The sequence below is a fragment of the Shewanella sp. AC91-MNA-CIBAN-0169 genome (assembly GCF_040310165.1).
Taxonomy (GTDB): domain Bacteria; phylum Pseudomonadota; class Gammaproteobacteria; order Enterobacterales; family Shewanellaceae; genus Shewanella.
In genome coordinates this window covers 1-115,343 of record NZ_JBEOPM010000011.1, presented here as the reverse complement: position 1 = coordinate 115,343, position 115,343 = coordinate 1, and the positions used below count along the sequence as shown (strand labels likewise).

The window sequence follows — 115,343 nt, the reverse complement described above, 5'->3', positions numbered from 1 at the left end:
GAAAATGACCTGGGCGGCTTGCACCGCATAATTCATCACCAATTTCTGGTACTTCAATAAATGTTTGCTGTGCCAATCCTTTGGGATAAATAATCTCAGGTGTTGGAGTGAAGAGTAGTTCTGTTCCGGCAAACATTAGCTTTTCGCTATCTTGTGCGAGTGTGCGTGGGTAACCCTCTAAGTCTTCATTGGCACTAAATTGCATCGGATTAACAAAAATAGATACCACCACATGGTCTGCGCGCTTTTTAGCTTCATTCACTAAGGTAATGTGACCTTGGTGTAAGTTACCCATAGTAGGCACAAAAGCAACCGTTTCGCCTTTGCTGCGCCAAGTCTTAACATGTTCGCGAATGGTTGAGATAGCGGAAGTGGTTATCATTTTCTGTTCGAACCTTAATAAAAACAATGTAGTCATTGATGTAGATTTAATGATTAGCCTCAAGCCGAATAAGAGCTAGGGTAATCGATAACAACGGGTTTATTTCGCATCTGCAAATCAAACTTGCCGTTTGTGTTGCTAACGAAGGTGCATTGACTCATCAACTGTCGATCTATTGTAAGTCAATGCAACGTAGATAGCAGAGCAAAAATGATAATAAATTTATATTATCAAGATGTTATATTAATTAAAGGTATGTTCTTCCGCTGGGAATGTGCCGTTAGCAACTTCATCAATATAAGCTCTGATAGCCGAACGGATTTCGCCGGTTTGTTTGAGATAGTTTTTTGAAAAACGGGGAATGTAGCCACTCGAAATGCCTAAAACATCGTGCATAACAAGAATTTGGCCATCGGTGTCAGCTCCAGCGCCGATACCGATAACTGGAATGGTTAGTGCTTCAGTAATGGCTTTAGCCAGGGAGGCTGGAATACACTCAACCACTAATAATTGCGCACCAGCAGCTTGCAATGCTTTAGCTTCATCTAGAATGCGTTGCGCGTTATCAGCGTCGCGACCTTGCACTTTAAATCCGCCAAAAACGTTCACCGACTGTGGCGTTAATCCTAGGTGAGCACAAACTGGAATACCACGTTCGGTTAACATTTTTACGCTTTCAAGTAACCAATGTCCGCCTTCTAATTTAACCATGCTGGCACCTGCCTGCATTAATATTGCAGCGTTAGTCATGGTCTGTTCTGGGGTGCTATAGCTCATAAACGGCATGTCTGCGATGAGTAATGCGTGCGAAACACCACGTTTGACACAAGCGGTATGGTAAGCAATATCGGCAATGGTTACTGGTAAGGTATCGTTATGGCCTTGAAGCACCATACCGAGTGAATCACCCACTAGAAGTACATCAACACCTTCACTGTCAAATGCGCCGGCAAAGCTAGCGTCATAAGCCGTTAATGCGGTGAACTTTTTACCTTCTTGTTTGAACTTGATTAGGGTCGAACTGGTGACTTTTGACATAGTAGACTCTTAAAACAATATTGAAATACTAAAAGCTGAGCTTAATCTTCTGTCTGTTAAGATCAACTTTAATCGATAAGCTTTTGTAATTCATCACGCATTGCCACACTAATAAGGCTTTCAAGGCTTGTATTACAAGGCAATGTTAGCGCTGGTGCAATGTCTGCTAATGGAACTAACACAAAACTGCGTTGCTTCATGCCGTAATGAGGCACACAAAGTCGAGGTTCGTTGATGTGTTGTTGACCATAGAGTAACAAATCTAAATCTAAGGTACGAGGTCCCCAGTGTTCAAGTCGTACACGCCCTTGTTGTTGCTCGATTTCTTGTAAGGTATCGAGTAACTCAATGGGCAATAGCGAGGTTTCAAACCCCGCGACAGCATTGACATAATCTGGCTGAATAACATCACCCATGGGCTTGGAACCATAATATGCTGACACCGTAAAAGTGTTGTTTATTGCCAATGCCTTTAGCGCCAATACTGCAACATCGAGTTGTTGTATTGGCTCAGCTAAATTAGCGCCTATGGCAACATAAACTTGAACCGCCATTGTTATTCTTCTGCTGGCTTGGCTGCTGGTTTACGGCGACGCTTACGCTGTGGTGCATTTCTGTTACGATTATTGCTGCCTTTGATGCTTTTAGCTATGTCGCTACGGTCAGTTTCATCAGCTTCTACAAACGCTTTCCACCACTCAGCTATCTTGGCAATATTACCCATTTCAACTTCACCGCGCAGTAGCAGTAAATCATAAGCTGCTCTGAATTTAGGGTGCTCTAGTAGTTTAAATGCTCGAGTGCCTTGACCGCGTTCTAATCGTAACTGCAATTGCCAAATGTCGCGTGCTGGAGTGCTAAATCGGCGTGGTAAGCTAATTGTTAGACACTGTTTTTCAAGCACATCACCCATTGCAGCAACATATGCATCGTAATGAGTTAAGCCGCTTTCAATGGCAATATCATCAGCTCGTTGCTTAACGGGATACCACAAGATTGCCGCAAAGAAAAATGCCGGAGTCACGGTTTTATCTTCGCTAACACGGATATCGGTATTACGCATAACGACTTGGAGCATTTTAGCGGCATACCCTTTAGGCGACTCTTCAATTAATGCACCGACTTGTGGGAACAAGGGCGCGAATAAACCAAAACGTTGCATCATGTGGTAATTAGCTTCTGCTTTACCGGCAAAAAACAGTTTCAATACTTCTTCATACATGCGCGCAGCAGGAATATCTGCTAGCAATGGAGCAAGGGCTTTGATGGGATCCGCTGTCACGGCATCGATTTGCATATCAAGTTTCGTCGCAAAACGAACAGCACGAAGCATACGCACCGGGTCTTCGCGGTATCGCGTGTCTGGGTCGCCAATAAGCTTAATCGTTCTAGCATTGAGATCGTTTATTCCACCACCATAGCTGCGAATAGAATAATCACTAATATCATAGTAGAGCGCGTTAATGGTGAAGTCACGGCGCTCAGCATCTTCATCGATCTCACCGTAGACGTTATCGCGTAACAAACGGCCTTCAGCGTTGGATTTTGATACTTTATCATTGCTTTCACTGTGGTGACCGCGGAAAGTGGCAACCTCAATGACATCACGACCAAAAACGATATGCGCCAGTCTAAAGCGACGGCCGACTAAGCGACAATTGCGGAATAACTTTTTAATGTCATCTGGGGTGGCATTAGTGACGACGTCAAAATCTTTCGGTTCAAGACCTAATAGAATGTCACGTACTCCACCGCCCACTAAATAAGCTTTGTAGCCAGATTTATTAAGACGATAAAGTACTTTTAGTGCATTTTCACTAATTTGACGACGTGAAATTGAGTGACCATCTCTGGAGATAATATCCAGACGTAAGCCATCTTCTTGAATGGGTTCTTCAAGGACTGGAGCTACTTTGTTGTTTTCAAATAGCTGTTTACAGAATTGGCTAATACGGCGAAAAATAATACACCTCGAAATGCTATAATAATTTGATTAAAAATCTGGCGGGTATAATACATTAAATGTGACCGAATGAGTATACGTACAGTTGCGCTAAAAAGGGCTTAATGCAATAACTTATGTCAGTTAATGACGATACCTAGTTGTTTATTGTCGATAAGACAATTTCTTTTTGTGCAGGAATCGTGCTTAGGTCAAATTGTTCAACAGCCTGTTTAAGCATCACTTCTACCGAATCTACATCGACAGCTTTTTGGCCTAAAAAGGTCAGTGCCGCATTAATACTGGCTTGAGGGTGAATGACATCTATGGCTGGAGCATAATTCTGCTTGGATAATTTAAAGCCTTTCTCGGCACAAACTAACGGCAAATGTAGCCAATCAGGTGGCGTAAATTCCAATTGGGTAAACAAACTTATTTGTCGGCAACTGGCTTCAAGTAAATCACAACCTCTGACCACTTCAGTTATGCCTTGATACGCATCGTCGAGTACAACGGCGAGTTGGTAAGCATACAAACCATCACTGCGTTTAATAATAAAGTCTTCTTCGGCGAAAGCTTTATCAACCATCACCGAGCCTTGAAGTTTATCAACAAAATGATCAATTTTAACGTGATTACGAATTCGAATTGCGCCGTGTGTCAGTCTAGGCTGAAGTCGGCCACAACGGCCGTCATACACTCCGCCGCTGGTTTGAATTATTTTACGTGTGCATTGGCAATAATAAGCAAGATCACTGGCGATAAACGCTTCAATTTGATCTTGATAAGCCTGATATCGTTGCTGTTGAAATAGTACGGTTCCATGCCAATGTAAGCCGTAGGCATCGAGTGTTCTAAGGATGTTATCGCTTGCACCGGGGACTTCGCGTGGCGGGTCGATATCTTCTATGCGGACAAGCCATTGGCCTTGTTGACTGTGCGCGCGAAGATAACTGCCTAATGCAGCAATGAGTGAGCCAAAATGCAGTGAACCTGATGGTGAGGGCGCAAAACGTCCGATATAGGATGGGGGAATCATGTTATAGCGTTGTTTTTCGTTAACATCGTATTGTTATTATCGTCAGTTAATGCGACAACACAATAGCCTTGTTAATTTGTTAATTTGTTAGTGGGTAAATAAAGTCAATAAAAAGGGCGAGATAATCTCGCCCTAATCAATAACGGGTTAACCCGCCATTTGTTTTTCTTTTATTTCAGCTAGCGTTTTACAATCGATACATTGATCGGCTGTAGGGCGAGCTTCAAGTCGACGGATACCAATTTCTACGCCACATGAGAAGCAGAAACCAAAATCGTCTTCTTTGATCAACTGTAAAGTCTTTTCAATCTTTTTGATCAATTTACGTTCTCTGTCACGAGCGCGTAATTCTAAGCTGAATTCTTCTTCTTGTGCTGCACGGTCGACAGGATCAGGAAAGTTTGCAGCTTCATCTTGCATGTGAGTTAACGTACGGTCGACTTCTTCACGCAATTGGTTACGCCATGCTTCGAGGATCAATGTAAAGTGACCACGTTGCTTGGTATTCATATACTCTTCACCAGCCGATTCCTGGTAAGGATCTACTCCAGCGATAGCGAGTACGCCAAGTTTTTTCGTGCCTTGAGGCATAACGCATCTCCTGTAATCATTTGCGTTTTAAGGACGTCTTAAATTTATGGCCGCTATCTATACCAGAAACTCTATAGCGTGGCAAATTTTTTACTTGTTATTTAATTTTTATTTTGATCTACAGCATGACTTTACAAGCTGAAGTGATCAGGCTTCCCTGTGGCGAAAGCGCTGTTTTATAAGCTAGCACTTCAACGCCATTTGCTACGGCTTGTTCAAGTAAGTCTGCATATTGTGGATCTATATGTCGCGCGGGTTTAACACTCGTGATGCCACTGTGCTGCACCACAAATAATAAAACAGCACGATGGCCTAATTCCACCATGTGGATGAGTTCTCGCAGATGCTTTTGTCCACGAGTGGTTACGGCATCGGGGAAGTAACCCATTTTATCTTCTAGTAAAGTACAACTCTTCACTTCAATATAGCACTCTGGCCGGTTTTGGCTAGTGAGCAAGATATCGATGCGGCTATTTTCACTGCCATACTTTACTTCGCGTTTTAAATGCTCGTAACCTAATAGTTCGGTAATCACTTGCCGATTAATCGCTTCTTCTGCAAGAGCATTGGCTCGCCCGGTATTAATCCCGATATAATGCTGCTGATCTGTCTGCATTAATTCCCATGTGTGGGCATATTTTCGTTTTGGATTGTCGGAGCTGGAAAACCACACCTTTTCACCAGGGAATAAGCAATTTTTCATTGAACCAGTATTTGGGCAATGAATCGTGATTTCTTGCCCGTTAGGTAGCATGATATCGGCAAGAAAGCGTTTGTATCGTTTAATTAATACACCGGATTCTAATTCGGGAGTAAATTTCATCGATGACTCATCTAATGAGTTGATTTACAACAATGCTAACAAACTTTAGCTTGGTTTATCGATTATGTTTTGTCTACACTACTGCCATTAGCTCGTGATTAAGCTCGAGCATTGGTGTTATTTGGCTTACTACAAGGGATTATTATGAATATTATGACCGTTACGCTCACCACCGAAGCCCCTGCAGAACATTGGGGTAAAGCTGATGTGACTTACCAAGGTACTAAGGCAACAATCCATCTATCGGGTAGCGATGAACTGCGTCAAGTGCAGATGGCCGCAAGAAAAATCCGCAATCAAGGCATTAATTATGTGCAGCTAGACGGTGGCTTATGGACCCTGAATTCACAGTGGGCATTTGCACAAGGTTTTGCCACGGCTAAAGCAGGATACCAAGTGGACTGGTGTGGTAGTGACGCCGATAAAGAAACGTTGAATCAACGTGCCGTAGCGGCCCAGTTTGCGCGCAAATTGATCAATGATACTCCAGAAGATTTATCGCCTTTATCGTTAGCTAATCAAGCGGCGTCTTGGCTAAAAAATATTGGTGGTGACCATGTCAGTTTTAACATTATTGAAGGCCATGAATTATTAGAAAAAAAATGGGTCGGTATTCATGCTGTGGGTCGTGGTAGTGAACGTCCTCCTGCATTGTTAGAGCTTGATTTTAATCCGTTAGGCGCAGATGCTCCAGTCTCTGTTGCCTTAGTGGGTAAAGGTATTACGTTTGACTCAGGCGGCTATAGCTTGAAGTCGTCAGAAGGTATGTTAGCGATGAAGTGTGACATGGGCGGTGCTGCCACTGTTACTGCTGCATTGGGATTAGCCATGAAGGCTGGTTTGAACAAACGCGTTAAGCTATTTTTGTGTTGTGCAGAAAACTTAGTTAGCGGTAATGCTTTCAAGCTGGGTGATGTTCTAACCTACAAAAACGGCACCACGGTTGAAATTGTTAATACTGATGCTGAAGGACGTTTAGTGCTAGCCGATGGTTTACAAGCTGCATCAGAAACGGGCGCAGGCTTAATTATTGATGCTGCAACGTTAACCGGCGCTGCTGTGATGGCTGTGGGCTCAAATTATAACGCCATTTTTTCACCACAAAAGGCGACATTACAGCTTGCACAGCAATGTGCTGAAGCCGTTTCTGAAAACGTATGGCCATTGCCGTTAGATGCTTGGCATAAAGATATGTGTCCATCAGCTTATGCTGATACTGCAAACAGTCGCCCAGTTAAAGGTGGCGGTGCAGGTGGCGCATCAAACGCGGCCGGTTTCTTATGGCGTTTTGTATCACCAAATGCGAATTGGTTACACGTTGATCTCGCAGGTGCTTTTGAATCATCAGCGTCGGCGCTATGGGCCGCTGGTGCGACAACACATGGCGTATTGACCATTGCTGAGTTATTAAAAGACTAGTCATCAATTGTAATTAACATTAAACCGTCGCTCACATTCTGTGGTGACGGTTTTTATTTTTGCCGTAACGGCCAACTTTCTAATATCGTGTAGTTAACGTTATGGTGGTGGCCAGTCGATTGATATAAGTGCAAATGGCTTGGCGCGATGATGAGCTGAGTGTCCTTTACCACGGCTGGTAAAGAAGCTGTTGTCACCCCACGAAATAGACTAATGTGCGGAACATAATCGTATTGACTGATGGCTAGATGGTGAGTTTTTGCAATGTTCTTAATGTCATTCGCCATAGTGTTTAATGATGTACTCGCTTGTCCTTTTAAACAGATTAATTGTGCTGTTTGCCACCAAGCGAAGGTGTCGATAACTTGACTGAAAGTTGTTTTAGGCATCTGATTTATTGCTTCATAGATTTTTGAACAAGTGGTCGGATCTATTTGACCGAAAAAGCCTAATGTTATGTGTAAGTTGTGTGCTAAAGTGGCTACTGAATTTGTATTTATTTTAGTTATAAGTGTTTGTTGTAGATGTAATATTTTATCTATTTGTGGTTTGTCTACGCTAAAGCCGACAAATAATCTTGCTGACGAAGGTGTTCGCATCCGGTTGGCCCTATTATTTATTGAGCTGAAACATAAACGTTGATAGATTAACAATACTACTGATTTTAAAAACATATCGTGGTTTCAGTTAACTACCTAATCAATATAGTGCTTATAGTTAGCGCTTATAGTTAGCGATATGGCATCCACAAGATAACTGATTTTATTCCCAAGCAAATTGAATTGCTAACCTTGAATGAGTTGATGAATGGCCGATAGCACCCAGCAACTATTGAAAAGTGTTTTTACAAATGGACCTATTGAGGGTAGTAATACTTCGGTGTTATCACTGCTTAATCAAGCATTACAATTAGTCTGTCAAAGGCTAGAATGCAGCGCTGCATTTGTGTTGACGAGTCAATATGATAAATTATTTGCCGTCGATACTGATATTATCGACACTTCAGAGCAACAATGTGTCAGTCATTTTGGTGCTTCACCAGCATCAGAAGCGCTGTTTAACCAGCATTTACAAGATAATTTGTCACTGTGCGAATCATTATTTAACAGTTATCAAGCAATCATTTATCCTCATTCCCCAGAGCAATCATTTACCGCTGACGAAAATCGACTCCTTACACCGCTTTTAGGCATCTTTAATCAACTCGATATTGATTGTAAGCATCTTGCTCTGAGTCCTGTTTTGCATGTTGGCAATGTTAAAGTTGTTTTAGGCACTATGTGTGCATCCGATGCAAACACAGTAGTGAGTCAGCAAGATGATCCTTGTGCGTTTGTGCAAAAGTTACTCGATGATATTGCATATCAATTAGCCTCTTCACTTGAACTTCGTCGTTTATCCGTGCTTTTAGACAGTAAAGATAAACAGTATCAAGAGCTATTTCAGTTACTGCCGATGCCATGTGCGTTGATTGATTTACACAATAATGTTGTATTGCAAAATGATGCGAGTAAACAAAATTTACCCATTACAGTCGGGCAGAGTTTATTTATGTTGCTACGAGAAGATGATCACCCACTATTACTCGATACCTTGCATATCGTTCGAGAAGGTATTTTACGCCAAGCCTGGTGTGAAGTGCCGTTACGAAATGGGGTTCAAATATACTGGTATAAGTTTAGCTTTTGCCATGCACTTAATAAACAGCAACAGTTATTATTAATGATTGAAGATGTCACCGAACGTTATCGACTTGCCGATGAGTTATCGTTTCATTCCAATTATGATGTGCTAACCGGATTACCAAATCGATTACAGTTCGAAAACATGCTTGAAGAGTTATTAAAAGACGACGAACACGCTCCGGCTTGTATTGCCTTTCTCGATCTCGATCAATTTCAAGTGGTAAATGACCTTAGTGGTCATCAAGCGGGTGATGTGTTGCTGCAACAAGTGGCGACTCGCTTAAAACAATTATTACGTAAAGACGATGTGGTTGCGCGTTTAGGCGGCGATGAGTTTGGCTTATTGATGCATTATTCTGATACCGCATCGGCGCAACAAGTGGCAAAACGAATTTGCCAACAGTTGTTTGATCATGAATTTACTTGGAAAGGTATCAAACACAACATTAGTGCCAGCATTGGCATTGCCAAAGTCGATTATGTTGACTCCGATATTTACGGTGTGATGAGCAAAGCTGATGCCGCTTGCCGCTTGGCCAAAGAAGAAGGCCGTAACCGTTGGCATTTTTATAATCCTGACGACCCACAAATGCACATGATGTATAACCAAATGCTGGCATCTGTGGATATTACAGGCGCACTGGCATTAAATCAGTTTGAGCTATTCTATCAATTAATTGAGCCGCTCGATAAACCCGACACTGGCATCCACATGGAAATTCTACTTCGCATGGTGCAGAGTGATGGCCAATATGTATCGCCGGGGGTGTTTTTACCTGCTGCTGAGCGTTATAACTTAGCGCCTCGAGTAGACCGTTGGGTTATCGATAATTTATTGACGTGGGGCGGCAATAATTTAGCTACATGGGAACAGCTTTCCATGGTGTCGGTGAATTTGTCTGCGATGTCACTTGCTGACCAAAAGTTCATGACTTGGCTTGAAATGCGCTTAATGGTTGAACCTGAGCTGGTGAGTAAATTATGTTTTGAAATAACCGAAACTGCAGCGGTAAGCCAATTAGACCAAGCTACCGGATTAATTGAGTTGTTACGACCATTTGGTTGTAAGATTGCATTAGATGATTTTGGTTCTGGTTTTTCTAGCTTTGCATATTTGAAATGTCTTGATGTCGATTACGTTAAAATTGACGGCCAATTTGTAGTGAATTTATGCGAAAACCGCAGTGATAAAGCCATTGTTTCGGCTATTTGTCAGCTCGGAAAAGACATGGGGTTTGAAGTTATCGCAGAGTTTGTTGAAAACACTGATATTGGCGTATATCTGAAAAATATTGGTGTCGATTATGCGCAAGGCTATGCTATTAATAAACCGACACGATTAGCTGAACTACAACACGGTTTACGGACTCCCTGGTTAATCTAAATGAGTAAAATGACTCAATAACTGAGAGCGGTTAATTGCTTTGTTAAAAAGGTAGCCAAATAGGCTTTGAAATAGGCAATTAATGACACCTTGATACAATGTGGGTAAAATGAACCGCAGAAAATAGCCGTAAAAGTTAATCGCGTTGACCTCAAAACAAGTATTGCAGCAGCACCCATCATTGATGCCCACGACATTGCCGATTCACGCGGTACTCGACTCGTTGCGTGTGCAGTTTTCGGCCCATTCACACATTATTATCGAAGCGCCAACCGGTGCAGGTAAATCCACAGCATTACCATTAGCGATGTTAGCCTGGCCTGAAATTCATGGCAAAATTCTGATGTTAGAACCCCGTCGAGTCGCGGCCCGCAATGTCGCTAAGTTTATTGCCCAACAATTGGGCCAAAATGTTGGCCAGCAAGTGGGTTATCGTGTCCGTGGCGAATCAAAAGTCAGCGCAGATACTCGATTAGAAATTGTCACCGAAGGTATTCTGACCCGCATGATCCAACAAGACCCAGAGCTTAGTGGGATTGATGTGATTATTTTCGATGAAATACATGAGCGTCATCTTACGACTGATTTAGGCTTGGCTTTAGCACTGGAAGTGCAGCAATCATTACGTGACGATTTACACATTATTGCTATGTCTGCCACCTTGTCTGGCTTACCGCTAGACACGTTAATGCCCGATGCTGCGCAAATACACAGTGATGGTCGCAGTTTTGAGGTTGAGATTGCTTATCAGCCTTGCCCTGGGCAACAGTTGTGGCTAACACACATGTCCCGCGTGGTTATCGATACCATTTCCGATCCCAATCTAGCGCAATATCAACAGGGCAGCGTTTTGGCGTTTTTACCCGGTAAAGGTGAAATTCGTAAATTAGCTGGATTATTGCGTGAGCGTTTAGATGCATCATGGCTTATTTGTCCTATGTATGGCGACTTGTCGTCAGCGGAGCAAGATCAAGCCATTCGTGCAGCAGAACCGGGTAAACGTAAAATCGTCCTCGCGACTAACGTGGCTGAATCGAGTTTAACGATTGAAGGCATCACCCTTGTTATAGACAGCGGTTATCGACGTGAAGCGAGTTTTAACCCTAAAACCGGCGTGACACGCTTAGGGCTTAAGCGCATTAGCCAGGCATCGGCTATTCAACGTAGTGGCCGAGCAGGGCGCTTAGCTGCGGGTTATTGCGTGCGGTTATGGAGCCAAGAAGAACAAGGGCGCATGCGCAAAGTCGATGAGCCAGAAATCACGCAAGCGGAACTGACTTCTATGGCACTTGATTGTGCCAGTTGGGGCGCTAAATCATTTGCTGAATTATCATTGCTCACACCACCGCCGCCGATCCATGAACAAGTCGCATGGCGATTACTTATTCAACTTGAATTAATTGATCCACAACGTAAATTAACGTCACTTGGCCGAGAGGCTTATGCATTAGGTTGTCATCCGCGCTTAGCGCATATGCTGCTCAAAGCTAAGCAACTTGCCTTGCACGACAATCAGCCGCAACTTTGCCTGCTGGCTTGCGTATTAGCAGGCATTATTGAAGCCCGTGGACTACCGAAAAAAGGCGCTGATATTCATCATTATTTGACCGAGGCTTTGCAGGGGCAAATTAAACAGCAAGTTAGGCAATGGCAACAATCTTTGGCGATATCGGGTCAGGTCAATGAGGCAATACGTAATGCATCGACTCGTGATATAAGCTATTTGTTAGCACTTGCTTACCCTGATCGTATTGCCAAAGCTCGAGGCCATGAAGGCTTTTTATTAAGTAATGGTACGGGTGTGGTGATCAATGCCGAAGACAGTTTGGCTCATGAACCTTGGTTAGTGGTTGCTGACTTTCAAGAGACTCAAGGTCGTAATGCTGGCCAAATTTACCTTGCTGCAAGGTTAGATGAACGCTTGTTTACTGCCGAACTTGCCTCGTTAGTAACTATTCATGTTCACGGTGGTTGGGATGAAGCAAAAGGGCGTTTTTTTGCTGAAAAACATACCAAAATCGGTGAGGTTATCATTAAAATCGACACCGGTATTACACCTGAACGAGCACAAATTACCGCAGCATTATTAGAACAGATCCGTATAAAAGGGTTAACAATCCTTAATCGTGACGAGCTGTTAATCCAGTTACAATATCGGGTTGAATTAGCTCGATACTTTGCGCCAGAGCATGATTGGCCTTGTTTAAGCGATGAGTACTTACTGGCGACGTTAGAAGATTGGCTTGGGCCACATTTGGATAACATTCGTTCATTGGCCGCATTGGCTAAAGTAGCCGCGTATGGATTGGTGAAAAATTTACTCAATTGGCAACAGCAGCAGCTATTAGAGCAACTGGTGCCAACACATTGGCCGATGGCAACTGGCACTCGTGCCCCCATCCGTTACCAGATGCCACTTGATACTGACGGACATTTTTATCATAACAATGACCAACAAGGCCGTGCGTTGCTTAGTGTACGTTTACAAGAAGCATTAGGGATGGCGCAAAGCCCGACAATATTGCACGGCAAAATGACGGTTACTATGGAGTTGTTGTCGCCAGCACAACGACCATTAGCCGCCACGGCAGATTTAGCCAGCTTCTGGCAAGGCCCATATATTGATGTAAAAAAAGAAATGCGTGGTCGTTATCCTAGGCATTTATGGCCTGATGACCCAGTGAATACAGTGGCAACAAAATTTACTAAAAAGAAAACTCCAGGCGTGTAAATAAGTCATCTAGCTTATTAATAACATGCAATTATTTCAGCGTTATATGGAAAACGAAACCATTATTTATGAGTAAAAAACCCAAAAAGTCTTCAGCCAACACAAAAAAAAGTGGCTCATCTTGGTGGCAAAAACTGTGGTCGCTCACATGGAAATTATCAATCGTTGGTATTGCTGTTGTGAGCTTTTACGCTATTTATTTAGACCAAATTATTGCGCAGAAATTTGAAGGCCAAAAGTGGCATTTACCGGCCCAAGTTTTTAGTCGTTCAATGGCATTGTACCCAGGTGCTGCGATAAACCATCCGCAGTTAATGGCTGAGCTTAATTTGTTGGGTTACCGTAAAGTGTCCAATCCGCGGCAAGTTGGCGAGTTTTCTGCTTCAAGTACTCGTATCGAATTATGGCGTCGGCCGTTTTTGCATCCCGAAGGCAACCAAGCCGAGCAGCGAGTGATGATAAGCTTTGACTCTGAAGGCGTTAGCTCAGTTAAGCGGATGTCTGACAAACGTGAATTAGCGGTATTTCATTTAGAACCGGTATTACTTGACCGTATTATTGCCGGCGATGGCGAAGACCGTTTATTTGTGCGAACGCCAGAGATGCCTTCAATGATTATCGATGCGCTTATTTTGGTTGAGGACCGCAGTTTTTATGATCACTTTGGGGTAAACCCATTGGCGATTGCACGCGCTGCGGTGGTCAATATTACTGCCGGTCGTACGGTGCAAGGTGGTTCAACCTTAACTCAGCAGTTAGCCAAAAACTTCTTTTTAAGCAGCGAACGCTCAATTGTGCGTAAAGTGCGTGAAGCCATAATGGCATTGATTATCGATTTTCGTTATAGCAAAGATGAAATTTTAGAAGCTTATCTCAATGAAGTGTACATGGGCCAAGACAAGGCCCGTGGTGTGCATGGTATGGGATTAGCCTCACAATTCTATTTTGGTCGCCCCATTGGTGAATTAACCGTGTCGCAGCAAGCCTTTTTAGTTGCGGTCATTAAAGGACCTTCTTATTACAACCCGTGGCGTTATCCCGAACGAGCCCAAGAGCGCCGTGATTTAGTGTTACGTTTGCTTATGGAAAACGATAAATTAACCGTTGCCCAATATAAAGCTGCAGCAGAGTCGCCAATCGGTCTACGCAGTGCTAAAAAATCGGTACATCAGAAGTTACCAGCGTTTTTTGCTGTGGTTAAACAAGAGTTACGCGACCGTTATGGTGATTCGTTACTGAAGCAGTCGGGCGTAAAAGTGTATACCACGCTCGATCCTATGGCCCAAGAAGCCGCAGAAAAAGCCGTGTTGTCTACCATGGCATCACTGGATAAACGGGCTAAAAACGTTCAAGTCGGCATGGTTGTCACCGACAAATATACTGGCGGCATAGCAGCGATGGTGGGTGATAAACAACCGAGTTATGAAGGATTTAACCGCGCGGTTGAAATTAGACGTCCAATTGGGTCGTTAATAAAACCATTCGTGTATGCAAGTGCATTACGCCAAGCAGATAAATTTACTTTAGCCACTCCCGTAGAAGACAAACCCATCACCCTTAAAAATGAGCAAGGTAAAACGTGGTCACCTAAAAACGTCGATAAAAAGTTCAGTGGTCAAGTGCCTTTATTAAACGCATTTAAAGATTCAATGAACGTTCCAACGGTTAACGTTGGTTTGGCTGTTGGTGTTGAAAAGGTTGCTGCTACATTGAAAAAATCGGGTTGGGAGGATGATATATCCCCTTATCCATCGATGTTGTTGGGTGCGGTGAATGGCTCACCATTAATGGTGGCTCAAGTTTATCAAACCATTGCTGATGAAGGTCGCTATCGTAAGTTATCATCGATTACAGCGGTATTAGACAGTCAAAACCAAGCGTTGGAAGTCACTCGTGTTCCATCGTCGATGGCGATTGATCCGGCAACCGATTACTTAGTTCAATATGCAATGAACCAGGTAGTGCGAAATGGTACGGCTAAGCGTTTAGGCGCTGCATTTCCTGGGGTTCGTTTAGCGGGTAAAACCGGTACCAGTAATGATAGTCGTGACTCGTGGTTTGCTGGATTTGATGAACGTAACGTAGCGGCTATTTGGGTTGGCCAAGACGATAACAGTAAAACGGGCTTGTATGGTAGTAGTGGCGCAATGGCCGTGTATCAGGCCTTTTTACATCAACGTCCACCGCTTAGTTTACGAATGATGCCCGTTAATGGGGTTATTAATGGTTATTTTGATCGTACAACGGGTGTGGCTAAGAAAGGTAATTGTGACAATATTATCGGTCTACCGGCATTAGACGCAAGCTATCATCCGGTTGCCAATTGTGGCGAGTCATTATCTTGGTGGCAGAAGTTGGTGGGAGAGTAACGCGTTAGCTTAGCCATTATGTCGTTGCCAACAATAAGCCCAAAGTAAGTGATTACTTTGGGCTTATTTTTTGGTCTCGCGCAGGATAATCAACATTTTTAAGCAATCTTTTTTCCTGCTGACGATATTGCAGAGCAGAAGCTATTTACCTTGTCCGAGTTGATTACGTAAGGTGGCAATTTCTTCGATCATTTGCTGCTGATTGTGCTCCATGCGCTCTAGCGCTTGTTCTAGCTTGGTATTGATTTCTGCTTTATGCGCTGCTTGAGCCTCTTGCGCTTCGTTACGTTCTTGCTCATCTGGTGCGACGAAAACAGATGCCATATAACCAGATATCACTCCGAAAAAGCTGACACCACTAATGATCACTAATCCACCGATGATATGGCCTACCGTACTGACGGGATAGAAGTCACCGTAACCGACGGTTGATATGGTCACTAATGCCCACCAAATAGCTTGCTCTGCTGTTTGGATATTGGCGTTAGGCTCAGTGCTTTCTACTAATAAAATAAGTACAGATGCAGTGGCCAAAATTAATACCATCGCCACCAGTAAACTGGCCAATGTAGATTGTTTTCGCTGACGCAATAATGGGATTAATAATGACCGGCTCATGCGGATTAAACGAATAACCCTTAATATTTGGAATATACGTGCGATACGCAGTGCTTCAATGGCTGGAATGCTGGCAACAAAGTCTATCCAATGGTGCCTAAAGTAAAAGGCTTTATTACGTGCTTTGAACAAACCATGGAAAAACTTGGTCATAAAAATCATGCAGATTGTAGTGTCTATATACAGCAGTACTTTGTTGGTTTCAGCGTTTAACTTACCAAAGGTAATCGTGAGTACTATCACCACAGAGATCAGTGATAACACCATCATTGCGAGTTCGAATGGACTTGGGCCATCGACATTTTTGACCGACCAACGTTTAGATTCGAGCATATAATAAGTCCGTTTGCATTCGTTCGCCGTGAGGCTTTGTTAAGATGTTGAGTTTATCATAACAAAAAACGCACAAGACAAGTGTCTGGTGCGTTGTTTTTAGTTAATGTACTGTGCTGATAACGGTGTTTATTTTGACGATTTAGTATCAACGAAGTGGACCAAATCATCTAATACGCGCTTTTTGATTTCCAGCTGCGACTCAGATTCTAAGCCGTATTTCTGCGCTAAAATCACATAATCTTCAGCATTTAATGACACAGTTAAACGAGGACGCTTTGGACGTTTGGATACAGAGAGTCCAAGTATGGTCCTGATTTGGTCTGAAGGACTGACGCCTTTATCTAAGGCTTCTTTTCGGATTGAGTATTGAAACTTCTCATCCAGATCAAAAGCCACTTGGGTTGCTTTTGCAGCTTGTTGGTTTTTAAGCCATTTCTCTGGTAACGGTTTGCCTGAACTCATTAGAAAATCGTCTCCTACCTGTATCAGCTTGCTGGCCAATACTCTCTAATATCGGTCAGTGGGCGATATAAAGTCAACATCACTTCAGTGTCTCCACTTTCGTAAACTTCAATATCAACCGCGTGAGAGTCATCAGCATTAGCCAAACTGTAACCTTCAAAACCTTCACCGCGAGCATCATCGTCATTTTGAGGAGGCTTTAGGTCGCGATAATCTTGACGATGGAAGTAACCAAAACCGGCAAATTCAACTTGATGATATTCATCACTGAGCCATTTATCGAACTCAGCGGCTAACTCGGCAGGAAGCGCCTGCAATGTCAGCGTTGCTTTGCCTGGTTCTTCAAATATTTCAGCAAATGCGTCAAGTTCAAACAATTGTTCAACCACAGCGCGGTTGATTTTGATTGAAATACTTAAGTAAGATTCGTCTTCTTGCACGTAGGATAAATAGATTGCGGTGCCGCTATGGCCACGTAATAAGAATTCACAAAGCTGCGAGCGTTGGTATTCATAAGTATGAATAGCTTCAACCTTAAGCTGTTGCCCGCGCAATTGCGTAGGCAAAGCAAAACTGTCATCAAAGGTGATCATATCACCCTTGAGCAGTTTATTTGGATGGTCAAGCTTACGCTTCGGGGCTTCTTTTTTGCCGAATAGGCCACTAAGAAATCCCATAATAGCTTAACCTTTACGTGCTTTAATGCGATCTAGCACAGCATTAGCATTCGACTTTTGCTCACCAATACCTGCTTCAGCTAGCTTGGCATGTAATGACTTATCGCTATTCTCTTCAGCTAATGTTTCTGACGCTTTTAAGCGGTCATCAAACTGTTGTTGACGTGCTTTGATGCGCTCTAGTGAATCTTTAGCGTTAAGCAGTTTTGAATTACTTGACGCAAATGAGTCAGTGATAGTTGCAGTGGCTTTTTGCACGCTTTCAGTGGTTTTAACCATAGTAAGTTGACGTTGGTAATCATTTAACTGACGCTCAGTCTTCTTCACTAAATCTTTTAAACGCACTGCATGTGAGCTAAAGCTATCATTGGCTGTTTGTTGTTCAGCTAATTCTTCGTCTAGCTGAGCAATCTTTTCAGCTATTTCAATTGCTAAAGCTTCATTGCCTTTGTCTAGCGCTTGGGTGACATAACCTTCGTGCTCAACAACACTACGCTTTAGGCGATCAATTTCACGACTGGCTTGCATTTCTTTAGCCATAACATCAGTTAATTCACGTTTAGCTCGGGTTAAATGCTTTTCTGCATCACGAATCTCTTGTTCAAAAATTCGGGTTGAGTTTGAGTCAACGATATTTTGGCCAACTTCAGTTGCACCACCACGAAACGCTGTAAGAATCTTGTTTAGAATGCCCATAATTGGCTCCTTAGATTAAAAATTCGACGAGTTCGTCGATGACTTCCAGACAGTTGTCTGACAGTACTGCTAATTCTTGTTCAATTTCTTCCATGCTTGATTGCACAGATAATGCCCCGTAAACCACATATTTATCATCAATTTTAGCAAACGATGATAATGGCATTGGAATGTTGAGCTCTAACATGGTCTCGAACATTTCAGCGCGGCGAGCTTGGTTTACTTCGTTTTCGCCCCACAAGTAACTGATACACAATATTTGGTTGTCAGTTACTGATACAAACACCGGAATTTCTTCTCGGCCGACAATATTGACTTGTAACACTTCAACATCACCGTCAATCGGATAACAATCAAACTGAAAACCGGTTTTGCTGTGATCGCATAGTCCGTTTAGGTGACCTGCAATGGTATGGATGTTCATATTCGTCCTTAATTGACATATTATGTCTGTGAGTAAAGATAGCATCTAGACATAATATGTCAAGCGCTATCTGATCCAATTAAAAAAGATTAATTACTTCATTTTCTGACCAAGCCGCTAAGTGGTAGTAATACAGCTGTAATGAACCAATTTCGTTTACTTTGATGTTGTCTATATCGGCATAGAAATTCTTTGGGAATTCAAATGAAGCGTGAATAAGTCCTGGGGTTAGCCATTCTTCTGGTACCGGTATATCTGTTAGTGCAGCAAGACGTTGTTGTGGGTTTTTACCCATTTTACTGCCAATGCTCCAACCCCATTCACCAAAGCTAGGGACATTATGGTGATACTGTTTTACATTAAACCCTGCAGTAGTCAGTGTTTTACCAACCGATATAAACGCTTTTGGCGCATGATAAGGTGAGGTTGATTGCACCGTTATTACGCCATCGGCGCTAAGTAATTCATTAAGCTTACGATAAAATAAGTCTGAATACAGTTTGTTTAAATCAGGATGACTTGGGTCGGGTAAGTCAACAATAATGGCATCAAACATTTTGCCATTTTGAATTAGCTTATCAACCCCGTTAAATGCATCGTCGACCATTAATGTTAAGCGTGGATCGTTTAACGCATCGCCGTTTAACGCCAGTAATGCATCCTGTAAGCGTTGTGGCATATCTGCTGGTGGCGATTTAAACAGTGCCAGTAAGTCTTTATCTAAATCCATTAAGGTAACCGCTTTAGGTTGCCATTTGAGTACTTGCTTTAGTCCTAAGCCATCACCACCACCAATAATGAGCACGTTATCGTGCCGTGCGCTGGCAGCCAATGTTGGATGAACCAAAAAGCTATGATAGATGTGCTCGTCGCTGCTTGAAAATTGTAACCGACCATTGATGTATAAATTATAAACGGGAGGTAAACCACCACCGCGCAAACGCTCAGTAAAATTGAGCTGCTGAAAGCGGGTCGCTTTGGCATAAACCACATGATCTTTATACAAAAGATTATTAAAATGCTGTTCCCAGCTCGGGCCTTTAACGGCTAATATGCCAATCACCACACTGGCAATAATATGGCCGATAAGCAGCAATTTTACATGATTTATTTTTGACCAAAAACGCCAAATAAACACCAGTCCAGCGAGTAGGTTAACGCTCGCTGTAAGCGCAGCAGCTAATTGAATATCAATGGCCAGCATAAAACCGACCCAGATTGCGGCGCCTATTCCAGCGCCAATGTAATCGGCACCATATATGGTGCCGGCATTATGCAGTAAGTGCGCTTCAGACAATGATTGTCGAACGCGGGCAATAAGTGGAATTTCCATGCCAATCATTAACCCGAGTAATACACCCCAAACATACGGTAAATATGCACTGAGAGTTTGCAAACTGGCAATAAAGCCACCATTGGGTAAATGATCTGGCGGTAGGCCGAGTGTATTGGCGATGGTTAACGGCAGTTGTTGACCGAATCCGATGACCGCTGCGGTAATGATAATGGCAAAAGAGCCACACAGTGCTACGGTTAATTCAAGCATGGCAAAGCCAGTAAAAGCGCATTTTATTTTACGTGCGGCAAAAGCGCCCACACCCATAGACACAATCATTAGACCAATCATGGTGTAAATGGCGGCTTCTAATGCGCCGAGAATGCGACCAGCATAGTGTGATAATAAGTATTCATAAATAAGACCGCATCCCGCCAACGAGGCCATAATGCCGAGTAACAAGGCATCATCAAACCATGATACTTGACGGGATGGAGGGGAACTTTGCTGCGAGTCCCCCTGTGTAGTGTTAGCGGGAAGATCATCGAGCAAAGGTGTTGTCATAGATTAAGCCATTAACGCCGTGAGAATAAGGGCAACGGCAATACTAATCGCCATTTCAACGGCTGCAATACCGATGTTTTGTTGTTTCTCAACTTCTTCAGCAAGATTGATACCGGCTAACACCATTTTTTTCACTATGGTTATTAATAACGATAATACCACCAGCATGATCAATGAGAATGCGCACCAACCAATAATGTTGCTTACATGGGCTGTTGGGTCATAAGCAATAAAATGACTCGCCGCATTAAAGCTTAGTGCCATGGCAATCATGTAACCACTGTGACGTAATGCTAATGCCGTTTGACCTTGGGTTAATGCTTGTTGCATTGAGGCACCTTGATTACGTTGAGCATAACGTTTTTCTCGTAATCGAGTGAGTATCACTAGCATGAGTTGTGAGATTAGAAAGGCACTAAAAATGGCAATGAAGGTATCTAGGGTAATATCTTCGGCCCACATTAATACAGCGCGGATAATAATGGCTGTGGCTATAGCTGCTGCGGCATCTACTACGGCAACAGACACATTACCTTTAAGGATTTCAGCGTTTTTAGCAAATTCATTTAAAGCGATTTTATCATGCAAAAATCGGCCTAATTTGATTAACACTAAACCAAATAAGCCGTAAGCCGACATGCCAATCGCTTCAGTTAAATAAGACGGAGCCGCTTCGCCTGTGATAGCGCCAGTTAGCACAATACCTAAAGCCGCCACAGCACCAGCGGTACTGATCCCAAAGGCAAAGTTGTCGCGCTCGGCTAACTCTGCACTGCTGTTGACTTTAACGCTCCACCCCTGCAAATAACGCATTAGCGTCAGCAAAATGATAGCGATGGTTAAATCAATGGCTAAAATAATCGCCAAATGTTGAGTTAAGCCATATTCTTGAAAAAATGTCATGGTGAGTCCTTACCTATTTTCCACGGCTAACACCGCGACTAGTGCGGCTGCTTGAGTTACGGAAACTGCTGTCTTTTGAGTAGCTCGAACGAAATTTTCTACTCGCGCTCTGAGTGGTGCTATTAGCTTTGGGTGCACTGGTACTTTGACGTGACAAGCTAGTAGAGCCTGTTCGAGCTTTTGCATAAGGGCTGTCGAATCGTTTCCCTTGGCTGTTAAAACGTTTCTTGGTTTGTTCAAAGGTTTTGGTTTGCGAAGTTGCTTGTTTTGGTGAAGTGTAACGATAACGTCCCACATCATTATAATAGCTGTAACCACGGTTACCCGACCAACTACCGTAGCCTATTGGGCGGGAGAAGTTAGAAAACATCGCATACATGCCATACCAAGCCCAAATGGAGGTGCCGCTTGAATTATTTTGCCAGCTACCATATGCAGGATTACCCACAAGTTGGCTGCCTGCACCACTGCCTTCGGTGCCATTTGCTAGGGCTTCAGCCTCACGGCTAATAGCATTAACTCGAGCGAGTTGCCCTTTAGACATATCGGCAACAACATTGACTGGATCAGACAGCATATCGTTATACAAACTGGTGTCAGCGGCTTGATAAATATTCTGTGCTTCAGCTAACTGTTGGTCTAAATCAATAAAATTAGCGCTGTCGTTTAAGTCTTTGTAACGACGCGTTAATGACTTAAACATTGGCCCTTCAGTGCTGGCATCTTTAGCCAATTCTTCTAGTAATGGGGTTAAGTCGGATTGACGCTGAGCGAGAACTCGAGTGTATTGTTTGAGTAACGTCGCATTGCGTAACTGATTGTTATCGAGCGAACTGGCCAACAGATCAAGTCGTTGTTGGGTCAGTTGCTGGTACTTAGCAATTTGTTCCGGTCTATCGTCACCGCAACCGCCAAGGGTTAAGGCAACAAACAATACCGTTATCAATGTGAGTACACGTGGGAGGTGACCTACCATGTTTTCTCCAAAATGTAGATTTTTCATGTGCTAATTCAATATGACACAGGTTATAGTAATCTTAGTGTCAATGATATTAATCTGATCATTTGACTGGCTGATAGATATACCATTCACGACATAATATGTCCAACGTTCATTTTCTTTAGGGATCATTATTGCCATGCAAAACCAAAGTAACAAGGTATTATCTGCAGCGATGCTAGACAGCGCAGATCGTTACTGGTTAAGACTCTGCGACGTTTGGCCAGAAGCTAAAACAGCACTGACAGCCATGCAACAGCAAGAGTTAAAGGCCGTATTTGGCTTAAGTGACTATATGGGTGAGCAACTTTGTCGTCATCCAGAATGGATTGTGCAGTTATTTGATGGCTTATTAAGTGATGTTGTGCGCAGTGAGTTTGATGCGCAGTTACATTCGCTATTAGCTGAGTTAACTCAAGAAGAGCAAGTTAAGTCTGCCTTACGTCGTTATCGTAATCTGCAAATGGTGCGCTTAGCGTGGCGTGATTTTTTAAATTACACCCCAGTTGAAGAGTCATTACTCGATTTATCTGCATTAGCAGAGGCATTGGTAATTGCTGGACGTGATTGGTTATATCAAGAGATGTGTCAACAATACGGCACACCAACAAGTGCTGAAGGTAAGCCACAACCCTTATTGATTTTAGGCATGGGTAAACTGGGTGGTCGTGAACTTAACTTTTCATCAGACATCGACTTAATTTTTACCTTTCCAGAACATGGTGAAACCGTTGGCGGTCGACGGACTCAGGCAAATCAGCAATTTTTTATCCGCATGGGACAACGCTTGGTGAATTTACTCGACCAAGTCACCGTGGATGGATTCGTTTTCCGTGTCGACATGCGTCTACGACCTTATGGTGAAAGTGGTCCTTTGGTGGTCAGTTTTAGCGGTTTAGAAGACTATTACCAAGAGCAAGGTCGTGATTGGGAGCGTTATGCCATGGTCAAAGCGCGCGTACTTGGACCTTGGTCTGGCTATTGCGATGAGTTGCATGACCTACTACGACCATTTGTTTATCGCCGCTATATTGATTTTTCTGCGATTGAATCACTGCGTAAAATGAAGCAATTAATCGCCCAAGAAGTTAGGCGTCGTCAGTTAACCGATAATATTAAGCTTGGCGCCGGCGGGATCCGCGAAGTTGAATTCGTGGTGCAAAGTTTTCAGTTGATCCGTGGTGGCCGCGAGCCTGCATTGCGTCAGCAAAGTTTATTTGGCGCCATTGATACCTTGTACAGCTTAGGGCAATTGGAATACTTAGCGGTTGATGAGCTTAAACACAGTTATATTATATTGCGTCGAGTGGAAAACTTGTTGCAAGCCATTGACGATAAGCAAACGCAAACCCTGCCTAATAATGAGCTCGATTGGCAACGTTTATGTTATCCGCTAGACATGGCCGATGAAGCCGAACTTCGTCAAAAAATTAATCAAGCAATGGTCACCATTCATGGCCATTTTAATGCCACTGTGGGTGGTACTGACAGCCATGAACACAATGATCATTGGACTGCTTTATTTTGGAATGTGCAGCAAGATGAACACGCTAACGCCTTGTTGCAAGAGCAACAAATCGATGATGCCGAATTATGGCCACTATTAAATGAGTGGCATCAAACGGTGTCGAAACGTTCTATCGGACCTCGAGGACGTGAAACGCTAGACAAATTAATGCCTAAGTTGCTTGAAGAGTTAGTGACTCAAACTAAACCGAGCCAAGCGTTTAAACCAGTAGCTAAAGTGCTGGATAAAATTTTAACCCGTACTACCTATCTAGAACTTTTATGTGAAAACCCAGGCGCTAGACAGCAATTAGTGAGTTTGTGTTGTGCAAGCCCTTGGATTGCCCGCGAGCTGGCGAATTTCCCAATGCTGCTCGATGAGTTAATTGATCCGTCGCAGCTGTATGACATTACTTCGATTGATGATTATCCTAGTGAATTACGCCAGTATTTATTACGTGTACCTGAAGATGACATGGAACAGCAAATGGAAGCGTTGCGGCAGTTTAAATTGTCTCAGCAGCTTAAGATTGCGGCCGCAGATGTTACTGGGGTATTACCTGTCATGCAGGTTAGCGATCATTTAACCTTTTTAGCTGAAGCCATTATCGAACAAGTTGTACTACAAGCTTGGCATCAGGTGGCATCTCGCCATGGCATACCTGCAGGAACGAGCCCAAGTAACATGGGTTTTGCCGTCATTGGTTACGGTAAGTTAGGTGGAATTGAGCTGGGTTATGGTTCTGATTTAGATTTGGTGTTTCTACACGGCCACACAGGTGCTGGCACAACTGATGGTAAGCGTCCTATTGATATCGGCCATTTCTACCTCAAGCTTGCCCAACGTATTGTGCATTTATTTGCTACCCGGACAACGTCTGGTGAGTTATATGAAGTGGATATGCGCTTACGTCCGTCAGGTGCTTCTGGTTTGTTGGTGAGTGAGATTGAGCATTTTGGTACCTATTTACAACAAGAAGCGTGGACTTGGGAGCATCAAGCATTAGTGCGATCTCGTTTTGTATTTGGTGATTATTCGCTTGCCGGTCGTTTTAGTGATTTACGTGCGAAAATATTGAAAATAGAGCGTGATAAAGAGGTATTAGCCAAAGCGGTCAAAGACATGCGCATAAAAATGCGTGAGCATTTGTTGCAAGTTGAACCAGGGCAATTTGATCTAAAACAGAGTGCTGGTGGTATTGCAGACATAGAGTTTATCGCTCAGTACTTAGTGTTAGCGAATGCTCATCAATATCAGGAATTAACCATTTGGTCTGATAATGTGCGTATCTTTGAAGTGTTGGCGGAGTTGGAGTTATTACCCATCATGCAAGCCCAACATTTAACCCAAACCTATTGCTGGCTGCGTGACGAGAATCATGAACTGACATTACAACAGTTGCCCGGTAAATTACCCATACAAAGTGTGCAACAAAAAATCGACAGTGTAATTGAAATTTATAATGAAATTCTATCGGTTTAAACATTAATCAAAGTAGATTAGGTTGATATTTAGTCACTTAACTGCTTTGATTATAGAACTATTATTTTGATTGAATAGGTTGTTTAATGCTGCTGGCACCGATACCTGACAATGAATACACTCGACTCGAAACGCTTCGAGGGCTGAACGTGCTCGATACGATCGCTGAAGAACGTTTTGATCGTATCACTCGGTTGGCTAAGCGATTGTTTTCAGTGTCAATTAGTGTGGTGAGTTTAATCGACTCCGATCGCCAATGGTTCAAGTCTGTGCAGGGGTTGGATGTATGCGAAACCCGGCGTGATATTTCATTTTGTGGTCATACTATTAATCAACAACATGTTTTAGTTGTGCCAGACACACTAAAAGATGAACGTTTTGCCGACAATCCGCTTGTATTGGCGGCACCTAAGATTCGATTTTATGCCGGCTATCCGTTGACTATGCCTAATGGTGTGAGGGTAGGTACCTTGTGTATTATCGATGACAAGCCGAGATCTTTCTCTAAAGATGATGAAGATGCCTTGGAAGACCTTGGCAAAATTGTCGCAGAAGAACTGCTGTCGATTCAGCAAAATACCTTAGATGCGCTAACCGGTATTTCTAATCGTCGTGGTTTTGAATTACTCGCTAATAAGACGCTTGCTTATGGTGATAGGCTTGATTTTGCAACGTGCTTAATTTTCTTTGATTTAGATTACTTTAAAGCAATTAACGACAATTTTGGCCATGAAGAAGGTGATACTGCCTTGAGGACTTTTGCTGGCTTATTGATCGACAGCTTCCGCGAATCGGATATTATTGCCCGCTTTGCTGGTGATGAATTTGTGGTAATGCTGAGCCAAAGCGATGAAATTAGTGTTAATAATGTATTACAACGTTTTCAACAGTGCGTTAATCAACATAATCTGCACAGTGGTAAACCATACCAATTAAAGTACAGTAAGGGCGTGGCGCATCGACAAGCTAGGCAGTCATTATCGTTAAATGATTATTTGGTTAAGGTCGATAAAGCCATGTTTGTCGATAAAGCAATACATCACCAGAGAACACCAACGGATATTAAATAGCGCTTATTAAGTTGATGATATTGGTGTTTTTATCTGCGCATGTAACTGATTTGATAAGCTACAAACGTTAAACTCGTTGAGCCGCTGCAAATAATACACTTGGCGCAACTATTATTCATTTGCATATTCGCAGCGAAATAAATCAACGTTATTAACAATCGTTAATAACGTTCGTTAACAGCAACTGCTAACATCGATTTATCGGCACGGTTATGAGTGTATCAATGCTCAGCTTAGTATCTGTTCTATCCACATTTTATAGATAGGTAAACCAATTAATACGTTTATTGGGAACGTTATTCCGAGTGATGCCAACATCGCTAAACCAATATTAGCGTCTGGTATTGCTGCCTTAATTGCGGCCGGCGCAGCAATATAAGACGCACTTGCACTTAAGCCTGCAAGTACTAATATGCTGCCAGAAGGTAAATCAAGTAACACGCCTAAGCCGATACCCGCCCAAGCTAAAATAAATGGAATTACCGCAGCAAATACCAATAAACGCCATTGTTTGTAAGGAATAGGGAAGCATACTTTGGCGGTACTAATCCCCATTTCTAATAAGAACAGTGCTAATAACGTTTTAAAACCACCCAATAACATTGGTGTAAGTGGTGCCATGCCACTAGTGCCATATATCCAGCCTATGATCACCCCTCCACAGAGTAATACGACTCCGCGGCTTGTCAGCGCTTCATGTAATACGCTGCCTGCCGAAGAGTGTTGGCTATCGCCTGCTACTTTTGCTTGTAAGTAGCGGTGTAGCCAAAGCATGATAATAATTGCAGGCAATTCGAGTAGCACTAGATACAACGTTGTTTCAGGTCGTAAAGGCCACTGAGATTGATCGACCATGGTCATCACCACGGCAAATGTTCCCGCACTCACAGAGCCGTAATGAGCAGCGATACTTATGGCTTCTTTTTGCGGTAATTGAATTAATTTTCGCAGTAGAGGATAAAGGCTAAGTGGGATAATGAATCCAAGTGCAATAACAGACAGTAATTCGGTGATCGCTAAATTGGCAGTTTCTCCATGCAGTGCCATGCCACCTTTTAGTCCTAGTGTAAGCATAAGTAAGATAGATAGGGTTTCGTAGGTTGCTTTAGGGACTTTTAAATCAGACTTTATCAACCCGGCAAGCAAACCGAGGGCAAAAAAGGCAATCACAATATCAGGCATGGTATAGGTTCTGTCTGTTATAAAGTATCGCGATTCTGCCTTGTTGTGTTAAGAAAGGGAAATCTTTTCAGCGAAAAAATACTGCTATAGTAAACTTATCCATTTAAGGCTGATCAGTCGTGTTGTACTTTGCGGGTTTATCATGTTGTTCTTTGTTGATCTATCATGTTTTTCTTCGCTGATCTATTAAGTGCAAATGGCGTATAGTATGCTTGAATGATAATGCAAAACATTAATAGCAGAGCATGATATGAAAAATGAAATTGATATTCACCGCGCGTTGAAAGTGTTTAACAAAGTCACGCAATATGGTGAGAAGCGGGCGCTTGAAGACGGTCATAATGGTCATGATTATTGGTTGTGTGGAATCAGTGCGCAAACGGATCATGATGGTTATACCATTACTTTAGCCGATGCTCAGGTTAGCTTGACAGTATTTTTTCACAATAAATATCAGTTCGATTACCCGACCAATGATGCTCTTGACAACTTTTTACTTCGTTTTAATGATGTTGAAAACTATCAAGCTTCATAATCTACTGCATAGACTCGCCTGTTAAGCGGTTCATTTCAGTGCTGCAGGCTTATTTACACCCATTGTTGCATTTCAATCAGGCGGCTATAAGTGCGTCTAAATTCAAATTGTAATGCCCCGTCGATATATAAATCTTCTAAGTTGCAGTCGCTATTGAGGATTAACATCACTTTTTGATCATACAATTCGTCCACTAAACTAATAAAGCGTCGAGTCGGATCGTCTTCACTGGCATACGCCAGTTGTCGTTCGCCTGTGGTGGTAGCTAATGCGCCATCTTCGGTGCCGCGAGCTTTAATCCAACTACGTACTTCACCGCCTAATGTAGGCACATTACTGAGCAATATATGGCTAAATCGGCTAGCTAATTCAATGTAATCCAATGCCGAACGTGGGCCTTGGCACAAAGCTGAAAATTCAAACCAAGCAAGTTGTCCATATTGAGCCTCAATGGCAATAGTGCGCTGACAAATATCGATTGAGTCAGGTGTATTTATTATGCTGACATTAGCTTGTGGGTATTGTTGACACAAAAGTGTAAACACCGCTTGAGGCGTTATTGCCGACGGCAATGTTAACCAGCGGGCTGATGTTTTAGGCGTTACGGCGCTAGAATGTAAGCGATGATCGATTTGACCGTCTAAGTGGATCGATTGGGTATATTGTAGGAGCAGATCGATTGTGGGTAAAAAACGATCGCGTTGTAAACCATTTTTATACAAGTCGATTATTGGTACATTTGAGGTTGCAACTAAGATGACGCCTGACTGAAATAATGTTTCAAATAATCGACCGAGTAAAATGGCATCACCGATATCAGCGACAAAAAACTCATCAAAACAAATAACAGAATATTTCTCCGCAATCTGCTTGCCTATGTGAGTTAATGGATCACGTATCCCCGAAGTTTGATTTAATTGCTGGTGGACCATGGCCATAAAACGGTGAAAGTGCAGGCGTAATACGGTTTTATCCGTTTTATGTTGTGAGCTATACATGCTCTGATCGCACTGAATCTGGTCGCACTGAATTTGATCACACAAGCTTTGATAGAACATGTCCATCAAAAAGGTTTTTCCTCGGCCCACATCGCCCCATAAATATAAGCCTCGGCTGTTTGTATTAACAGAGAGGCATTGTTGATAAAGCAAATCAAGCGCGAGTATTGCTTGCTGCTGTGCAGGATCATCAACAATATTTTGCTGAAGACGTTGTTGGTAAGCTTGTAATGGCGACATAGCACTTAGGGTAAATTGTTGATCTTGGTATTATATCATTAACGACTTACTTTATTATGAAGTGTATTTCCTTTAAGCTCTTGTGATAAAAATAACAATCTATCAACAAAGACGATTAACCCAGAGTAATAACCAAGAATAATAACCAAGAGTAATAATCCTAACAAGGACCCAAAATGAATAATAAAAATAAGGGCATGACCTATATTGGTGTCGATATGGCGTTGGAAGGTGATATGCATATTCAAGGTCCAGCAATAATCGCGGGCCAAACTAAGGGTAAAATCAGTTCAACCGATCAAATAAAAATAGAACCTAGTGGTGTGGTTGAAGGTGAGGTTTTTTGTCAAGAGCTGCGAGTGTCTGGCTTATTCAAAGGCACGTTACATTGTAATAAACTCATAATTGTCAGTTCGGGTATTGTCGAGGGTGAAGTATCCAGCCATCAAATGGAAATTTATGATGGCGGTCAATTTATCGGCATGCGCACTAAAGGGCCTGAATCGTCTGGGTTACCCCAGGTTGATAACGAACGTTTTTCCGAACTCAATCAAACTCCTTCAATGCCGGATAAGAAAACGCCAATTTCTATGGGTAAGCTTAGTTTGGTTGCTGTCGCCGCAATCGTGATTATTACCGCTATGGTTATGCAACCGACAATTAGCTCCATGCTAAATCGCGGTCAAGCACCGTCAGCTGATAGTAATCAAGCAAATGCTCAGCAATACCCACAATCAGCATTAAATATAACAGAAGAAAATGCTGCCGCGCTTCTACAAGAAATGGATCAACAGACTTCATTTGCCGAGCAAACCGAAGAGTTAATTAATGCCGGTCAAAGTGACATTAATGTGGCGATGGAAGATTTACATGCATTAGCACAAACCAGTGAAGCGCTGGGTGATAGTCAGAATGTGAGTGACAGTGATAATGTTGATCAGAATGGGTCGACGATAAGCACACCTGATAAGTAACTTCATTTCTTATCCTGAGTTGGGAGTAACTATCAAGCTGATATAAAAAATGGCTTTGTTAATCACAGTGTTTACTGAATTAACAAAGCCATTTTGTTATGTTTGCAGAAATCCAAACATTTTATGCTTATCGGTTAATGCTTAAGGATTAATCCGAGTTGGCATTCCAGTACGTTGCTCAAGTAATCGTTTTAATGTAAATGAGTCAGTGTCTGGGTGAGCAACAAAGCGAGTCATGGCTTTATCGAATGATAGTGCTACTGGTTCTAACGAATCAAATTCAGCTTGAGTTCGTGACAGTGGCTCATGAACTTCTAAATAGCGGTTACCATCAGGTTCTTCAGTGGCTTTAATCGGTTGGTTAATAAACTCAACACGTGTGCCAACTGGTACGCTATTATATAAATGTTCAATGTCTTCATCGCGTAAACGAACACAGCCAGAACTTACCCGTAAACCAATACCAAACGTGGCGTTAGTACCGTGAACCGCATACAAGTTACCGACATAAAGGGCGAATAAACCCATTGGGTTGTCAGCGCCTGCTGGCCATACAGCCGGTAATGTTATCCCTTTAGCCGCGTATGATTTACGAATATTAACCGTAGGTGTCCAAGTTGGATTAGCGCGTTTACGTTGTACTGTTGTTACCCAATTTTCAGGGGTATCTTTACCAATTTGACCAATACCAATAGGCAATACTTCGACGGTATTTTTACCCTTCGGATAATAATACAAACGCATCTCGGCAGAGTTAATGACCACACCTTCTCTTTTAGCGTTAGGTAGAATTAGCTGATGCGGGATCAGTAATGTGCTACCCGGTTTAGGTAAAAATGGGTCAACACCTGGATTAGCTTCTAATAAATTAGTCAACCCTAGCTGAAATTGTGAAGCAATTTGCTCTAAGGTTAGTTTCCCCTCAGGAACAACATAATATTGATTTTCACCTACTAAATTACTGCCTTCAGCCGGTAGACGATATTCAACAGCAGCACTCGAAAAACTTAATACAATGGCAGTCGCTGCAATTAAAGTAGAACGTAACGAATTTATCATAAGGGTTATATCATTCCAAAACAGACGTTATATTAGTCAGACTACAATATTTTGCCAAGTTTGACTATTTAGTACAAATAATTAGTACAGGTCATTTGTACAGATGGTTAGGGCGCATCGTTACTTATTACGGCTAATATTTCAACTGAAATTTTTTACTTTTTTTATTTTAATCCTAAGCGTTTAGCCAGCCTGTGTAAGTTACCTGAATCTATTTGCAATTGGCGTGCGGTTGCAGCCCAATTACTCCCTTGCTGAGTATATATTTGGTGGATAAATTGATTTTGAAACTGATCTGTTGCATCTCGTAAGCTTGTTTGTGGTAAAGATGTTGCCGACTGTTTAAGCGTCAGGTTTTTGTTTGAATGGATAGCAACAGGCGATGACTGTGCAAATTCAAAATGGCTGTTGTTAATGATGCATAAACCATCTTTTTGGCTTTGTGATTTAGCTAAAACAGCGGCTCGATGAATGGAATGCTCAAGTTCACGTATGTTGCCAGGCCAGTCATATTGCTCCAGTAATTGCAATGATGAAGGCTCTAATCTTAAATGGGCCAAGTGTAATTGCTGTCTATAGCGCTCGATAAAGTAGCCCGCTAATAAATGGATATCTTGTTGACGTTCTCTTAGTGGTGGAACCATAACCGGGAACACGCTTAAACGATGGTATAAATCTGCTCTAAATCGTCCGGCCAATACTTCGCTTTTTAGGTCTTTATTGGTTGCGGCAATAATACGAACATCGACTTTTAAGCTACGATCATCACCGACCTTTTGTACGTCGCCAAATTGCAGTACTCGCAGAAGTTTTGCTTGTAAGTTAAGAGGTAGTTCACCAATTTCATCTAAAAATAATGTGCCTTTATCGGCTACTTGAAATTTGCCGCTACGATGGCTAATAGCGCCAGTAAACGCGCCTTTTACATGACCAAAGAGTTCGCTTTCGGCAACGGATTCAGCAAGTGCAGCACAGTTTAAATACTCCAGTGGTTTATTGGCTCGTGCAGATTGTTGATGGATCTGCTTGGCTATCAATTCTTTACCGGTACCCGTTTCTCCTAAAATCAACACGTTGAGTTCAGTTTCTGCCACCACATTCACTTCATTAAGCAGCGATAATAGATTATCGGCCTGACCAATTATTTCGGTTTCTGTTTCTGTGTCTAATAGCCTAGAGGGTTGGGTATGGGGGATGGTAAACGTTGACGCTTGTTTTTCAAGTTTATCAATCAGCAATGCGTTGTTTAATGAAGCCGCTGCAATTGCGCTAAAGCTGCGCAGTTCATTATTACTGAATTGATCAAACTTATTGGGATCTAATGCATCAATAGTTAATGCGCCAATGAGTTGCTCGTTAGCGAATAATGGTAAACCGATGCAGGCATGCACTTTTAAGTCACCATCTACATTGGGGATTAAGCCATCGTAAGGGTCGGGTAATTCGCTATTGGAAGGGAAACGGACAATATCACCCGCTCGGGCAATGGTTTCAAGTCGCGGATGCTCACTTAAAATAAAGCGCCGTCCTAATACATCCGCACTCAGTCCATCAATCGCTAATGGCTTGAATTGATGCCCTTGGAACGATAACAGTGCAGCAGCATCACAATCGAGGGTTTCTCTTACTGTGGTTAATAAACGAGAGAATCGATCACGTTTAGATAAATTGGACGTGATATCAAGTGCGATACGGGTTAAGTCAGCTTGTCTCAATGCCATGCTAAACTCCAGAAAGGAACATAATAAGTGTCATTATGACAAGTGTGAATATAACAACAAGGGTAAAGCCCAAATTGTTGAAACTAAAGGGGCCACAAAGGCCCCTGATGATGGTTATCAAAGCGTGTTTATTAATGCATACTTAGTTAATCGTTAATGGACTAGCTTGTTTCGCTTTAACGCCTTTGCTAGCAATGGCTTTCTTGATGATGTCAAATAAGAACGCCGCCATCAATAATCCACCAATACTGAAGATAATGTCACCGAACATTCGTGTCCATACAAGGCTTTCCACTAAATCGCTGTGGATCACCGCAGGTGAACGAGCATACCAATAGCCGTGGTCAATGACCGCAAAGAACTGCACAATTCCGACAGGCAATAATGACATAAACAGCATTGCTGCTAAGCCGATATTTAATGTCCAGAATGCCCCTTTAAGGTATTTTTGGTTCCATTGCATATCGCCTGTTAATCCGCGTAAACAGAATAGCATTAGCCCTATGCCTAACATACCGTACACGCCCATAAATGCACCATGAGAATGTGTCGCAGTAGTATTTAAACCTTGGATAAAATAAAGCGATATTGGTGGGTTAATTAAGAAACCTAATACACCTGCACCAATTAAGTTCCAAAATGAGGTTGCCACAAAGAACATAATGACCCAGTGATAACGTTCCATCCAAGGGCTCGCTTTACGTAAACGATAGGTTCCCACTGCTTCAAAACCAATTAATGCTAACGGCACCACTTCAAGTGCCGAGAATATGGCTCCCCAAGCAATGACTGAAGTTTGAGTACCGGTAAAGTATAAATGATGTAAAGTGCCGATTAAGCCGCCAGTTAAAAACACCACTGTTGTGAATAATACCGCACCGTTGGCACTGCGTGCACGGATAAGGCCTAAGCGAACGAGCATTAATGCGATAACGGCTGTTGCAAATGTTTCAAAGAAGCCTTCTACCCATAAGTGCACCACCCACCAGCGCCAATATTCTGCGATGGCAAGGTTTGAGTGTTTGCCCATAAACAGGCCTGCACCATAAAACAAGCCGATGGCGACACAAGAGGCGTATAGAATCCAAATTGCCGGCAGTATGTCGCTGTTAACTTTTAATGCAGGACGCATAGCTGCAGTGATTAACACGGTCCAAATTAATAAGCCCACAAACAATAATATTTGCCATACGCGTCCTAAATCAATGTACTCATATCCTTGATGTCCGAATAAATAGTTCATGTCTAGGTCAAAGTATTGTTGTACGCCAATCCATTCACCAGCCATAGAGCCCAATACGATAACGACTAACGCGACCCAAAGTACGTTTACCCCTAAGCGTTGATACTTAGGTTCGTATCCTGATAGTGCAGGGGCAATATATAGCCCTGTGCCTAACCATGCTGTGGCAATCCAAAATACTGCGAGTTGAGTATGCCAAGTACGGGTAACAGAATAAGGCAGAATTTCAGCTATTGGGAAACCATAAAACTCTTGGCCTTCAACTGCGTAATGCGCAGTAATTCCGCCAACTAATATTTGCAGTAAAAACAGTCCAATTGCAGTAACAAAATACTTTCCGACAGCTTTTTGAGATGGCGTAGGTTTAGTAAAAAATAATGGATCACCTTTGGCTGGTTCTGGCAATGGTTCCTCTTTGCAGGTGGCGTGATGCCAAGCCAGCATGCCAATACCAAGAAGCAATGTCACTAAGCTTAGTACTGACCAAACAATGTTGTCTGAAGTGGGGACGTTGCCAATTTGTGGATCGTATGGCCAGTTATTGGTGTAAGTATAATCATAACCAGGGCGCTCAGTTACCGCAGCCCACGCTCCCCAAAAGAGGAAGGCATTTAACAATTCACGATGTTCAGCATCAGTGATAGTGCCTTCTTTCATGGCATATTGTTCACGTAATGAACTTAATGCAGGATCATCACCAAATAACGATAAATAGTGCTTAGTCACTTCATTAATTGCCGCAATTCGCGTATTTGACAGCGCGACGTGAGTTTCATCCCCAGTACCTTTGATCACTGTGTTATGGCGAATATCATCTCTTAAGCCTTTTTCTAAACCGGCTTGCTGTTCTGAATCGAGTTCAGTGAAATCGCGGTTATAGCGCTCGTTTGCGGTGATAGACAACCAAGCTTGGGCTTCACGATGTAACCAATCTGCAGTCCAATCTGGTGCCACATAAGAACCATGGCCCCAAATTGATCCTAACTGATGCCCGCCCATTGAACGCCATACAAGTTGACCTTGCTCAATATCATTTTTGGTAAATATGGGTTGGCCACTGGTGTCAGTGAAAGCCGTTGGAATCGGCGGTTTTTCTCGATATATGCCGCTGCCTAAACTGAGTAATACCGTGAAGGAAGCCACTAGCACGATTAGCAGTGCAATGCCGGTGAGTTTATTTTTGCTCATAAGTCCTCTTAGCGCAAAGTCATTTTGATACAGATGACCAGAGCATTACACAAGTCGTGCCAACTTTTTATTGTTATTAAGCTACTGTTATTAATGTTTTTTATTTTTACCTGTCGTTAGGTTACTGTTAAAATGACATCTTTTTATTGGTGTTAAAAAGACTGTTAATGTCAAAGTGACACTTTGTTTTGGTGATACTGATCATCTTTGTCTAAATAACACTCATATTATCTTTTCCGCGTAATGTCATGTGACTAAAGGCCTAATCTTTATTGTTCGTGTAATCAACGCTAGTCATTTTTAGTCACAGTTATCAATAAATTAGTTTCAACGCTATAGAAGTTTTATGGATTAATTAACATCAGTCATTTACTTAGCATGCTAAGTTGTTATAATGCTTAGCACGCTAACTAAATGGCAATTTATTATGTATAAAGAATTAGAGCGATTAAAAGAACTTTCACTTGCTGAGCACTTAGGGCGATTACATCGTTTATGGCGCACCGCTGCAGACGCGGAGCTCGTACCATTAGGGTTAACTCACCCTCGCTGGACTGCGCTGTGGAAGTTACTGCGCTTGGGCGATAACGTGAGCCAAAAGGTGCTTGCCGATGCTTTAGAGATAGAATTGCCCTCTTTAATGCGCACTTTGAGCCAGTTAGAACAGCAAGGATATATACAGCGCCGCTGCTGCGAGAACGATAAGCGAGCACGAATAGTCAGCTTAACTCCTGAAGGCATCGACATGCTTAAGCAGATGGAAAGCCGCATTATGTTGGTTCGTCGAGATTTACTTGCAGGTATTAGCAGCCAAGAATTAAGTGAATTTGAACGTGTCATTAGTCTTATTAGTGATAATGCTCTTGCTGCGCTGCATAAGAACACTGAACAAGACAACAAAATTCCTGAATGAGAAATAACATGACCCCAGATCAACAATTTGCTCGACTCGTTAAAATCGCTATTTTTATGTTTGTAATGGTGTTTGGTTACTTTATGTTTGCCGATGCAGTAATGCCTATGACGCCACAAGCCATGGCCACACGAATGGTCACTAAAGTGACGCCACAAGTCAGTGGTAAAATTGCATCTATTGCCGTCGAAAATAACCAACTTGTGGCTAAAGGTGATGTGTTATTTAGCATCGACTCAGCCCCTTACGAGTTAGCGGCTGAGCAAGCTACATTGGCGTTAGAGCAAGCAAAACAAGATAACGCTGAACTTGATGCATCGATACTAGCAGCCAAAGCAGATGTTCAGGCAAATCAAAGTAGTGCACAGCAGAGAAATAGTGAAGCAAAACGCCTTGATGCTCTGTATGCCTCCCGAGGTGTATCGCAGCAGTTAACTGATCAAGCTCAAAGTGAGGCCGTCACGGCGCAGGCCAATTTACTTGCCGCTAAAGCTCGCTTAACTAAGCTAGTGGTAAGTCGTGGACGCAATGGCGAAGATAATTTAAAAGTCCGTCAAGCTCAAAATCGTTTAGCTCAAGCAGAATTAAACCTGTCATACACTCAAATTCGCGCAGACCAAAATGGCGTGGTGACTAACTTACAGTTAGAAGTCGGCAGCTTTGCCACTGTTGGACAGCCGCTATTAGCTGTAGTGTCAGAAAACGTCGATATTATTGCTGATTTTAGAGAAAAAAGTTTACGCGGTATTGAGCCACAATCAACTGCGCTTGTTGCATTTGATGGTCAACCTGGACGTTTATATCATGCCAAAGTGAGTACCGTAGATGCCGGTGTGAGTGCCGGGCAATTTGATGCCAATGGCCGTTTAGCTGATCCGCAAGAATCGGTACGTTGGGTACGTGATGCTCAACGCTTACGATTACACCTTGAACTTGACCACCAAGGCGTTAATGCATTACCCGCTGGAGCACGTGCAACGGTGCAATTAGTACCTAATAGCGGTTTACTTGGCTTTCTAGCCAAGGTTCAAATTAAGGTTATCAGCACGCTGCATTATATATATTAACGCCGCAGTTAAGCCCAATATTGATTGTTAATACTCATTACACCAATTCACACTCAAGGCAATGCTGCAGGTTAATTTATTTGCGTGCAGTATCTTGTATCAATGTCGTAGGTTGTTCATATGTTATTACGCCATAGTCCTTTGACTACAAACGATTTACGCCAATGTTTACGCATAGCAACAGGCGCCACACTAGGATTTGCGATCTGTAAATTTTTCGACCTCAGTTATGGTGTATTTTTTACCGTCACTCCAATGTTGTTACTGGGTTTAGTCCCTGTGATGAATGCACATGCGATGAGGCAATTATTGGCATCATCTGTAATGTCTGGGATTGAAGTGGGTATTTTAGGTGGCTTATTTGGCTCTCACGCTGGGGTGATATTACCCATCGTGTTTGTGCTATTTTTGTATCGTTTTGCGGCAATGTCACGCGGTAGTTTGTTTTTATTTGGCGCTAACGGGGTTATCAGCTTAAGCATTATGTTGCACTTTGCCAGTTATCCGAGTGTCGATATTAATAATCTCATTTTCAGTAATTTTTGGGCGACAGCGGCCTCTGTTGTAATCGCTTATGCTATGACGGCTTTATGGCCCGATGTTGAACCAAGAGCGCCAGTTGCTGCCGTGGTTAAAGTGCCTAACCGCATGCGACACGAAGCGTTACTCGGTGCATCTATTGCAACTGCATCATTTGTGGTTTTTCAGGTATTTAACTTACGTGATTCTATGTCTGCTCAAGCCACCACCTTGTTATTGTTATTCCCAATGCATTGGAATGGTGCGCTCGGTTATGCCCGCAAACGAGCTATCGGTACCTTGTTTGGCGTGACTTTCGGCTTGGTGGGACAAGGGTTACTCTATGATTGGTCTGGATTATTGATTTTTGTGATACCACTATTGTGGATAGGCTTAATGTTGTTTAGCCAAGTACACGTGAGAGAAGCGAGTGGCTCTGGAGTGGGATTCGGTGCTATGACCACCTTAGGGATATTATTCGGTCAATACTTAACCCCAGATAATGACTTAGTTTTTAGTGCTTTGTACCGAATAAGCAGCATATTAGTCGCTATCGTGGCAACATTATTACTGTGTTATGTGGTGCATCGGATATTGAATCGATTTGAAGCTACTCGATTTGGTTGAACATTGGTGTGTGCGGTAAATAAATCTCATTGGAGCATATGAGCTTACTGATATTCGTCAATTGTGGATTGATTTTAATGGCAGTAGGGAAGTGGCTATTGTTAGAGTATTAGATTACTTATTGAAGAATAATTAGGTAATCGATTGATAATATTAGATATAACGTACGGTTAGTTTTATAGACATAATTACTATAGACATTTTGCATATAAATGCTAATAGTAATGAATTGTATATAAAAGGACTTAACATGATGAAACATAATGCTATTATTTTGAGCTTAATATTAAGCTTTCTCGCTTTCGCTCCATTTAAAAGCCAAGCAAACCAATTGCCTGAGTGCAACACGTCTGAATGTATTGAATACTTTAAAGCCTATCGCATTTTAACAAAACGAGGCCACTCCTCAGCAATGGCCATGTTAGCTGAATTCTATTACACCGGTTATGGCACCGATAAAGATTTAGACATGGCGTTAAAATGGTACCGACGTGCAGGTAAATATGGTGTACTGGATGCAAAATATAAAGCGGGTGTCTTGTATTTACAAGATACTCCTCTGAAAGATGTCGACGAAGGTGTTGAGTTTTTACAGTTCGCATCAAAGATGGGCCACTCTCAGTCATCGTATTTATTGGGTAAAATGTATTTAGGTGGTGGCATGGTAGAACAAGATTTGGCACTTGCAGATCAATACCTTGCTATAGCTTATGAAGAAAATAATTTTGCAGCTAGAAATTATGGGCAAATACTTTACTTACATGAATCAACTAAAGATTTACCGCTGAGCAAACTTTACGCTTTAATTTCAAAAGATGTTGTCACGTTAATCCCTGAGAAAACTGTTTCAAATCAGCAAACTGCAGCGATCAATTTTCCTCAAGGTGAAATGGAAACCATTGACGTACAAATGGATACATTTGAAGACATGTTTGGCTCGCATATTACCCAATTGAACCACATGATCCCTGACACTTCAAAAGGCACTGGATCCAATATAGCGGGACAAACATGTGCAAAAATGTGGGGATGTAGTAGTGAAGGTGATGGCCAACGAATCCAGGACGTCATGTTATCTGATTGGGGTTTAGAAACCCTTCAATTTAGGCTCGAAGGTTCAATATTTATCATAAAATAATAGCCGAGTTAAATAGAATAATGGGTTTCAATGACAAACTGGTTATTTTTGTTGCAAGGCTAATAACGAAGTTATAGTCAGTTGTTGTAGTCAATGCAATAGTAAACAGATCAACAAGCAGTTTGATAACCGTTTATTATCTTGAAACTCGTTAGCTAAGGTTATGCTAATGCTAGTATAAAAAAGTGACTCATTGTATTTAAACAAGAGTCACTTTTTTTATTATTAAACGGCATAATAAATGTGTTTTGCAGTAGATTATTGCCAACCAATTTTCCACTGTTGCGGATCCTTAAGATCGCGCCAATTAATAGAGCATTCTTCTGCATTCATTTCTGCACGGATAAGACATTCAACCACGTTTTGTTGCTCGTCATACTCAACTTTAGTCACTGTAAAATGCTTCAACTTTTGAACCACGTTAACTTTGGTCCATTTACTATTCAGTAATTTTTTTGGGTGAATTTGATTCATATTCATGTGGTAGTTCTTATTTATTATTAACGTTAGTACTGGCGTTAATCGCTCGGTGAGTTATTGATTATTAATTGCTGGAGTTGACTCAACTCTTCGATAACAATATCGGCTAAATGTTGATAATCACGTTCGATGCCATGATTAATTAAACAGGCTATCATTCCCGCGTTATTAGCTGCTTGAATATCGTATAAGTAATCACCAACATAGATAATATGCTGTGGATGTATTTGCCATTGTGTTGCAATGGCCAGTAACGCATCGGGTGCCGGCTTTGCAGGGAAGTGCTCTCGGGTTAACACATGGTCTATGGCGATATTATTTTGTGTTACCTTCATGGCACTGGCTGCAAGGCTATTACGAGTCACTATGGCTGTGGGTAATTTGGCCGCTTCAATAGCGTTAATCAGTTCGGTCATGCCTTTGATTGGTTTGGCACTCATAGCATCTTGATATTCATGCTCAAGAATAATTTTGTTTGCGTTGGCTTGAGTGGCTTTGCAACTTAACTCGTCGACGTATTTAAGAAGGTCTACGCCATTAGGGCAACCAATTTGTTGGCGAATTAAGTCAAAATCTAAACTGGACTCAACTAAGGTGCCGTCTAAATCAAAAATAATGCCTTTTATGTGTATTGGTAAATTCAATGAATACCCTTATGTATTAACATATTTATCGGTCAAACTGTATTGAGTGTAACTCAATTATAAATGGACCTTGTTGTTTTTGTGCCACGAGAAAACCAACACGATCAATATCTTCAAAGTTTAATGTAGGGGCATTCGTGACCGCTCGCCCTCTAAAGCTGACAGTAAAATCTGCCGGGGTAAAAGTATGTTGAGTGAGTGTATCAGCTTGAGTATTAACGTTAGCCACATAGGCTTCACCATAAGATAAATTCGGTGTTTTTAGGCGGATTTGATATATTTTTCCGTCACCTTTGGCCGTGATAGTGAGTAATGATGCATCGGCAATTTGATGGATAAAGCTGGATTCTGTCGATGCAAATCCGCCATTATTTGCCAAGGAAACCTGTCCAGAGAATAATAACGCTTGTTGCTCATTAAGCTTAATTTGGCTTTGCGAAATACCGCCCATCACAGTGTCATTATTGATGTTCCACGCTGTGAAGTGGCTTGGGTCAGTAAAGTGAAATAGCATATTGTCCTCACTGGCACTCCAGACGGGTTGGCCAATTAATAATAAAACCCCAACGGCAGTAGCAATGCCTATTTGTATTGTTTGGCAGACATGCCGATTATTTGCATTGAGTGATCCCATCATATACTCCTATTCATTTTAGTTCGATAAGCACATGTGCTATAGAAACAATGCCGTAAAAAAATGGCTTATCAGGGTGAGGGATAAGCCATAAAGGGTCTTACGGAGGATGATTGTCTTAGAACATCGGGTGTTACTTTATCGGATCAGCTGTATCGGGGGATAGTCAATCAGATATCACTTAACGTCTAACTATTATGCATTACGCGTATTTGTGAATGTAGGTTCAGTTTTTTTAGGTTATTTTGTTTATGTTGCATTATTCCTGGTTGAGGGGAGTTAAATTCGACAAATAACAATGTTGTCAGTACCCTTAATATAAGTTTTACAGAGAGCAAAATATTTTGGACGTAAACGATGTATCAACCGCTCCATCATCCGAGCTTACATTTAGTGTCGTAAGCATTAATTTATTTAACTTTATTGAACCGCCTCACGCCTACTACGACTTTGAAAACATCTATAGTGATAAGCAATGGCAAAAAAAATGTGCATGGTTAGGTGAGTTTATTAGCCACAATCAACCTGACATTATTGCTTTTCAGGAAGTGTTTAGTCCTGATGCCTTAGCTAAGTTGACTGAGTCGTTGGGTTATGAATATTTTGTGGCGCTAGATTTACCCGAGGTAGTAAGTGATTATGTGTACCGCAGCCCTGTGGTCGCGATAGCATCAAAGTATCCTATTATTGATTCAGCTAATGTCAGCCCAGATCCGCAATGGGTCAGCCAGTTAGGTTTAGCGGAGTCATTTAGTTTTAGCCGTAAACCGTTACGGGCTACGATACAGTTACCAGTATTTGGTCCATGTGATTGTTATGTCATTCACCTTAAGTCTAAACGCAGTGGCGTGAGTCGTGACGATATCAGTGAAAGTGGCTTACATGGCGGTGCTGATTTTGTTGCACGGCAAGTGCTTGGGCGTTGGGCATCCAGTTTACAGCGCGGCAGTGAATCAGCTCTATTGTGCCATCAAATGCTGATGAGACGACAGCAAACTCAGCAGCCCTTTATGTTGATGGGTGACTTTAATGACACCATGGGCAGTGAACTCTTAGCGGCATTTAATAATCAATTACGCGTGTATCGCAGTGATATTGAAGACCCTGGGCTGGCTAAACTAGGTGAAACCTCATTAATGGCAGAGTTACAGCAAAGCAGTTTGTTTGACAGCTATGAGCTGTTTATCGCCGCGACTAAGTGTAACGCAACATTGGCCCTAGATGAATTTGAGTCAAGCTCACTAGTGGATGAGCAACCGCATCCTGCTAGGCAGCCGACACATTACTATGGCAACAGTGGCTCAGTACTTGATTACATATTAGTCTCAAGTGAGTTTAATCCGACTCAGCAGCAAAACCTCGCTCATATAATTGATTATAAAACGTTTGATCGTCATCTAGTTCGGCCTGACTATGAACGCGACAGCGATAGTACCGATCATGCACCAGTGATGATGAGCTTTTGCGTGCGCACTTAGTGAGTGGCAATGATGATGTTTATAGATGGACTATTGAAAGTGATCGCCACATAACTTGCTAAGTGTCGGCTCCATTTGGTCAAGATAATAAAAAGCGCTGATAAATATCAGCGCTTTTTTAGATTTAACGTAATTGATTTACCGTTGTAATGGGTAAGCTTACTGTAATGTTTGTTTGATTTTTACGCAGCGTTGTTCTTGTTGACGGGTTTCGAGTAGCGCGCGTCTCACCAATGGTGATAAACCCGTTTGTGTATCTAAAACGTGGCTAATCGCATCTATGTTTGTTGCACTACAATCGGTCGGAATTAATTGCGCCGCAAAACTGCGCATAAATACCGGACCTTTATCGTCCATTAGCGGCAAGTTGGCAAAGCGTTGTTCTGCCGTTGCGGCACTTAACAGTTTTTGTTCAGCCGGATAGATATTGTACATTGCGACGCGAATTTTTGAGAACGCCATGCTGTCATTGTTTTCAATAGTATTTAACCACTGACGCTTAAGCGATGACTGTGGGCGGATAACCTCGGCTGCAATCGCGGCTTTTTCACCAGAGTCAGATTGATCAAGGTGTTTTTCTTGGGCGAGTAGCGCCTGAGCATCACCGTAATCATAACGGTTTAATTGGCGGATCATCGCCCAGCGTAAATCTTGATCTATGCTTAACCCTTTTATATGGCTCTTACTTTGCAGTAATGATTGGATATGTTTTAACGCATCGCCATAGCTAGATAAACTAATATAAGCATCGAACCAACGGCGTTGAAAATCACTATTACGGTAGCTTTCCATACTCATCCGCAGGCTCATTTGGCTAAGTGCCTTAGATATTTTACTGTTGTAAGCCGCATTAGCAGGCGCCATTAAATCAAGATAGTTCTTAGCACGCTGCAGATTACCAAGTACTTGACCTAGAATGGTGTAGTCTTTTTCGAGTGGCGCATTAATTAACGCGATATTTAAAAACTGATCCAATGATGTCTTACCATCAATCACACTGTCCCACATGCTTTGCCACAGCATAGAGCGTAATAGCGGATCGGTTACTTGACCTAGAGACTGTTTGGCGGTGTTAAATGAGCTAGAGTCTAGCGTTACTTTCACAAATCCCCAGTCATCATAGTTTGGATACACTAAATCAGGACAAACCTCGTCAATTAACTGATCAACTTCGGTATAAGCGCCTTTGTATGTCACCGCAACCACTTGTTGTTTTTCTATGCCATATCGAGTTTTGTTGAACAACCCTAGTTGTACTCGTTGTTCACGTAGCGTTGGATGTTGTTCATCATCAGATGTTTGCACTAACCCAAACGAGTCAATTTGACCTCGCTGACAAGTGTACTGAGCTTTGATGGTATTTACACCCGCCGCGTACAACCATTCTTTGGTCCACAAAGACAAATCACGACCACTGGCCTTAGCTAGACTGTTGATAAAGTCATTAAGCTCAGCATTTTGATAACTGTATTGTTGTAAATATTGGCTCACTCCACGGCGGAAGGTTTCTTCACCGAGTAAATGACGTAATTGCTTGATGGTCGATGCGCCTTTTTGATAAGTAATGGCGTCGATATTATCAAAGGCATTTTGGCTGGTGGCCACGGGCACTTCAATTGGGTGAGTCGTGACTAAACTGTCTTGATGGTAAGCAGCTTGTTTACCAGAGGCATAAAAAGTGCGCCATGCATGACTAAATTCAGTGGCTTCACTGGTAGCAAGGGTGCCCATAAATGAGGCAAAGCTTTCATTTAACCATAAGCCATTCCACCACTTCATGGTGACTAAGTCGCCAAACCATTGGTGCGCCATTTCGTGCATGATAACGCCTGCTAAACGTTCTTTTTGTTCGGCAGTCATCTTGGCATTAAATAAGAAACGGTCTTCAGAAAAAGTGATCGCTCCTGCGTTTTCCATTGCGCCATAAAGAAAGTCAGGCACTAATACTTGGTCGTATTTTTTAAACGGATAAGCAATACCAAAGTAGCTATCAAAAAAGTCTAAACCTTGCTTGGTATAAGTGAACCAATCTTGAGGGGTAACTTGGTTGGCCACAGACTGACGCGAAAATAAACGCATCGGATAACGGCCTGAATTATCTTCCCAAACATGGTACGGACCTGCGTGCATAGAAAAGTTATATGGGCTTAATTTTGGGGTAGCAGGGAAGGTCCATAAGTTAGTATCGCCTTGGTCAACCACATTGGTTTCACGCATGGCACTGATCACTTGCCAATCTTTGGGTGCATGGACGTTAATCTGATAACTGGCTTTAAGATCCGGTTGATCAAATACTGCAAACATTTGCTGGGCGGCTGCAGGTTCAAAATGTGAATACAAATAAACTTTACTGTCTACTGGGTCGACAAAACGATGTAAGCCTTCGCCATTGGTACTGTGTTCTCGAGTAAATTCAACCTCTACAGTGTTGTGACCATCAACTAATAGACTTTGATTTAACACAATATAAGCGCCATTGTAATTAGGATATACCTTGGTTCCGTTAACAATAAATTGCTTAATATTGGCTTTGTTAAGATCAAGCGTCAGTGATTTTGGCACGCTGCTTAAGTCAAAGTGAACAATCGATTTTGCACTGAATTGGCTGTGCTCACTTAAAAAGAAAGTTAGCTCATATTGTGCATTTGATACCACGTTGGATCTTGCTTGTGCTTGTACTTGGCTTATGTAGGCAGAGCCATCCCGTTGCAAGGATGATGTTGAAAGTGAGCTGCTGCAGCTGACAAGGCTAGCACAACATAATGCGATGAGACTGGTTTTGATGACCCGAGGACTAAACAATTCAGTGGATAACAATTTCACGTTAGTGTTCCTAACTTTTTATTTGATGTATGAAAAAGCCGACAACAATGTCGGCTTTAGTGCTATGAGTAGTGATTTATAAGCCTAAAAAAGACTTTGATTTCATTTTACGGATTTCTTTTTCATCTGACCATTCAATTAAGCCAGTTTCAAGATCCATTAACCGCATGGTCATTTTGTAGTAAACATCTTTGGTGCTGCCATCTTGTTTAACGATGCTTGATAAGTTGCCATAAAGCATATATTGCGCGCCAATTTGACGGCCAAATTTAATTGCCGTAGATGGGTCTACCATGCCGGCATTGTTTTGATAATCAAGTTGTTTGCGTACAGTATCAACCTTAGTCATATCAATAAAACGGAACTTACCAGAGCGTAATAGTTTATTGCTAATGGTGTCGGTCACTGATTCTGTATCGATATGTTCAGAAGTTTTATTTTTAATTTTATCCACAAATACAATCGGGCGGTTGCTCTGTGTCATTACTACAACAGGTGGGAATGCCATCATGCTGTCGACCATTTTTGCTGCGATGACTTGCAGATCAGTTGAACCGAAGTTTTCGTTAACGGTTTCGACTTCCGTCGCGTCACCATACTCTACTTTAGATTGACAGGCGCTCAGCCCCATTACTGCAGCTAATACAAATATCAGTTTCAAATTTTTCATAGTAAATTCCATTGGTGATGAGTGACAGTTGATAAGCAATTATCGTCTATCAGATGATTATCGAATAAAAACGGGTACGATTTCCAGTCTCTATTGCCCAAATTAATGTTGTACGGTTTGGTTTTACGTCAATATTTACATTTTGGCTGCTATTTAAGCGAACATTATAGCTGCCGGCATCGATAAATTGTCGAGCAATTTGAGCCTGACGTGGCAGGGTTAACCAACTTCTACGGTCGGCTTGCTCGGTGATAACATTAAATATTTGCATTACCATCGCAGCAGCATCAACTTGATTATTGGCTCGTTGACTACTGTTTTGTACACTGCGATTCATTTGGTATTTAGCATAAACTCTTGCGGCTTGTCGAAACAACGCAGCGGGTAAATCTTCTTTTAAGGCATTAATGGCTAACGCATCAATGTTAGCAATAGATTGTGCTGTGAGTGGCGCGTCTAACCCTTGGATTTGGCTGTTATTCATTAACAGACGTTGTGGCTGATAGGTCGCTAATGACGCGGATTGGATATTACCGTTAAGTGGAAAAGGTACCGTAATACTCTGTTTTTCTGGTACAAAATCACGTTCAATAATAAACACAACTTGGCCTTGGTCGGGTGTAGGCATTACCGCTTCTCCCCAGCGACGTTTAAATTCGTCGTATTGAGGCATCCCCAGTTGTTTAGCTAAACGAACTAAATCTTGCTGTAAATACACATTGTCTGGGGTAATTTGTGCTGCTTTGCGATAATCAATAAACGCATCATTAGGCTCGTTGGCGAGCTCGTGCAACAAGCCAGTAGTGTAATAGCTGTAAGCGTTTAGAAATGAACTGGTGACATTGCCGGCTTCTTTGCTTAATTGGGCTACTTGCGCGTCAATGGTGCCATTGGCCATGTCTTGCACTGATTTTTGTGATTTCTGATAGCGTGCTTGTTCCATACTTTGCAATTCATTACTGCGGCGAACTTCTACTAATGCCCCTTGAGCGTCGCCACTAAATAAATAATTAAGTGCCTGATATTGATGCAACATAATACGCTCATAACCCGGACCTCGATAAGGAATGGCATTATCGTTGAGTAAAAGACTGCTCGCCCCTGCACCTAATTTACTGGCACTCACGATGGCTTTATCATCAAAAACTTGATAATCGTCAATGGCTTGTTGGTAATAGGTTTTACTGCCGCTAAAGTCACCCGCAATTTGCATAATACGCCCAGACTCTTGGGCGTAAAGTAAGCCATCATTGCCGCTAATATTGTCGGCCAAATCAGTGATTTTTGCTGTTGGTGAATCGCTATTGAGTTGTTGCTTGTATGGCGCTATTTGCGATGGATAGTTAACAAATACACTATTAAAGGCACAACCGGATAGGCCAATAATGAGACTCAACCCAATACAGAATGTTCTTAACATTGTGGCACCAGTATCTGAGGTGTCATGAGGTTGACCCGTTCAAGTAAAGTAATACCCTGCAGGTGGTCATATTCATGTTGAAAAATACGCGCAACAAATCCCGTTAATGTTTGTTGATGTAACTGGCCATCAAGCGACTGATACTGAACTTCTATTTCGCTGTGTCGCGCAATAGATAGCCGCTGACCTGGAATGGATAAGCAACCTTCTACATCTGTTTCTGTCACGGCAGATGCCGATAGAATCTGTGGGTTTATGACTACCGTTGGAGGCATTGATGGCGCATGGGGATAACGTTCGTTAGGATTTGACGCCATGATAAACATTGCTACGTTGCTGAACACTTGCGTTGCCGCAATACCGACGCCATTTGCATTTAGCATAGTGCTGAGCATGTTATCAGCTAAGGTATGTAATGCGTCGTCAAACACCGTCACTGGCTCAGCAATTTGAGTCAGTATCTGTTCGCCTGTGGTAGCAATGCTGAGTAGTGGCTTTAGCTGCATAGGTGACGGCTGTCCTTGTTATTCGCGTTAGATGACGACCTAGGTTAATCTTATTTATGGTTTAAATTGTTATGAGTAAGCAAGGTTATTACTTGCATAGTCTCATTCTATGGTACTGACCATTCACTCGATTTCAATACAGTCTATATCATATTTGCTGAATATCAGCTGACTATGATAGCAGTCAAAGTATCCTAAAATATCTTGTATGGTCGCAAGGCTTTAGTAATGGGGTGGTGGAGTCTCTTCGGCAGAAGACGCCATGTTACTAGGCTCAATAGAATGCAGTTTATTAACCATTAATAGCATTTGCTGTTGCTGTCTGGCAACTAATGCATTGAGTTTTATCACTTCTTGGTTTAACTCTTCAATGGAGATATCTTGAAATGATAATTTCATTTCAAGATCATCAATCTTTTGTAAAACGCTTTCCATGTCGACCTCTTATTACTGAATTATTACATTAGTTATTACTGCCAATATTCAACTAAACCTTGGCTGCTAATACTGACTATCGAGCCAGGTGCTATCATTGCGGCAGAGTATACTACAGCGCCTTTGTTTTGGGTGTTTTTACTCAATTGAACTTGCCAGCGAGAAAGTCGTTTACCTGAGTCTATTTGCCATAAAAAGATTTCTCTTGATGGCGTACCTGTGAGTAATTGCTGGTCATTATTAACAAAGCGAGCACTTGAAAAATTCATTTGGCGTCGATTAATATCGAGATGACTTATTGGTTTACCGGTATCCGACTGCCACAGGGTGGCATTACCAGTGATATCGCTTGCAAAGCTGAGAGTCGCTGAGTCGTTAATCGCCACTTTAGTGATGCGGGATGTTAACTGCCATTGTTGTAATGGTTGACCCGTTTGGGCTTGCCAAAGTAATACTTTACCATCATTCCCGCCGCTTAATGCTGTATTGCCATCGGCACTAATAGACACGCTATTCACTTTTTCTTGATGGCCCAAAAATTGAATTAAGCGTGATTTTTCAGGTGACAATGACATCACAGAGCCATCGACTAAACCCACAAGGGTTTGCCCTGTATTAGCGATGGCGACACTTTGCGCATAAGAAGGCAAAGACCACCATCCGACAGATGAACCATCGGTTAATCGCCATATTGCAAGTGAGTGGCTGCTAATTGTTGCAGCATAAAGGCTATTTGCTGATATCGCAGTATCAATGACGTTACTGGTATTTTGTTGTTGGCCTTGGAGCCACTGGTAAGACAACGTTGAGTCAGTAAGATCCCATACCTGTACGCCATTATGAGCCGTGCTAACCAAGGCGATGGTTGCATCATTTGACAAACTTGCACTATAACTGGCATCGGTAGTGATGACCTTAACTTTCGTCGCTGTTGGCTGGCATGCAGATAATAGGCTTACTAAGACTAGAGTTGGCCAAAAAAACAGCATTGGAACGCGTATCATGAACTTGCTCCTTGAATTATTGTCCTAAACCTTGTCATATAAGGTTTACCCAATGGTATAACCGTTTTAACTAGTATAAAGTGGCAAGAGAACATGACCAATTAAACATCTCATTGATTGAATGTATTAAGGTTATTGTAACCACTATAGGATGCTGAGGAAGCTTTAATGAAATCTATTTACAAATTATCGTTAGTTGCATTAGCCGTTGTTGGCCTTACTGCGTGTAATCAGGAACAAGACGTTGCTCAAAAGAAAGTTGAATTGACAACTGACGTTCAAAAAGAAGCATATAGTGTTGGTGGTTCAATTGGTAAGTACATGTCTGGTCACATTAAAGAGCAAGAAGAATTAGGCTTTGCTGTTGACCGCGCTATGGTGATTAAAGGCTTTAGCGATGGCTTAGGCGAAGAAATGCAGTTAACTGAAGAAGAAATGCAGACTGTATTACAAAACCTAGATAAAAAACTAAACGACAAGCGCTTAGAGCAAGCTGAAACGTTAGCTGCTAAATCAATTGCAGATGGCAAAAAATTCTTAGAAGACAATAAAGCCAAAGAAGGCGTAACCACGACTGAGTCTGGTTTGCAGTACGAAGTATTAGAGGCCGGTAGTGGTGAAAAGCCTGCTGCTGAAGATACTGTTGAAGTTCATTACCGTGGCACGTTAATTGATGGCACCGAATTTGACAGTTCATATGCTCGTGGTGAAACGGCTAAGTTCCCACTAAACCGTGTTATTCCTGGTTGGACTGAAGGCGTACAGTTAATGCCTGTAGGCGCTAAGTATAAGTTTGTTATCCCATCAGAATTAGCTTATGGCGAACGTGATACTGGCACTATTCCTGCTAACTCAACATTGGTTTTTGAAGTTGAATTAATGTCAGTAGAGAAAACACCTGCTGCAGTAGAAACTAAGTAATATCAATATTGTTTCAGTCGTTAAAAGACTGATAAATATAAATTAAAAAGGACGCTTCGGTGTCCTTTTTTGTTTACAGTTAAATTTGCTTAGAATGGCCTTGGATAAGTGATTAACTCCGTCGCTTTATATTGCTCAACGTTAGTCGTATCTCGTTAGTCGTTTAACGTTAGGTAATACCAAGTTAACTCCGCTAATCATTTTATTGTCATTACGTGCAAATTAGCCGCTCTTGACGAGTAGTTAACCCTCAGCAGATCAATGTCCATCATGTATATTAGAGACGGATTATAGCCATTTCAAACGGTAGAATAAGTACATTTGCAAACCTATCAGCGCAAACAATCCGCCACAGAATGCGGCAAAAGCCCAATTTGATTCAGCGCCAGGTATTCCGCCAATATTGACGCCCAATAAGCCTGTTAAAAAACCTAATGGTAAAAATACCGCCGAGATCAATGATAAGAAATACAGTCTCTGATTCACTTGTTCTGACTGTTGTGATTGAAGCTCTTCCTGCGTAACGCTGGCTCGATCGCGTATTGCATCAAGATCTTCTATTACTCGAATAAGGGTTTCGTGTATTTCACGTAAGCGGACTTTATCATTGTCGTCAAATAGTTCGCTGGCTTCTTGTAGCATACGAGAAAATGCTTCTCGTTGGGGCGCGAGGTAGCGACGCAATACTACGGTTTGTCTGCGCAGCTCGGCAATGTCAGTACGTAAGGTTTTGTTTACTTGAGTGACAACGCGTTCTTCTAATTCATCAAGCTGCTCTTCCAGTTTGCCAATAAACTCCACTTTACGTTGCGTCAGACGCTCACAAATGGCCATGATAAACGCTGCACTATCAACCGGACCTTTGCCTTGTGTTATCGCATCGGCAACATCAATCACCGATTGTAACTGGCGCTCGCAGGTTGAGATGATCTTGTGCTCTTCAGCGTAGATCCGCACTGCGACCATGTCTTCTGGATCGGAGTTTGGGTTTAAATTAACTCCTCGTAACGCCAGTAAAATTCCTTTGTCGGAACTTAATACTCGTGGACGAGTATCAGTGGCCAACAGAGTATCCACCTCAACCCTCTGTAAGCCGGAGTTGAGGATCCATTTACGAGCTTTCGGTTCACGATATCGCAGATGTAACCACAACAGCCCATCAGCAGGCTGCCATTGTGCTATTTGTTCCGCGGTAAGTGACTGGCCAGCATTGGGGCCGGTAAGCAATAAACTGTATATAAAACCATTATTCATTATTAGAGATTCCATGTGATCACTATTGTAATAATTTACGCTATTTTTTTATCTTGCCCAAGTTTAAAACAACCTTATAAAATGAAATCCTTTATTTATCGTGCATTTAACCATCAAGCGCAATATTTGCTGAACTAACGAGCAGCAGAGTGGCCGTTCATCGGTTAAAATAGAAAAAATGCTAATAAAAGAGTACTAGTATGGAATATCAATTTCGTCGAAATCGCCTAGAAGGCACGGTCTTTGCTGAATTTAGCATGGGTCATGAAGTGTTAGGCAGATGGTTTGCTGAAGAGCTTGGTGACGACAAGAGCAAAGCTAATCATATTCTAACCCAGATAGTGTTAATCAAATCTGGGGCGCTTAACCATTTGCGGGATATCGGTGGAGAGTTAACTATCGACATCGACTTTGAGCAAGTGAGAGTGTTTGCCAGTGTGATTGATTTTGAGGAAGAGCACTTATTAGAAGACTCCATGAGCCTGTATAATGCGGAATCTGAGTCTTATTGTGGTCTGGAAGACTTTGAGTCAGTGCTGCAAAGTTGGTTAGCATTTATTAACGATAAATAACCCATCTCTTAATTCTAGTGGATGATAAATAACAACAAAACCACGTTTAAGTGGCCTTGTTGTTAAATATGACTTTGATAGTGGGCTAATTGTTAAGGTAGCGTACGGCCATTTCTGTGCGAGACTTTGCATTTGCTTTACGCAGCAAATTCTTCACATGAACTTTAACAGTGCCTTCGCTGATGTGTAAGTCTTCGGCGATCATTCGATTACTTTTACCTTCCGCCAGCTCCTGCAATATTTGTAATTCACGCGGGGTTAAATTCTCTATCCAGCTGTTGTCGTCAATGGTATTTTTCAACTCATAAAGATAAGCTTCTACTTCATCACTAATGACTCGGTGACCCAGCATGGCTTTTTTGAGTTGCTCTAACAGTAAATCAGGCTCAGTGTCTTTGAGTAAATAGCCGTCAGCACCCGCTCGCAGTAGTCTAATGACATCTTGTTTAGCGTCTGAGACGGTTAAAATCACAATTCTTGCTGTTACACCTTCTTGACGCATAGCATTGAGAGTATCAAGCCCAGACATGCCTTTCATATTCAAATCGAGCAAAATAATATCGGGTTCATCTTCGGCTACAGCGGTAAGAGCTTCTAGTCCCGTGCCCGTTTCACCAAAAAGCGAAAAGTCACCGTCGGAGGTGATTAATTGGCAAATACCACGGCGTAATAATGGATGATCATCGACAACAAGTACGGAATACGGCTTACCCATTTAAAGGCTCCTGTTGAGGTGGAAAACTCAGCGTAACAGTCGTACCGCCGAGCTGGTTACTATTGAACGAAACGATACCATTCAGTTTGTTGGCGCGTTCATGCATGATGCCAATACCAAAATGCTGATCTCGTTCAGCTAAATGTGTCACGCCAATGCCATCATCACATATTGTAATAGTAATCATGCCATTATTTGTTAACTGACAATCTACCACTATATGAGCAGGGTTAGCGTGTTTAATTGCATTTAATGTCGCTTCACGAATTAATTGTAAAATATGAATGTGTTGTTTAGCTTCAAGTAAATGTGCTGATATCTTGTAATTCAATTGGATATTGATATTCGTTTGATGACGTAATTGATCCAACATAACTTCAATAGCTTGACTTAAATTAGGCTCTTTAATGGTTAATCTAAAGGTTGATAACAGTTCACGTAATTGTACATAAGCAGTACTGACACCTTCATTAATCTCTGTCAATTGACCTTCTACTTCAGGGCTACGACAACTGTGAGCAAGACTTTTACGTAATAAACTCACTTGAATTTTTAGAAAAGATAATAATTGCCCAATTGAATCATGTAATTCTCTAGCGATGACCGCACGTTCTTCCAGTAGCGCCAGTTGCTGCCGTTGTTCAGTAGCATTATGGATGGTAATTGAACGGGTTAACATCATGGCGAAGTTTTCAAACAATAATTTATTCAATGGCTTATTAGATATTACATCTAAATAGCCCATTTGGGTCTTTTCTATTAATAGCGGAAACTGTACCGATTCAGTGGCTAACTCATCAGGCCAGCCGCCTTCAGCTTTAATAACGTCTTTAGAGCCATCATCATGCTCAACGACTAAGCGAAGAAAGGTTAAGTCTTCATAATATTTCAGCTGATTGATTGCAGATTGTAATGCTTTATAGTCGAGTTTATCAGCATGTAACATGAGTAGATTGTCGTATAAAAACTTTAGCTCATTGTTTGCTCGGGTTAATGCCAAGGTTTTTTCGTTTACTTGGTTTTCTAAATCTTCATATAAATGGGCTAATTCCGCTGCCGTCTTTTGCAGTGCATTACCTAGAGCCGTCAGTTCTATATAACCCGTTTTAGGCATCTCAACTTTGAAGTTACCTTTCGAAATAGTTGCTGCGCTATCCATCAACAATTGCAATGGTTTAACAACCCGTTTACGTGTGAATACTACGGCAAAAAAAGCGATAACAAGTAAAATAAATAAGCCGATAATCTGCCCAATAACCAATAACTTTAATTTAAAGGCCGCGAACAATTCCATCTTTAATACCAAGGTATCAATGGTGTCGACAAAGTCGGTTAATGAGGCTGAGTAAAGTCGCGTATTCCCTTCTTCAATATACACTCTCATCACTTGCCACTTATCGATAACCAATAAATATTGGTCTCGCAGCTCTTTGGGGCTATACCACTGAAGAGAGCGTTTAAGTGCTTCTGAACTAAGTGTATTTTCGAATGCAGTAATTTTTTCATCGGTATTACTACTGCCGGCATTGGTATACAACAACAGCCTATAACTTTGCATTCGCAGTGAGCCTGAGGCGTTGATGCCTTTGGCATCGCCTAAGCTGAAGGTTAAATTGACGATAGAAAACACCGCTAAGCTTGATGACAACAAAATTAAAATGAGCATTAAACTTAAAATGGTGGAAGTAAGGCTGCCACGAGTAAACATAAAATCCTGCTGTTGATAGCGATTAGTGATTAAAAATAAGTCAAAAGTACTGTTTTATATGATGTCCAATAGTGTGTTCTACATTAGGTATGGGTTGATAACATTAACAAGTTTACAAAACTGTGAAATACATCCTGTTTACATGTTGATCTGGCGCAAACTTTCATCGCTATACCCCATAAGGGGTATATTTAAAGCGGTGTTAAATCGCTAACTTTGACTTTGGAGATGTCGTGATTATTAAATTAAATATAATGTAACACGGAGATAAAGGGTGATGAAGATGAATATGAAATCAATTGCACTGAGTGCAGTGATGGCAGCCAGTTTTTTAGCTGCTGGCGCAATGGCGAGTGATAAAACGGAGCCTCGAAATGAGGTTTATAAAGATAAATTTTCTAAGCAATATGACAGCTGGCATGCAACTGATGAAAGTAAAGAAGTTGTCGATATGTTAGAAAAAGTACCTAGTCTAGTCGTATTGTGGGCAGGCTACGGCTTTGCTAAAGATTACAATGCACCACGAGGTCATATGTATGCGGTTACTGACGTAACGAATTCATTGCGTACCGGTGCGCCAAAAAATGCTGAAGATGGTCCAATGCCAATGGCGTGTTGGAGCTGTAAAAGTCCTGATGTGCCTCGTGTGATTGAAGAGCAGGGCGAAGATGGCTATTTCAGTGGCAAGTGGGCTAAAGGCGGTCCAGAAATTGTCAATGTTCTTGGTTGTGGCGATTGTCATGAAAAAGGCTCATCTAAGTTACGTATGTCTCGTCCATTTGCAGAGCGCGCAATGACAACATTGAATACTCCATTTGATAAAGCTTCTCGTAAAGACAAGCAGTCAATGGTGTGTGCTCAATGTCACGTAGAATATTATTTCGAGAAAACGGCTGAACGTCCTGGTTTCGTTAAATTCCCTTGGGATATGGGTACCACTGTTGAGCAAATGGAAGTGTATTACGACAACATGGAGTTCTCTGATTGGACTCATGCTGTGTCTAAAACTCCTATGCTAAAAGCACAACACCCTGGTTATGAAACTTGGAAAATGGGTGTTCACGGTCAAAATAACGTGAGTTGTGTTGATTGTCATATGCCTAAAGTGACTAATGACAAAGGCCGCAAATTTACAGACCATAAAGTGGGTAACCCATTTGATCGCTTTGAAGAAACATGTGCAACTTGTCACAGTCAAAGCAAAGAGTTTATGGTTAAGCAAGTTAATGAAAGCAAACAGAAAGCACAAGACTTAAAAGCACGTGTTGAAACTCAATTAGTTAAAGCTCACTTTGAAGCTAAAGCTGCGTGGGATGCTGGTGCAACTGAAGTTGAAATGAAGCCAATCCTAATGGATATTCGTCATTCACAGTGGCGTTGGGATTATGCGACTGCATCTCATGGTGCATCATCTCATGCTCCTGCTGAAGTATTACGTATTTTAGGTACTTCATTGGATAAAGCAGCTGATGCTCGCGTTAAACTTGCTCAGTTACTCGGTGCAAAAGGTGTTAAGCAACCAATTGCTTACCCTGACACTTCAACGAAAGCAAAAGCACAAGCAGCATTAGGCATGGACATGAAAACCATGAATGCTGAAAAAGCTGAGTTTAAGAAAACACTGGTGCCTAAGTGGAAAGAAGAAGCTAAAAAGCGCGAAGCGACTTATAAATAAGTTGTACTTAGCATAAAAAATCTCCTCAGGTGCAAGCCTGAAAAATCTAACAAACAGCCCTCATTTGAGGGCTGTTTTTTTATCTGTGTTATGTAGAGATAGTGCACCGGCTTCTTGCTGCTAGGTAGCATGAAAGGTGGATGATTTGCTGCACCAAAACGATGCGTCGATGTTTCTTGTGCACTTGATTGGTGCCTTAATGTTAATAAATAAAAGAGTAAATAAAATAAAAGCTATATATAACAGCGTATTGAAAAAGTGGCCTAATGATTGAATTAACTCATCCAACAAATTAATAACAATTACATTTTTTCACACTTTTGGAGGTCGAGATGAAACTCGTCAGCGCTATCATCAAGCCATTTAAATTGGATGATGTCCGTGAAGCCATTGCAGGCATGGGCATTGAAGGTATGACTGTTACTGAAGTAAAAGGCTTTGGACGCCAAAAAGGTCACACTGAACTTTATCGTGGGGCAGAGTATCAAGTGGACTTTCTTCCTAAAGTAAAATTAGAAATTGCCACCAAAGATGAAAATTTGGACATGCTTATTGAAGCCATTACCAGTGCTGCACATACCGGCAAAATAGGTGATGGAAAAATTTTTGTGACTGATTTAGAACAAGCGATCCGTATTCGTACGGGTGAACTTGATAACGAAGCATTATAAGGTGGCTGCTATGGAAGAATTAACTCAATTAGGCCTGACGGTAACTGAACTACGTTTTGCATTAGACACGTTCTATTTCCTCATTTCAGGTGCGTTAGTTATGTGGATGGCAGCGGGTTTTGCCATGTTAGAAGCCGGCTTAGTTCGCTCAAAAAACACCACTGAAATATTAACTAAAAACGTGTGTTTATATTCAATTGCATGTGTGATGTTTTTATTCGTCGGATACAACATCATGTATGTCGACAATGTAGAAGGTGGTTTTATTCCTTCTTTTGGTTCGTTAATCGGTTCGCAAGCCGATGGTGCAGACCATGCTTTGGAATCAGACTTTTTCTTCCAAGTCGTGTTTGTTGCTACGGCAATGTCGATAGTATCTGGTGCTGTGGCTGAACGGATGAAGTTATGGTCTTTCTTAGCTTTTTCGGTCGTCATGACCGCGGTCATTTATCCTATTGAAGGTTACTGGACATGGGGTGGTGGATTCCTCTCTGAAGCTGGTTTTGTTGACTTTGCTGGTAGTGGCATTGTGCACATGGCTGGTGCTGCAGCTGCAGTATCTGGTGTGCTGCTTCTTGGTGCTCGTAAAGGTAAATATGGTGAAAATGGCCAAGTTCATCCTATTCCAGGCTCTAACTTACCAATGGCTACTTTAGGTATGTTCATTTTATGGATGGGTTGGTTTGGTTTCAACGGTGGTTCACAGCTGTTGGTTTCTGATGCTGAAAACGCCAGTGCTGTCGCTAAAATCTTTGTAAACACTAACTCTGCCGCCGCATTTGGTGCAATCTCAGCGCTTATTGTGTGTAAAGTTGTTTGGGGTAAAGCTGATTTAACCATGATTTTAAACGGTGCGTTAGCGGGTTTAGTGGCAATTACTGCTGATCCTTTATCACCTTCGTTGTTAATGGCCGGTGTAATTGGTTTGGTTGCTGGTGCAGTTGTTATCTTCTCAGTGATTGCATTTGACCGAATTAAAATTGATGATCCAGTCGGTGCCATTTCGGTGCACGGTGTTGCGGGATTCCTTGGACTAATGTTAGTACCATTATCAAATGCCGATGCTAGTTTTGGCAGTCAGCTATACGGTGCTGCGGTTATCTTCATTTGGGTATTTACCACATCGTTACTGGTATGGTTTGTATTAAAAATGACTATGGGTATCCGTGTGACAGAAGAAGAAGAGTACAACGGTATGGATGCTTCTGACTGTGGAGTAGATGCTTACCCTGAGTTTGTGAGTGTGAAAACCGCTGGCTAATGAGTTAATTAGCTAACATAGAAAACAGAACCTTAGGGTTCTGTTTTTTTTTGTAGATTAATAACGTTATTACTGACTCAATTGAGGTAAATAAAGGGCCATGTGCCAGCTTAACGTATACACTATTAGATGATGAAATCTGTGATGAGGTGATGATGAAACCAATACTGATAAATTTATTAATGGGATCTTTGTTATTAAGCGCAGCAAGCTATGCTGGCACCGTTGTGGTGCGCCAGTCATCAACGCCTTTTGATGCTTTTGCTGTTCGCGACAGTGTATTACAACAGCACGAATGGCAAGAGTTGTTAAGACAGCAACAGCAGATAATGATTTTGCAATCACTGCCTATTGGTTGTTTAGCCGTGACGTCACCATTTCATTATTTTAGCTGTGGCAATCAATTTTATCGTCCCTACGAATATCAAGACACACAACTTTTTATCCAAATAGATCCTCCTGTTAGTGTAAATCCTCCTCAGTAGCGAATAAGCCATTACAAACTTGTAGTGGTTGTTTTGGCCTAATGGGCATCTATTGACTATGCTTTTAGATAGCGTATTCCTATCTGAGGGCTGAATAATGTTTACTCATCACCCAAAAAAGACAGAGGTTAATTCCTTTGCCAAGGATGACCACTTACGACTTCAATGGACCCATCTACTGCTTGTTGTTTTACTTTTCAGCATGAGCGCTTGTCAATCAACTCAGCCCCAAAACAAAGCAATCAAGATTACTGACCTATTTCATGATGAAATGTTCATGCCTGTTGAGACTGTGGCTATTGATGATATTTATCGTTTACCTGATAAGTTTGTCGCACAATTTAGGCGACAGTTTCAAGCTGATAGTACTCTTCGCAGTCAAAATATTCTGGCTAATGAATGGTTGGCTCAATATATAGGCGCACAAGATGGTGGTTTTGAGTACCGTGATAATGTTACCCGCTCAGCCAGTGAAACGGTGCTTAATCGTCATGGTAATTGTATGTCTTTGGTTGTGTTATCGGCGGCGTTGGCTGATGCGTTAAATGTGCCCGTGGAGTTTAATGACATAGATGTAGAACCCGTATGGGATAGGCGAGGTGGTTTTTATTTAGTTAATGGTCACGTTAATTTACGTTTGTTACCTCCAAGGGCTAATAACACTGTGTTATTTAGAGGTACTGATGTTCTAGTGGACTTTTTGCCTGAACGCTCTGTGCGTGCTTATCATAAAAAAACAGTTAATAAGCGCCAGCTAACCGCGATGTTTTATAATAATATTGCAGCAGAAGCGTTAATTAAAACTGATTTTGATGCGGCTTATGCACTGATTAAAAAAAGCATTCAATTGGATCCGCAATATGTGGCGGCCATCAATACTCTAGCGGTTATTTATCGACATAAGGGCTACGAAGTTGAGGCTGAATATGCATATCGTTTAGCGTTACAAATTGACTCGCAAGATTTAACCACATTATACAATTTGGCGTTGATTTTAGGTGAACAAGGGCGTTTAGATGAATGGGCGCAAATACATAAAGTGCTTGAACTCGCGAGAATAAATAATCCGTTTTACTATTTTGACATGGCTCAACAAGCGTATTTTGATAAGCAATATCAAGATGCACTCATATGGTATAAACGAGCAGTTGATAAAGCGGATTATCGTCATGAATTTTATTTTGGGTTGTCTAGGGCTTATTGGGCAACAGGTGAAGAGCGTCTGGCTGAGAAAAACCTTAAACGTGCGTTAGCCTTAAGTGATAGCAATAATAAGCAACGTTACCAAATTAAGCTGCAAGCGTTGAAACAAAATTAGTACCTTTAAGGTATTTGATACTGCGGTTGATAATTGTTTTGTTCAGCTAGATCGAGTATCTCTTGGTAGCGATATGACTGTTTAAGTGTAGTAATGGCACTATCTACTCGGTTAGTCGTTTTTTGATCATAACAGGCAATTTTACGTTGAGCAGGGTCAAAGAGTGCCACTTCTGTTACTGGTATGCTGGTATCGAGTTTTGATTTGAGTAAATGACGATAATATTCAAATATTCGTCTTTCTAAAACAATGACCTCCACATATCCATTAAATAACATCACCACTTGGCTTTTCTGATTGGTGATTTCACTGTAGTTAGGGTTGGCATTCGCGATGTCTTTAAACTTATCACCTAAGTATTGTTTTGAATTTTGGAATCCTAAAATAGACAATGCACCAAGATCGTTAATTTGTTCAATCTTAAGGTTATTTCTAGATAAGTAAAACACGCTATTTTGATATTCAAGCAAGCTCTGTGTATAAAACAGTCCTGCCACGTTATCGGGTGCATTGATCATGCAGTCTATTTTATTGGTTTTGACTAGGCGCTGCGCACGCAAATTAGGCGCATGCACAATCTCTTTTATGTCTATATTTTCACTGTCCAGAGCAGCCTTCAGAAGGTCATACTGCACACCAGTGTTTTCATCGGTAAAGAAGTAGGGTGCAATACTGTTACTGGTAGAGAAACTGATGCTATTAATGATCGGAATCAACGTTGTATGGTAATTTTGCGAGTGGAGTTCGACTAATTCGTGCGTATCATCGATGGGATCTACTGACGTGGCAATCGCAGGAATGCAAAGAGTTAACAATGAACCTAATAAAAAAATATTAAAATATTTCAATCTGTTATCCTCCTCTGGATAGCTTGCCAAGTATTAAGTTGCTCATCTTCCTTGTGTTGAATTAATGATGTTAATCATTAAAGTAAAGCATATTAATATCATCAGAGTGTCTTTTTTATGAGACAGTTTATGTTAGTGATATTTGGTGCTAAAAAATCAATGTATAAGTGTATTTCATACTCGGTTTACGGGGTAGCCAAGTGAGCTCAGTTGCTATTGCTTCCTATTACGTATTCCCAATCACATACTGATAGTCACTACTATCGGCACTGATGAATAATACTTGATTGATTTGTCGATAGATACTGGTTAAATTGATGATTCATGTTCATTTTTTCGATGGTTTTTTATCATTTTTAATGAATCGTATCAGCTGATTTATTTATTGAATCAGACTCATAAGACGTTTTGCCGGAGTTGTAACCACTATGCATTATCAAAATGACGATATTCGTATCGATGAAATAAAAGAATTGCTTCCACCCATTGCGATTCTAGAACGATTTCCGGCAACCGAACATGCATCATCAACTGTTTTCAATGCGCGTAACAGTATTCATCAAATTCTAGCCCGTAAAGATGATCGCTTATTAGTGGTGATTGGCCCTTGTTCAATTCATGATCCTGTTGCCGCCTTAGAGTATGGTCAACGCTTAGTTAAATTGCGGGAACAGTATAAAAATCAGCTTGAAATTGTCATGCGAGTGTATTTTGAAAAGCCGAGAACGACAGTAGGTTGGAAAGGGTTAATTAATGATCCGTATATGGATAACAGTTTTCAATTAAATGATGGTTTACGGACCGCTCGTAAATTACTCGTTGATTTAAATGACTCTGGTATACCAACAGCAGGTGAGTTTTTAGATATGATCACGCCTCAATATGTTGCTGACATGATGTGTTGGGGCGCTATTGGTGCACGTACTACCGAATCTCAAGTACACCGTGAACTATCATCGGGGCTATCTTGTCCAGTAGGATTTAAAAATGGTACCGATGGAACCATTAAAGTGGCTATTGATGCCATTGGAGCTGCGAGTGCTCCACATCATTTCTTGTCGGTCACTAAGTTTGGTCATTCAGCCATAGTGTCAACCAAAGGGAATCCAGATTGTCATATTATTTTACGTGGAGGTCGGGCGCCTAATTATAGTGCCGAACACGTGTCCGACATTGCCAAGCAGCTGGCTAAATCTGGTTTGACAGATAATATTATGATCGATTTTAGCCATGCTAATAGTAGTAAAGATTACAAGAAGCAGATGATGGTTGCCGATGATGTTGCAGGGCAAATATCTCAAGGTAATCATGCTATTTTTGGTGTGATGGTTGAAAGTCATTTAGTTGAAGGACGCCAAGACCTTATTGAAGGTAGTGCATTGTGTTATGGACAGAGCGTAACAGATGCTTGTATCGGCTGGGATGATACAGAGTCACTTTTAGCAACACTCAATAAGAGTGTACTTGACCGTCGTAAAGCTTGATATTTGATTAGTTACACCTAAAAAAATAAGGCGCACAATGCGCCTTATTTTTTTATATGTTGTACTAAGTATTCATTGGCCTTAGCTAAACTGCCAAACGCTGAAATAAGATTATCACGCCCTTTATCTTGCAGTTCAGGGTTACCTGATTCAATCATCATCCATACCCATGTTTGTATTAGTTGTAATGGTGGGTATTGAATTTTCGAGCTATCCAACATAAAGCATCCTTTAAACTAGTAAATCGTTGTTTGTTTATTATCAAACAGGCGTTTATCTGTGCTTGAAGAGTAACAAATTCTGCCAACAGAAATAACTCTATTTAGCTTAAAAAAGCATAAAATGACTAAAAAAATTTAAAAAGTAGTATTTTAGTCTGTGTAATTTTATTCATTGATAGTTCTAAAGTACTATTTGCCTGGCGCTCAAATAGCCCTTTTATGATAAACATGAGTGTGGACTTAATCCATAGTAATGTGACCGATGTCTGATTAGAAAATGACATATAATAAGACAATCAATATTAGGTCGTGGCGAACTGCCTATAGCAGTGGTAATTAATTGGAGCATAAATGAGACCTTCTGCGTATTTCGAAGGCCCGGTAGGGAAGTTAAATTGGCATGTTTTAAGATTATTATGGCCATATTTATTAGAATTTAAAGCACGAGTGTTGTTAGCAATGATTTGCTTAATCGTTGCTAAAATTGCGAGTGTTGCACTGCCATTTATTCTGAAAGAATTAGTCGATACACTTGATAAGCAATCTTCAGCCCAGCTCATCGCCGTTCCTGTTGGATTGGTGCTAGCTTACGGCATGGTGCGTTTGCTGAATGTTATAATTGGCGAGATACGAGATACGTTATTTGGCCGTGTTACCGAACGCGCTATTCGCCGCCTTGGAAGAGCCGTTTTTGAACATTTACATCGGCTCGATCTTGATTTTCATTTAGATCGCCGTACTGGCGGCCTGTCTCGTGATATTGAACGCGGCACAAGTGGCGTCAGTTTTTTAATGCGCTTTATGGTATTTAATATTGTGCCAACCCTGCTTGAGATTGCCTTAGTGATCGGTATTTTCTTTTATAACTATGGCGCCAGTTTTGCACTGATCACTTTATTTTCTGTGGTGGCCTATATTGGTTATTCAATTGTGGCGACAGAGTGGCGCACGGGTTATGTGCGCGATGCTGCGAGAGCTGACTCGCTGGCTAATACGCGTTCAATCGATAGCTTGTTAAATTATGAAACTGTAAAATATTTTAACAATGAAGAATTTGAGTCACAACGGTATGATTCCGCACTTGAACAATGGGAAGTTGCAAAGCGAAAAAACCGTTTATCATTGTTTGCTCTTAACGGTGGACAAGCATTAATTATTGCTGTTGCGATGACGGCTATGATGGCGCTGGCGGCTTATGAAGTGAGCCAAGGCTCGATGACAATTGGTGACTTTGTTCTCATTAATGCTTTTATGATGCAGCTGTTCATTCCATTAAATTTTTTAGGCTTTGTTTACCGTGAGATCCGTGGAGCATTAGCCAATATTGAGCGTATGTTTGATATTTTAGACAAACAACCACAAGTGTTAGACCGCGTCGATGCTATTGAAGCCAGTCCAACTGTCGGGGCAATAAAGTTTACTGATGTGAGCTTTCATTACGACCAACGCGCTATTTTAAACAGCGTTAGTTTTGATGTGCCAGCAGGGAAAAAAATTGCCGTAGTGGGCGACAGTGGCGCAGGTAAGTCAACTATCATTAAACTGTTATTCCGCTTTTATGATGTTGACCGTGGGTCTATCACTATTGATGGTATTGATGTGCGTCAACTTAGCCAACAGGCCTTACGAAGAGCCATCGCAGTGGTACCGCAAGATACTGTGTTATTTAATGATTCTATTTATGAAAATATTAGGTATGGCCGCTCAAATGCTACCCATGATGAGATTCTCGCGGCGATTAAATTGGCTCATTTGAGTGACTTTATTGAATCATTGCCGGATAAAGGTAATACCAAGGTCGGTGAGCGAGGATTAAAGCTCTCCGGCGGCGAAAAGCAACGCGTTGCTATTGCACGCGCGGTGTTGAAAGGAGCGCCTATTTTAGTGTTCGATGAAGCCACATCTTCATTAGACTCACGCTCAGAGCAAGCCATTTTGAGCGCCTTGCGAGATGCAGCCAAAGGCCATACAAGTTTAGTCGTCGCCCATCGTTTATCGACCATTATTGATGCTGACCAAATCGTTGTATTGAGTAAAGGTAAGATTGTTGAACATGGAACTCATACCAGTTTGTTAGCTCAACAAGGGCTTTATGCTCGGCTTTGGCATATTCAACATGAACAAAAAGATCTGCCAAATGATTAAGGGTTGGTCAATGGATATCGCGCTATGATGTTGTCGGGTAAAATACTGTCGTTGCCACAAATAAAAATCTCTCTATAGCGTAAACACTCAGTATCTGACTACTTTAACAGCGCTGAGTGGTGTTTAAATCGTCTGGATATATTTAACGCGAATGAATCTTTTGACGACAGTGATCAACGCAGTTAATCTATAGCCTAACTTGTGGGTTATTTATTCCAGATAACTTTATTTTTCAATCAATTGGATTTTATCAAAGGTGCGAATTCGTGTATGGAGGTGACTTGTGCATAATATTGCGTTAATTGCGGCGCTAGAAGGCACCCGACATCAAGTGACAACCGATTGGTTTGCTATTATGGCAATGCTTAAAACGCGTAACATGTCTGATGATGCTATTAAAATAGTTTATAACGACTTATGTGCCGGTTTGAGAGTAACGACTCGAGGACTCACTTTAGCTAAAGCAATGAACAAAGACCTTGATAAAAACATTATTAAACAAAGTGATGATCCGCAGGACATGCTTTCTTAGTTTACATCGCGTTAATCAACTTATGTTGGTTCATTGATTTGCACATTATGCAGATAAAGTGATATCAACGGATGTATTTTGACATGTTCAAATGACTTTAGTCGCTAGTATTTGGCTGGTTTACGGTATCAAATACTTGGAAGAAGATAGGAATTATAGTGAGTTGATTCAATGGTGACGAGTGCTGCTACTAATGATCAAAAGCTTACTTTTTCTGCCAACCAATACAGACCATTTTTATGAGTGCAGCTGGAGAAGGATCTAAAGTTAAGCGTTTGATTTTTCCTTGTTCAAAACACACAAATTCACCTTCGATTTCTGTCATCCGATTACAGTTTCTGCAGCTTAAACTTAAGCTTTTGACATTTAGATCTGCTGCATTCGTTTTTATGTTCAACACGAAATCCCCTGAATTGATGCCTCTTTAAAATCACATTAAGACTACTTACTGTGATCGATATCAAAATATATTGTACACCTATTCTTAAATTCGGCAAAGTAATCCGCTGAGTGCACCCCAGTAATCCGCTCAGCGCATCCCAGTTATTCACTGGGGTTGAGGTTTAATTTATTGCATATGTCGGTAATGTTTATCGAGAGTGACCGCTACACCCGTTGATTGCACTATTCGGGCATGATGACGGGTTAAGTATCTTGGGTCGGTTACACCACATGAATGTGCGATCATGGTTAAATCGTAATGTAAGAAATGATTGTAGTTTGCGACGCGTGCAGATTTATCTTTTGGATCCAAGCCTTTTTGCAATCGTATATTGTGAGTGGTTATACCGGTTGGGCAGGTGTCTCGGTTGCACTGTAACGATTGAATGCAGCCCAAGGCAAACATATTTCCGCGAGCTGAAGCAATAAAGTCGGCGCCGGTGGCTAATGCCCATGCCACGTATGACGGCATGATCATTTTACCGGTCGCAATCACTTTAATACGTTGTTTAAAGCCGCGTTCATTAAGTAAATCAACCAGTAACGGTAAACTTTGGCGCAATGGTAAGCCGACATTATCCATTAAGGCTTGTGGTGCCGCGCCCGTACCACCATCGGAACTGTCTAAGGTAAAAAAGTCTGGCGCATATTCAATACCACGACGTTCAATTTCATCTAGAAATTCAGTAACCCATGACATGTCACCTAATACCGCTTTAATACCGGTTGGTTTACCGCTGATATCTCTTACTTGATTGATCATATCGACAATGTCAGCAACATTATGTAATTCAATGTGGCCATTGGGGCTTATGGAGTCTTGTCCTGCTGGGATACCGCGAATAGCTGCGATTTCTTCGGTGACTTTTATCGCCGGTAAAATACCACCTTTGCCAGGCTTAGCACCTTGGCTTAATTTAATTTCAAACATTTTTACTTCAGGATGAGCGGCAATATCGGTCAGTTTTTGTGGGTCTAAATGACCATGCTCGTTACGCACACCATATTTAGCGGTACCTATCTGAAACACTAAATCACAATGTCCTTTTAGATGATAAGGACTTAACCCACCTTCGCCAGTATTGAGCCAACAGCCTGCTTTTGCTGCACCATGGGATAGTGCTGTAATGGCTGGGCGAGACAAGGCACCAAAGCTCATGGCCGAGATATGGCAAATTTTATCGGTTGTGTAAGGGTGTTTACATTCAGGACCAATGATTACCGCGATGGTTTGGTGAGTGTCATGATCACTGACAGGGAATGCTGAGTTCATGAACATTACCGCACCCGGTTTATCCAGAACTTGTGTCGACCCAAACGCAATTGTCCTGTCAACATTTTTAGCTGCGCGATATACCCAACTACGTTCGGCTCGATTAAACGGCAGTTCTTCGCGATCTTGAGAAAAAAAGTATTGTCTAAAAAACTCACCTTGTTTTTCAAATATATATCGAAATCGACCGATAACAGGGTAGTTGTGTCGAATGGCTTGTTTGGTTTGCAATTTATCAGCGATAAACATGTAAATTACAGCGATCAGTAATAACCAAAATAACACTAAGAAAAGACCAGAAAAAATATCTATTCCCCACATGAACCAATGTTGTTGCGGCATGTTGTTATTCCTATTTGGCTATCAATCTGATTACCATATTAGCAGATGTTCATTTGGGCAAGTTAAATTGATGATGTTAATCAACAGGCTATTCTTTAGTCAAATTGATATAAATAAATTTCTCTTAATTGTTTTAATTTATGACTTTAGAAATGAGTTTTTTGGTCGATAATTAAGCTATCGGTCATTGTATGCGAGCTAATATCATGGAAATTAAACAATCAAATAGCAGTAATGCCAGTCCACTGCGTGACAATAAAACAGTTAATACATCGCAAACTTCATCAAGCCACCAAGCTGAGAAAAATTCCCCGGTTGAGCCTAAGTTAACCAGCAATCAGCTAAGTCGACAAATGATGAATAATTCGATTTTAGCGGCGCAAGAAGAAGTCAGTATTGCTGCGGGTGATAAGTCTATGGCATTACTTTACCGTGCCGCGATTGAAGCCATTAATGAAGAGCTTGCGCCAACACTGGGGGAGAACTCAGTTCAAAAGAGTATTGAAAGTGGAGTGGATTACTCTCCTGAAGCGACAGCCGATCGTATTGTCAGCTTTGCGACAAATTTCTTCTCGGTACATCAACAACAAAATAAATCCATGGGGTTTGATGAGCAAGTTAGCAGTTTTATGGTGAAAATTGGTGATGCTATTGATCAAGGTTTTAAAGAGGCTAGCGATATCTTATCTGGGCTCAAGGTATTAGAAGGCGATATTGCAGCAGGAGTCGATCAAACCTATGAGCTCATACAGCAAAAACTTGCTCAGTTTCAACAAGACCGCCTAGATGCCCATTCAGCTAAGCAAGATTCATCAACTACGTAAACTTAGCTCTGTTCTTTTAAGTGAGTTAATCGCGTGTGATTATTCACTATAGATATAAATCGGGGAGGCTTTTAATTAAGCAAATATCTGTATAGATTGGTATTATAATAAATACATACGCCAGTCTAAAAGGAACAAAGTCATGTGGATTACCGGTACCGTGCTAAAACGCATTGATTGGAATGATAAATTATTCTCGTTGCGTATCAAAGCCGATGTCGAACCTTTTATCGCAGGTCAGTTTATTAAGCTCAGCCAAATGCGTGATGATAAACGTGTAGCGCGTGCGTATTCGCTTGTAAATCCCCCCGGGACTGATTATGTCGAGGTGCTGGCTGTTGCGGTAGAGGATGGTCAGTTATCTCCAGATCTAAAAGCATTAAGCCCAGGTGATACCATTCAAATCACGCCCAAAGCGACCGGTTTTATGACCTTAGATGAGGTGCCTAAAGGGGCATTGCAAGGTAAACACCTATGGCTGTTATCAACAGGCACTGCAGTGGGGCCTTTTATCTCTATGCTTGCAACCGATGAGCCTTGGCAACGCTTTGAAAAAGTCGTGCTAGTTTATGGTGTAAGACTTGGTGAAGATTTAGCTTATTTAGAAACGATTAAACAGTTTATTAGTCAATATCCTCAACAGTTTGTGTTTATTCCCATTGTGACCCGTGAAGATTATCCCGAAGGCTTATCATGTCGTATTCCTGATGGCATTAGCAGCGGATTAATTGAACAGAAAGCAGGCTTAGGGATTAATGCGGAACATTCTCAAGTGATGATTTGTGGTAACCCAGGAATGATAAATGATGCGCAAACCGCTTTAGTTGAAAAAGGCTTAGTAAAAAATCTTCGACGAGCGCCTGGACAAATTACGGTCGAAAAATACTGGTAGTGTTTTGGTCAATCATAATTCCATGATAGTGGCTTAAGCTTGCCATATTGGCTTACAGCATAACAATTTGATGTTTTAGCCTTGGCGTTTTAACCGCTGAATGTGAAACAGCACTTGCTCCTTTTGATATGATCACTTACCCTGTTGCAATTGATAACCATTATCAATTGCGCCGGTGGCGGCGGAATATTGATTCAGTTAAGGAGCGTTGATTAATGAAATTGCTAAAAAGTGTCGCATTATTAGGCTTGGCTTGTGTTGCTTCTTCTGTGAGTGCTGCAGATGCATTAACGGTTTATTCTTATCGCCAAGCTTTCCTGATTGAACCTATTCTAGAAAAGTTTACCGAGCAAAGTGGTGTCGACGTAAAGGTTGTTTTTGCTAAAGATGGCATTGCAGAACGTATGGTGCGTGAAGGTCGCCTATCTCCCGCTGACGTGGTGTTAACATCTGACTTCTCTCGCTTAATGGAATTAGTGGAAAAAGATCTTGTTTCTCCCGTCGACAGTGCGGTGATTAATAGCAATATTCCCCCTCAATATCGGTCACAACAGAACAATTGGTATGCGCTGACGATGCGTGTTCGTAATCTGTATTCTTCCAAAGAGCGTAGCGGTAAAATTGACATCGATTACGAAGACTTAGCTTCAGCAGAATACAAAGGTAAAATTTGTACCCGCAGCGGTAAACACCCTTATAACGTCGCATTAGTGGCGTCGATGATTGCCCATGACGGTGAAGCAAAAACGAAAACCTGGTTAGAAGGGGTAAAAGCTAATTTAGCTCGTAAGCCTCAAGGCAATGATCGTGATCAAGTATTAGCAGTTAAAGAAGGCATGTGTGACATTGCTATCGGTAACAGCTACTACTACGGCAACATGCTGATGGATAAAAATCAGAAAAGCTGGGCTGAAGCGGTTGAAATTAACTTTCCTAATCAACAGAACCGTGGTGCTCATGTAAACGTATCAGGTATGGCATTAGCCAAACATTCACCGCATAAAGATAATGCGATTAAGCTAATGGAATTTCTTACTTCAAACGTTGCACAGAAAATGTATGCTGAAGTTAATATGGAATATCCGGTAAAGGCTGATGTCGAACCGTCTGAATTAGTGGCGTCATGGGGTGATTTTAAAGCCGATAGTTTGCCTATCTATAAGTTGGCTGAATACCATCAAGACGCTGTAAAACTGCTTGATGAAGTGAAATTTGATCTTTAATTGAAGCTTGTTTAAACATTATCAGCGCATTATCGATATGATTGATAGATTGATAGATTGATAGATTGATAGATTGATAGATTGATAGATTTATTGATGGTGCGCTAAGTTAACTCGGTATTATTTATGATTTTAGGTTTAACCAGAAGCTGGTCGCTTGCTGGTTATTTTATTACGGCAATATTAATCTTGCCACTGATTGCCTTAATTGTGCAGTCCACTCTTCCTGATCAAGCTGTATTTAGCCATTTATTCAATACAGTGCTACCGACATACATAGTCAATAGTTTATTGCTTATGTTGTTGGTTGGACTCGGAACCCTACTTTTAGCGATTCCAGCTGCTTGGTTAATTGCCCGTTGTGACTTTCCCTTTCGCCGTTACTTTCAATGGCTACTCCTTCTCCCGTTAGCGATGCCAGCCTACATTGTGGCTTATGTTTATACCGACATGCTTGATTATGCAGGTCCGGTGCAACGTGTATTGAGGGCTTGGTTTGACTGGCAATCTCCCCACGACTATTACTTTCCCGCGATACGCAGTCTTGGCGGAGCAGCGATAATATTATCGTTAGTATTGTTTCCTTATATTTATTTATTAGCGCGTACTGCGTTTATGGAGCAGTCTTCCAGTTTGTTATATGCATCGCGTGTCATGGGATGTAGTCCGTGGCGCAGTTTTTGGCGTCTTGCGCTGCCAATGGCAAGACCCGCTTTGGCTGTCGGCGTTGCACTTGTGGCAATGGAAACCGCAGCAGACTTTGCCACCGTGAGTTATTTTGCTGTACCGACATTAACCACAGCAGTTTACGACACGTGGCTCGGCTATGGCAGTTTAACCGCGGCAGCAAAGCTGTCAGCTATTATGCTGTTAGTGGTATTTTCTATGATTGGGGTTGAGCGTTTTGCCCGTCGGAAACAACAATTATTTCAAAAACAATCTTCCCTTAATGAAGCTGACAGATATGTGTTGTCACCAAAAATGGCTTGGGTCGCATTAGGCTATTGCGCTGTTTTGTTATTTACAGCCTTTTTATTACCTTTCATTGTGTTGTGTGGATATGCTATCGATTATTTCAATGAAAGTTGGGATGTTCGATTTTGGCAGTATAGCCTAAACAGTTTATATATTGCCGCTATTGTCAGTGGTGTGTGCGTAGTCCTATCATTGATATTAATGTTTGTACGCCGTGTGAGTCCGCGACAAAGTGATCAGCTACCCGCGAGATTGAGCAGTACTGGTTATGCTTTACCGGGAACGGTGTTGGCGATTGGTGTATTAGTACCTCTGACGTTTATCGACTTTGCGATTAACGATATTTACGATTGGTTTGGCGCCCAAGGCCCAGGTTTATTACTGACTGGCAGCGTGTTTGCACTGATTTTTGCTTTTTGTGTTCGTTTTATTGCTATATCCATCGGCAGTTTAGAAAACAGTTATAAGCGTATTTCCCCTTCTTTAGACATGGCGTGTATTACCTTAGGACGAACGCCTACTCAGCTACTATGGCGAGTACATTTGCCTTTATTACGCAAAGGGATTTTTGCCGGTGCTTTGTTAGTGTTTATTGAAAGCATGAAAGAATTACCCGCAGCGTTATTATTGCGTCCTATAGGATTTGAAAACTTGGCGACTTATGTTTTCCAATTTGTCTCAGATGAAAAACTAGAACATGGCGCATTGGCCGCTATTGTGATTGTGTTAGTTGGGCTTGTACCCTTGATTTATCTTAATCGCTCTTTGGAGCAACAAGGCTAATTATGTCAACCTTAACCATTGAAAATGTTTGCAGCGATTATCACGGTCAAGTGGTGTTGCGCCATTTAGATCTTACTTTGACGCAAGGTGAAATTGTCGCATTATTAGGCCCCAGTGGCTGCGGCAAGACAACACTGCTGCGCGCGATTGCGGGCTTACAAGCCATTAGCCAAGGTTGCATCAGCATCAATGGGCAAACGCTGAGTGGTGATGGTGTGTTTGTTGCGAGCGAGCAACGTGGTGTGGGAATGATTTTTCAAGACTATGCCTTATTTCCGCACTTAACCGTGGCAGACAATATCTTATTTGGGGTTAACGAACTCAATCGTACTGCGCGGTTAGCTCGATTGGAAGAAATGCTCGAGTTGGTTAAATTAACCGGGTTGGCATCGCGTTACCCGCATGAATTATCAGGCGGTCAACAGCAACGAGTGTCGATTGCACGTGCATTAGCATATCAACCAGAATTATTATTGCTAGATGAACCTTTTTCCAATATCGATGCGCAAGTTCGTAACGATATGATGTTAGAAATTCGCGCCATATTGAAACAACGTAATGTCAGTGCCGTGTTTGTGACTCACAGTAAAGATGAAGCATTTGTGTTTGCAGATAAACTGGCTTTATTTAAGGATGGCGCCATTATTCAGCATGGTAAAGCCGAAACCTTATACAGTGCACCAACTGATCGCTACGTTGCCGACTTTTTAGGCGCAGGTAATTATTTACCTGTTACGGTCACCTCCAGCCATCAAGTGCACTATTCTTTGGGCGATCTTAGCAGCACAGAAGCATTGTCTTTACCTGTTGGCAGCCAAGGGCAATTATTATTGAGACCACAGCAAATTGAATTACATCCTCGTATCAATGGCCGAGGATGCATTGTCGAAAGGCATTTCCTTGGTACGGTATGTCATTATCAGGTCCAAATTGGCGATGATATTTTGGACGTCAGTAGCCAATCAACGACGTTAATGCCCGGTCAACGAGTGGACATAAATATTACAGCGCATCCACTGGTGATTTTTAATTAACTATCAATGCTGTAATTTTAATTGTCCAGCCTGTAGTGAACCTTAGTTCGGGGAAAGTGGTTATCAAATTACCCTTTGTTTGCTAAAAGTGTTGCTAACAGTACGTTATTAACTTGTAATAACGCTGCTTTAAACACCCCAGCAATAAGATACTTACCTCATGCTTGCAAAATAATGGCTAATTTTACGATGACATAGGCTAAATATCTGATTTAGGGCTTACTTTTTGGCCCTTAACTCTAGTGAGTTCGTTAACAATTGTAATGAATGATCAAGCTGTTATCTGCACGAATATGAATACAATATGTATTACAAACGGGCTAAATGTGAGTACACTTCAAGTAATTTAAATTTGATTAAGTTAATCTAATGATTAGCTTAACTGGTAAGAGATGTTAATCGCCGTCGAATAACATCAAAACGTTAAATTATCACAGTTTAGGCCGACATTTAGTATTAAGATGGATGAAGTTAATATGGGTAACCAAGTTATGCCTCGTGAACAGTTAGGAATTTGCGCAGAAGGGAATTTACACAGTGTGTACTTGATGTTTAATGCCAACGATGGTGTTGAAGATCAGTTACGCCCATCTATTGCTAATGTAGCGCAGTATATTTATGAACTCACGGATCAATATGCCGACAGTGCTTTTAATGGCTTTGTGGGTATTGGGGCTAATTTTTGGGATACCTTTTATCCAGAATCTCGCCCTGCATTATTAAAACCTTTTCCGGCCATGAGTGAAGGTAACCGTGATGCACCTGCAATGGAATATGATCTGTTTATTCATATCCGTTGTGATCGCTATGATATTTTGCATCTTGTCGCCAATGAAATTAACCAAATGTTTGAAGATTTGGTCGAGTTAGTCGATGAGGAACGTGGCTTTCGCTTTATGGACAGTCGTGACTTAACTGGTTTTGTTGATGGTACTGAAAACCCTAAAGGACGCCATCGTCAACAAGTTGCACTTGTCGGTGATGAAGATCAAGAATTTGTCTCTGGTAGTTATGTTCATGTCCAAAAATACATGCATAACTTAAGTAAGTGGCATCGTTTACCGCTTAAAAAACAAGAAGATATTTTTGGTCGTACCAAAGTTGATGATATTGAGTATGAATCAGAAGATAAGCCATTAACCAGCCACACAAAACGAGTTAACTTAAAAGATCCACACGGTAACGCATTAGAAATTTTACGTCAAAGTATGCCATATGGTTCGATTAGACAACAAGGATTGATGTTTATTTCAGTATGTCGTACACCGGATCACTTCGAACAAATGCTCCGCAGTATGGTGCACGGTGATGGTCACGGGAATCATGATCATTTGATGTTGTTTACTAAAGCGCTGACTGGATCGTCTTTCTTTGTGCCATCATTGGATTTTTTAACTCAATTTGATGATGCGTAAACGCCAGTTTTAGGTAATAAAAAAGCAATGCCATGGCATTGCTTTTTTATTGAAATGGTTTTTTATTCACTATAGTTGAATAAAGATCTAACCGTTTCTAATGTCTCATCAATGGTTTTAATACTTGCTGGACAGATGAAAATAGTATCATCACCGGCAATAGTACCTAATATCCCTTCTGGTTTGCCTATTGAATCGAGCAAACGGGCGATTAATTGCGCAGCACCAGGGCTAGTTCTTACCACGATCATGGCTTGGTTATGATCGACATCCAATACCAAATTTTTAACTGGGCTACCAGCAGTAGGTACGCCTAGCTCGGCAGGGAGGCAATACACCATCTCTTGCTTAGCGTTGCGAGTGCGTACAGCACCAAATTTGCTGAGCATACGTGATACTTTAGATTGATTAATATTACCGAATCCTTCGGCTTGAAGCGCATTAACAATCTCGCTTTGGCTTCCAAAACGTTCTTCTTTGAGAATCGCTTTAAAAGTGCGTACGAGCTCATCCTGATTTCTTGTCGCTGGCATAGTGATAATTCATCTTATAGTTGTTATTCAAAAATCTAGCACATTTTGAATAGATTGACTTATTAAGTCAAGAAAGAATCAGATTTATTGAATAAAAATTCATTTTCTAATGGAACTTTAAACTGACACTAATAACTAATCCGGCGACTCATTTAAACCATAGGCTTTAGGATAAGGGTAACGATTGTTTTGTCAGTACCAATAGCGTATCACCATTTATAGACAATAGATTGAGTTTTCCTTTAGAGAAATCAACTTGTTCTACCAATGAAATCGCTTGCATCAGTTCAGCTTCTTGGGTGATTAAACTATCGATACAGGCTTTCATAGTCGAACCTGATGGTGCAAGTTGTAGCAAGTGACCTTGTTGGGCGTAACGACCAAAAAATTGATTACAGCTATTATTACCTGTCAGTTCACCGTTTGGAGCAAAAACTAAATTTGCTGGGCTATTATTAATGGTAGGAGTGTCGAGGACGACTTCTACATGCCAAGTACCAATTAATTGTTCATTTGAGACAATTTGAGTGTGGCTTTGACAAGCACTAAGGCCTAAAAATATAACAGTGGCGCCGAGAATATGCTTTATCATGTTAAGAGATTTCCATATACCAAAAAATTGCCGTTATTCTACTACTTGAGTGTGAATAAGAGCGTAAATAATTGTAATGTTTTGGATTAATGAACATTATTTAACGTATTAAAGAGTCGCAAATGATCAAATTAGTTAAAGTGTTACATTTCGTCGGTTTAATCATGTTGTTGGTGGGTGTCGGCTTATATTGGCAAAGTGATATCGGTCAACAAGTCAGTGGGATGTTGGTCATTGCTTCACTCATTGGCGTGGGAACACTAATTATGTCTCCGCTGCCCGTTGCGCTAGTGATAGAATGGGCTAAGAAACAATCTCCCAATTCAGGGTCAAAGGAATAATCATTGTCATTTATTATCCGTAAGGCGTTATTAACCGATGTTGCTGCTATTGTGCAGTTAGAACGAGCCCATGTTGATGATGAGTTGGTAGGTTCAAATAGCCAACTTCATGCTCATTCATTTACTAAAGCAGAGGTGAGCCAGTTGATAAATCAACATTGGTTTATCGTAGCTGAAGAGCAAGGGGTGATCATTGGATATGTGATGGCGGCAAAATGGTCATTTTTTTCCTCGCAACCATTGTACCGACATATTATTCAAAAACTTAAGTTTGCCGATTTAAATGGACAAGCTTTATCGACGACTAACACGTGCCAATATGGACCCGTTTGGATACAAGAATCAAAACGCGGCCAGGGAGTTTTTTCGGCGCTGGTTACCGAATTAAAAAAACAAGTGGCAGATACCTTTCCATTTATGGTGACGTATGTTGCCGCTGACAATGCGCGTTCGTTGGCAGCACATCAACAAAAAGCCGCAATGACAGAGATTGATCAATTTCGTTTTGAACAACGTGATTATTGTTTACTGGCCACAGCTAATATTACGTGATCGTTATACTAAGGGGTGTTGATAAAGTGGTTATTTATGAGGAATATTATGAGTACTAACTTTGAAGCACTCTTTTCACCCTATTTGGATTTAAGATTATCTGCATTTGACAATATGAAGCTAATAGCCGCGGTGTTGACTGATGCGACAGAGTTGTATGAGTGTGTTGAAGCCGATTTACAAAATCCAGATGATCCGCAATTGCAGCAATCGGGGTATTTTGTGCGCTGGCAAGACATGTGGCTATTTTGTGGCGTAACCAATAATTATCAAGCAGCGATTACGCTATTTACCGATGTCGAGCGGATTAACTTAGCGTCTATCAGTGTCAAAGTAGTGCCCGTAATGACAATGCAACAAGTGTCGTTTATGTGTATTGAAAGTTCACATTTCGATCATTGTTAACGAGTTCGATCACCTTGTACTTATGCTGACTTAGTTTGATTACGCTTAAGTCTATTTGGGCTAAATTTATTGGTGTGCAATAGCCTTGAGAGGCTTTAATACGATCTAGATTTTGTCTGAGTTTGGCTCATTGATCTTATTGAGTTAGATTATTAATCTAGATTATTTATCGGGATCATTGAGCTGCATCAACACTAGTGGTCGTTGTTCACTGTGATAGCGACGATACAACTGAGTGATGTCTGCTGGTATCGCTGATAAATCATTTTGACCTATCACGACATTTTGATCTATAACGATAAAGTGCTGCTGTTGATATAAGCCAATTAACCACGGATGAGCAAACAAGAAGCAATTTTTAGCGGTTAATTTGGGCGCGATAAATTTCAATAACTGAGTTGAAAGCTGTTGTCCACGGTAGTCAGGGTGAACCAATAATCCATTGATTAATTGATATTGGCCAATAGGTTTAACTCTTACCGCAGCGATTATTTTTTGCTGGCTTATATCAACTTCATCAGTAGCTGGTGGGCTTAGATGATGAATGACAGCCACAGACTCTTTCTGAGCTAATCGAGCATACGGCATATGTTGACGATAGAATAACTTGATTGCAGACCACTGTTTAATGGCTGGCAAGTTAATGGCTGGAATGTTAGTAACAGGGCTGTTTATCGCACAGGGGTTAGTTGCCGTTGATGGCTGGTGGTTTGCTGTTATCTTTGTGTTTAGCCAAGTGGGTTGATACATAATCTGAGCCATTGTTGAGATTAAATGTTGAGATTAAATGTTGAGATCAAATCATTGTATTGCCAATGATAGATAAAATAAAACCGCCAGTTGGCGGTTTTATTTTTTATCGTGTTTGCTTAATACAGACACTAGCTTAAGACGATAATTATGCTGGCTGATTATAAACCTGCATCTGCACGAAGTGCTTCAGCTTTATCAGTCGCTTCCCAAGGGAAGATATCTCGGCCAAAGTGGCCATAAGCAGCAGTTTGCTGATAGATTGGGCGTGCCAAATCTAGCATTGCTGTTAAGCCGTATGGACGTAATTCGAAGTGTTGACGTATTAATTTAATCAATACTTCTTCTGATACTTTACCAGTACCGAATGTTTCAATACTAATAGACGTTGGCTCTGCAACACCAATAGCATATGACACTTGTAGCTCACAACGGTCAGCTAGACCAGCTGCAACGATATTTTTAGCTACATAACGTGCAGCATAAGCCGCGCTACGGTCTACTTTTGATGGGTCTTTACCAGAGAAAGCACCACCACCGTGACGAGCCATACCGCCGTAGGTATCTACAATAATTTTACGACCTGTTAAACCACAATCACCAACAGGGCCACCAATCACAAAGCGACCAGTAGGGTTGATAAAGTATTTAGTGTCTTTGTTTAACCATTGAGCAGGTAATACCGGCTTGATGATAGTTTCCATTACCGCTTCAATTAAATCAGCTTGACTCACGTCTTCACGATGTTGAGTAGATAATACAATCGCATCAATACCGATGATTTTGCCATCATCATAAGCAAACGTTACCTGGCTTTTAGCATCTGGGCGTAACCAAGGCAGTGTGCCGTCTTTGCGTACTTCAGACTGACGCTTAACTAATTTGTGCGCGTAAGTAATCGGTGCAGGCATTAATACATCAGTTTCATTGCTGGCATAACCAAACATTAAACCCTGATCACCAGCACCTTGCTCTGCAGGGTCTGAACGATCAACACCTTGATTGATATCTGGTGACTGTTTGCCTATGGCATTAAGTACCGCACATGAATCAGCATCAAAACCCATATCTGAATTGGTGTAACCGATTTCGCGTACGGTTTTACGGGTAATTTCTTCAATGTCTACCCAAGCAGAAGTGGTGACTTCACCGCCCACTAATACCATACCGGTTTTGACATACGTTTCGCACGCAACACGAGCCTTTGGATCTTGCTCAAGTATTGCGTCTAATACCGCATCAGAAATCTGATCGGCGATTTTATCTGGATGACCTTCTGAGACAGACTCAGAGGTAAACAAGTGCTTTGCCATAATAGGAGAATCTCGTTGGTTGCATTTGAATATACGTCTAGACGTCTATTTTAGTCGAAATCTAATTTGATAACACCCCTTTGTACGAATTTAACTGGAGAATTGTGCAATGGAGCATAATTTTTTTTGTTAATCATAGATATGTTTATACTGGTGAGAAATCAAGTGTTTGATTCATATTGCTTTATTTAAATGCTCATCGACTTGCGCGGTGTATTTATCATAAAAATAGACAATGTTTTTGATAGATTAGAGATTATATTGCCTAATCAGAGCCATAGCTCTGCCAATCACGATACTTTTTATTTATAAGTGGCAATAAATAATTACTCTGTATTTATCTCATGTTATGGTCATCCTGACCATTTGGTGCTGTATTTACGATGTTTATTTATTGGCATTGTATGAAATCACCGTTTATTTAACGGTTAAAAAGAAACCCGAAAAATTTTAATTTGCGTCACATCGCCTTGTAGGGGAAAATATGGCTTCACAATTGCCCGTTAGACCTTACAAACAAGCAGGAGAGAGCATGTCATCTCGTAAAGTACTCGCTAACGCTATTCGCGCCCTAAGTATGGATGCGGTTCAAAAAGCTAACTCTGGTCATCCAGGTGCCCCAATGGGGATGGCAGATATCGCCGAAGTGCTATGGAATGATTTTCTAAAGCACAATCCAACTAATCCTAACTGGGTCGATCGCGATCGTTTTGTTCTGTCAAACGGTCATGGCTCTATGCTTATATACTCTTTATTGCATTTAACTGGCTATGAATTGCCTATTGAAGAGCTAAAGCAATTCCGTCAGCTGCATTCAAAAACGCCTGGTCATCCTGAATATGGTTATACCCCTGGTGTTGAAACTACAACCGGTCCTTTAGGCGCTGGTTTGAGTAATGCTGTTGGTATGGCTATTGCAGAAAAAACCTTGGCGGCTCAGTTTAACCGTCCAGGTCACGATATCGTCGATCACTTCACCTACTGTTTCTTAGGTGATGGCTGTTTAATGGAAGGTATTTCTCACGAAGTCAGTTCATTAGCCGGAACATTAGGCCTTGGAAAGTTAGTCGCATTTTGGGATGACAACGGTATTTCTATCGATGGTCATGTTGAAGGCTGGTTCACTGATGACACTCCTAAGCGTTTTGAAGCCTATGGCTGGCACGTTATTGCCGATGTAGATGGTCATAATCCTGATGCTATCCGCGCCGCGATTGAACAAGCTAAATCTGTAACAGATAAGCCATCGATGATTTGCTGTAAAACCATTATTGGTTTTGGTTCGCCTAACAAGTCGGGTAGCCATGATTGTCATGGTGCACCATTAGGTGATGCTGAAATTGCAGCAGCTCGTGAGTTCTTAAACTGGCCACACGCTCCTTTTGAAATCCCATCTGATGTGTATGCTGGTTGGGATGCTAAACATAAAGGTGTTGCTAACGAGTCATTATGGAATGACAAGTTTGCTGCTTACCAAGTTGCGTTCCCTGAACTGGCTGCAGAATATGAACGTCGCGTATTAAAAGGTGACTTACCTGCAGATTTTGAAGCAAAAGCACAAGCCTTTATCCAAGAAAGCCAAGATAAAGCCGAAGGTATTGCGAGTCGTAAAGCGTCTCAAAATTCAATTGGTTTCTTTGGTGCTATGTTGCCTGAATTACTTGGCGGTAGCGCTGACTTAGCCGGTTCTAATTTAACGCTTTGGTCTGGTTCAAAAGGTATTCAAGACGATCCTGCCGGTAACTACATCTATTACGGTGTACGTGAATTCGGTATGAGCGGTATTATGAACGGCGCGTCGTTACATGGCGGTTTTATTAACTATGGCGCAACTTTCATGATGTTCATGGAGTACGCACGTAACGCGGTACGTATGTCAGCATTAATGGGCATTCAAAACATTTTCGTTTATACCCATGATTCAATCGGTCAAGGCGAAGATGGCCCAACTCACCAACCGGTTGAGCAATTAGCTAACTTACGTTTAACGCCTAATATGGCTGTTTGGCGTCCATGTGATGCTGCGGAAACGGCAGTATCTTGGAAGGCGGCGATTGAACGTCGTGATGCACCAACTTCATTAATCTTTAGCCGTCAGGGTCTTAAGGCACAAGCGCGTACTGCTGAGCAATTAGCTAACGTAGCTAAAGGTGGTTATGTACTGTCTGATTGCCAAGGCACTGCTGATGTGATTTTGATTGCCACAGGTTCAGAAGTGCAGTTGGCGATGGATTCTGCCGCAGAGCTCACCAAACTAGGTCAAAAAGTGCGAGTAGTTTCTATGCCTTCTACGACTGAGTTTGATAAGCAAGATGCTGCTTACAAAGAATCTGTACTACCAAAAGGTGTCACTAAACGTGTTGCGGTTGAAGCGGCACATACTGACTTCTGGTACAAATATATTGGTTTTGATGGTGCTGTAGTGGGTATGACCACCTTTGGTGAGTCTGCTCCTGGTGGTGATTTACTTAAACATTTCGGCTTCACTGTTGATAATGTAGTAAAAACTGTCCAATCTTTAGGATAATCATCTGAGATTAAACACTTATCTATTAGGTGTTTAATCTGTATAATAACGGCCTGCAATACTATTGCAGGCCGTTTTTTTATCTCTTTAATTCACGTGAAATAATATATGCTAAGTCACTTATTAATAGATGTTTTTATCATAATTTGTTGAATAATAAGTGCTTCGGATAATTACTCTGGACCCTAAATGATTCGAGTTGCAATTAATGGTTATGGCCGGATTGGCCGCTCAATACTTCGTGCATTGTACGAATCTGGAAAACGTCAACAAATCCAAATTGTGGCGATCAATGAGTTGGCAAAGCCAGAAGCCATATGTCATTTAACTCAATATGACACGACTCATGGTCGTTTCAAGCATACCGTTAAGCTAAATGGTGATCAGTTGCTTATTGGTGATGACAGCATTTTGTTACTCAATCAACCCGATGCTAATTTATTGCCTTGGGCTGAACTTGATATCGATATCGTTTATGAAGCCACCGGCAGCTTAATTGATCGTCAAGCTTGCGAAGCACATATTCATGCAGGTGCTAAGCAAGTGCTGATAAGCCATCCTTCTTCTGCAGATGTTGATGAGACCATTGTATATGGTGTTAATCATGATTTGTTGCGCGCAGAGCATACCGTTATTTCTAACGCATCTTGCACTACCAATTGTATTGTTCCGGTTATCGATGTATTGGATAAGCATTTTGAAGTCAAGAGTGGCGCCATTACCACGATTCACTCGGCGATGAACGATCAACAAGTGATCGATGCTTATCATGATGATTTACGTCGAACTCGTGCTGCTGGTCAATCTATTATTCCGGTAGACACAAAATTAGCGCGAGGTATTGAGCGTATTTTGCCGCACATGAAAGATAAGTTTGAAGCGATTTCTGTTAGGGTGCCAACCATAAATGTGACCGCGATCGACTTGTCTGTCACGCTAGAGAAAAAAGTCAATATTGAGCAAATTAACCGTGTGTTACAACTTGCGTCAAACGGCAGTTTTAATGGTATTTTAGGCTATACTGACGAGCCTCTGGTATCGTGTGATTTTAACCACGATCCACGTTCAAGTATTGTAGACGGAACCCAAACGCGTGTCAGTGCTGGCCACTTGGTCAAATTATTATTATGGTGCGACAACGAATGGGGTTTTGCCAACCGCATGCTGGATACTAGCTTAGCGATGATTCAAGCAAAGTTAGATCGATAATATCAACAGATTATGTCGCAATGGGTTAAGCCGGTTGCGCAGCAAGACTTTGTATTAACTTAAAAAGGAACTGCTAATTATGGCAATTATTAACATGACAGATTTAGATCTACAAAATAAGCGTGTGCTTATTCGTGAAGATTTAAACGTACCTGTCAGCGACGGTGTTGTAACAAGTGATGCACGTTTACGCGCATCATTACCTACCATTCAACTCGCATTGAAAAAAGGCGCTGCCGTAATGGTGATGTCTCATTTAGGCCGCCCAACAGAAGGCGAGTTTAACGCTGAATATTCAATGCAGCCGGTAGTCGATTATTTAGCTAAAGCGTTAGACTGCCCAGTGCGCTTAGTGAGTGATTATCTTGATGGCGTTGACGTGAATGTTGGCGAAGTTGTGGTATTTGAAAACGTTCGCTTTAATATTGGCGAAGGTAAAAACGATGAAGCTCTGTCTAAAAAAATGGCAGCATTATGTGATGTGTATGTAATGGACGCATTTGGTACGGCTCATCGTGCCCAAGCATCTACTCATGGTGTAGGTGTTTATGCTCCTATTGCTTGTGCTGGCCCATTATTGTCGCAAGAATTAGATGCATTAGGCAAAGCGCTTGATAACCCAGCTCGTCCAATGGTGGCGATAGTAGGTGGTTCTAAAGTGTCGACTAAATTAACTGTGCTTGAAAGCCTATCAACTAAGGTTGACCAGCTTGTTGTGGGTGGCGGTATTGCCAATACCTTTATCGCAGCTGCGGGTTATAACGTCGGTAAATCATTGTATGAAGCTGATTTAGTGGAAGAAGCAAAGCGTCTTGTGGCAAATGCTAGAAGCCGTGGTGGTGATATCCCTGTACCAACAGATGTTGTTGTAGCAAGCGAATTTAGCCCAACTGCAACTGCAACATTAAAGTCAGTAGCAGACGTGACCGACAGCGATATGATTTTTGATATCGGCCCTGATAGCGCAGAAGCACTGGCTAAAATTATTGAACAAGCAGGGACGATCGTCTGGAATGGTCCTGTTGGCGTGTTTGAGTTTGATCAATTCGGCGAAGGTACTAAGCGTATTGCCCAAGCCATTGCTAATTCTAAAGCGTTTTCTATTGCTGGCGGTGGTGACACGCTAGCGGCAGTCGATAAGTATAACATTGCTGACAAAGTGTCTTATATTTCAACCGGCGGTGGTGCTTTCCTTGAGTTTTTAGAAGGTAAAGAATTACCCGCTGTAGCAATGCTTGAAAAGCGTGGCGCTTAGATCACATATCAAGTATTTGTACCGTAAAACCTAATAATAATTATTATAAAAAAATGCTCTGTCATAACCTACAGGATGTAGGTTGTGCCAGAGTTTAAAATCCGTCCAAACGATAGCGACCTAGGTGAGTAATCACCCTATTAATGGAGAACAAAATGGCTCTTATCTCTCTACGACAACTGCTTGATCATGCTGCAGAGCATGGTTATGGCGTCCCTGCATTTAACGTGAACAACCTTGAACAAATGCGTGCAATTATGCAAGCGGCTGAAGCAACTGACAGCCCTGTTATTGTGCAAGCATCTGCTGGTGCACGTAAATATGCTCGCCCACAGTTTTTAAAATATCTTATGGCTGCTGCGCTTGAGCAGTATCCAGATATTCCGGTATGTATTCATCAAGATCACGGTACTGATCCTGACATTTGTCAGCGCTCAATCCAGTTAGGCATGTCATCAGTAATGATGGATGGCTCGTTGATGGCCGATGGTAAAACACCCGCGTCATACGAGTATAACGTGGATGTGACTCGTCGTACTGTGGCTTTTGCTCATGCATGTGGTGTGTCAGTTGAAGGTGAAATCGGTTGTTTAGGCAGTTTAGAAACTGGCCAAGCAGGCGAAGAAGATGGTGTGGGTGCTGCGGGTATTCTCAGCATGGACCAAATGCTAACAACTCCAGAAGAAGCAGCGCGTTTTGTTGCCGATACTCATGTTGATGCATTAGCTATTGCGATTGGTACCAGCCATGGAGCTTATAAGTTTAGTCGTAAACCTACTGGTGATGTATTACGTATCGACCGTATTAAAGAAATTCATGCGCGTATCCCTAACACGCATTTAGTGATGCACGGTTCATCTTCTGTACCGCAAGAGTGGCTGAAAATCATCAACCAGTATGGTGGTGAAATTCCAGAAACTTACGGCGTACCATTAGAAGAAATCGTTGAAGGTATTAAGCACGGTGTGCGTAAAGTGAACATTGATACCGATTTACGTTTGGCATCAACGGGTGCAGTGCGTAAATTCTTAGCTGAACATCCTGCAGAATTTGATCCTCGTAAATTCTTAAAAGCATCAATGGAAGCGATGGCTGACATTTGTACGACTCGTTATGAAGCATTTGGTTGTGCGGGTATGGCCTCTAAAATTAAGCCTAAGTCACTACAGGCAATGTATAAAGCTTATCAATCTGGTGAACTTGATCCTAAAATCATGTAAACCTTTTTTACGTTAAAACAGCAAATCAGCTCATTTTTTGAATGAGCTGATTTTTTTGTAAATTAATAACGAAAAACGTTGTTTTTTTAAACGCTATCTAGCATCATCCTCGCCTTAAAAATTGACGCAAAAACGTCATCATTTATTGATATAACCTTATTCCGTTAGCCATCTTTAATAGTTGAACTCATTATATGCTTGTTAAGCCGAATGCACCTTTATCCTTATTTTCACTGACCTGGCCATTGTTCGTCGACTTTGCTTTGCACTTTTTAACGGCAGCAATTAATACTTTTATGATAAGCCATGTGTCGTATCAAGGTGTGGCGGCGCTGTCGGTTGGTAATATGGTGTTTGAACTGGCCATTACGTTATTTAGTTTCGTCAGTATTGGCGCTAGTGTTGTCATTACTCAGTATTTAGGGGCTAATAATAAAGCTGCAGCCAGTGCCGTAGTGTATTCATCTATCGGATTCAATTTTTTAGTTGGTTTGGTCGCAGCGGTAGGTATTTTAACCGGCTCAACCATGATGTTGAATCTAATGAACTTACCTGCGGAGCTTATGGCCGATGGTAAATTGTATTTACAAATTGTCGGTTTGTGTTTAATTCCCGAAGCGATGGCCATGTGCTTAGCGGCCGGAATGCGGGCTCATGGTTTTACCCAGCAAGCTATGTGGGTAACATTATCGATGAATGTGATCACCTTTATCGGCAACTTATTATTGCTCTATGGTTGGTTTGGTTTGCCACAAATGGGTGTAGCAGGGGTTGCGATTAGTACTGTTGTTGGGCGACTAGTGGGTGTGAGCATTATGATGGTGTTGTTTGTACGCTATACCAAAATACCATTACACATTCCGAGTATTTTGCGTCCAGATAAAGTCATGCTAAAAAAAGTGTTTCACATTGGTTTACCTGCCGCCGGCGAAAACGTCTCGTGGATGCTGCAATTTATGGTCGTTACTTCATTTGTTGGCTTAATGGGTGATAAAGCCTTAGCGGCGCAGTCATTATATTTTCAAATTTGTATGTTTATCTTATTGTTCGGGCTATCGATAGGCATAGGTAACGAAATTATTATTGGTCATATGGTGGGTGCTAAGCAATTAAAAGCTGCAGAGCATCAAATGTATCGCGCATTAAAATTGGGTTTGATTGTTACCAGTGTTGTGGCTTTATTCGTTGCAATATGGGGACCTAACCTTGTCGGTCTGTTTACTGATGAACAGGACATTATTGTCCTTGTCGGGCAATTATTTGTACTCACGTTAGTTATGGAGCCCGGTAGAACTTTTAATTTAGTGGTCATTAATGCGTTAAGAGCTAGCGGTGATGCCAAGTTTCCGTTTTTTATGGGCTTATTTTCAATGTGGTGTATCGCGGTACCAGGTGCTTATTATCTCGGGATCCATTTAGAGTATGGTTTATTGGGTATTTGGGCAGCCTTAGCGCTTGATGAGTGGGTTAGAGGGTTGGCGATGTTGTGGCGTTGGCGCAGTGGCCGTTGGCAGGCTAAGAGCCTTGTTGCTTAACGCTTAAGGGGGTGACTATTTTTCAATTCTGCGATCAAAGTGTTAGTATGCGTGGGAATTTTAAGCGCATGACCCCCCATTAGATTTTGTAAATCGTAAATAAAGGACGAAATGACATGAAAAAACTGCTACTTACTGCAGCTATTACACTAACCATGCCATTTGCAGCACATGCTGGAAGTGAGTTTGTTGAAGGTGATGCCACTCTTGCTGGTGAAGCAGAATTAGGTGCGACTTTAACCACAGGTAATACCGATACTTCTTCGTTTAAAGCGCGCCTAGCGTTGAAACAAGAATTAGGTGACTGGGAAAACGAGTATGTGTTTGAAGGATTATACAAAGAAGATACCGAAGAAGTGACTGCAAAGCGTTATTTTCTTGGTGTGCAAGGTGACTATCAAATTAATGATTTGAGCTATTTGTTTGCTAACACTAACTATGAAGTTGATCCATTCACTGGTTATGATTTCACTTCAACGACGTCAGCTGGTTATGGTTACCGTTTTATTGATACCGACAGAATGTCTTTAAAAGCGGAGGCGGGTCCTGGTTATATTTACCAACAACTTGATGAAGAATCAGCACTGGCAGAAGGTTATGATAGCGACGACAGCGTTGTTGCTCACGCGGTGATTGATTTCCAAACCAAGATCAGTGATTCATCTAAGTTCCAACAGAAATTTATTGCCGATTGGGGTAGTAAATTAGATGCGCGTTCTGAAACTTCATTAACTGCCAATATCGTAGGTGCTCTAGCGATGAAATTTGCCGTTATTGTGCGTTATAACAGTGAACCGCTTGATGACAAAGAAAGCACTGATACTGAAACAAACATGACATTACTTTACGCATTTTAAGTGACTAATCTAAAGCCTAGTTCACTTGAGTGTAAGTAACAGAAAGCTGGCTTTGCCAGCTTTTTTTATGGGCTGTTAGCTGTAATATTGTCTTACCTATATACCAAAAACACTGACTATTGAGCCATTGTGAAGCCGTAACTTACTTATTCAATCGGTAGTACACTAAGGCATCCACTCGCTTGTCAATATACATCCAACCGTTATTCATCGCTAATTAGGTTGATTTTACTTTTAATCAGCTTGCTATTGATGGCTCAATTTCTGCTATTGCCAGCGCGATCACCAGCACTAATATTAGCTCTGTATTGACCATGGTCTTAACCTTTCCCATTTTAAACCTGGGCGAATCAACAATAATATGAATCAATAATAATATGAATTAACAATAATATGAATTAACAATAAGATTAATTAGCAATTTCTATATTCAATATCATGCAATTATACCTTGCGCAAATAATCGCTATATTCGCGGACTGGTTCACGAATTAGCAATATTATCCGGAGGATAGCTGGCTTAACATCCATTAAACTCTCACTTTGAGAGTATACTTTTTGAATCAGTCGATACACTGAGACAGGGCGATGCAAATAGGATGTTGTTGGTTCGACAATACACAACGTTTGTTGGTCGATCAGACCACGGCAGCCCAGTGGCATTTAAATGATCACGAGTATTGGATTCTGAGCCAGTTAGTCCAGCATCGTGGTCAAGTCGTTCCCTTATCTATGCTTGAAACAGTGGCCATTTCTGGCGACTGTCCTCATCAATTATCTCATGCTGAACTACTCGATATTATCGGCAAAATTATTAATTACATGTGTAAGCGCCATACCAACCTTATTGAATATGTACCTGAACAGGGGGTGATTTTATATTCAACTGCAACCGCTAAGCGTACTAAAATCTTGGAATTACCTGAACGGCTATTATCTTTAGGTCAGTATCTGTTTATTATTGTTATTCTACTATGTGTATTATTATTTGTTTACTCTAAGCTTAACCCTCCAGAGTTTGCTCAAGCCGATGTATTGCGACAAGTGCTAAGCCCTGATGGACGTATTGTTCAGTTGTTTGTGTTTGGCAATAATAATCAGCAAGATGCCATTTTGCATGCGGACTGCTTATCATCGCAACTACGGCTTTGTCACAATATTCGCTGGGATTCCATTCACGTTGCTTTGTCGGCCAATCAAGATTATATGAGTTTCACTTTAACCGACTCCAGTGAAGCGACACCATTAATTAATAGTATCAAAGTCAGTATCGATAATATGGGTGCGCCATTTATCACCCAGCAATGGCTGCAAAAGGTACACATTTGTGGCTAGATTAAGAACCCTATTATTACATATTAAAATACGCCGATTACTACAGTCAAAACGCGGCAAACTTTTTTTGTATTAAGTTTTCTGCTCATTATATTCATTGCTACCAGTGTGCTTAATCGCATTGCAAATACCCATAATGTTTGGTATTTCAATTGCCATGCCGATGGTTATTTCAGTCAGCAAGGAGAGTCGTCGTTAACGGTTGATAAAAGCAATTTATGGTTAATGCTAGACATTGATCACCATCAAGCTCAGCTGACTTATAAACTCGAGTCCGCAACAGACGCTACCGAAATTGCTCAACTATTAGGTAAGGTTAAACATGTTGATATTGGCTCATTTACTTATCATTTAGCGTTAACACTGCAACCTATCAGTTGGCAACAAAACAGTCGGCTGCAACCATATTTACGAAATGAATATGGTGTTTCTGCTCACCACTTAATGGCTGGTTCTAGTGTATCTCAGCAGATTCAGGTAATTGACTTAGATAATACATTGACGAGAGCAACGTTAAAATTTCTGCCAAGTAATAACATCTGGTCCTGTCAGTTACTATCAGCCAATACTTCCGATTGATTTTGATTGAAAAAATTAACTTTTAGCTTAATATTCCCATTGCGGTATAGTAGTTATGTGTCAATTTTAAAAGGTGTGTGAAATATATAGTGGCAAAAGTTAAAGTAAAACAAGAAGAAGCGTTATCAATAAAGTTCAGTCATCAAATGGGCCCTGGTGATCAACGGGTATTTGATCTGTATTTTTATTTGCCAACAGAAATGGGTATTGGTTCGCATACCTTAGATGAAGAGGATTATTATCACAGTAGTATTCTTGGGCGTCGTTCTTATTATTCTAAAGGGCTGCATTTACCCTTAGTTCAGTCCCGTTTCGTCAGTTTAAATAAACGCACCTTAGAAGAGTTTCGTTTATACCTCAATTTATTCGCTTATCAATTTGCTGTCGCCATTGAAACTGACGTTAAAGAGTTGCACCAAAAACTAGAATTAAATGAATTTTATCCTGCTTTAGATGAGCTTTGTGATGTGGTTGCGCAACTATTGAAAAAGTTTCGACGCAATGAACCGAATGATCCTAAGTGGAAATCTTATTTTGAGCATGCCGATAATTACTTGTCTTGGTTTTGTGAGCAGCAGTTATTAAAGACATTGGCACGTAGTCCTAGAAGTGCTGACTATAGTGATGTTAAAGAAAAAGTGCTCAATTTATGCCGTAACGAGAATCACTACCGCGAGCAAGTATGCAAATATAACTCTATGCAAACCCAGCAAGACGCTAACCGTATTTCAAATAAGATGTTGCTATTGCGTCGACTCATTCAACAAGGCGTAGTATTAAAAGAAGAATTAAAACCGCTTGGAGTAGGGTTAAAGAAATTTGTTACTGGCGTCGCCACTGGGTTGGTGATGTTGGTGGTATCGGCATTGATTATAAAAGCCCAAGGTTTCTTTAATGGCTTAACCTTGACCTTGTTGCTGACGTTAGCGGTTATTTATGGTTTCAGGGAAATCTTTAAAGAGGATTTTCGTAATGCGATGTGGCGGCTTATCCAACGCGGTCGTCCAAGATGGAGCCGTATTTTACGGGATACCACTACTCAAACCGTGGTGGCTAAGCAGTTAGTTTGGCTCGAATTCATGCGCAGCCAAGATATTCCCAAAACGGTGGCAGATATTATGAGGCAACGCCACAGCCAGAATAAAGTGGATTCGGAAGTACTGCATTATCGTATTGCGACTAAGGTGGCAAATAAGCCTTTTGAGGCTGATTATTCACAAATTCAAGAGCAAGTGAACTTCAGTTTAGTGCCTTTTGCCCGCCATTTAGAGCGAGGAAAAGCTAAAATATACTCAGAAAGTGAAGGTAATATTAGTAATGAGTCTGTTGAACGTCGTTATCAAGTCAATTTAGTTGCGGTGTTACGTGACGGAAAGCAACAACCTGAATATGCTCGCTTTAAAGTGACCATGAATCGTTCAAGCATTGTTGAAATTACTGAAAGTAAACTACCTGATAATGTTCAGCCTTTCAGGCTCGAATCAGATGAGATCCTTCCTGAAGTGGTGAGTCATCCGAAACCACACGCTTAAGATTAGGTTGGACACCATAATAGTATGTTGATGTTCATCGAGTAGCCCAATGAATGGGCATTATCCATTGATTAAACAACCGTGCAAATTGAATATCACCTGACGTTACACAATACTGCGTCAGGTGATTTAATCTATCAATTTTACGGCGGTTATTACTTTAATTGTTACTTTAAGTGCTACTTTGTTTATTCGTAGGACGAGTAAAGGCTTGGCAAATGTTCTGGTCAACAGATTGTTTAGCTCTTTTTAAGGCTATTTCAGCGTTAGCAAGGTATGTATCCAAACTTTGTGGCTGCAAATAGCTGGCGATACCAATGTTAATCCCTTCACCTAAATTCTTTTCTTCAAGACTTTGAAGCATATTAATCGCATATTGATGTGCAGAGTTTGCATTTGTTTCGGTCAGTAAGATAACGAGCTTTCCGAGCTGCCATTGTGCTATTTGGTAATTAAGCGGTAACTCAATCAATAATTGTAGCTCAATGTCTTTTTGGCGCTTTTCAAGCTGGCTCATGTTACCCATGTTACTGAAAATCCCTTCTGGGTTAATGTCCATTACCAGTAAGCTTGAATGTTCTTTAGTGAGCTCGCTAAGTTTGAAAAAATAATTTTCTAGCTCATTTAAACGTAACACTATGGCACTTCTATGGCCAATGACGTTGCTACTACTTTGGGCCGACACCGTTGGGGTTGTCTGTTCAAATGTGCAAATAAGGTATTCAATATCACCTTCAAATGTCAGCTGGCCTGCTAGCGTCGTTTTTAAACAATGCTCATAACGACTGTGGTTAAATGGCATAATTTGTGCAGTCCACTCTCCTTGCAAGCTAATTTGTGCACTAATATTTTGCCATTGATTTTTCAACTCATCGCCGAGTAATTCAGTGATCGAAATATTGGTGTCTCCGTGTAAAGACATCAGGTTATCAAATTGGTTATTACATTTTACTATTAATCCATTTGCATCGGTGAGTGCCGTAGCAACCGCTCCGCTACTCATTAATTGATAGAGATAGGCTTGGCGCTGGCTTTCAAATAATGCGGTAATGTCTTCAAATGTCACTAACCAATAATGCTCATTACTGTTAGGGCATTTTTTACTGCGAATATGGGTTTGCAACATACTACTATTAAGCGTTTCTAAACTGATCTCACCATGCCATTGCTTATTCTCAATTAACGTCTCTTTAATGTGATTGAAGCGATCATCATCAAGGTGTAACACTCGTTGTAAACTGCGGTCTTTAAGAGCGTCAACTGGCAAAGATAATGCCGCAGCTGCTTTGGCATTAATGCTCTGGATTCGACCGTTATCATTAACGATTAAGCAGCTTAATTCGCTGTTAAACAAACCGTTGCTCAATTGAACGCTATTTTGCTTTGCGCGTCGCTCGAGTACAAATCGATGTCTTAGTATAATCAATAAACTGGCTAACAGTGCGATGAGACATCCAGCGATAATGACTACAATTCGCCATTGTGCATAACGAGTGGCAATGTCGTCATGGCGAATATAAGACAATAAAAAGTATTCTCTTTTAGTCTCATATTGACTGGTTAACTCGACTTTTAAATACACGAAAGTGGCATCATGGCTGTGAAACTGGCCAAAGTTATTCATAGCCATCACTCGCCACAATTCTGGGTAAGACTGCTTTAAACTTGCTCCAAGTGCATCGGGCATATTGTCTAGTGGTGCAGGTTGGTTGGCTCCTGCATAGAGGAAGCCTTGAGTATCCAGCATGAGCAATGGTGAATTTTGATTAAAAAAAGCCGGTTTTATAGTTTCAAGTAATTTAACGATCGAATTGTAAGTGACTAAATACCCTTTGATACTTTGGTCTGGATTTTCTATCCATGATAACTGATAAAAATAGGGCTCTAAGATGCCATCAATGGGAGTAAATGCCATGGGTGAAGTGTAAATGTCGTCGCCGCCCATATTTCTGCCCGAGCCTAATAATGCCGCGGGAAGTTGCATGTTATTGAAACTACCGGTGGTGGCAAACTGGAGTTGTCCTTGAGGGTTAAACAATGCCAACCCAAGCAGTTCTGGAATATTGTTAGTTAATGAATCCCAGTTTTCGATGGTTTTTAATTGCAGCTTTTCTGATGGGTTTTGCAGATATTGGCGCAGTAACTCACCTTTGGCGATGATTTGGGTTCTAAACTGCAAAAATGACACTTTGTCAGACGCTAAGGACGCGACAGTTTGTAATTCACTATAGCGTTGGTCTGCCCAATCTTCTTGTAGGCGACGCTCGCCTAAATTGACCACCATACTAGTGACAATAAACACTGCTATTAATAAAATAATCAATTGGCTTAGCAGCGAAAGAATATGCTGTTGCGACCAATGAGTTGCCTGTGAAGAAATTAATAACGAGTTTGAAGAACTCACTGCTTTGTGTTTAGACATGGTGCCACTTTTTTAGCATTCTCTTGGTGGCAATACTAGCATGAAGCCGGCAGTGGCGAAAACGTCTAGCTGCGATTAGACGCTATTTGTTTAACCAATGTTATCGAGTTCCCGTTGTTTAAATACTACGCCATTTTGTTGTGCGATATCGCGGCAGCGGTCAATGTTGACATTTGCGAGTCCGTTAATGGCACTTACTTGAACGAGAGGGATGTAATGAGGTGCAAGCTTAATAAAATCCAGTAATGCAGTGTACGAATTGGCAAGCTTAGGGCGGCAATGCTGTTGATAGCTTTCAGGTGTATCGGCGTTAAGCGAAATAGACAAACTGTCGATACATTGACTGAGCTCTGGCAAAATATTGCGTCGATGAAAGTGATTACCCAGGCCATCAGTGTTTAGGCGTACTTTACCGCCTTGTGCTTTTATTGCATGAGCAACTTGCAGTAAGCAGTCAAGGTTTAGAGTTGGTTCACCAAAGCCGCAAAAGACATATTCTTCAACCTCATGAACATCGCCTAACAAGGGCAACAGGTCCTCAGCAGTAATACGTCGGGTGAGTGATAAGTCATAGTCGTGTACTTGATTTGAGCCATTATGTTTGGGGCAAAATTGGCATCTTAAAGTGCACCTGGCGGTAATGTTGAGATAACGGTGCTTGCCGATATCGTAAACTAAGGTTGGTATAGGTGAGGTGGGTATCGGTAAAGTTGTGTCGCTCATGTCAGGCTTTCTTTCATAGAGATTATAGCGGTCATTTTAGCTGAATTTTAATGGTGACTATGTTGCTCAGCTCGCAGATTTTACTGCAAAAAAAACAGAGCTGAGTTAGCTCTGTTTTTTTGTTAACAATTGGGATTAATTCAATTAATGGTGCTCGTCAGATCTGAATTCACTTTCAGCAGGTTTAGGTTGCCACCACCAAATGAAAAATCGTTGCCACAAGCGTTTTATATCATCCAAAATGATGTACAAAATTGGCACCAAAATTAACGTCACTACGGTCGAAAATAAAATACCAAATGCGAGCGATGTGGCCATTGGGATAACAATTTTAGCCTGTAAGCTTTTTTCCATAATAATCGGCACTAAGCCAACAAAGGTGGTGAGCGAGGTTAATATAATGGCTCTAAAACGGTAACAACCAGAATCGATAGCCGATTGCATTATCGATTTGCCCTCTTCGCGAGCGCGGTTAACAAAGTCGACCAAAATCAACGAGTCATTTACCACAACCCCGGCTAATGCCACAATTCCGCACAAACTTAACACGCTCATGGATAAACCAAGAATATAGTGGCCAAACAAGGCGCCAATCATGCCAAACGGAATCACCGACATAATGATTAACGGTTGTGTGTACGATTTTAAAGGGATAGCCATTAAAGCATAAATGGTGAACATGGCAAAAAAGAAGCCTTGGGCTAAACCCAGCATGGCATTTTGCTCATCTAAACTGCCACCATCTAAAGCTGAAGCCACTTTGGGGAAGCGCGCGGTGAGTTCAGGTAAAAAGTCTTCCTGAATTTCGGCGACCACTTTAGATGGCTCAACATTGTTTTTATTCACATTGGCACTAATGGTAATTGCTCGGCGACCATCAACTCGGGTGATCGATGCATATGACTCACCCAGTTCGATATTGGCTACCGTTGAAAACGGTACCGCTGCGCCTGACGGGGTGCGGATAAGCATGTTTTCAAGATCGCCCACAGTGCGGCGCTGCTCAAGTGGGTAACGTACCATGACTTTCACTTCTTCTTTATTACGCAAAATACGTTGGGCTTCATAACCATAAAAACCGTAACGGACTTGGCGAGCTAAATCTGACAGTGTTAATCCTTGCGCTTCGGCTTCTGGACGAATGTTTAAGCGGATCTCGTGTGAACCCGATGAGAAGTTATCGGTAATATCATACACGCCTTCGTAAGTGGCTAGTTTTGCTTTAAGTACCTTAGCGGCCTCAGATAACTGGTCTAAGTCGGTTGCGGTTAAGCGAAAAGATAAATCGCCGCCGGCATCGTTGGTACTGGCATTGATGTTAAGCTTTTTAACTGACAATAACTCAGGTAATTGATTACGCCACTCTTCCGCAATTGCGACGCCGTCGATTTCACGGTCTTCGCCTTTAGTCAGTTCAGTAAACACAAACGCACTGCTGCGTGAACTAAGTTCGATATAGCTGTGTTTTACCATTGGGTAACCGTATTGCTCTTCAAGCTTGGCGTTCATCTTATATAACGCATCCTCAACTTGTTGCAGTACTTTTAGGGTGTTCTGCTCAGAGCTACCTTCTTCCATTTCAAGCTGGACTTGAATAAAATCTGATGGAATATCAGGGAAGAAAACCCAGCGTACTTTGCCACTTTGCACTAATGCAAGCGACAAAATTAGTACCCCAATAAACACCGCCACCACGCTATATCGTCGCGTAATACAACGTTCTAAAAAGTGACGATAGGTATTATGAATAAAGTGTTGTAACCATTCATTAAGGGCAAATTTAAAGCGCGAGAAAATGTTAGTCGGTGTAGTGCGTTTTTTGATTTTCATGTGGGCCAAATGCGCAGGTAGAATCAGTTTTGATTCGATCAGCGAAAACGCTAAACACAAAATCACCACCATACCGATGGATTTCCAAATAATCCCCATGGGCCCAGACACCATAATCATCGGGATAAAGGCCGCAATAGTGGTGAGTACCCCAAATGTGGCGGGCATGGCTACTTTTTGCACACCTTTTACGACGTTATCCAACGAGTGGCCGTTTTCTTCTAATTCGGTATAGGCACTTTCGCCGATGACAATGGCATCGTCGACGACTATCCCCAGCACCAGAATAAACGCGAATAAGGTCAACATGTTAATCGACATGTTAAACGGTTCAATTGGCATTAATAACATGGTGCCCAAAAAGCACACCGGTAAGCCCATCATTACCCAAAAAGCGAGTTTAAGGTCTAAGAACAAAGCCAGAATAATAAACACCAGCAGGGCGCCATAAAACATGTTCGACAACATCATGTTTAAACGACCTTGCAAGTAGTGAGTTAAATCACCCCAGGTATCAAGCTGAATATTGCTTGGTAAGCTTTTTTTACGTTCAGCAACGTAGGCTTTAACTTGAGATGAAATATCTAACGCATTTTGATCATCAATACTGGTAATTTCAATGACGGCAGCAGGTTTACCGTTAAAGCGGGTGTACTCTAAACGCTCTTCAAAATCATCATTAATGGTAGCGACTTGCGGTAACATAATTCGGCTGCCATCTGCGCGAGTCTCTACCACAATTTGGGCAAAGTCATCAGCAGTATAAGCTTGGCCTTTAGTACGCAGCAAGATGTCACCGTCTTGGGCCCGAATAGAACCGCCGGGTAAATCAATCGATGAGTTTTGTACCGCTAAAGCGACTTGAGTAAATGTAATGCCATATTCGCGTAACTTGTCTTCAGACAGTTCAATGCCAATTTCATAGTCTCGAACACCAGTGACTTTTGCACGAGTGACGGCAGGTAAATCGGTGATGTCGTCTCTGATCGCTTTAGCCATTTCTTTCATGTCATGTAGCGTCATGTCGCCATAGACAGACACCCAAATGACATTGTTTTCTGGCTTTATTTGATAAATGTTGGGTTTTTCGATGTTATCTGGGAAGGTCGCAATGGCATCAATACGCAGTTTTGCTTCATCTAGTACTTGCTGCACTTCGTAGCCGTCTTCGACTTCAATCGTCACCGAGCCAACACTATCACTGGCAACAGACGTCACTTTTTTAATGCCGCTAATATCTTGAATAGCTTCTTCGATTTTTATATTAATCCCTTCTTCAATTTCTTGTGGCGCAGCGCCAGGATAGGCCACATTGATATTGATGAGATTTAATTCAAACGTTGGAAAAATTTCTTTATTAATAAGCACAGCACTAAACAAACCGCCAATAAGCAAGGCTGCCATCAGTAAGTTGGCGGCGACACTGTTGCGAGCAAACCAGGCGATAATTCCTTTATTAGTATCCATTATTATTCACCTGCAGTCGTAGCGGCTTGGGTGTCAGTATCGACTGGTTCAGTTTTGGTTTCTTCACCAAGTACTTTAATGGCTTGTCCAGAGTTTAAGCTGTTGATGCTAGTGGTTGATACGCGCTCATTCGCTTTGAAACTGCCTTGAATATAAATGGAGTCAACGTCTGAGCGAATAATATTCACTGGGCGTATTTCGATAATATTGTCGGCACTTACTACAGCAACTTGACCATTTCGTACTACATGGCGAGGCAGTTTTACCACATCATTAACGGTTCGACCTGTGATCACGGCATTAACAAAACTGCCGTATTTTAAAGGTAGTTGGCCTTCGGTTTTGTTGTTACGCAAATAGGGATCATGAATTTCTGCTACCAAATAGACCATGCGAGTTTGTTCGTCGATGACATTTTCGCTGCGCACTATATTGCCTTGCCAAGAGACTTGTTTACCCGCCAGCAATGCTGTGAGTGTGACTGCTGTTTCAGGATTATCGACCGACTCTAAATAAGCGAGATCTTCATTTGCTAACGGCAATCTGATTTCGGCGATACTGGTGTCGTATAGTTCACCTAAATTTGTGCCTAACGTGACATATTGGCCTAAGTCGACATTGCGGGCCTTAATGATGCCGTCAAATGGTGCGCGAATAACGGTGCGGGCTAAGTTACGTTGTGCACGGGCTAATGCCGCTTCTGCATACTTGACGTTGGCTTGTTCTTTTTTCAGTTGTGGGATACGTAACCCAAGTTCTGGCGGTAAGCCTTTACCAAAATCTTTAAATTCAATTTTAGCCACAACACCGCGGGCTTTCTCTTCATTTAATGCTGCAGTGGCCTGTGCGACAGTCGCTTCGGCCTGAATAAGGTCAGCTTCGTAATCAGATGGTTCGATAATGGCTAGTTGCTCGCCTTTTTTAACTACGCCACCGGCAACAAAATTGGCTGAAATACTTAGCATGCGCCCTTGAACTTCGGTGACAAGTTGAGTTTTATATTTAGGGTTAACCACACCATAGGAGGGTAAGTTAAGCGATAAGGTTTGCGGCGTAACGGTTTGTACATCAATTATCGGTACATTGATGGCTTCATCTTTTTGCTCGGGTGTCTCTTGGGTGCTAATAAGTGCCAGGGCTAGCCCAACAAATACAATAATGATCAAGAGTGGTGACAATCTTCTTAGTATGATTTTTATCATTTCTTTTGCGTATCCATGCTGAAATAATGCTAAAGACAGTTAACTTCGTTGGCTAACATGTTCATTCAGATTCATTTTATTACTCATTGCATCTAAATTAACAGAGTATGACGTTTATCTAAATAGCCTGATGTAAATAAAATGTTTCAAAAATTTGTGTTTTTTATGATTCTACGATTAACGCTTAATAAGTTGGTTTTTTTGATATGTTTTAGCAAGAATAAAATACAGTATGAAAGTATTAATCCATAGCCATTAATGGTTTAGAGTCTATTTTGTTGGTGGGTGTTTTTTGTGCATAAATTGACATATCTTGACACTTTGTGGCGGTATTCGGTCTAGTTAATGATGATATATAGCGCTTTAGGGATAAAAAAAGCGAATCACTGAGTAATTCGCTTTAATACTAGTTGGTCAATGTGTTTTAGGACACTGCAAAAAGCTGCCTAAAAGTTACTTTTTCTTATATTTTTTCGATTTAACTCGAGCATCTTTTGCATTGGCTTTTTTCTTACCAGGCACTTTAGCTTCTTTGTGTTTAGGACGAAGTTCTTCAATCACACGACGTTTCAGTGGGATCTCAATGTATCGTTCAATTTTAGACACAATACGCATATCGTGCGCTTCAACTAGTGATATTGCGGTTCCTTTTGCGCCAGCGCGAGCGGTACGGCCAATTCGATGAACATAGGCGTCAGCAGAACGTGGCATGTCAAAGTTAATCACATGAGTAATGTCATCAACATCGATTCCTCGAGCTGCAACATCTGTCGCCAAAAGCACATTAACTTCGCCTTTAGAAAAACGACCCAATGCTTGGAAACGTTTTTTCTGTTCCATATCGCCGCGCATAAATGCACATGGGATATTGGCTTTTAGTAATAAGCCTTCAAGGCTGGCGACCATTTCGCGAGTTTTAACAAACACAATGGTGCGCGTAACATTTTCTTGTTGAAGAATATGGCATAACAATGCAAATTTATGTGCTTGATCGTCGGCCAAGTGAACCCACTGGTGTACTTTAGCTTTTTCACTGCGTGGCGCTTCAACATCGACCATTACGGGATCGGTTAATAAGTCGCGAGCGAAACGGTTAACCCCATTACCTTCAAGCGTGGCAGAAAACAGCATGTTCTGTTTGCGGCCTTGAGCTTCAATGGCAATTGATTGCACTACTGATGAGAAACCCATATCAAGCATGCGGTCAGCTTCATCAATAATTAAAATTTCAACTTCAGTGGCGTCAAATTTGTCTTTATCTAGGTATTCCATTAATCGACCTGGGGTGGCGATTAATAAATCAACATTGTCTGCAAGTGCTTCTTCTTGTGGGCCATATGGAACACCACCAGTAATAATCACGATATTAAGCTCAAGCCCAGTGGCTAAATGACTTGCATAACGATGAATTTGACTGGCTAATTCACGCGTTGGCGTTAGCACCAAAATACGTGCTTGGCCTTCAAAACGACGAGGGAAGTCAATAAGGTGCTGTAAAGCAGGCAGTAAAAAACTGGCCGTCTTACCGGTGCCAGTTGGCGCACGCGCTAAAATATCCCGCTGATCCATGGCCAATGGAATAGTTTGCTGCTGAATGGTGGTAGGGGTGTTGTGTCCCATGGCCTTGAGTGACTCTAATAAGCTAGGGTCGAGCTGGAAATCTTCAAATTGCATGCGCTGGTCTCGCTGAAAAATAGTTGAGTATTATAGCTGACCTATTGAGCAGGCTAAAGCTTTAAGTAGAATGGGCGGCATAAATCTATCATCGTTTCGCTATATCGCTCTTGTTTGTCGCGGATCGTCATTTGATGATACTGAGTTTCAACAGCAGGATGAGTGAGTGTTTGTGGCTCCGTTGTTGTTGGGTAGTGCTGGATTGCCAATATTGATCGGTTAGCTACCTTTCCTTCAATGCTAATGATATCAAGCTGCTTAGCAACGAATAGACCATAAGTGTTAAGTTGTTGAGTAAAACTGGCTAAACTTTGCAGTGGCAAAATAACACTTGCCGTACCTTGCGGAGCAAGTAATTGGCTAATCACGCTCTGCAATTCGGCAAAGGGCAAGGTATTAGTATGCCTGGCGTCAGCTCGTGCGCTATTTTTGGCTTGTGTGCCCTGCTCAAAGTAGGGTGGATTACAAATAATATGGTCGAATAATGGCTCATCATTCTTTTTGTGCAGTTGTTGAAAGTCTTGAATAGCACCGTGAAAGAGTTGCACCGTCTCTGACCAAGGGCTTTGTTTAATATTAAATTGGCAAGCCTTTGCGGCTGCATTGTCTATTTCTACTGCAATAATACTCGTGTGGCGAGGACTACGTTGTGCTGCCATTAAACTGAGCAAACCGCTTCCTGCACCAATATCCAGAATATGCCTTGATTGAGTTAGTTCAGCCCAAGCACCGAGTAAAACTGCATCAGTACTGACGGCCATACCACACTGTTGATCATCGATATGAAATTGCTTAAACGTAAAAGACATAGATAATTGATTACTCTTTCGATTGTATGAATTACTCGAATAAGATCATAACCGCTTTGATTTTTACTGTCGCGTGTTAATTCCCTCTGACCTGTACCGTTGACTTTTTGTTACGACAAATTAACTTTAAAATCATAGATGTGGTGGATATGTACACAAGTCTTGCCATAAATCGTAACTAAATAGTTTTTTTTAATTGTTTAGGGGGCTGGTGCTTGAGTATTAAGGCGATATTTGATATTAGTTTGCGCGCTTTTTTACTCGTAAAATCGAGTAAAAAGTCTAATTAAGGCTATTTGACAGGGATGTCATGCTGAATACTGAGCTAGCGAGTCATTTTCGTTACTCTCTTAACAAAGTTTACTATTTTCTAAGTGTATTTTTAACTTTACAATTTATTGTTCGTTCAGCTCAGCAGTAGCTAATTATGGCGTAATCAATTAGGTTTGTTAAAAAACATAACAATAAAACGAGGCTAGTAGTGCAAACAACTAAAATGAGTGTGACTGATACGCTAGGGTTAGGGTTTATGACCTTTGCGTTTTTTTTAGGTGCGGGTAACTTAATTTTCCCACCTTTTGCTGGCATGCTTGCTGGCGAGAATATGTCTTTTGCGATGTTCGGTTTCTTAATTACCGCAGTGGGTATGCCACTGATAGGGTTAATTGCCGTTGCGAAAGCTAACGGTAAAGTGATGGCGCTATTACCTGCGTTTGCTGCCACAGCATTAGCCATTGCGATTTATATTATCATTGGCCCAGCATTTGCGGCCCCACGTACTGCGTTGGTGGCGTTCGAAATTGGCGCTAGACCTTTTATTAGTAATCCTGATGCGTTAATGATGCTTGGCGGCAAAGAGTTTAGTATTGCGCAACTTATTTATACTTTAGTGTTTTTCTCCATTGTGATGTTTTTATCTTTATTTCCAGGAAAATTACTCGATAGCGTAGGTAAAATACTTACGCCAGTATTGATTTTACTCTTGGTGGGGTTAGCCAGTTCAGTGATTATTCTTCCTGGCGCAGAGGTGAACCTTCCGGTCGGTGAATATATTAATAGTCCATTAACCAAAGGAATTATTGAAGGTTATAACACCATGGATACCTTGGCATCATTGATGTTTGGTATGTTAATCATCGATTTGTTACGCAAAAAAGGCGTAAACGATGCCGCCGATCAAACTAAGTATTTAGTTCGTGCAGCATTTATTGCTGCTGGTGGTTTAGCGTTTGTGTATGTGTCGTTGTTTTATCTTGGTGCTTCAGCAGGCGATTTTGCTATTGGTGCAGACAATGGCGGCCAAATTTTAACAAACTATGTGACTCATCATTTTGGTAATATTGGTACCTTAATGCTGTCAACGGTTGTAACGCTTGCTTGCTTAACGACGGCCGTTGGCTTAGTTACAGCCTGCTCTGAATTCTTCAATGAATTAATGCCAAAATTATCGTACCAGTTACTAGTGGTTTTATTAAGTGTGATATGTGCCACTGTCGCTAACGTAGGTTTATCGCAATTAATAAGCATCAGTATTCCTGTGTTAATGACTATTTACCCCGTTGCGATAGCATTGGTATTGGTAACTTTTTTGACAGAACGCTTTGCTAGACCTGCTTTTTCGCATCGAGTCGTGCTGAGTGTTGCACTGTTTTTCGGTATCTTTGATGGGTTACAAACGGCAGGCATGGACATGAGCTTCCTTGACTTTATGCCACTGCATGCAGAGGGGATGGCTTGGTTGCTACCTACTGCGTTAACAGCAATTGTGTGTTTGTTTTTACCTCAAAATCAGGCTCAAAAAGCGGATGCTTAATTGTTAAATAGATCATAATTAACAGATCAATATAACGACGTTATGATAGATTATCTAACGTCGTTTTTTATTATTTATTGGATACCGCTTTGGCCAAACCTGCTTATCAACCCGATCCCTTAATTAACCAGTTTCTTGATGACTTGTGGTCAACTAACGGGCTAAGTGATAATACCTTGGTATCTTATCGTACAGATTTACAAAATGCTGAACGTTATGTTTTGACCAAAGGTAAGGATTTACTGCAAGTTGACCAGGCCTTACTGCGTGACTATCTTGCTGAACGTTTTGATAAACAATTTGCTAAAAGTAGCACAGCGAGACTTCTCAGTAGTTTACGACGTTTTTATGCTTACTTATTAGTTAAACAGAAAATAAGCCAAGACCCTACAGCATTAATCAAGTCGCCCAAGTTAGTTCGTCAATTACCGGATACATTGTCTGAGGCGCAAATAGATAATTTATTATCAGAGCCAAATATTGATGATCCTATCGAGTACCGAGATAAAGCCATGTTAGAGCTGTTGTATGCTACAGGGCTGCGGGTAACCGAATTGGTGAGTTTAACGATGGAGCAAATTAGTTTACGCCAAGGTTTGGTGAGGGTGATGGGTAAAGGAGGCAAAGAGCGTTTGGTCCCTTTAGGTGAGCTAGCCATTACAGCTGTTGAGCAGTACATCAAGTTTGCTCGTGCCGAGCTATTAAGTATGAAGCAGTCAGATGTATTGTTTCCCTCACGTCGTGGGCAAATGATGACCAGACAAACCTTTTGGCATCGGATTAAATTGTATGCGGCCAGGGCGGGTATTCAATGTCATTTATCACCACATACGTTACGCCATGCTTTTGCTACCCATTTACTTAACCATGGCGCGGATTTGCGTGTGGTACAATTATTACTCGGTCACAGTGATTTATCGACCACTCAAATTTATACACATGTTGCTAAAGTGCGCTTACAGCAACTGCATAGCCAACATCATCCACGCGGTTAGCTTAGTGTGATTTGTATCTGTGTAGGTTTCAAATCCTTACATTTAAGATTATGAGTATTTGTTGCGCTAGCGAAATTAAATCTGTAAGTTTTGCTTACGAAGTCGGGTCTATTGATTATGAACCCGTGTAATATAGGAATTACCATGAAGTTAACTAAAGCATTCGCCCTTGTTGCCAGCCTTATTATTGCCCCTATTGTGTCAGCGGCACCTGCGACCGATGTGTCCAATGAATCAGCGTTAAAGCAAAAACTCACTGAAACCTTGGGTGTCAACGTGATGCTCATTCAACAATCTCCAATCGACGGTTTATATCAAGCACTAACAGACCGCGGTGTATTATACGTCACCAAAGATGGCACAAAACTCATTCATGGCAATTTGTATGACATGGATAAAGGCATGAAAAACTTAACCGAGGCTGCATTGGCTGGACCTCGTATAGAGTTACTTAAGCCATTTGAAGATGAGATGTTGGTTTACAAAGCGAAAAATGAGAAACATGTTGTCACGGTATTTACCGATGTAGACTGTGGTTATTGCCGCAAGCTACACAATCAAATGCAAGGCTATAATGATTTAGGTATTACTATTCGTTATTTAGCTTATCCTCGTGCAGGTATTCCTTCTGCTAATGCAGACGAGATGCAAGCGGTATGGTGTGCTAAAGATCCTTTAAAAGCGATGTCAGAAGCTAAAGCGGGTGGTAATGTTAAAGCGGCAAGTTGTGATATTGATATTGCGGCCCAGTATAAATTAGGTATGTCGTTCGGGATTAACGGTACACCGGCACTGATTTTAGAAAATGGTGTGATGGTACCTGGCTATCAAGCTCCGGCTGATTTATTACGTACGATTGAATCGAATTTATAAATCAGACTAGTAAATCAACGTCGTAAAGTGTGTGCTAAAAACGTAAAATCAAGGTGAGCTTAGGCTCACCTTTTTGTTATGCTCTATTCTCTAATTACCCGTTTAAGGTTGCCTTTTGTCTCATAAAATAGTCCGTCGTCCTCAGGTTGATGATAGTCATTTACCCGCTTCTTTATCGCCATTATTGAAACAGCTCTATGCTCGCCGTGGCGTCAATGAAGATAACTGCGAATTAATGCTAAGTAAGTTATTACGCCCAGATAGTATGAAAGGGCTAGCAGAAGCCGCCGTGATTATTGCGGATGCTATTGCTGCGCAGCAATCAATTTTGATTGTTGGGGATTTTGATGCTGATGGTGCGACGTCGACTAGTGTATGTATGCTGGCGCTGAAAATGATGGGGGCAAAACATGTTGATTACCTTATTCCTAATCGGTTTGATTATGGTTATGGCTTAAGCCCTGAAATTGTTGCGGTGGCTTTTACTAAAAATGCTGATGTACTCATTACCGTTGATAATGGAATATCTTCAATTGAAGGGGTGGCAGCTGCAAAATTGTTAGGAATGACTGTTGTCGTGACAGATCATCATTTACCTGGCAGCACCTTGCCCAATGCTGATGTTATTGTTAATCCTAATCAGCCTGGTTGCCAGTTTGCCAGTAAGTCTATTGCCGGTGTTGGGGTGGCGTTTTATCTAATGTCTGCTTTACGTGCGCAATTAAGGCAGCGTAATTGGTATCAACAACAGCAAATCACTGAGCCGAATCTGGGCACATTGCTTGATATTGTCGCTTTAGGTACTGTCGCTGATGTTGTGTCGTTAGACACTAATAACCGTATTCTCGTTAATGCTGGTTTGCAGCGAGTCAGAAGTGGCCGCTGTCGTGTTGGCATTACTGCATTGCTTGAGGTGGCGAAACGGAGTCCTGAAAAAATTGTTGCTGCTGATTTTGGTTTTGCGGTAGGGCCTCGACTCAATGCAGCTGGGCGTTTAGATGAAATGGCGCTAGGGGTTGAAACCTTACTGTGTGAAGACATCATGTTAGCCAGAAGAATGGCAGCGGAATTAGATGGATTAAACCAAGAGCGCCGCGAACTTGAAACGGGCATGCAACAAGAGGCATTAAAAAGTTTATCGAAAGTGTCACTCAATGAAGCTGATTTACCGTGGGGCATCGCCATTTTTCAGGATGATTGGCATCAAGGTGTTATTGGTATTTTGGCCTCACGGATTAAGGATCGTTATCATCGTCCGGTTATTGCTTTTGCCGATGCGGGTGATGGTGTAATAAAAGGTTCTGCCCGTTCGATTAAAGGCCTGCATATGCGAGATTTACTCGAACGCATTAATGGTCGCTTTCCTGGAATGATAACCAAGTTTGGTGGTCACGCTATGGCAGCAGGGCTATCGTTAAAAGCAAATGTGTTTGAGCAGTTTAAGCAAGCTTATGATGATGCGGTAAGAGAAGTATTAGATTATGAACAGCTGACGGGGGAGCTACTCTCTGATGGTGAGTTATCGAGCCAGTTAATGACGCTTGATACTGCCTTTTTATTACGAAATGCAGGGCCATGGGGGCAGTCGTTTGAAGAACCACTATTTGATGGTGTATTCAAGGTAGTACAGCAGCGTATAGTGGGTGAAAAACACTTAAAATTATTACTTGAAACGGAATGTGGCAGCGCGATGTTAGACGGTATTGCTTTTAATGTGGATTTAGCAATATGGCCCGATGCAACCATTAAACATGCTCGTGTGGTCTATAAGCTTGATGTGAACGAGTTTAGAGGTAATCAAACTGTGCAGTTAATGGTGGATTATATTGAGCCGATGTAATCGCTGTTTTATGTTGTCGCAGATTTTTCTGGCGAGTTGATAGACTCGTCAGTGAACAAACTGTTTGATAGAGCGTAACGAGATAGCGATATTGTAGCGTTAACGTTCAACTGATTGCATTGCCAATGCACTAACCATTAACGATACAGTAGAGTAATCCAGTTGATAGGCTACCTGAGCCGTTAAATAATATGTGGCTTTAACACTCGTCAAAGTGATACCGGCAACAAAAACAAAAAGGCCTCGCAATACGAGGCCTTTTTGTTAAAACGGATAAAGTTATTTGGTACAGGTGAGAGGACTTGAACCTCCACGCCCTTACGAGCATCAGCACCTGAAGCTGACGTGTCTACCAATTCCACCACACCTGCAAAACATGTATCGAGAAATAACTTTATTCTATTAGTCGCTGTCGCCACCAATATAAATATGGTGCCCGAACCCGGAATCGAACCAGGGACACGAGGATTTTCAATCCTCTGCTCTACCGACTGAGCTATTCGGGCGACGGACGCAATTTAAAGGATTTTGACCCATTGAGTCAACCTGTTTTTTATATTTATATCAAAAATCGATTTGTTTGGATGTATTTTGGGCGTATCGAATGTTATTCAGCCGAAGTACCATAGTGTAATAAATACTTCACTCCTATGATGGTAACTAGAGTAAATGGTGTTATGGTGCCTCTTTTACTGGTGTGGTTACCATAACAAGTAAAAAATATTGAATATATAGAGACTCAAATTGCCAAGGCAGATAAATCAGGTATAAAAAAACGCTCCAAGGAGCGTTTAATGTGAAACAATAATTAACAGTCGTAGAGTATGAATGATGACTAGTTAGATAATATTTCATTAGCTGGAAAGTTTGCTTTCATTACAGTTTTAACGTTTTGCTGTAATTTTTCCTGACCTAATTCGTCATACGCTTTAGCCATAATTTCTAATGCCCGTTCAGTTGAAGGTGTTCCTGGAAACTTCTCCATAACTGATTGAGCACGAACAGCAGCTGCACTCCATGCGTTCATTTTGATATAATATTCTGCAACTTGAATTGAATATTTAGCCAAACGGTTCTTTAAGAACTGCATACGTTGTTGTGCATCAGCAGAATACTTGCTATTTGGATACGATTTAATCAATCGATCAAAATCTTTAAATGCATCTTGAGCATTTTTTGGATCACGATCGGTACGATCAATATTCATTAAATCGTGAAATAAGTAATTATCTGCCTGCATATTGGTTAAACCACGCATATAATAGACGTAATCTATATTAGGATGCGTTGGATTGAGGCGTAAAAAGCGATCAATATTGGCAACTCCTGAGGCAGCATCATCCATTTTGTAATACGCATAAATCAAGTCTAATTGAACTTGAGTTTTGTGCGGACCAAATGGAAAACGAGAGTCCAATGCTTCAAGTGAACGAACGGCTTTAGAGTAATTACCTAATTCCATTGACGTTCTTGCTTGAGAGTACAGGACATCAGGTGATGCTTTACTGGCAACATCATCGTCTTCTGGACTGCTACTACAGGCTGTTATAGCCAGTGAAAGTAATACTAGGGCGGCACCTTGGGCAATTTTATACATACTTGAATTCAATTCTTTTTAAGTTGTTGTTAAGAATTTTTCCATTTCACGGTAAAATAGAAAACATCCGATTGTAACAGATAGCACATTCACTTTGGACCCCTAAACTGGGGTACGGTTCCTATGACACAAGAGATTAATCTAAAAAGCGAGATCACAGCAACACAAACCGGTCTGAGATTAGACCAAGCATTAGCTGGTTTGTTCCCTGACTACTCGCGTACACGCATCAAGGAATGGATCCTATCTGGTGCAATTACTATTGACGGTATCACAGTCGACAAGCCACGGGAAAAGGTTTTCGAGTCTCAGTTGATAGAAGTAACGGCAACACTTGAAGAAGAAGTGAGTGCTAAAGCGCAAAATATCGACTTAAATATTATTTATGAAGACGACCATATTATTGTCATTAACAAGCAAGCTGGTTTAGTTGTTCATCCTGGCGCTGGTAATGCAGACGGTACGTTGATGAATGCTTTATTATACCATTGTCCAGATATTGAACATGTACCAAGAGCAGGTATTGTTCATCGTTTAGATAAAGACACTACAGGGCTAATGGTTGTTGCTAAAACAGTTGAAGCACAAACGCATTTGGTTGCCGCATTACAGGCTCGTGATATTGTTCGCGAGTATGAAGCGATTGTATTAGGCACTATGACGGCAGGTGGCACGGTTGATGAACCTATTGAACGTCACGCAACTAGACGTACTCAAATGGCCGTTATCCATGGTGGTCGCCCATCGGTGACTCATTATCGTGTGTCTGAAAAGTTCCGAGCTCATACGCGTTTACGTTTGCGTCTGGAATCTGGTCGTACTCACCAAATTCGTGTTCATATGGCGCATATTGGTCATGAGTTAGTTGGCGATCCGGTTTATGGTGGTCGTCCTCGTCCGCCTAAATCAGCGAGCCCAGAGTTTTTTGAATTACTCAAAAACTTTAAGCGCCAAGCTTTACATGCAGTGCGTTTAGAACTTGCTCATCCATTTACCTGTGAAATCATGACTTGGCATGCGCCGATCCCTGATGACATGGTTGAGCTGACAAAAGCACTACGAGTCGATACTGAGCTTAATCCGATAGTGTATTTATAATGCTTGAGCACGATTGGCCAATACCTGTTAACGTTGCCATAGCGATGACAAATCGTTTTGGTGGCGTCAGTGTTAGCCCGTTTGATAGTTTAAATTTAGGGCTACATGTTGGTGATAAGCCTCAAGATGTATTCGCTAATCGTGCAATATTAACTCAGCAATTATCATTACCTGCTGAGCCAATCTGGCTTGAGCAAGTTCATGGTACTAAGGTTGTTGATGTACAAACATTGATGCCAGGTAGCGCGATAGCATTAGCTGATGGTAGTTACAGTAATCAGTTTGGCCATGTATGTACGGTAATGACGGCCGATTGCTTACCAATATTACTATGTAATCAACAAGGCACTGAAGTTGCCGCAGTTCATGCCGGGTGGCGCGGTTTGTGTGAGGGCATCATCGAGCAAGCATTGGCGATGTTTCATTCTCCACCGTCAGCATTAATCGCATACTTAGGGCCTGCAATAGGTCCTTGTGCATTTGAAGTTGGTAGTGAAGTTCGTGATGCTTTTATCAATAAAAATCAGCAAGCTGCAACTCATTTTGTTCAGAATAATGCTAAATATTTAGCTGATTTAGTCGGCTTAGCTAAGTTGCGTTTATCTACAGCAGGCGTTACTCAAACTTATAGCGCAGATGTGTGTACCTTTTCTGAACCTGATTACTTTTCTTATCGTCGTGACAAGCAAACGGGACGAATGGCTTCTCTCATTTGGCTTAAATCTTAAGTTATTATTGGTAACAACTTTCAAGTATAAAAAATCAACAATTTTTTGATCCAGATTAAGTTTTAACCTTGAGTTTACATTAAATGCCCCCATCTTTAAGTTAACAAATTATTCATTTCTGAATTAATTTCCCATTCCACATGTATCAGATCCTAGGAGGTTGTATGAGACTCGATCGTATGACTAATAAGTTTCAAATTGCCATTTCTGATGCCCAATCATTAGCATTGGGACGCGATCATCAATTTATTGAACCTATTCATTTAATGATGGCGCTGTTAAATCAAGATTCTGGTTCTATCCATTCTTTACTTACGCAAGCAGGCATTCGTGTTAGCGCGCTTCGTTCCGCGGTGAGCCAAGAGTTGGAGCGTTTTCCACAAGTTGAAGGTACTGGTGGTGATGTTCAGTTATCACAAGGGTTAATTCGTTTACTAAACCTATGCGATAAGTTAGCGCAAAAGCGCAAAGACAAATACATTTCATCTGAATTGTTTGTCTTGGCGGCATTAGAAAATAATGACCCCCTTGCCAAAGCATTAAAAGATTCTGGTGCAAGCAAAGAGTTAATGGAAAAAACCATTGAAGACATGCGTGGCGGGCAGAAAGTTGATGATCCCAATGCTGAAGATCAACGCCAAGCATTGAAAAAATTTACCGTAGATTTAACCGAGCGCGCAGAGCAAGGTAAGTTAGACCCTGTTATTGGTCGTGATGAGGAAATTCGTCGCACGATTCAAGTGCTACAACGCCGTACTAAAAATAATCCGGTATTAATTGGTGAACCTGGTGTCGGTAAAACTGCCATTGTTGAAGGTTTAGCTCAGCGTATTGTGAATGGTGAAGTCCCTGAAGGGATTAAAAATAAACGGGTATTGTCATTAGACATGGGCTCGTTAATTGCGGGAGCCAAATATCGTGGTGAGTTTGAAGAACGGTTAAAAGCAGTATTGAATGAGCTATCCCAAGAGGAAGGTCAGGTCATTCTGTTTATTGATGAGCTGCATACCATGGTCGGCGCAGGTAAGGGCGAGGGCGCAATGGATGCTGGTAATATGCTTAAGCCTGCTTTAGCACGTGGTGATTTGCATTGTGTCGGCGCAACAACACTTGATGAATATCGTCAATATATTGAAAAAGATGCTGCACTTGAACGCCGTTTTCAAAAAGTAATTGTTGATGAACCGAGCGTTGAAGACACCATTGCCATTTTACGTGGTTTAAAAGAGCGTTACGAATTACATCATCATGTTGAAATAACTGATCCTGCTATTGTTGCAGCTGCAACCATGTCGCATCGTTATATTTCAGACCGTAAACTGCCTGACAAAGCTATCGACTTAATTGATGAAGCCGCATCGAGTATCAGGATGCAGATTGATTCTAAGCCCGAAGTGCTTGATCGATTAGAGCGCCGTGCTATTCAGCTTAAGCTGGAAGAACAAGCGTTAAGTAAAGAGTCAGACGAGGCCAGTCGTAAACGTCTTGAGTTTTTACAACATGAACTGAGGGATGTCGAAAGTAAAGCTTCTGAGATGAATGAGATTTGGCATACCGAGAAAGCAGCATTAGCAGGCACACAACATATTAAAGCCGATCTCGAACAGGCGAGAATGGATTTAGAAGTAGCTCGTCGTGCGGGTGACTTAACGCGGATGTCTGAATTACAGTATGGGCGTATTCCTGAGCTCGAAAAGCAACTAGATTTAGCATCGCAAGCAGAAATGCAAGATATGACACTGTTACGTAATAAAGTGACTGAGGTCGAGATTGCTGAAGTTCTATCAAAAGCGACTGGTATCCCTGTTTCAAAAATGCTCGAAGGTGAGCGTGAAAAACTATTGCATATGGAAGATGCATTGCATGAGCGTGTAATTGGCCAAAATGAGGCTGTAGAGGCAGTATCTAATGCTATTCGTCGTAGTCGTGCAGGTCTTGCCGATCCACAACGTCCAATAGGTTCGTTCTTGTTCCTTGGGCCTACAGGTGTGGGTAAAACAGAGCTGTGTAAATCGCTAGCTAAGTTTTTGTTTGATTCAGAATCAGCTCTTGTGCGCATAGATATGTCTGAATTTATGGAAAAACACACCGTTTCGCGTTTAGTTGGTGCCCCTCCCGGATATGTGGGTTATGAAGAAGGCGGTTACTTAACTGAGGCGGTTCGCCGTAAGCCCTATTCAGTTATCTTGTTAGACGAAGTTGAGAAAGCTCATCCAGATGTATTTAATGTGTTGTTGCAAGTATTAGATGATGGCCGTTTAACTGATGGTCAAGGCAGAACGGTTGATTTTAAAAACACTGTCATCATCATGACCTCTAACCTTGGCTCAGATATTATCCAAGAGGGCTTTGGTCATACGAGTTATGAAGATATGAAAGCTGGAGTCATGAATGTTGTGACGCAAAGCTTCCGTCCAGAGTTTTTAAATCGAATTGATGAGTCTGTGGTATTCCATCCCTTAGACGCCGAAAATATCAAACACATTGCCAGTATTCAATTTGAATTATTGCGCAAACGTTTGATCGAGAAAGAGTTCGATATTGAATTATCTGATGAGGCTTTATCATTAATTGCTGAAGCTGGATTCGATCCTGTTTATGGTGCAAGACCCTTAAAACGAGCATTGCAGCAAGAAGTAGAGAATCCTTTAGCCCAAAAATTGCTGCGAGGTCAATTATTGCCAGGTAAAATGATTAAAGTCGTAGTAGAAGATGGCAAGCTAGCCTTCAATCAATAATGTTATCTAGCATTATCAGCTAACGTTTTTGAACAAAGGGAGCATTAGCTCCCTTTGTTATTATTTACTTTGACAAAATAACCTGACCCGTTCGGTATTTTCAGTAATAGCTGCTTGCCTCTGTTCTTCTGTCATTGAGACAGTTTCACCAGTAGTTTTATCTTGTTGATTTAATTTGCTGTGAGTGTTCAATACACTCAGGCTGTGCTTAGCACTTTCACAGATGTCTTTGGCTTGTTGTTTGTCTTTTTCATTAATGATTTTTGCTGATTGTTCTAATTCAGATTCCACGTTAACAGCGGTTTTTTTTTGTGGTGTGTAAGTGCCAATTTTAGCAGGTTCCATATCCTCACTATAAATCTTGCTTGCATCTACATTTAGGGGCTGTTGCTGGCTGTAATGTACAACGCCAGCATCATCCACCCAAGTGTAAATGGTCGCGGCAAATAAACATGTACTAAATGCAAAAGTGGCTAAGCCAAAAACTAAACGCGTAATTCCCATGTGAGTTTCCCAGAGCTAATTGACGTTATGCTTGGATATTTCAAAATATGCTATCTTTGAGTATAAATCCAACAACTAAAACGATAATGTGTAAAGTGTATGCAAAATTCACCTAATCACCCAGTAAAAAATAAAGGTATTTACCTATTACCTAACTTATTTACTACCGCAGGGCTATTTTCTGGTTTTTATGCTGTCATTTCATCAATGAACGGTCATTTTGAGTTAGCGTCAATTGCTATCTTTATCGCTATGATTTGTGACGGACTAGATGGCAGAGTCGCAAGGTTAACCAATACTCAAAGTGATTTTGGGGCTGAATATGATAGTTTGGCCGATATGGTTTCTTTTGGCATGGCTCCAGCGATCCTTGCTTATAATTGGGCATTGCAAGATTTAGGTAAAGTAGGCTGGTTAGCTGCTTTTATCTACTGTGCTTGTGCAGCATTGAGATTAGCTCGTTTCAATACCCAAGTTGGTGTTGCCGATAAACGTTATTTTCAAGGTCTAGCTAGTCCCGCTGCAGCAGCCTTAATCGCTGGAAGTATTTGGAGTGGTTCTAAATATGAGCTTGACCCTACCGATATAAATTACCTTGCCGCATTGATTACTGCATTAACAGGACTACTCATGGTCAGTAACTTTCGCTATCACTCCTTTAAGGAAGTCGATTGGCGAGGGAAAGTAAATTTCGTGGTGATGTTATTGCTCGTAGGTGTGTTCGTTATTATTTCTGTAGAACCAGCCATCATCCTTTGTCTTGGTTTCTACATATATGCACTATCTGGACCTGTTATCACGATTAAAGCGATTAAGAAGTTAAAAGTGGTCCACATCGTTGGCGATGAATTGAATAAAACAGAGACACAACAACACTCAACCATCGATGACATCAATAGTACTGATATTTCCAACGAGAAAAATGAAAGTTAACTATAGAGTGATTTTCTTCAATAGCATCTAACAATAGAGTTTACGTAGTTAGTTCCTCTACTATATAGAGAGCTGAGGTAATCGTTGTGACTTGCCAACATATTCATTAAATCATATCTTTTTTATCTAAATCTTAAATATGTACTATAATTATTATCCGGTTTTATATTAGTTAATCTACTCCTTTGTATTATCTGAAGCTTAATTGAGCAAAATCGAACACGGTTGTGTGTTTTTAGTACCGAGTTGTTTGATTAGTATTCGGTTGATTGCTTTTTTGCTAAAAGCTTTAAAAAAGGCCTTGCGCAAAACCGTGTGGTGCCTATAATGCGCATCCACTGACACGGCAGACAGCGCAAGCGGTTACTGAGTCAGGTTGAATTAAGTGCTTCAAAACACAGAGTTCAAGGCGAAAAGAAAGTTTGAAAAAACACTTGACGCCAACCCGGGAAAGCGTAGAATACGCACCCCAAGCCAACGACCTAGCGTCAACGGCCGCTGAATGAAAAATCGAAAGATGTTCATGTTAGCAACGTTCTTTAACAATCTAAACAAGAAATCTGTGTGGACATTCACAGGTATTGAGTTATTCGAAATTGTCTTCTGTTCTTCGGAATGTTGGCAATCAAAAAAT

The 115,343-nt window shown here is 41.4% G+C and carries 98 protein-coding genes and 2 tRNA genes (1 of these 100 running past the window's edge); 49 read left to right on the top strand and 51 right to left on the bottom strand.

Annotated elements, in window-relative coordinates; genetic code table 11:
• From panC to sfsA, 7 genes are all read right to left on the bottom strand, one after another.
• On the bottom strand, positions 1-382 hold the 5' portion of the coding sequence (gene panC, locus AAEY98_RS11425) for a pantoate--beta-alanine ligase (RefSeq protein WP_351016990.1). The gene continues 473 nt to the left of window position 1, outside the view; the window shows 382 of its 855 coding nt (coding positions 1-382); its start codon is at positions 380-382; its stop codon lies beyond the left edge, outside the window.
• A gap of 243 nt (positions 383-625) precedes the next feature.
• Positions 626-1,420, bottom strand: a complete 795-nt coding sequence (gene panB / locus AAEY98_RS11420) for a 3-methyl-2-oxobutanoate hydroxymethyltransferase (protein ID WP_351016987.1) — start codon at positions 1,418-1,420, stop codon at positions 626-628.
• 68 nt (positions 1,421-1,488) lie between these two features.
• The gene (gene folK, locus AAEY98_RS11415) at positions 1,489-1,974 is read right to left on the bottom strand and encodes a 2-amino-4-hydroxy-6-hydroxymethyldihydropteridine diphosphokinase (protein WP_162023860.1); all 486 of its coding nucleotides are present in this window, start codon (positions 1,972-1,974) and stop codon (positions 1,489-1,491) included.
• A 2-nt stretch (positions 1,975-1,976) separates the two neighbouring features.
• A complete protein-coding gene (gene pcnB, locus AAEY98_RS11410; protein WP_162024398.1) occupies positions 1,977-3,278 on the bottom strand; it encodes a polynucleotide adenylyltransferase PcnB in 1,302 nt (433 codons plus the stop codon).
• A 241-nt stretch (positions 3,279-3,519) separates the two neighbouring features.
• Positions 3,520-4,401: a tRNA glutamyl-Q(34) synthetase GluQRS gene (gene gluQRS / locus AAEY98_RS11405; protein ID WP_101085267.1), complete on the bottom strand. Its 882-nt coding sequence runs from the start codon at positions 4,399-4,401 to the stop codon at positions 3,520-3,522.
• A gap of 147 nt (positions 4,402-4,548) precedes the next feature.
• Entirely contained in the window at positions 4,549-4,992 is a 444-nt protein-coding gene (dksA, locus tag AAEY98_RS11400) for an RNA polymerase-binding protein DksA (protein WP_011638715.1), read from the bottom strand.
• 118 nt (positions 4,993-5,110) lie between these two features.
• The gene (gene sfsA / locus AAEY98_RS11395; RefSeq protein WP_101085268.1) at positions 5,111-5,815 is read right to left on the bottom strand and encodes a DNA/RNA nuclease SfsA; all 705 of its coding nucleotides are present in this window, start codon (positions 5,813-5,815) and stop codon (positions 5,111-5,113) included.
• Positions 5,816-5,959: 144 nt separating this feature from the next.
• Between sfsA and pepB the strand changes: the two genes are divergently transcribed.
• Positions 5,960-7,234: an aminopeptidase PepB gene (gene pepB / locus AAEY98_RS11390; protein WP_351009625.1), complete on the top strand. Its 1,275-nt coding sequence runs from the start codon at positions 5,960-5,962 to the stop codon at positions 7,232-7,234.
• Between the two features lie 53 nt (positions 7,235-7,287).
• Here pepB and thpR read toward each other — a convergent pair whose 3' ends face one another.
• The gene (gene thpR / locus AAEY98_RS11385) at positions 7,288-7,833 is read right to left on the bottom strand and encodes an RNA 2',3'-cyclic phosphodiesterase (RefSeq protein ID WP_351016984.1); all 546 of its coding nucleotides are present in this window, start codon (positions 7,831-7,833) and stop codon (positions 7,288-7,290) included.
• A gap of 208 nt (positions 7,834-8,041) precedes the next feature.
• Between thpR and AAEY98_RS11380 the strand changes: the two genes are divergently transcribed.
• The 3 genes from AAEY98_RS11380 to mrcB all read left to right on the top strand — a co-directional run bounded on the left by AAEY98_RS11380 (position 8,042) and on the right by mrcB (position 15,403).
• The gene (locus AAEY98_RS11380; protein WP_351016981.1) at positions 8,042-10,303 is read left to right on the top strand and encodes a putative bifunctional diguanylate cyclase/phosphodiesterase; all 2,262 of its coding nucleotides are present in this window, start codon (positions 8,042-8,044) and stop codon (positions 10,301-10,303) included.
• Between the two features lie 184 nt (positions 10,304-10,487).
• Positions 10,488-13,034, top strand: coding sequence for an ATP-dependent helicase HrpB (hrpB, locus tag AAEY98_RS11375; protein WP_351017029.1), 2,547 nt, complete (start codon positions 10,488-10,490; stop codon positions 13,032-13,034).
• A 68-nt stretch (positions 13,035-13,102) separates the two neighbouring features.
• Positions 13,103-15,403 carry a penicillin-binding protein 1B gene (gene mrcB, locus AAEY98_RS11370; RefSeq protein ID WP_351016978.1) on the top strand — a complete coding sequence of 767 codons (2,301 nt, stop codon included), beginning with the start codon at positions 13,103-13,105 and terminating at the stop codon, positions 15,401-15,403.
• A 141-nt stretch (positions 15,404-15,544) separates the two neighbouring features.
• Here the strand turns inward: mrcB and AAEY98_RS11365 are convergent, their stop codons facing one another.
• The 8 genes from AAEY98_RS11365 to AAEY98_RS11330 form a co-directional block, all read right to left on the bottom strand.
• A complete protein-coding gene (locus tag AAEY98_RS11365) occupies positions 15,545-16,354 on the bottom strand; it encodes an ion transporter (protein ID WP_351016975.1) in 810 nt (269 codons plus the stop codon).
• A 129-nt stretch (positions 16,355-16,483) separates the two neighbouring features.
• On the bottom strand, positions 16,484-16,819 hold the full coding sequence (locus AAEY98_RS11360) for a hypothetical protein (protein WP_101085274.1): 336 nt from the start codon (positions 16,817-16,819) through the stop codon (positions 16,484-16,486).
• A gap of 23 nt (positions 16,820-16,842) precedes the next feature.
• Complete coding sequence (locus tag AAEY98_RS11355) at positions 16,843-17,496, bottom strand: hypothetical protein (RefSeq protein WP_162023855.1); 654 nt, start codon at positions 17,494-17,496, stop codon at positions 16,843-16,845.
• Between the two features lie 6 nt (positions 17,497-17,502).
• Positions 17,503-18,192: a PspA/IM30 family protein gene (locus tag AAEY98_RS11350; RefSeq protein ID WP_101085276.1), complete on the bottom strand. Its 690-nt coding sequence runs from the start codon at positions 18,190-18,192 to the stop codon at positions 17,503-17,505.
• Between the two features lie 10 nt (positions 18,193-18,202).
• Positions 18,203-18,616: a YjfI family protein gene (locus tag AAEY98_RS11345; protein ID WP_101085277.1), complete on the bottom strand. Its 414-nt coding sequence runs from the start codon at positions 18,614-18,616 to the stop codon at positions 18,203-18,205.
• Positions 18,617-18,695: 79 nt separating this feature from the next.
• On the bottom strand, positions 18,696-20,456 hold the full coding sequence (locus AAEY98_RS11340; protein ID WP_351016972.1) for a polyamine aminopropyltransferase: 1,761 nt from the start codon (positions 20,454-20,456) through the stop codon (positions 18,696-18,698).
• 3 nt (positions 20,457-20,459) lie between these two features.
• Complete coding sequence (locus AAEY98_RS11335) at positions 20,460-21,359, bottom strand: DUF350 domain-containing protein (protein WP_351016969.1); 900 nt, start codon at positions 21,357-21,359, stop codon at positions 20,460-20,462.
• 13 nt (positions 21,360-21,372) lie between these two features.
• Positions 21,373-22,335: a hypothetical protein gene (locus AAEY98_RS11330; RefSeq protein ID WP_101085280.1), complete on the bottom strand. Its 963-nt coding sequence runs from the start codon at positions 22,333-22,335 to the stop codon at positions 21,373-21,375.
• 157 nt (positions 22,336-22,492) lie between these two features.
• Between AAEY98_RS11330 and glnE the strand changes: the two genes are divergently transcribed.
• The gene (gene glnE / locus AAEY98_RS11325; RefSeq protein ID WP_101085281.1) at positions 22,493-25,348 is read left to right on the top strand and encodes a bifunctional [glutamate--ammonia ligase]-adenylyl-L-tyrosine phosphorylase/[glutamate--ammonia-ligase] adenylyltransferase; all 2,856 of its coding nucleotides are present in this window, start codon (positions 22,493-22,495) and stop codon (positions 25,346-25,348) included.
• A gap of 86 nt (positions 25,349-25,434) precedes the next feature.
• Positions 25,435-26,418 carry a sensor domain-containing diguanylate cyclase gene (locus tag AAEY98_RS11320; RefSeq protein ID WP_351016966.1) on the top strand — a complete coding sequence of 328 codons (984 nt, stop codon included), beginning with the start codon at positions 25,435-25,437 and terminating at the stop codon, positions 26,416-26,418.
• Positions 26,419-26,646: 228 nt separating this feature from the next.
• Here the strand turns inward: AAEY98_RS11320 and AAEY98_RS11315 are convergent, their stop codons facing one another.
• Positions 26,647-27,600, bottom strand: a complete 954-nt coding sequence (locus tag AAEY98_RS11315; protein ID WP_101085283.1) for a sodium-dependent bicarbonate transport family permease — start codon at positions 27,598-27,600, stop codon at positions 26,647-26,649.
• A gap of 250 nt (positions 27,601-27,850) precedes the next feature.
• Here AAEY98_RS11315 and AAEY98_RS11310 point away from each other — a divergent pair, with 250 nt between their 5' ends.
• On the top strand, positions 27,851-28,135 hold the full coding sequence (locus tag AAEY98_RS11310) for a DUF3081 domain-containing protein (protein WP_101085284.1): 285 nt from the start codon (positions 27,851-27,853) through the stop codon (positions 28,133-28,135).
• A gap of 53 nt (positions 28,136-28,188) precedes the next feature.
• Here the strand turns inward: AAEY98_RS11310 and zapE are convergent, their stop codons facing one another.
• On the bottom strand, positions 28,189-29,373 hold the full coding sequence (zapE, locus tag AAEY98_RS11305; protein WP_351016963.1) for a cell division protein ZapE: 1,185 nt from the start codon (positions 29,371-29,373) through the stop codon (positions 28,189-28,191).
• Positions 29,374-29,549: 176 nt separating this feature from the next.
• On the opposite strand from zapE, the gene AAEY98_RS11300 reads away from it, so the two are divergent.
• The gene (locus tag AAEY98_RS11300; RefSeq protein ID WP_351016960.1) at positions 29,550-30,347 is read left to right on the top strand and encodes a polymer-forming cytoskeletal protein; all 798 of its coding nucleotides are present in this window, start codon (positions 29,550-29,552) and stop codon (positions 30,345-30,347) included.
• Positions 30,348-30,488: 141 nt separating this feature from the next.
• On the opposite strand, the gene AAEY98_RS11295 is transcribed toward AAEY98_RS11300, so the two are convergent.
• From AAEY98_RS11295 to AAEY98_RS11285, 3 genes are all read right to left on the bottom strand, one after another.
• Positions 30,489-31,403, bottom strand: coding sequence for a L,D-transpeptidase family protein (locus AAEY98_RS11295; RefSeq protein WP_162024395.1), 915 nt, complete (start codon positions 31,401-31,403; stop codon positions 30,489-30,491).
• 167 nt (positions 31,404-31,570) lie between these two features.
• Positions 31,571-33,127 carry a nitric oxide reductase transcriptional regulator NorR gene (gene norR / locus AAEY98_RS11290; protein WP_335690969.1) on the bottom strand — a complete coding sequence of 519 codons (1,557 nt, stop codon included), beginning with the start codon at positions 33,125-33,127 and terminating at the stop codon, positions 31,571-31,573.
• 142 nt (positions 33,128-33,269) lie between these two features.
• Positions 33,270-35,558: a nitric-oxide reductase large subunit gene (locus AAEY98_RS11285; protein WP_351016956.1), complete on the bottom strand. Its 2,289-nt coding sequence runs from the start codon at positions 35,556-35,558 to the stop codon at positions 33,270-33,272.
• Positions 35,559-35,985: 427 nt separating this feature from the next.
• Here AAEY98_RS11285 and slyA point away from each other — a divergent pair, with 427 nt between their 5' ends.
• The 4 genes from slyA (at position 35,986) to AAEY98_RS11265 (ending at position 39,822) form a co-directional block, all read left to right on the top strand.
• Complete coding sequence (gene slyA, locus AAEY98_RS11280; protein WP_101085289.1) at positions 35,986-36,471, top strand: transcriptional regulator SlyA; 486 nt, start codon at positions 35,986-35,988, stop codon at positions 36,469-36,471.
• A gap of 8 nt (positions 36,472-36,479) precedes the next feature.
• Positions 36,480-37,538 (top strand): HlyD family secretion protein, encoded by a 1,059-nt coding sequence (locus tag AAEY98_RS11275; protein WP_162023847.1) that lies wholly within the window; start codon positions 36,480-36,482, stop codon positions 37,536-37,538.
• Between the two features lie 120 nt (positions 37,539-37,658).
• Positions 37,659-38,684 (top strand): DUF2955 domain-containing protein, encoded by a 1,026-nt coding sequence (locus tag AAEY98_RS11270; RefSeq protein ID WP_162023846.1) that lies wholly within the window; start codon positions 37,659-37,661, stop codon positions 38,682-38,684.
• 250 nt (positions 38,685-38,934) lie between these two features.
• Complete coding sequence (locus AAEY98_RS11265; protein ID WP_351016952.1) at positions 38,935-39,822, top strand: tetratricopeptide repeat protein; 888 nt, start codon at positions 38,935-38,937, stop codon at positions 39,820-39,822.
• A gap of 258 nt (positions 39,823-40,080) precedes the next feature.
• Here AAEY98_RS11265 and AAEY98_RS11260 read toward each other — a convergent pair whose 3' ends face one another.
• From AAEY98_RS11260 to AAEY98_RS11250, 3 genes are read right to left on the bottom strand one after another with little or no spacing between them, the layout of a single operon-like run.
• A complete protein-coding gene (locus AAEY98_RS11260; protein ID WP_351009649.1) occupies positions 40,081-40,296 on the bottom strand; it encodes a TIGR02450 family Trp-rich protein in 216 nt (71 codons plus the stop codon).
• A gap of 44 nt (positions 40,297-40,340) precedes the next feature.
• Positions 40,341-40,946, bottom strand: coding sequence for an HAD family hydrolase (locus AAEY98_RS11255; RefSeq protein WP_162023844.1), 606 nt, complete (start codon positions 40,944-40,946; stop codon positions 40,341-40,343).
• A 25-nt stretch (positions 40,947-40,971) separates the two neighbouring features.
• The gene (locus AAEY98_RS11250; RefSeq protein WP_162023843.1) at positions 40,972-41,583 is read right to left on the bottom strand and encodes a CIA30 family protein; all 612 of its coding nucleotides are present in this window, start codon (positions 41,581-41,583) and stop codon (positions 40,972-40,974) included.
• A gap of 341 nt (positions 41,584-41,924) precedes the next feature.
• On the opposite strand from AAEY98_RS11250, the gene AAEY98_RS11245 reads away from it, so the two are divergent.
• The gene (locus AAEY98_RS11245) at positions 41,925-43,058 is read left to right on the top strand and encodes an endonuclease/exonuclease/phosphatase family protein (protein ID WP_351016948.1); all 1,134 of its coding nucleotides are present in this window, start codon (positions 41,925-41,927) and stop codon (positions 43,056-43,058) included.
• Positions 43,059-43,217: 159 nt separating this feature from the next.
• On the opposite strand, the gene pepN is transcribed toward AAEY98_RS11245, so the two are convergent.
• The 6 genes from pepN to AAEY98_RS11215 all read right to left on the bottom strand — a co-directional run bounded on the left by pepN (position 43,218) and on the right by AAEY98_RS11215 (position 49,916).
• Positions 43,218-45,881: an aminopeptidase N gene (gene pepN, locus AAEY98_RS11240; RefSeq protein WP_351016945.1), complete on the bottom strand. Its 2,664-nt coding sequence runs from the start codon at positions 45,879-45,881 to the stop codon at positions 43,218-43,220.
• A 76-nt stretch (positions 45,882-45,957) separates the two neighbouring features.
• Positions 45,958-46,551 (bottom strand): penicillin-binding protein activator LpoB, encoded by a 594-nt coding sequence (gene lpoB / locus AAEY98_RS11235; RefSeq protein ID WP_174839654.1) that lies wholly within the window; start codon positions 46,549-46,551, stop codon positions 45,958-45,960.
• A gap of 49 nt (positions 46,552-46,600) precedes the next feature.
• On the bottom strand, positions 46,601-47,971 hold the full coding sequence (locus AAEY98_RS11230) for a COG3014 family protein (RefSeq protein ID WP_351016942.1): 1,371 nt from the start codon (positions 47,969-47,971) through the stop codon (positions 46,601-46,603).
• On the bottom strand, positions 47,965-48,477 hold the full coding sequence (def, locus tag AAEY98_RS11225) for a peptide deformylase (RefSeq protein ID WP_351009595.1): 513 nt from the start codon (positions 48,475-48,477) through the stop codon (positions 47,965-47,967). Before def ends, AAEY98_RS11230 begins: the two co-directional genes overlap by 7 nt.
• A gap of 222 nt (positions 48,478-48,699) precedes the next feature.
• Entirely contained in the window at positions 48,700-48,912 is a 213-nt protein-coding gene (locus AAEY98_RS11220; RefSeq protein ID WP_011638679.1) for a SlyX family protein, read from the bottom strand.
• Between the two features lie 35 nt (positions 48,913-48,947).
• On the bottom strand, positions 48,948-49,916 hold the full coding sequence (locus AAEY98_RS11215; RefSeq protein WP_101085299.1) for a WD40 repeat domain-containing protein: 969 nt from the start codon (positions 49,914-49,916) through the stop codon (positions 48,948-48,950).
• Between the two features lie 168 nt (positions 49,917-50,084).
• Here AAEY98_RS11215 and fkpA point away from each other — a divergent pair, with 168 nt between their 5' ends.
• Positions 50,085-50,837: an FKBP-type peptidyl-prolyl cis-trans isomerase gene (fkpA, locus tag AAEY98_RS11210; protein WP_101085300.1), complete on the top strand. Its 753-nt coding sequence runs from the start codon at positions 50,085-50,087 to the stop codon at positions 50,835-50,837.
• 288 nt (positions 50,838-51,125) lie between these two features.
• On the opposite strand, the gene AAEY98_RS11205 is transcribed toward fkpA, so the two are convergent.
• Complete coding sequence (locus AAEY98_RS11205; protein ID WP_351016939.1) at positions 51,126-52,091, bottom strand: zinc transporter ZntB; 966 nt, start codon at positions 52,089-52,091, stop codon at positions 51,126-51,128.
• A 200-nt stretch (positions 52,092-52,291) separates the two neighbouring features.
• On the opposite strand from AAEY98_RS11205, the gene AAEY98_RS11200 reads away from it, so the two are divergent.
• Positions 52,292-52,663, top strand: a complete 372-nt coding sequence (locus AAEY98_RS11200; protein ID WP_335690956.1) for a YacL family protein — start codon at positions 52,292-52,294, stop codon at positions 52,661-52,663.
• Between the two features lie 85 nt (positions 52,664-52,748).
• Here AAEY98_RS11200 and AAEY98_RS11195 read toward each other — a convergent pair whose 3' ends face one another.
• Both AAEY98_RS11195 and narQ read right to left on the bottom strand, forming a co-directional pair.
• Positions 52,749-53,378, bottom strand: coding sequence for a response regulator (locus tag AAEY98_RS11195; RefSeq protein WP_101085303.1), 630 nt, complete (start codon positions 53,376-53,378; stop codon positions 52,749-52,751).
• Positions 53,371-55,086 carry a nitrate/nitrite two-component system sensor histidine kinase NarQ gene (gene narQ / locus AAEY98_RS11190; RefSeq protein WP_101085304.1) on the bottom strand — a complete coding sequence of 572 codons (1,716 nt, stop codon included), beginning with the start codon at positions 55,084-55,086 and terminating at the stop codon, positions 53,371-53,373. Before narQ ends, AAEY98_RS11195 begins: the two co-directional genes overlap by 8 nt.
• Before the next feature lie 283 nt (positions 55,087-55,369).
• On the opposite strand from narQ, the gene nrfA reads away from it, so the two are divergent.
• From nrfA to AAEY98_RS11165, 5 genes are all read left to right on the top strand, one after another.
• Positions 55,370-56,761 (top strand): ammonia-forming nitrite reductase cytochrome c552 subunit, encoded by a 1,392-nt coding sequence (gene nrfA / locus AAEY98_RS11185; RefSeq protein ID WP_174839653.1) that lies wholly within the window; start codon positions 55,370-55,372, stop codon positions 56,759-56,761.
• 332 nt (positions 56,762-57,093) lie between these two features.
• Positions 57,094-57,432, top strand: a complete 339-nt coding sequence (gene glnK / locus AAEY98_RS11180; RefSeq protein ID WP_011636110.1) for a P-II family nitrogen regulator — start codon at positions 57,094-57,096, stop codon at positions 57,430-57,432.
• Positions 57,433-57,442: 10 nt separating this feature from the next.
• Complete coding sequence (locus AAEY98_RS11175; RefSeq protein WP_101085306.1) at positions 57,443-58,693, top strand: ammonium transporter AmtB; 1,251 nt, start codon at positions 57,443-57,445, stop codon at positions 58,691-58,693.
• A 152-nt stretch (positions 58,694-58,845) separates the two neighbouring features.
• On the top strand, positions 58,846-59,178 hold the full coding sequence (locus tag AAEY98_RS11170) for a hypothetical protein (protein ID WP_392341409.1): 333 nt from the start codon (positions 58,846-58,848) through the stop codon (positions 59,176-59,178).
• 97 nt (positions 59,179-59,275) lie between these two features.
• A complete protein-coding gene (locus AAEY98_RS11165; protein ID WP_351016935.1) occupies positions 59,276-60,496 on the top strand; it encodes a tetratricopeptide repeat protein in 1,221 nt (406 codons plus the stop codon).
• Positions 60,497-60,501: 5 nt separating this feature from the next.
• On the opposite strand, the gene AAEY98_RS11160 is transcribed toward AAEY98_RS11165, so the two are convergent.
• A complete protein-coding gene (locus AAEY98_RS11160; protein ID WP_351016932.1) occupies positions 60,502-61,344 on the bottom strand; it encodes a substrate-binding periplasmic protein in 843 nt (280 codons plus the stop codon).
• 428 nt (positions 61,345-61,772) lie between these two features.
• Here AAEY98_RS11160 and aroG point away from each other — a divergent pair, with 428 nt between their 5' ends.
• Entirely contained in the window at positions 61,773-62,828 is a 1,056-nt protein-coding gene (gene aroG, locus AAEY98_RS11155) for a 3-deoxy-7-phosphoheptulonate synthase AroG (protein WP_101085310.1), read from the top strand.
• Positions 62,829-62,872: 44 nt separating this feature from the next.
• Here aroG and AAEY98_RS11150 read toward each other — a convergent pair whose 3' ends face one another.
• Positions 62,873-63,049 carry a hypothetical protein gene (locus AAEY98_RS11150; RefSeq protein ID WP_011636116.1) on the bottom strand — a complete coding sequence of 59 codons (177 nt, stop codon included), beginning with the start codon at positions 63,047-63,049 and terminating at the stop codon, positions 62,873-62,875.
• 351 nt (positions 63,050-63,400) lie between these two features.
• Between AAEY98_RS11150 and AAEY98_RS11145 the strand changes: the two genes are divergently transcribed.
• Positions 63,401-65,194, top strand: a complete 1,794-nt coding sequence (locus tag AAEY98_RS11145) for an ABCB family ABC transporter ATP-binding protein/permease (protein ID WP_350979028.1) — start codon at positions 63,401-63,403, stop codon at positions 65,192-65,194.
• A 283-nt stretch (positions 65,195-65,477) separates the two neighbouring features.
• Positions 65,478-65,726, top strand: a complete 249-nt coding sequence (locus AAEY98_RS11140; protein ID WP_101085312.1) for a hypothetical protein — start codon at positions 65,478-65,480, stop codon at positions 65,724-65,726.
• Between the two features lie 205 nt (positions 65,727-65,931).
• On the opposite strand, the gene AAEY98_RS11135 is transcribed toward AAEY98_RS11140, so the two are convergent.
• Entirely contained in the window at positions 65,932-66,126 is a 195-nt protein-coding gene (locus AAEY98_RS11135) for a hypothetical protein (RefSeq protein ID WP_443024119.1), read from the bottom strand.
• Between the two features lie 168 nt (positions 66,127-66,294).
• A complete protein-coding gene (locus AAEY98_RS11130; RefSeq protein WP_162023831.1) occupies positions 66,295-67,782 on the bottom strand; it encodes an FMN-binding glutamate synthase family protein in 1,488 nt (495 codons plus the stop codon).
• 206 nt (positions 67,783-67,988) lie between these two features.
• Here AAEY98_RS11130 and AAEY98_RS11125 point away from each other — a divergent pair, with 206 nt between their 5' ends.
• The 6 genes from AAEY98_RS11125 (at position 67,989) to AAEY98_RS11100 (ending at position 74,928) form a co-directional block, all read left to right on the top strand.
• The gene (locus AAEY98_RS11125; protein ID WP_162023830.1) at positions 67,989-68,606 is read left to right on the top strand and encodes a DUF5610 domain-containing protein; all 618 of its coding nucleotides are present in this window, start codon (positions 67,989-67,991) and stop codon (positions 68,604-68,606) included.
• Between the two features lie 142 nt (positions 68,607-68,748).
• A complete protein-coding gene (locus AAEY98_RS11120; RefSeq protein ID WP_162023829.1) occupies positions 68,749-69,498 on the top strand; it encodes a ferredoxin--NADP reductase in 750 nt (249 codons plus the stop codon).
• Positions 69,499-69,713: 215 nt separating this feature from the next.
• Positions 69,714-70,721: a Fe(3+) ABC transporter substrate-binding protein gene (locus tag AAEY98_RS11115; protein ID WP_162023827.1), complete on the top strand. Its 1,008-nt coding sequence runs from the start codon at positions 69,714-69,716 to the stop codon at positions 70,719-70,721.
• A 126-nt stretch (positions 70,722-70,847) separates the two neighbouring features.
• The gene (locus AAEY98_RS11110; protein WP_182743214.1) at positions 70,848-72,479 is read left to right on the top strand and encodes an ABC transporter permease; all 1,632 of its coding nucleotides are present in this window, start codon (positions 70,848-70,850) and stop codon (positions 72,477-72,479) included.
• A 2-nt stretch (positions 72,480-72,481) separates the two neighbouring features.
• The gene (locus AAEY98_RS11105; RefSeq protein ID WP_351016927.1) at positions 72,482-73,513 is read left to right on the top strand and encodes an ABC transporter ATP-binding protein; all 1,032 of its coding nucleotides are present in this window, start codon (positions 72,482-72,484) and stop codon (positions 73,511-73,513) included.
• A 476-nt stretch (positions 73,514-73,989) separates the two neighbouring features.
• Entirely contained in the window at positions 73,990-74,928 is a 939-nt protein-coding gene (locus AAEY98_RS11100) for a Dyp-type peroxidase (protein WP_351016924.1), read from the top strand.
• Positions 74,929-74,990: 62 nt separating this feature from the next.
• Here AAEY98_RS11100 and argR read toward each other — a convergent pair whose 3' ends face one another.
• Both argR and AAEY98_RS11090 read right to left on the bottom strand, forming a co-directional pair.
• Positions 74,991-75,461, bottom strand: a complete 471-nt coding sequence (gene argR / locus AAEY98_RS11095) for a transcriptional regulator ArgR (protein ID WP_011636127.1) — start codon at positions 75,459-75,461, stop codon at positions 74,991-74,993.
• Between the two features lie 166 nt (positions 75,462-75,627).
• Positions 75,628-76,053 carry an META domain-containing protein gene (locus AAEY98_RS11090; protein WP_101085319.1) on the bottom strand — a complete coding sequence of 142 codons (426 nt, stop codon included), beginning with the start codon at positions 76,051-76,053 and terminating at the stop codon, positions 75,628-75,630.
• A 122-nt stretch (positions 76,054-76,175) separates the two neighbouring features.
• On the opposite strand from AAEY98_RS11090, the gene AAEY98_RS11085 reads away from it, so the two are divergent.
• Genes AAEY98_RS11085 through AAEY98_RS11075 form a run of 3 tightly spaced genes read left to right on the top strand, consistent with a single transcriptional unit; the run spans position 76,176 to position 77,351 of the window.
• Positions 76,176-76,394: a hypothetical protein gene (locus tag AAEY98_RS11085; RefSeq protein WP_101085320.1), complete on the top strand. Its 219-nt coding sequence runs from the start codon at positions 76,176-76,178 to the stop codon at positions 76,392-76,394.
• Positions 76,395-76,397: 3 nt separating this feature from the next.
• A complete protein-coding gene (locus AAEY98_RS11080) occupies positions 76,398-76,946 on the top strand; it encodes a GNAT family N-acetyltransferase (protein ID WP_101085321.1) in 549 nt (182 codons plus the stop codon).
• 48 nt (positions 76,947-76,994) lie between these two features.
• Positions 76,995-77,351, top strand: a complete 357-nt coding sequence (locus AAEY98_RS11075) for a hypothetical protein (protein ID WP_123777952.1) — start codon at positions 76,995-76,997, stop codon at positions 77,349-77,351.
• 162 nt (positions 77,352-77,513) lie between these two features.
• Here AAEY98_RS11075 and AAEY98_RS11070 read toward each other — a convergent pair whose 3' ends face one another.
• Both AAEY98_RS11070 and metK read right to left on the bottom strand, forming a co-directional pair.
• Positions 77,514-78,101 (bottom strand): GNAT family N-acetyltransferase, encoded by a 588-nt coding sequence (locus AAEY98_RS11070; protein WP_162023824.1) that lies wholly within the window; start codon positions 78,099-78,101, stop codon positions 77,514-77,516.
• A 161-nt stretch (positions 78,102-78,262) separates the two neighbouring features.
• On the bottom strand, positions 78,263-79,414 hold the full coding sequence (gene metK / locus AAEY98_RS11065; RefSeq protein ID WP_162023823.1) for a methionine adenosyltransferase: 1,152 nt from the start codon (positions 79,412-79,414) through the stop codon (positions 78,263-78,265).
• Positions 79,415-79,946: 532 nt separating this feature from the next.
• On the opposite strand from metK, the gene tkt reads away from it, so the two are divergent.
• The 9 genes from tkt to AAEY98_RS11020 all read left to right on the top strand — a co-directional run bounded on the left by tkt (position 79,947) and on the right by AAEY98_RS11020 (position 91,463).
• Positions 79,947-81,941, top strand: a complete 1,995-nt coding sequence (gene tkt, locus AAEY98_RS11060; protein ID WP_101085325.1) for a transketolase — start codon at positions 79,947-79,949, stop codon at positions 81,939-81,941.
• A gap of 189 nt (positions 81,942-82,130) precedes the next feature.
• Positions 82,131-83,150, top strand: coding sequence for an erythrose-4-phosphate dehydrogenase (gene epd, locus AAEY98_RS11055; protein ID WP_101085326.1), 1,020 nt, complete (start codon positions 82,131-82,133; stop codon positions 83,148-83,150).
• 79 nt (positions 83,151-83,229) lie between these two features.
• The gene (locus tag AAEY98_RS11050) at positions 83,230-84,405 is read left to right on the top strand and encodes a phosphoglycerate kinase (RefSeq protein WP_101085327.1); all 1,176 of its coding nucleotides are present in this window, start codon (positions 83,230-83,232) and stop codon (positions 84,403-84,405) included.
• Positions 84,406-84,560: 155 nt separating this feature from the next.
• Positions 84,561-85,625: a class II fructose-bisphosphate aldolase gene (gene fba, locus AAEY98_RS11045; RefSeq protein WP_101085328.1), complete on the top strand. Its 1,065-nt coding sequence runs from the start codon at positions 84,561-84,563 to the stop codon at positions 85,623-85,625.
• Positions 85,626-85,819: 194 nt separating this feature from the next.
• Entirely contained in the window at positions 85,820-87,160 is a 1,341-nt protein-coding gene (locus AAEY98_RS11040) for an MATE family efflux transporter (RefSeq protein ID WP_162023822.1), read from the top strand.
• Between the two features lie 116 nt (positions 87,161-87,276).
• Entirely contained in the window at positions 87,277-88,017 is a 741-nt protein-coding gene (locus tag AAEY98_RS11035) for a DUF481 domain-containing protein (protein ID WP_101085330.1), read from the top strand.
• A 588-nt stretch (positions 88,018-88,605) separates the two neighbouring features.
• On the top strand, positions 88,606-89,352 hold the full coding sequence (locus tag AAEY98_RS11030; protein WP_351016920.1) for a hypothetical protein: 747 nt from the start codon (positions 88,606-88,608) through the stop codon (positions 89,350-89,352).
• A gap of 108 nt (positions 89,353-89,460) precedes the next feature.
• Positions 89,461-89,931: a hypothetical protein gene (locus tag AAEY98_RS11025; protein ID WP_351016917.1), complete on the top strand. Its 471-nt coding sequence runs from the start codon at positions 89,461-89,463 to the stop codon at positions 89,929-89,931.
• Between the two features lie 89 nt (positions 89,932-90,020).
• Positions 90,021-91,463 carry a hypothetical protein gene (locus tag AAEY98_RS11020; protein WP_101085333.1) on the top strand — a complete coding sequence of 481 codons (1,443 nt, stop codon included), beginning with the start codon at positions 90,021-90,023 and terminating at the stop codon, positions 91,461-91,463.
• Between the two features lie 172 nt (positions 91,464-91,635).
• Here the strand turns inward: AAEY98_RS11020 and AAEY98_RS11015 are convergent, their stop codons facing one another.
• The 6 genes from AAEY98_RS11015 to AAEY98_RS10990 form a co-directional block, all read right to left on the bottom strand.
• Positions 91,636-93,885, bottom strand: a complete 2,250-nt coding sequence (locus AAEY98_RS11015) for a PAS domain-containing protein (RefSeq protein ID WP_182743225.1) — start codon at positions 93,883-93,885, stop codon at positions 91,636-91,638.
• Positions 93,886-93,975: 90 nt separating this feature from the next.
• Positions 93,976-94,608, bottom strand: coding sequence for a TatD family nuclease-associated radical SAM protein (locus AAEY98_RS11010; RefSeq protein ID WP_101085335.1), 633 nt, complete (start codon positions 94,606-94,608; stop codon positions 93,976-93,978).
• Positions 94,609-94,752: 144 nt separating this feature from the next.
• The gene (locus tag AAEY98_RS11005) at positions 94,753-97,905 is read right to left on the bottom strand and encodes an efflux RND transporter permease subunit (RefSeq protein ID WP_162023819.1); all 3,153 of its coding nucleotides are present in this window, start codon (positions 97,903-97,905) and stop codon (positions 94,753-94,755) included.
• A 2-nt stretch (positions 97,906-97,907) separates the two neighbouring features.
• Complete coding sequence (locus AAEY98_RS11000) at positions 97,908-99,107, bottom strand: efflux RND transporter periplasmic adaptor subunit (protein WP_351016913.1); 1,200 nt, start codon at positions 99,105-99,107, stop codon at positions 97,908-97,910.
• Between the two features lie 453 nt (positions 99,108-99,560).
• A complete protein-coding gene (gene srmB / locus AAEY98_RS10995) occupies positions 99,561-100,781 on the bottom strand; it encodes an ATP-dependent RNA helicase SrmB (protein WP_101085338.1) in 1,221 nt (406 codons plus the stop codon).
• A 53-nt stretch (positions 100,782-100,834) separates the two neighbouring features.
• Positions 100,835-101,590: a tRNA1(Val) (adenine(37)-N6)-methyltransferase gene (locus AAEY98_RS10990; protein ID WP_101085339.1), complete on the bottom strand. Its 756-nt coding sequence runs from the start codon at positions 101,588-101,590 to the stop codon at positions 100,835-100,837.
• Between the two features lie 481 nt (positions 101,591-102,071).
• On the opposite strand from AAEY98_RS10990, the gene brnQ reads away from it, so the two are divergent.
• The 4 genes from brnQ (at position 102,072) to recJ (ending at position 107,111) form a co-directional block, all read left to right on the top strand.
• Positions 102,072-103,403 (top strand): branched-chain amino acid transport system II carrier protein, encoded by a 1,332-nt coding sequence (brnQ, locus tag AAEY98_RS10985; protein WP_101085340.1) that lies wholly within the window; start codon positions 102,072-102,074, stop codon positions 103,401-103,403.
• Positions 103,404-103,492: 89 nt separating this feature from the next.
• Entirely contained in the window at positions 103,493-104,398 is a 906-nt protein-coding gene (gene xerD / locus AAEY98_RS10980; protein ID WP_101085341.1) for a site-specific tyrosine recombinase XerD, read from the top strand.
• Between the two features lie 144 nt (positions 104,399-104,542).
• On the top strand, positions 104,543-105,271 hold the full coding sequence (gene dsbC, locus AAEY98_RS10975; RefSeq protein WP_101085342.1) for a bifunctional protein-disulfide isomerase/oxidoreductase DsbC: 729 nt from the start codon (positions 104,543-104,545) through the stop codon (positions 105,269-105,271).
• 115 nt (positions 105,272-105,386) lie between these two features.
• On the top strand, positions 105,387-107,111 hold the full coding sequence (recJ, locus tag AAEY98_RS10970) for a single-stranded-DNA-specific exonuclease RecJ (RefSeq protein ID WP_351016910.1): 1,725 nt from the start codon (positions 105,387-105,389) through the stop codon (positions 107,109-107,111).
• A gap of 284 nt (positions 107,112-107,395) precedes the next feature.
• Here recJ and AAEY98_RS10965 read toward each other — a convergent pair.
• The 3 genes from AAEY98_RS10965 to AAEY98_RS10955 all read right to left on the bottom strand — a co-directional run bounded on the left by AAEY98_RS10965 (position 107,396) and on the right by AAEY98_RS10955 (position 108,708).
• Positions 107,396-107,482 (bottom strand) — tRNA-Leu (locus tag AAEY98_RS10965).
• A 59-nt stretch (positions 107,483-107,541) separates the two neighbouring features.
• Positions 107,542-107,617: transfer RNA gene (locus tag AAEY98_RS10960), tRNA-Phe, on the bottom strand.
• 329 nt (positions 107,618-107,946) lie between these two features.
• Entirely contained in the window at positions 107,947-108,708 is a 762-nt protein-coding gene (locus tag AAEY98_RS10955) for an outer membrane protein assembly factor BamD (protein ID WP_101085344.1), read from the bottom strand.
• Between the two features lie 123 nt (positions 108,709-108,831).
• On the opposite strand from AAEY98_RS10955, the gene rluD reads away from it, so the two are divergent.
• From rluD to clpB, 3 genes are all read left to right on the top strand, one after another.
• Positions 108,832-109,806, top strand: a complete 975-nt coding sequence (rluD, locus tag AAEY98_RS10950) for a 23S rRNA pseudouridine(1911/1915/1917) synthase RluD (RefSeq protein ID WP_059746300.1) — start codon at positions 108,832-108,834, stop codon at positions 109,804-109,806.
• Positions 109,806-110,534: a peptidoglycan editing factor PgeF gene (gene pgeF, locus AAEY98_RS10945; protein ID WP_351016907.1), complete on the top strand. Its 729-nt coding sequence runs from the start codon at positions 109,806-109,808 to the stop codon at positions 110,532-110,534. Before rluD ends, pgeF begins: the two co-directional genes overlap by 1 nt.
• A gap of 164 nt (positions 110,535-110,698) precedes the next feature.
• Complete coding sequence (gene clpB / locus AAEY98_RS10940) at positions 110,699-113,272, top strand: ATP-dependent chaperone ClpB (protein WP_335690913.1); 2,574 nt, start codon at positions 110,699-110,701, stop codon at positions 113,270-113,272.
• A 60-nt stretch (positions 113,273-113,332) separates the two neighbouring features.
• Here clpB and AAEY98_RS10935 read toward each other — a convergent pair whose 3' ends face one another.
• Positions 113,333-113,776 (bottom strand): DUF4124 domain-containing protein, encoded by a 444-nt coding sequence (locus AAEY98_RS10935; RefSeq protein ID WP_350979041.1) that lies wholly within the window; start codon positions 113,774-113,776, stop codon positions 113,333-113,335.
• 99 nt (positions 113,777-113,875) lie between these two features.
• Between AAEY98_RS10935 and pssA the strand changes: the two genes are divergently transcribed.
• Entirely contained in the window at positions 113,876-114,709 is an 834-nt protein-coding gene (gene pssA, locus AAEY98_RS10930; RefSeq protein WP_351016904.1) for a CDP-diacylglycerol--serine O-phosphatidyltransferase, read from the top strand.
• Positions 114,710-115,343 lie beyond the last annotated feature (634 nt).

Excerpts from the sequence above, each read along its gene's own strand:
- mrcB (WP_351016978.1), top strand. The coding sequence starts at position 13,103 with ATGAGTAAAAAACCCAAAAAGTCTTCAGCCAACACAAAAAAAAGTGGC.
- slyA (WP_101085289.1), top strand. The coding sequence starts at position 35,986 with ATGTATAAAGAATTAGAGCGATTAAAAGAACTTTCACTTGCTGAGCAC.
- AAEY98_RS11165 (WP_351016935.1), top strand. The coding sequence starts at position 59,276 with ATGTTTACTCATCACCCAAAAAAGACAGAGGTTAATTCCTTTGCCAAG.
- srmB (WP_101085338.1), bottom strand. The coding sequence starts at position 100,781 with ATGCAATTTGAAGATTTCCAGCTCGACCCTAGCTTATTAGAGTCACTC.
- AAEY98_RS11335 (WP_351016969.1), bottom strand. The coding sequence starts at position 21,359 with ATGACATTTTTTCAAGAATATGGCTTAACTCAACATTTGGCGATTATT.
- AAEY98_RS11250 (WP_162023843.1), bottom strand. The coding sequence starts at position 41,583 with ATGATGGGATCACTCAATGCAAATAATCGGCATGTCTGCCAAACAATA.
- AAEY98_RS11040 (WP_162023822.1), top strand. The coding sequence starts at position 85,820 with ATGCTTGTTAAGCCGAATGCACCTTTATCCTTATTTTCACTGACCTGG.
- gluQRS (WP_101085267.1), bottom strand. The coding sequence starts at position 4,401 with ATGATTCCCCCATCCTATATCGGACGTTTTGCGCCCTCACCATCAGGT.
- AAEY98_RS11030 (WP_351016920.1), top strand. The coding sequence starts at position 88,606 with ATGCAAATAGGATGTTGTTGGTTCGACAATACACAACGTTTGTTGGTC.
- folK (WP_162023860.1), bottom strand. The coding sequence starts at position 1,974 with ATGGCGGTTCAAGTTTATGTTGCCATAGGCGCTAATTTAGCTGAGCCA.
- metK (WP_162023823.1), bottom strand. The coding sequence starts at position 79,414 with ATGGCAAAGCACTTGTTTACCTCTGAGTCTGTCTCAGAAGGTCATCCA.
- fkpA (WP_101085300.1), top strand. The coding sequence starts at position 50,085 with ATGAAATCTATTTACAAATTATCGTTAGTTGCATTAGCCGTTGTTGGC.
- AAEY98_RS11345 (WP_101085277.1), bottom strand. The coding sequence starts at position 18,616 with ATGAACATCCATACCATTGCAGGTCACCTAAACGGACTATGCGATCAC.
- AAEY98_RS11090 (WP_101085319.1), bottom strand. The coding sequence starts at position 76,053 with ATGATAAAGCATATTCTCGGCGCCACTGTTATATTTTTAGGCCTTAGT.
- AAEY98_RS11125 (WP_162023830.1), top strand. The coding sequence starts at position 67,989 with ATGGAAATTAAACAATCAAATAGCAGTAATGCCAGTCCACTGCGTGAC.
- AAEY98_RS11360 (WP_101085274.1), bottom strand. The coding sequence starts at position 16,819 with ATGAGTTCAGGCAAACCGTTACCAGAGAAATGGCTTAAAAACCAACAA.
- AAEY98_RS11145 (WP_350979028.1), top strand. The coding sequence starts at position 63,401 with ATGAGACCTTCTGCGTATTTCGAAGGCCCGGTAGGGAAGTTAAATTGG.
- AAEY98_RS11170 (WP_392341409.1), top strand. The coding sequence starts at position 58,846 with ATGATGAAACCAATACTGATAAATTTATTAATGGGATCTTTGTTATTA.
- argR (WP_011636127.1), bottom strand. The coding sequence starts at position 75,461 with ATGCCAGCGACAAGAAATCAGGATGAGCTCGTACGCACTTTTAAAGCG.
- pgeF (WP_351016907.1), top strand. The coding sequence starts at position 109,806 with ATGCTTGAGCACGATTGGCCAATACCTGTTAACGTTGCCATAGCGATG.
- AAEY98_RS11330 (WP_101085280.1), bottom strand. The coding sequence starts at position 22,335 with ATGGTAGGTCACCTCCCACGTGTACTCACATTGATAACGGTATTGTTT.
- AAEY98_RS11200 (WP_335690956.1), top strand. The coding sequence starts at position 52,292 with ATGGAATATCAATTTCGTCGAAATCGCCTAGAAGGCACGGTCTTTGCT.
- rluD (WP_059746300.1), top strand. The coding sequence starts at position 108,832 with ATGACACAAGAGATTAATCTAAAAAGCGAGATCACAGCAACACAAACC.
- AAEY98_RS11310 (WP_101085284.1), top strand. The coding sequence starts at position 27,851 with ATGAAAAATGAAATTGATATTCACCGCGCGTTGAAAGTGTTTAACAAA.
- tkt (WP_101085325.1), top strand. The coding sequence starts at position 79,947 with ATGTCATCTCGTAAAGTACTCGCTAACGCTATTCGCGCCCTAAGTATG.
- panB (WP_351016987.1), bottom strand. The coding sequence starts at position 1,420 with ATGTCAAAAGTCACCAGTTCGACCCTAATCAAGTTCAAACAAGAAGGT.
- AAEY98_RS11150 (WP_011636116.1), bottom strand. The coding sequence starts at position 63,049 with ATGTTGGATAGCTCGAAAATTCAATACCCACCATTACAACTAATACAA.
- pssA (WP_351016904.1), top strand. The coding sequence starts at position 113,876 with ATGCAAAATTCACCTAATCACCCAGTAAAAAATAAAGGTATTTACCTA.
- AAEY98_RS11050 (WP_101085327.1), top strand. The coding sequence starts at position 83,230 with ATGGCAATTATTAACATGACAGATTTAGATCTACAAAATAAGCGTGTG.
- AAEY98_RS11340 (WP_351016972.1), bottom strand. The coding sequence starts at position 20,456 with ATGACAACACCTTTGCTCGATGATCTTCCCGCTAACACTACACAGGGG.
- AAEY98_RS11300 (WP_351016960.1), top strand. The coding sequence starts at position 29,550 with ATGAATAATAAAAATAAGGGCATGACCTATATTGGTGTCGATATGGCG.
- AAEY98_RS11070 (WP_162023824.1), bottom strand. The coding sequence starts at position 78,101 with ATGTATCAACCCACTTGGCTAAACACAAAGATAACAGCAAACCACCAG.
- AAEY98_RS11350 (WP_101085276.1), bottom strand. The coding sequence starts at position 18,192 with ATGGGCATTCTAAACAAGATTCTTACAGCGTTTCGTGGTGGTGCAACT.
- narQ (WP_101085304.1), bottom strand. The coding sequence starts at position 55,086 with ATGTTTACTCGTGGCAGCCTTACTTCCACCATTTTAAGTTTAATGCTC.
- thpR (WP_351016984.1), bottom strand. The coding sequence starts at position 7,833 with ATGCGAACACCTTCGTCAGCAAGATTATTTGTCGGCTTTAGCGTAGAC.
- AAEY98_RS11285 (WP_351016956.1), bottom strand. The coding sequence starts at position 35,558 with ATGAGCAAAAATAAACTCACCGGCATTGCACTGCTAATCGTGCTAGTG.
- AAEY98_RS11365 (WP_351016975.1), bottom strand. The coding sequence starts at position 16,354 with ATGCTCGAATCTAAACGTTGGTCGGTCAAAAATGTCGATGGCCCAAGT.
- AAEY98_RS11010 (WP_101085335.1), bottom strand. The coding sequence starts at position 94,608 with ATGAGCGACACAACTTTACCGATACCCACCTCACCTATACCAACCTTA.
- pepB (WP_351009625.1), top strand. The coding sequence starts at position 5,960 with ATGAATATTATGACCGTTACGCTCACCACCGAAGCCCCTGCAGAACAT.
- AAEY98_RS11085 (WP_101085320.1), top strand. The coding sequence starts at position 76,176 with ATGATCAAATTAGTTAAAGTGTTACATTTCGTCGGTTTAATCATGTTG.
- epd (WP_101085326.1), top strand. The coding sequence starts at position 82,131 with ATGATTCGAGTTGCAATTAATGGTTATGGCCGGATTGGCCGCTCAATA.
- def (WP_351009595.1), bottom strand. The coding sequence starts at position 48,477 with ATGCAGCTAAAGCCACTACTCAGCATTGCTACCACAGGCGAACAGATA.
- norR (WP_335690969.1), bottom strand. The coding sequence starts at position 33,127 with ATGGCATTGAGACAAGCTGACTTAACCCGTATCGCACTTGATATCACG.
- aroG (WP_101085310.1), top strand. The coding sequence starts at position 61,773 with ATGCATTATCAAAATGACGATATTCGTATCGATGAAATAAAAGAATTG.
- hrpB (WP_351017029.1), top strand. The coding sequence starts at position 10,488 with ATGCCCACGACATTGCCGATTCACGCGGTACTCGACTCGTTGCGTGTG.
- dsbC (WP_101085342.1), top strand. The coding sequence starts at position 104,543 with ATGAAGTTAACTAAAGCATTCGCCCTTGTTGCCAGCCTTATTATTGCC.
- AAEY98_RS11230 (WP_351016942.1), bottom strand. The coding sequence starts at position 47,971 with ATGTTAAGAACATTCTGTATTGGGTTGAGTCTCATTATTGGCCTATCC.
- dksA (WP_011638715.1), bottom strand. The coding sequence starts at position 4,992 with ATGCCTCAAGGCACGAAAAAACTTGGCGTACTCGCTATCGCTGGAGTA.
- AAEY98_RS11115 (WP_162023827.1), top strand. The coding sequence starts at position 69,714 with ATGAAATTGCTAAAAAGTGTCGCATTATTAGGCTTGGCTTGTGTTGCT.
- clpB (WP_335690913.1), top strand. The coding sequence starts at position 110,699 with ATGAGACTCGATCGTATGACTAATAAGTTTCAAATTGCCATTTCTGAT.
- AAEY98_RS11265 (WP_351016952.1), top strand. The coding sequence starts at position 38,935 with ATGATGAAACATAATGCTATTATTTTGAGCTTAATATTAAGCTTTCTC.
- AAEY98_RS11120 (WP_162023829.1), top strand. The coding sequence starts at position 68,749 with ATGTGGATTACCGGTACCGTGCTAAAACGCATTGATTGGAATGATAAA.
- AAEY98_RS11005 (WP_162023819.1), bottom strand. The coding sequence starts at position 97,905 with ATGGATACTAATAAAGGAATTATCGCCTGGTTTGCTCGCAACAGTGTC.
- fba (WP_101085328.1), top strand. The coding sequence starts at position 84,561 with ATGGCTCTTATCTCTCTACGACAACTGCTTGATCATGCTGCAGAGCAT.
- AAEY98_RS11075 (WP_123777952.1), top strand. The coding sequence starts at position 76,995 with ATGAGTACTAACTTTGAAGCACTCTTTTCACCCTATTTGGATTTAAGA.
- AAEY98_RS11130 (WP_162023831.1), bottom strand. The coding sequence starts at position 67,782 with ATGCCGCAACAACATTGGTTCATGTGGGGAATAGATATTTTTTCTGGT.
- AAEY98_RS11320 (WP_351016966.1), top strand. The coding sequence starts at position 25,435 with ATGCTGCTGGCACCGATACCTGACAATGAATACACTCGACTCGAAACG.
- AAEY98_RS11105 (WP_351016927.1), top strand. The coding sequence starts at position 72,482 with ATGTCAACCTTAACCATTGAAAATGTTTGCAGCGATTATCACGGTCAA.
- AAEY98_RS11035 (WP_101085330.1), top strand. The coding sequence starts at position 87,277 with ATGAAAAAACTGCTACTTACTGCAGCTATTACACTAACCATGCCATTT.
- AAEY98_RS11315 (WP_101085283.1), bottom strand. The coding sequence starts at position 27,600 with ATGCCTGATATTGTGATTGCCTTTTTTGCCCTCGGTTTGCTTGCCGGG.
- AAEY98_RS11380 (WP_351016981.1), top strand. The coding sequence starts at position 8,042 with ATGGCCGATAGCACCCAGCAACTATTGAAAAGTGTTTTTACAAATGGA.
- nrfA (WP_174839653.1), top strand. The coding sequence starts at position 55,370 with ATGAATATGAAATCAATTGCACTGAGTGCAGTGATGGCAGCCAGTTTT.
- zapE (WP_351016963.1), bottom strand. The coding sequence starts at position 29,373 with ATGTCGCCATTACAAGCTTACCAACAACGTCTTCAGCAAAATATTGTT.
- AAEY98_RS11215 (WP_101085299.1), bottom strand. The coding sequence starts at position 49,916 with ATGATACGCGTTCCAATGCTGTTTTTTTGGCCAACTCTAGTCTTAGTA.
- AAEY98_RS11260 (WP_351009649.1), bottom strand. The coding sequence starts at position 40,296 with ATGAATCAAATTCACCCAAAAAAATTACTGAATAGTAAATGGACCAAA.
- glnK (WP_011636110.1), top strand. The coding sequence starts at position 57,094 with ATGAAACTCGTCAGCGCTATCATCAAGCCATTTAAATTGGATGATGTC.
- AAEY98_RS11110 (WP_182743214.1), top strand. The coding sequence starts at position 70,848 with ATGATTTTAGGTTTAACCAGAAGCTGGTCGCTTGCTGGTTATTTTATT.
- AAEY98_RS11270 (WP_162023846.1), top strand. The coding sequence starts at position 37,659 with ATGTTATTACGCCATAGTCCTTTGACTACAAACGATTTACGCCAATGT.
- AAEY98_RS11355 (WP_162023855.1), bottom strand. The coding sequence starts at position 17,496 with ATGGGATTTCTTAGTGGCCTATTCGGCAAAAAAGAAGCCCCGAAGCGT.
- AAEY98_RS11205 (WP_351016939.1), bottom strand. The coding sequence starts at position 52,091 with ATGAATAATGGTTTTATATACAGTTTATTGCTTACCGGCCCCAATGCT.
- AAEY98_RS11275 (WP_162023847.1), top strand. The coding sequence starts at position 36,480 with ATGACCCCAGATCAACAATTTGCTCGACTCGTTAAAATCGCTATTTTT.
- AAEY98_RS11195 (WP_101085303.1), bottom strand. The coding sequence starts at position 53,378 with ATGGGTAAGCCGTATTCCGTACTTGTTGTCGATGATCATCCATTATTA.
- lpoB (WP_174839654.1), bottom strand. The coding sequence starts at position 46,551 with ATGAAAAATTTGAAACTGATATTTGTATTAGCTGCAGTAATGGGGCTG.
- AAEY98_RS10990 (WP_101085339.1), bottom strand. The coding sequence starts at position 101,590 with ATGTCTTTTACGTTTAAGCAATTTCATATCGATGATCAACAGTGTGGT.
- AAEY98_RS11220 (WP_011638679.1), bottom strand. The coding sequence starts at position 48,912 with ATGGAAAGCGTTTTACAAAAGATTGATGATCTTGAAATGAAATTATCA.
- sfsA (WP_101085268.1), bottom strand. The coding sequence starts at position 5,815 with ATGAAATTTACTCCCGAATTAGAATCCGGTGTATTAATTAAACGATAC.
- AAEY98_RS11015 (WP_182743225.1), bottom strand. The coding sequence starts at position 93,885 with ATGTCTAAACACAAAGCAGTGAGTTCTTCAAACTCGTTATTAATTTCT.
- AAEY98_RS11100 (WP_351016924.1), top strand. The coding sequence starts at position 73,990 with ATGGGTAACCAAGTTATGCCTCGTGAACAGTTAGGAATTTGCGCAGAA.
- AAEY98_RS10935 (WP_350979041.1), bottom strand. The coding sequence starts at position 113,776 with ATGGGAATTACGCGTTTAGTTTTTGGCTTAGCCACTTTTGCATTTAGT.
- AAEY98_RS11175 (WP_101085306.1), top strand. The coding sequence starts at position 57,443 with ATGGAAGAATTAACTCAATTAGGCCTGACGGTAACTGAACTACGTTTT.
- AAEY98_RS10955 (WP_101085344.1), bottom strand. The coding sequence starts at position 108,708 with ATGTATAAAATTGCCCAAGGTGCCGCCCTAGTATTACTTTCACTGGCT.
- AAEY98_RS11000 (WP_351016913.1), bottom strand. The coding sequence starts at position 99,107 with ATGATAAAAATCATACTAAGAAGATTGTCACCACTCTTGATCATTATT.